Genomic DNA, 105,382 nt, shown 5'->3' with positions numbered 1-105,382 from the left:
ACAGGACCCCGCACGCTGCGGGCCACGGTCGGGGGCCAGCCCCCGAACCCCCGCTCCTCAATCGCCGGAGGGGCTGGGTGGTGCGGCTCACACGCCGGCAGGGCTGAGTGGTGCGGCTCAATCTCCCCCCAGAGCTGCCTCTGGGAGGTGCCCCCCAGAGGGGCTTGGGTTGCTCAGGTCGCCAGCGACGGGCTGGATTCCGTTCCTCGGCCCGCCCGGAGGCAGGGCACCCTCCCTCGTGAGCCGCTCGCAGAGCCCTCCCCTCTCAAGCGGGAATCGGCGCCGTCACATATCTCTTGCCGTCCTCGTTCTCCACCACGACCGCCTCGACATCCTCACGGGCAATCGCCGCCGACCCATCCAGATTCGCCCCCTTCTCCGCACTCCCCACCAACCAGCTCCCCGCCACTTCCCGCTCCCCGTCACGGGAGACCACCACCAGCCGGCACCGCTCCCCCGCCGGGATTCCGCTGACGGCGACATTCACCCGTACCCACTCGGCGGCCGGGGTCATCCGCACCGCCATCCGGGCGCCGGTGCCGGGGTCCTTCGCCGAGGCGACCACGACATTCTCGGGTGGCGCCGGAACGGGCGGAGTGGCCGTGACCGTGGGGCCGGCGGTGACACGGCCGGCGTCGTCCGTGCCCCGGCCGATGAGAAAGCCGCCCCCGAGCACCGACACCGCCGCGACCACCGCGACGGCCGCGAGCGCCGCCCGCCGGCGCCGCTCGGCCCCTCCGCGCACCTCGCGGGCCTGCCGCAGCGTGCGCTGGAGCAGCAGATCCCCGCCCTCGGGCGGGCCGTCGAGAAAGGCCTCGGGCGGCACCTCGCCGAGTGTGGCCTCCAGTTCCGTGAGCACCTCCAGCTCTTCGCGGCACGCCTTGCACGCCGCCACGTGTTCCTGGACGGTGCGGGCCTCGCCCTCGTCCAGCGCGCCCAGCACATAGGCGCCGAGCAGTTCGCTGTCATGCTGCTGAGTGCTCATGCCGCCGCCTCCTTCACCACGGCGAGCCTCGCCGTCCTGGGTTTCTCCGGATAGAGCTCTCTGAGCGCCTTCAACGCATAGTGTGAACGGGATTTGACCGTTCCGGGCGGGATTCCCAGGGTCTTCGCGGCTTCCGCGACCGTACGCCCCTGGAAGTAGATCTCCAGCAGCACTTCGCGGTGGTCGGACGAGAGCCGGTCCAGGGCCTCCATGACGACCATCGAGTCGACGACGGCCTCCGCGTGGTCCTGTTCCACCGGCCCGTTGGAGGGCGACTCGGCGACCTCGGTCGGGCGTGCCGCCTTCGCCCGGAAGCGGTCGGTGACGATATTCCGGGCGACGGTGAGCAGCCATCCGCGCACCGAGCCCTTGCCGTTGACGAGCGAATCGGGGTGCTTCCAGGCCCGGATCAGGGTCTCCTGGACGACGTCCTCGGCGGCGCTGCGGTCGCCGGTGAGCCGCTGGGCGTAGGCGAGCAGGGCTCTGCCGTGTTCTTCGTAGAGCGCCCGGATCAGTACTTCATCACTCGTTCTCTGCCGAGTGCGGGACCACAGTGCCGCCATCCACTCACTCCGTCCTCTGCTGGGCCGATGTGCTGAACACGGCCCGGGACCACGGGGGGTTCAATGAGCCGGGGACGGTGCGCGGGGGCGGCTCAGACGCCCGGACGGCAGTGGCGGCCCTCGTTGACGCACTCCGCCACCCGGGCCTGCTGCCGCTCGGTCATCACATTGATGAACATGGCGTGGTCGGTCTTGGGGTGGCGCTTCTGCTCGGGGAAGGAGTCCACGGCGAAGGGCACCGACGCGGGCAGCGCGTACGCGAGGGTGATGCTCAGCCTCGGCACGGGGAAGGTGGCGGGCGGGCAGGCGCCCCGGGCGTCCGGGAAGGCGATGTGGGCGCGGTGGCCGTCGCTGTCGCTCTGGAGCCCGTTCCAGCAGCTGGGGAAGGTGAGCGTGCGGGTGGGGCCGCTGCCGTCGGGGCAGATCGGATACCGGGCGCCGGAGCGGCCCGGGTGCCCGGAGCAGCCCCACGCGGCCCGGACCTGGGCGTCGTTGGTGGTCGCCGCCACCGGATCGCCGGTGATCATGCGCAGGAAGCGGGGCATGGCGATCACCTTGGTCAGCGGGCTGCCGCGGAACTCGACCCTCACCGATGAGGGCAGCACCACCTCCCCGGCGTTGCCGTCCTCGCCGCCGCCGTGGGCGTGGGCGTCGTCACCGGCCCGGTCGAGCCGGCGCAGCACGGGCCAGAAGTAGGTGGAGCGGTCCCCGCCCGCGCAGGTGGTCGCGGCGGCGGCGAGACTCGCGTCGGTGGAGCGGGCGTCGGTGGACACGTTCCCCACGTAGTCGTGGGTGTGGTGGGCGCCTCCGACGAGTCCCGGGGAGGTCACCACGTTGTCCGTGTTGTAGTGCCCCGACTCGTTGCGTCCGCACTCCGCGGTGAAGGAGCCGGTGGACGCCCCGGGGCCCGGCGCGGGTTCGGCGGCGGGCACCGCGATGTCCGCGAGTTCCGCGTAGTGCCCGGGGGTGCCCGCTGTGCCGTCCTCCACCGAGCGCATGGCGATGATGCCCCCGACCACCAGGCAGAGGCAGAGCGTGACCAGCAGGGGCGGCGTTCTCATGAACTGGGCGCCACGAGCGCGGAGTTGACTCACCACACAGTAAGACTCGCAGTCCCGGGCGGCATGTTCAATATCGGTCCGGTGAACCGTTCGCGGGCGGAATCCGTGCGGGAGGCGAGGCGGAGGTACCCGTACCGCCGGGTCTCACGAGGATTCCAGGAGGAGCCGTGGCCGAGATCGAGATCCCGGGGGACGAACTGGAGCGGATGGCGCGGCTCCTGGGCCGGGTCATGGAGCTGGTCGAGACCAGGGCGTCGGGGTTCGACGCCGCGGCCGTCGGCCCTCCGCTGGCGGCCTCGGGCGGCACCTTCGACGAGCGCTGGAACGACGGCCGCTTCCAGCTGAAACGCAACTGCACATCCCTCAAGGACGCCTGTGAGGCCGTGGTCAAGGGCTTCACGGACGCCGACAACGAAATGGCCTCGTCGCTCACCGACGACGGCACGAGAAAGAGCTGAGGAGCGCGAGCGAGATGACCGGTGGCCCCCACTCCTTCAGGATCGGCATCCCGGACAGCTGGACACAGTACGACCTGTCGGGCGACGACCTCGCCCGGGTCCGGGCCGGGCTGCTCCGGACCACTCCGCAGAAGGACGGCCGCGATCAGATCAACGAGGCGTTCCGGCACGCCCGGCAGATCCTGGAGGGGGCGAGGCGCCGGGGCGCCCTCTACGCGGCCGGGACGACCACCCTGTACGAGGACGGCCTGCTGATGGCCGGGATGATGGTGTTCAGTGTGTCGCCGCCCGCCGGGGAGAGCTTCTCGGCGCACTCGCTGGCCCAGCAGTTCTCCACCACCGGCAGCGGGAGTCGGAGCGGCACCTCCCGGACGTTCTCCACACCGACGCTGCCGTCCGTCGGCCCGGTGGGGCGGCTGGTGGGGGTGGAGGAGTCCGGGCTGACCGGGGAGGCCGGCTACCAGCTCCTGGTCATGCACACGGTGGTGCCGGTGCCCGGCTCCCGGCGGGCGCTGATCATCACCTGCTTCAGCCCCAATCTGCCGCTCGCCGACCAGCTCTACGACGTCTTCGACGCGATCACCGCGACCTTCGCCTTCGAGGACGAGCCGAACCCCTCCGAGCGCACGCCCTCCACGGGCTGAGCCGGGGGCCGCGGGGAAGGGCCCGGACCGTCCCCGTGGACGGTCCGGGCCCTTCCTGAGAGATCAGCCGGGTCCAGCGGGGACCAGCGGGACCCCGCCTGTCCTGCCTGCCCCGTCTGCCCTGCCTGCCCTGCCTGCCCCGCCTGCCCTGCCTGCCCCGTCTGCCCTGCCTGCCCCGCCCGCCCCACCGAGGCGGTCAGCCGGAAGCCGGCATCCGGAAGCCGTCAGCGGACGGCGGTCGCGGGCGCCGGTTCGGGCGGCGACGGCACCCGCACGGTGACGAAGTTCCCGTCCCCGAGGTGCAGATGGGCCCGCCCGGGCTCGGTGTCGGCGCCGAGCAGCCCGTGCGGCACCCGGGCGCCCACGACCTCGCCGTCACCCAGCGCGCGCGGCGCGAGCAGCGCCCCGCACCGGTTGCGGCGCACCGTCGTCTGCCACCCGGTGTGGCTGACGAGCATGGCCTCGTTGTTGGCGCCGATCACCAGCCCCCAGCCGTCGCCCGCGCTGCCCCGGGCGAGCGCTCCGAGGTCGCCGTCGATCTCCGAGTTGGCCATCATCTCGGCGTCGTCCACGAGGACCGCGCCGGCGGGCGAGTCCACCCGGCCGAGGGCGGCCCGGAAGTCGGCGACGGCGAGGTTCGGATCGGTGAAGACCTCCACCACGCCGGGCTGTCCGGCCAGGGCCCGCAGCGGTGAGGTGCGGGGCGCGACGATGACGACCTTCGTGCCCCCGGCGGTCAGCGAGCGGGCCATGGCGATCAGCACGGAGCTGCGGCCGGACCGGGGCGGCCCGGCGACCAGGAAGGAGGGCGACACCGACAGATCGGGCCCCTTGGCGCCGAGTTCGTCACCGCCGACACCGACCATGGCCCAGAGCGGGGAGGTCCCCCGGGGCCGGCGCTCCCACGCCTCGGGGAAGGTCAGCCCGTCGGGCAGTGTGTCCAGCCGGAACGGCCGGCGCCGGCCGGGGACGGCCGAGTCGCGTCCGCCGGCGCGGACGGCCAGGGCGCGCAGTTCACCGGCCTGGGCGGCGCCGCTGGGGTCGGGGCCGATCAGGGCGATCTGGGTGGCCCGGGACGTACGGGGGTCGATGGCACGGCCGGCCGGGAGGTCCTCGGGCACCTTGCGGGGGGTGAGCCCCACCATGCCGTAGTCGGCGCGGTCGTTGAGCCGCAGCACGAGCCGGTCCTCGGTGGTGGAGGCGAAGCGGCTCTGGGCGAGAATCCGGTCGCCCGCGAGGACGAGGTGCACCCCGACGCCCGCGCCCTCGCGGAGCAGCAGCGTCATCGCGTCCATCACACTGCCCCGGTCGTACGCCGCGAAGTCCCGCTCGAACGCCTCGAACCGGTCGACCAGGACCAGCAGCCGGGGCGGGCGCTCCTCCTCGGGGAGGGTACGGCGCAGTTCGGTGAGGTCGGCGACGCCCTGCCGGCCGAGGAGTCCGCGCCGCCGGGAGGCCTCCTGCCCGAGCCGGACGAGGAGCCGGGCGACGCGCTCGCTCTCGGCCCGGTCGACGACGGCGCCGGTGTGCGGCAGCCCGGCGAGGGCCTGGAGGGCGCCGTTGCCGCAGTCGAGGCCGTAGAGATGGACATCGGCACAGCTGTGGGCACCGGCCACGGCGGCGGCGATGGTGCGCAGGGCCTGGGAGCGCCCGCTGCGGGGCGCGCCGATGATCTGGAGGTGGCCCATGGTGTCGAAGTCGAGGGTCAGGGGGTGCCGGGTCTGCCCGGCGGGGTCGTCGGTCAGTCCGTACGCCACCGGGGCGAGCCCGGCCTGGTGCGGCGGGGACCCGTCCGGGTGCCCGGCGGGCGGCAGGCCGGCGAGGGTGAGGGTGTCGGGGAGCGGTGGGAGCCAGGGGGTGCGGGGCGGCGGCACGGCGAGCTGTTCGGCGGCCTCGCGCACCGCGCTGACGAGGACGGAGAGGTCGGTCACGGGCTGTACGGCGGTCTCGGCGCGCTCGGGGCGGGGCGGTGGGTCGCCGAGGAACTCCCAGTGGATCTCGGTGAGCCGGGGCGCGGGGCGCTCGGCGGCCCCGGCGCGGGCCTGTGCTCTGCGCCCGCCGATCCTGCCGGTCTGGAAGGGCAGCAGGGCGGCGTGGCCGAGCCGGGCGTGGGCGCGGCCGGGGGTGCGCGGGGAGAGCAGGCCGGAGTCGGGGGCGTCGATGATGTCGCGGCTCTCGCCGGTGTCGGTGGTGCGCAGGGCGATCCTGAGGTTGGTGTTGGCGCGGATGTCGGCGGTGACCGCGCCGGACGGCCGCTGGGTGGCGAGGATCAGATGGATGCCGAGGGAGCGCCCTCGCTGGGCGATGTTGACCATCCCGGAGACGAAGTCGGGGAGTTCGCGGACCATGGAGGCGAACTCGTCGACGACGAGGACCAGCCGGGGCAGGGGGGCGAGCCCGGGTGCGCGGGTGCGCTTGTCGGTGTAGTCGTCGATGTCCTTGGCCGAGGCGTCGGCGAGGACGCGTTCGCGGCGGCGGAGTTCGGCGCCGAGCGAGGTGAGGGCGCGTTCGACGAGATGGGTGTCGAGATCGGTGACGAGACCGACGGTGTGGGGAAGCTCCTCGCACTCGGCGAAGGCGCTGCCGCCCTTGTAGTCGATGAGGACGAAGTTCAGCTCGTCGGGCCGGTTGGCGACGGCGAGCGACGCCACGAGCGACTGGAGGAGTTCGGACTTGCCGGAGCCGGTGGTGCCGGCGATGAGGGCGTGGGGTCCGTCGGCGGCGAGGTCCAGGGCGAAGGGGCCGTCGACCCCGGCGCCGATGACGGCGCGGGTGGTGCGGCCGGAGGCGGCCCAGCCGGAGGCGACGGCCTCCGGGGTCGGGGGTTCCAGGCCGAGGATGTCGAGGAGCCCGGCGGCGGTGGGGAGCAGATTCTCCTCGGCCTCGTCGCCGACGTCGCGCAGGGACGCGAGGGCCCGGGCCACCCCGGTGCACCAGGTGTGGCCGGGGGCGTCCATGAGGACGCCGTCGACGGGGTCGGTGCCGCTCCGCTCGACCCGCAGCCCCTCGGGGGACGCGACGGCGACGGCCTGGCACTCCTCGGGGAGCAGCCGGGCCTCGTCGTCGACGCAGAGGGCGTAGACGCCGACGGCGGGCCCTTCGCGCAGGATCTGGATCACGCCGGGCAGCGAGCGGATGCGGCGGGCGCCGTCCAGGACGAGCAGCACATCGGGTTCTCCCGCGGCGCCGCCGCGCGGCGCCCGGTCCCCGGCCTCCTGGCGGGCGGCGATCAGGGCGGTCAGCTCGGCGATCCGGCGCCCGGCGGACTCGGCGGTGGTGCCGGCCAGGGCGACGGTGTCCTCGCCGGCGGGCGCGGTGTGCGGCAGCCAGTGCAGCCAGGACCAGCGGTCCGGTCCCCCGGTCCAGGACAGCACGCACACCCGCAGGTCGGAGGGGCTGTGCAGGGTGGCGGCCTGGGCGATGAGCCAGCGCACCAGCGGATCGGCGTCCGCTCCCCCGGCGACGCCGAGGACACCTGCCTCGCGCAGGGGGACGGCGACGGGGACGGCGTGGGTGGTGCGGGTGATCCGGCGGCGGTGCTCGGCCTCGCCGGGGTCCTCCAGTTCGAGGTGGGCGGGCCGGTCGGCGAGGCCGAGCCGCAGCAGCAGGAAGTCCCGGTCGCGCCAGCGCCGTTCCCAGAGCCGCTGCCGGGGGCCGGTGGCGATCAGGGTGGTGAGCGCGGGGTCGGGGCAGGCGGCGCGGCGGGCCCGCTGTTCGGCGACGACCGCCTCGGCGACATCCTCGTCCAGCCGCTCCTTCTGCCGTTCGTACTCGGCGAGCCGCTCGGCGTGGTCGTCCTTGCCCCGGCGCTTGTTGGAGAGCTGTCCGGCGAGCGCGATCACCGGGGAGAGCAGTCCGAAGACCAGGAAGCGGAGGTTGCCGAAGAAGAGGACGGCGACCAGCGCCATCAGCAGCGGCGCGAAGATCATGACGAGCTGGATCGGGCTGCGGGCGGGTTCGGCCGGGGCCACGGGCAGCCGGAACCGGTCGCGCACCGGCGGCGGGAGCAGCCGGGGCGGCCGGTTGTAGTCGAGTCCGGTGCCGTCGCCGGAGGGCTGGAGCGCGGCGTCGGGGGCGGTGGGGGCGGCGAGTTCCAGCAGGGCGGGGCCGAGGTCGAGCACCCCGCCGGGGGGCCAAGCGGTCCACTCGGGCACCGGGACGGTGTCGAGGCGGGCCTTCTCGTACGCCGAGGAGCGCACGGTCACGGTGCCGTCGACGCGGACCTCGACACGGGCGGCGCTCGCGGGGAGCCCGGCGGCAAGGAGGCGGACACGGCAGTCGTCGGCGGCGCCGATCTCGTACTCCCCCGGGGGCAGCCGGAAGACGGCTCCGGCGCCGGCGCCGCCGATGGCGCGCAGCTCCGCGACGCCCTCGGGCTCGCGGCCGGGGACGGCGAGCGGCTCTTCGAGACAGAGGAGGCTGCCGGGCCGCAGCTCCAGGTCGCCCAGCGCGCGGTCGGCGGGGAGCTGGTCGGGCCCGTGGAAGAGGGCGGGCGCGCGGGTGGGCGGGGTGCCGCGCATCCGGCGGTGGAGCTCCTCGGCGAGTTCTCCGGCCGGGGCCCCGGGGTCGGCTTCGATGATGATGTCCGCGGTCCGCCCCTGCTGCGGGTCGACTGCGGTGACGGTCAGACGCATGGTCGGTGCTCCTTGTGGCACGCGCGGGTCGGCGGGACGCCGGGCGGGCCGGACCGTGGCGGTCCGGCCCGGCCGCCGGGGCGGGGTACGGGTCCTTGACGGGTCAGCCGGTGAGGCTGGCGCCGAGGTCGGTGTCGAGCTGGGCGAAGCCCTTTCCGACACCGTCGAGGAACTTGGAGATGCCCGCGAGCCCTTCGATGACCTGGAGGTAGTTGTCGTTGTAGGTCTGGACGAAGGGCTGGAAGTCCCGTTTCGACGCGGGAGTCCGGTAGCCGTCCTCGGTGAGGTTGTCCAGTTCCTGCTTGATGGTCTGGAGCTGGACGATGGCCGTGTCGTACATGTTGAGGGTGGAGGCGGCGACCTGGGCGGTCCGCTCGTCGTTGACGATGAATTCGGCCATGGAGAGTCTCCTGTCGGTCCTGTGTGGATTCCCCGGATTCCGTTGCCGCGTTGACGCGCCGGTCCGATACCGTCAACACGGGCGGGGTTCCCCGATGGTTCAGCCGCCGGTGGTGAGTGCCCGGTCGCTCGCCGGATTGACGCTCTCGATATCCGCGTCGTTGTTGAGATTGGCGATGGTCTTGGTGGGAATTCCCGCGAGGCCGGTCTCCAGGCCCTCGGTTTTGAAGGCGTACTGGTCATTGAGTTTCTGGGTCGCCAGCCCGTTGCCGATGCCATTGGCCGCTCTGATGGCGGCGTTCTCCAGGGAGTTCTGGACGTCCGCGCCCTGGCTGATCTGGTAGGCGCTCTGGAATCCGGCGGTGAAGAGGTTCTTGAGGAGGCCGGACGCGGCGCCGTAGGCGTAGTCCCGCCAGTCGCTCAGCGCGGTCGGGCCGCCGGCGAAGCCGTCGTAGCGGTCGGAGGGCGAGTGCTGTTCGTGGAAGGAGCCGGCCTGGTCCAGCTCGGTCACCTTGCCGCCGCCGTCCTTGACCCGCACGGCGCCGCTGTCACCGAGGGTGATGCCGTAGGTGGCCGGGCCGCCGTCGCCGCCGGTCCCGGTGACCGTGCCCTGCGCCCCGATGCTCGTGAGGTCGAGGGCGGTGGTCCCGCCGGCGCCGGTGTGCTGGAAGGCCGCGCTGCCGTCGGCGTTCTGGGTGATGGTGATCCCGTTCGCGGGGTCGGCGGTGGTGGCGGTGCCGTGGGTGAAGGTGGTGACGGGGCCCTGGGCGCCGGGCGCGGTGACGGTGGGCGGTGCGCCGCCGACGACGGTGGTGCCGTCGCTGAGGGTGGCGTGGGGCGGCTGCCGCGGTCCCTCCTGTCCGGCGGGCAGCGGGGGCGGGGTGACGACGCCGGGGCCGGTGAGGGCGCCGTCTTGGGAGATGGTGACGGTGTCGTTGGGGTCGGTGGAGCCGGGGACGGTGACCGTGTGGCCGCCCTTGCCGTCGGAGACCACGTCGGAGCTGCCGTTGTGCACGGTGGAGCCGCCGCCCTTGAGGGGGACCTCGACGCTGGCGCCGTTGCCGTCACTGGCGCCGGCGGTGAAGACGGGCGGTCCCGGGGTGGTGGGGTTCACCGGGTGGGCGGGTCCGTCGAGCACCCCGGACTTCTGGCCCGCGGTGCCCGCGTTCTCCGGGGAGCCGTCGGTGGACTTGGTGAGCGTCACCGAGCCGGTGTCCACGGTGGTCGTACCGCCGAAGAAGCCGTGGTGGGCGATCGATCCGGCGCCGCCGAAGGCCGGGACGGCGATCCCGCTGCCGCCGTCGCCGGTGATCTGGCTGATCGCGGTCTGGCCCGGTCCGTCGCCGATCGGCCTGCCCGCGGTGTCGATGGGCGCGCCCGTGCCGTCGACATGGGTGCCGGACGGTCCCAGGGAGGTGATGCCGCCGGGGGTGAAGGTGCCGGTGGCGGGCCCGTGGACGACGGTGACCTCGCCGGGCGGGGCGTCCGGGGCGGTGTTGTGGGTGACCGTGGTGCCGGGGTCGGCCACCGGGTGCGAGCCCTGGGTGGTGATGACCGGTCCGTCCGGCCCGTTGGAGAGGGTGTTGCCGCCGCCGGTCATCGCCGGTGAGAGGAGGACGGGCCAGCCCTGGGCGGGCGGGGTGACCACCTGGGCCCCGGTGCTGGACGCCTCGATCGCCGCCCCGCTGGGCGAGTTCTGGACGGTGGTCTGTCCTGCCGGGTCGATGGTGTGCCCGACGCCGCTCGCGTCGTGGACCGTCTCCACGGTGGTGCCGGTGTCGCCCTGGGTGAACGTCGTGGTGAAGCCGGCCTGGGTGAAGGTGGTGGTGCCGCCGTCCTGGGTGACGGTGCCGGCGGGTCCGGTGACCGTGACCGGGCCCGGGACGGTCCGGGTGCCGCCGTCGAGCAGGGGCACGGTGACGGGCGGGGCGGCGGTCGCCTCGCCGCCGGGGCCCTGGGCGCCGATGGTGCCGTCAGGCGCGGAGGTGAGGGTGCCGGCGGTGCCGCCGTCGCCGGGCGGGCCGGAGACGGACACCCCGCCGCCGGGGTCCACGGTGACGGTGAGGCCCTGGGCCGTGATGCCGTCCTGGGTGAGCTGCGCCTGGCCGCCGCCCGGCCCGTTGTCGGTGATGTCGGCGGACGGGGCGTCGCCGCTGGTGCCGGGGGTGATGGTGAGGTCCCCGTCGGTGAGGGTCTTGGCGCTGTCGACCGCGAAGCCGCCGTCGTTGTCCCGCGCGGTGGTGCCCGCCGGGGAGTGGGTGACGGTGGTGTGGCCGCCCGCCGGGGCCGTGGTGGTGATGCCGCCGTCGCCGTCCGCCGCCGCGACCGCCGCGGGGGTGCCGCCGACGGAGGTCTGGGCGCCGTTGCCGGTGAAGGCGGACGCGGTGCCGTCCGAGGTGACGGCCTGGGTGGGGCTCCCCTGGCCGCCGGGGGTGACGGTGACGGCGGGCCCGGTTCCACTGGTGACGGTCGTCGGCACGGCGGGTCCGGTGGTGACCGTGGTCCCGCCCTGGGTGAGGGTGGTGGTGCCCGCCGGGTTGGTGGTGACGGTGGCCCCGCTGTGGGTGAGGGTGGTGGTGATGCCGCCGCCGGAGCCGGTGGTCACCTGGTGGGCGGCGGTGCCGACGGTGGTGGTGCCGCCGGTCACCGTCACGGTGGTGCCGCCGGTGCCCTGGGCCGTGATGACGGGTGTCCCGGTGCCGTCCACGCCCACGGAGACATCGCCCAGGGTCACGGGCGCGGAGGGAAGCGGCTGGGCGGAGTGCGGTACGGGGGCGCCGTCCGGTCCCTTGGTGGTGATCACTCCCCCGGAGCCGACGGTGAACTCCTGACCGCCGGCCGTGACCTTGGCCGAGCCGCCGGGGCCCGGGCTCACCGTGGTCGTACCGGAGGTGAGGGTGCCGTCCGGGGTTCCCACGACGCCGCCCGCGGTGAAGGCGCCGTCCACTCCGACGGTGACCGGGGTGCCCGCCGCCGTGCCGGGCAGGGTGACGCCGTTCGGGGTGAACGTGACGGCGCCTCCCGGGTCGGTGACCGTGCCGATGCCCCCGGGACCGGCGGTGAGGGGGCCGGCCGTGACGGTGCCGTCGTGCGCGACACCGACCGGGGGGCCGCCGCCGGGCGTGATGTCCAGCGCCGCGTTCGCGCCGTCGAACCGCACGGTCGTCGGTTGCGCGGTGCCGGTGCTCACCGTGAATCCGCCATCGTCCAGGGTGGTCACGGGCCCGTCCGGGATGGTGATCCTGGCACCGCCGTCCGGGGCCAGCTCGGTGGTGACCGCGCCGTCCTTGACGGTCACCGGGGAGATGGCGTCGCCCGCCGGGGGCAGGGTGACCACCTGGCCGCCGGCGCCCTCGCCGGTGTTGCCGACCGTGACCGCTCCCCCGGCGCCGAGGGCGACCGCGTCGCCGTTGAGGGTGACCCCGGCCGGGAAGGTGCCGGTGGTGGCGCTGAGGGTGTTCCCGTTGCCGAGGTCGGCGTTCAGGTCCCCGTTGCCGGGGTTGTGGACGAGGACGGGCAGGTCGGTGGCGGCCGGATCGGCGGTGCCGAAGAAGGAGGTGGCACCGGCCTGGTGGGTGGCGGAGATTCCGTCGCCCTGGACGGTGGTGAAGGTGTCGCCGGTGACGACGGAGGGGCCGCCGGGGATGGTGATGGCGTTGTCGGTGAGGGTGAACCCCGGGGGGTTGGGTACGGGGTCGGGGGCGCCGGCACCCGCGCCGTCGTTGGCGCCGCCGTTGGCGCCGTCGTTCGGGAGCGGGACCGGAAGCGGGTCCGGAAGGATGAGGTCGGGATCGTCCGCGAGGTCCTGGACCTGTACGGGGTCCTGACCCTGTACGGGGCCCTGGACCTGCGCCGGGTCCTGGACCTGCGCCGGGTTCGGGTCGCCGGCGCCCGGGGCGTCCCCGTCGTTCGCGGGTACGGGGTCCGGCGGGGGCGGCGGGGGCGGCGGGGGCGCGGAGATCGTGGTGCCGTCGGGCCCCCGGCTGATCTCGCCGAACGGACCCGACGTGGTGAACCCGCCGGGCGTCAGCCCGGTGGTCAGCGGGGGCAGTTTCCCGCCCAGCGGGGTCTCGACGGTCGTGGTGGTGCCATCGGAGACGATCTTGTCTCCGGACGGGCTCGCGATGGTGTTCTGCCCGCCCGTGGTCACCGAGGTGAAACCGTCCGGGGTGGTGGTCTTGGCGGAGATCACCGGTGGCGGGACCACCACGGGCGGGGCGGCGCCGCCATCGGCCCCGTCGGCCTCGGGCTGCTTGGGGGGCTTCTGCGCGCCCGGGTCGATGGTGGTCTCCGTCTTGGTGCCGTCCGGAGTGGTGATCTTCGTCTTGGCCTCACCCGTGGCGGAACTGGAGCCGGTGGAGCTCTTGATGCCGTGGAAGCCGCTCTTCTGCGGCATCTCCCGGCCGTTGACGAACAGCACATTGCCGAAGCTGAACGTGCCGTTGACGATGCCGAGGCTCTCCTTGGAGAACGCCTTGCCGATATTGCTCTTGAACTTGTTCTCGACCACGAAGGCGTTCTTGATGCCGGCGGCGAATTTGGTGCCGCCGAAGGCACCCAGAGCGCCCCCGGTGGCGGCGCCGATCGCCGCGCCGATCGCGGCGGCCCGGGGGTCGAACGGCTTGCGCTCGACGGCGGCCGTGATGACGGACGCCGTGAATCCCAGGGTGAATTCGGTACCCGCCTCGACCAGGACCTTGCCGCCCAGCGCCAGGCCCGGGGAGATCTTGACCCCGGCGATGCCCTTGGTGAGCGGGGTGAAGATCTTCCGGAAGGCGGTCGTCCCGTCGAGCACCTTGGTGAGGGCGCCGGAGATGGTCCCCGTGCCCTTGCCGAACGTGGCCAGCACGGGCGCCACTTTCGCCAGCTTGGCCGCCGATGCGCCGATCTTGCCCAGACCGCCGAGCAGCACCCCTCCGGGGACCAGCGTCAGCGCGCCGATGAGCAGTTCGCCGACGTCGAACTTCCCCTGGGACGCCATCCGGATGACGGAGACCGCGAAGAGGGCCGCGCCCAGCAGCAGTCCGACGACGGGCAGGAAGACGGCGATGATCCCGACGATGATGCCCGCGACCAGCTCGATCAGGGGGTTGTCGGCGAAGAAGTCACCGATCTGCTGGAAGACGCCGCGTGCCTCGATGGCCTGGTCGGCGGCCTCGTCCAGAACGACCGACGCCGTGCGGGAGCCGTCCTCGCGGAGCCGTTCCGCGTCCCGCCCCAGGGCCTCGGCGGCGGAGAGCCGGGACTTGGCCTCGTCGACCTGCCGCTGCTCGTCGGCCCGCCCGGCGGTCTGCTCGGGGGTGGCGTCGGGGGCGAGTCGCGGCAGCTCGGTCCGCGCGGTCGCCTCGGCCTCCCGGCCCTGGTCGATCGCCCGGTCGAGCATGTCCTGCGCGGTGGTGAGGGTGTCGGCGTAGCCGTTGTAGGCGTCCGCCGCCCGCTGGAAGGAGTTACGGGTGCGTTCCAGCATCCCCGGGACCTCCTTGATCCGGTCCCGGAGGGCGTCCATCGCCCTGCCCTTGCCCGCGCGGATACGGCTGTCGTCCCGGAGCAGGTCGAAGGCCTCACCGGCCCGGTCGCCCAGTTCGCGGTAGGTCGTGGAGAGGACCCGTATCGCCTCCGGGTCACCGGGGGTGGGGTCGGCGGCGAACCCCAGCACCTCCCAGCCCGTGGGGTGTCGTCGCGCCATTTCCCGCCTCCCGGCCGATCGGTCAGCCCGGCCGTCGGCCGAGTCGTCGCAGCAGGCACGTCACCGGAGCCGGATCGGTTCACGCCGGGCGGGGGTTCACGGCCATTTCCGGGTCGCTTTGAACCGGTCGGGCGGGGCCGGACGTGTGGTGCCCTGACACGCCGGTGCCGCGCGTGCGGCCCGGGAGGAGGAGGACGAGAAGCATGCGAGACGACCCCACGAGGAGGGTTCCGGCCCGGGCCGCGCGGCGCGGGCGGACGGCCCGGTGCGCCGCGTCGGCCGGGCTGGTGCTGCTGGCCGTGCTGGCGCCGGCGGGGCCGGCGCACGCCCGGTCCGCCGACGGGTTCGCCGGTGGGCCGGGGGGCGTGGCACGCACCGCCGATCCGGTGAAGTTCTATGTGGTGAAGGGCCCCGGGGAGAACGGCGGCAAGGAGGACGCGCTCTTCGACATCGCGTCGCGGACCCTCGGCGACGGCAACCGGTTCCAGGAGATCCTGGTGCTCAACACCGGGCGGGCGCTGCCCAGCGGGGATCTGTTCGTCAGCGCCGAGCAGATCGGGGCGGCGGCCGGGTTCGCGCTGCTGCTGCCGAACGACGCCCAGGGGGCGGAGGTGCGGTCCGGGACGCTGCCCGGACAGGCCGGGGGCCCCGCGAGTCCTCCTGCCGCGACGGCGACGGCGGCGCCCGCGGTCGCGCCCGTGCCGGCGGCGAGGTCGTCGAACCCGTTCGCGACCGTCGGCGACCGGGTGCCGCTGCCGGCGCTCTTCGGGGGGATCGCGGGGGTGGCCGTCCTGACCGTGGCGATCATCGCCCGCCGCCCGCTGGCGCGGGGGCTGCGGGCGGCGTGGGCCGGGGTGGCCCGCGCGGGGCGGGTGCTGCGGCCCCGGCTCCCGCGCGGGATCGCCCTGGCGCTGCTGCGGCGGCGGCGCGGGGCGCTCGCCCAGCGGCTGGCGGCCGACACCAGAACCCCGGTGATGGTCCGTCAGGCCGTGCGGGAGCTGGCCGGGACGCGTGTCTACACCGTGCAGGCCGAGTCGGCCAAGCTTCTGGCGTCCGTCTCCGGCGGGGCGGACGGGGTGCCCGAGGGGTGGACGGCGGTGGGCCCGGCGCGCTGGGAGCGCCGTGGCCTCCCGGCGGAGATCGAGGCCGGCGGCTCGGGGGACACGGCGCTGACCCTGCCTCATCTGGCCCGCGTCGGGATCGGCGAGCGCGGGGCGCAGGTCATGGTGGACCTGGGCCGGATCAGCGGGGCGCTGAGCGTACGGGGAGACCTGCGGGTCGCCCAGGACACGGTGGCGGCCCTGGTGCACGGGCTGCTGGAGCTGCCGCGCCAGTCGACGGTGGTGGTGGCGATCGACCCGGGGGCGGAGGTGCTGCCCGGGCTGCACGGGGTGGTGCGGGTCCCGTCGGTGACGGAGGTACGGGGCCGGGCCCCGGCCGAGGTCTTCGAGGCGGCCGGGGAACTGGGCCTCGGCCTGATCCGCGGCGCGGGCCGGACCGCGCCCGTGACGGGCTTCCTGGTGGCCCTCCACCGCCCCACGGGCGAGGAGGCCCGCGCCCTGTCGAAGCTCGCGACTCCGGAGGGAGGGGGATGGACGGTGCTCACGGTGGGGGATGTGCCGGGCGCGCACTGGCGCTGGTACGCCCAGCCGGAGGGGGTGGTGGACCTGGGGGTCCTCGACCTCCGCGTCACGGTCCCGACCCAGGTCCCGGCCTAGGTCGTCTCTTTCGGATCGTGCCGGGCTCGCGAGCCCCGGCACCGCGCCTCGCGGCGTTGCCGCCGGTCGCCGGCGCTCCGCGTGGGCTCCCTCCTCCGCCTCGCGATCCACGGCACCGGACCCCGCTCACCGATCCGGCCCGATCCGAAAGAAACTCCCCAGGGCCTCTCGTGTGGGTCTCGCTGGGACTCGCGTGCCCCGGCACCGCGCCTCGCGGCGTTGCCGTCCATCGCCCAGGGCCCCAGCACACCCGGCCCCGCCGGCGATGGGGGCACACCGCGCGGCCCTCCGACAACCCGAGGCACGAAATCCAGCCCCTCCGGCGTTTGAGGAGCGGGGGTTCGGGGGCCGGCCCCCGGCCGCGGCCCGCGCCGGGCGGAGGGGGCGGAAGCGCGGTCCCGCGACCGTGCGCCCGACCTGACCGGCCGAACGGGTGATTCGCCGGCCCCGCGCGCGGGCCCCGCCCGCCGCCGGGGGAGGTGGACAGGGGGCCCGGCCCCGCTCCCACTCCCCACCGGCCAAGGTGACCCCATGACCAGGATCGCGATCATCATCGGCAGCATCCGCCCCGGCCGCAAGGGCGAGGCCGTCGCCCGCTGGGTCCTCGACCAGGCCCGGACCCGGACCGACGCCGAGTACGTCCTCGTCGACCTCAAGGAGATCGCCCTCCCCTTCCTCGACGAGATCGCCCCGCCCTCCCTCGGCCAGTACGCCAACGCCCACACCAAGTCCTGGGCCGCGACCGTCGACGGCTTCGACGGCTTCGTCTTCGTCACCCCCGAGTACAACCACTCCACCTCCGCCGCCCTGAAGAACGCGATCGACTTCATCTACCAGGAGTGGAACAACAAGGCCGCCGGCTTCGTCGGCTACGGCAGCGTCGGCGGGGCCCGCGCCATCGAGCATCTGCGCGCGATCATGGCGGAGGTCCAGGTGGCGACGGTGCGGGCGCAGGTGATGCTGTCGCTCTTCACCGACTTCGAGGACTTCAGCACCTTCACCCCCGCCCCGCTCCACACCGACGCGGTGAGCACCATGCTCGACCAGGTGGTGGCCTGGAGCGACGCCCTCAAGCCCCTGCGCGCCCCGGCCCCCTCCCGGTGAGGAGCGTCCGGCCCCGGCACCGCTTCCGGTATCACTCCCGGACGGGCCCGGCCCGCCGGAAGGTGCGCAGGGTGCGGTGGAGGTGCCAGCCGGTCGCGTGGAGGAGCAGGGCGGCGGCGAGGGCGGCGCCCGCGCCCTTGGCCGCGTCGGACAGTACGCCCTCGGCGACCGAGGTCCAGGGGGCGTGCTCCGTCCGGGTGGGGTGGGTGATCTCGGTGACCTCGCCGTCGGCCTCGCGGACGAGGGGCCGACCGGTGTCCTCCACGGTCACCCGGCGGTAGGAGTCGATACCGCCGGTGTGGGCCGCCGCGCCGAGCAGCGCGGCCAGTACGAGGACCACCGCCGCGCCCCACCGGACGGCCGGGGCCCGCGAGGTGACGGCCTCGGAGCGCGGCGGGCGCGGCCGGGCGCGGCGGCGCCAGAGGTGGACGCCGAGCGCCACGAGACCGGCCGCCGTGCTCAGGTGCTGGAGCAGCCGGGCGGTGGACAGCCCGCCCGGTCCGGGCTCGCGCAGAACGGCCAGTCGGGCGACCGCGTACCCGTCGACATGGGTGAAGGAGTCCCAGAGCAGATGGGTGGCGATGCCGATGAGCGCCGACACCACCAGCCACGCCGCGTGGCGGAGCCGTTCCGCGAAGCCGCGCGGTGGCGCCGGGGCCGGGACGGCGGGGCGGGGCGGCAGGAGTGCGGTGACCGGCCCGCGCAGCAGCCGGTGCGCGGCGACGAGGAGCAGGGTGACCGGGAGGGTGACGGTCAGGGCGCCGATGAGGGAGTGCGAGGTCGTGGCGTTGAGGAAGGGCTCGTACCAGGAGCCGGCGGTCACCGTGATGCGCAGCGTCTGGAGGAAGTAGGGGGCATCGGGCGCCATCGTTCCCATGACCAGGGCCACGGGTACGAGAGGCCGGCGCAGCAGCGGCAGGACCGCGGCCGTGTGGGACAGGGTGAACGGCACTTCGGGGCGCCCTCTCGCTCGGGTCGAGCCGGTGGGGGCGCGGGCCGGCACCTTCGCCCGGCGACACACCGGCCACATGCAACGCCGAGAAGAGTATTCAGTTGAAGTGACTATGTCCAGAGTCCCCGAACCCCCGGCCCGACGGCTCAGCGCGGCCCGCGCACCCTCCCGGCGACCGCGCTGAGCAGCGCGGCGGCGGGCAGCACCAGGAGCAGGGCCGCGAAGGGGCTCGGGGAGTACCAGTTGAGGAGACAGGCGTCGGCGAGGAGGGGTGGGGAGGCCAGCGCCATGGCGCCCGACTCCCGCAGCCCGGACGAGCGTGCCCGCAGGGCGAGGGCGATCCCCGTGGCGGCCAGAACCAGCAGCGGCCAGCCGCCGTAGTCGGTGCTCACCCAGCCGACCGCCCCCGCCTCCACGGCGATCGCGGGGAGCCAGGCGGTGGCCGCCATCGCGCCCGCCACCGCCGACGCGCCCGGCCCGGGGCGCAGGTCCGGTGGGCAGGCGAGCACCACCGCGATGGTGAGAAGCGCGGCCACCGGAACGACGATCCGGTACTGATACTCGTTCGGGTGGGTCGCCACCACCGCCAGGACGGCCGTGCCCGCCAGCCCGCAGACCGCGGCGGCCGACCCGGCCGCCCACCGGCCCGTCAGCGCGACAATCGCGCCGGCACAGACCAGCAGGAGAGAGAGCAGGCCGAGGAGTTCGGGCCCGTCCATGGTCCGCAGCGCCACCCTCCACGGCGTCGGCGACGCGGTGATCCCGGCGTACCAGCGTACGAACCGGATGCCCGCGCTCACCGCGGCGGCGGCCAGGGCGAACGGGGCGGCCGACGCGACGAGACGGCCCAGCGGATCGGCCGATCCCAGGCCGAACCGGACCCGCAGGGCGTGCGCGGCGAGGTCCGCGCCCTCCCGGAGGCGGTCCCGGCGTGACACGCCGGCGGTCATCTCCCGGTAGGTGCCGGCGATCTCCGGTCCGTACGCGGCCCGGTAGCCGGCCGGGTAGAGAAGGAGGAGCCGGTCGATCACGCGGTCACCGGCGCACCGTCGATCCCCAGGCGCCGCCGCGCCTCGCGGACGGCGACCGCCAGCCGGTCCGTCTCGACCGCGAGACGCTCCCGGCCCTCGGGGGCGAGAGCGAAGACGCGCCGCGCCCGGCCGTCCACCACCTCTTCCTGCACAACGGTGATGAGCCCCTCCGCGACGAGCCGGTCCAGCGCTCCGTAGAGCGCCCCGGTGCGGGGGGTGACCCGGCCGTCCGTGATCCCCTTGATCTCCTGCGCGACCGCGTACCCGTGCCGGGGTGCGTCCGCGAGGGCTGTCAGCACCAGCAGTGCGAGTTCCTGCATCGCCCGATCGCTCATCCGGCCAGAATATTCGCTGGGGCGGTCCCACAGGTGCCGTCCGGGGACGGCCCTCCCCGGACCGGCCGCCCCACGGCCGCGGCCCCCGCGCTTGCCCCCCCCGGCCCGCCTCGGGGGTCACCCCCGGACAGGCCGCCCGCCGGCGACCGGAGGCACACCGCTCTCAGCCCGGCCGGCGACCCGGGGCACACCACCTCCAGCCCTTCCGGGCGGGCCCAGGCACACCACCTTGCGCAGAACAACTTGCAGCGGGGCGTCATTGAGACGTTCATTCAGGAGTCGCCCATTCTCGACCGCCTGCCGCTGATCAGCTTTGAAGGATCAGCCTTTGCCTACAATGAGGAATCCGCACTCCCCGGGGTATCGTTCCGGTCAGTGAATGAGGCGTACCCGGAGAGCACGGGTACGGTGAACCAGCGCATCGAGACGCTTGCGATTCTGGGCGGAGATGCCGACGTTGACCGCTTCATGGTCAAGACACGCGGAAACCTCAATGATCAGCGCGCTATTCAGACAGTGATGAAGATCAAGGCCGCTTCTATTCATTTCTCGGACCAGTTCTTCAACGGCGACACCGCAGTGAACCCGAAGGGGTTCGACGGGCTGCGGAAGCGGCTCATCGGGCGACAGGTCATCGACGCGGAGGGAGTCGGACCCATCGCGAATGGCACGAGTTCTTTGACGCGCTGGACAGGCTGGCCGCTTCCGTGCACGGGAATTGATGGCTCGAACGGTGTGCTCTACATGAACGGCGAGCTTATCGCGCGGATTCGATCCGGGTTCCGCCGACTGGGCGGCAGTGAACTCCTCATGAGCGAGATCCTGGGCAAGCGTACGACCCTTTGGAACGGTATTCCACTGCTGGACGCCGGCCAGAAGTTGGACGGTACGGATGTCCTGCCACTCACCGCAGGGACCGGCGGAAAGAAAACAGGGGAACATCTACGCGGTGCGCTTCGGCAAGTCCGAAGCCGACTCGGCAATCTGCGGACTGACCAACGGCGGAATACAGGCGACTGATCTCGGAGAGGCGCACGACAAGCCGGTTTATCGGACCCGTGTCGAGTTCTACTACGGTATCGCAATGTTCGGCGGAAAGGGTGCCGCGCGCCTCATGAACGTACTGAACGGCCGACAAAGGATCACAGAGCCCCCACACCCGTCACCCCCACAGGGCGACGAGCGTGGGGGCTTCGCTGTGTCCGGGCAGAGAATGTGACACGCGGCTAGAACCCGCCGCTCACCAGGACTTTTACGGTTGCGTCCTCTCAGAGTTGATCGAGCGTGCCGTCGCTTGTGCAGACGGCGTACCTTGGTGGTAGTGCATCAACCAAGCTGCTAGGAAGGGAACATGTCGCTCGAACTTGGAAAGAACGTCAGGAAGTACAGGCGCATGGCGGGGCTTACGCAAGAAGCGTTGGCCTTTGCGGCAGGGCTCGCGCCGTCGACGGTTGCCAAACTCGAACAGGGCGGGAGTGTCCGGATCGAAACGCTGCACATGCTGGCTCGCGCACTGCATATCAGGACTTCGCAACTCATGGCATCCGATACTCCAAAGCCTGTTCACGACGAGGACCCGAATCGAGTAGGTCTGGCGGACCTGCGGAACGCGTTGACCCCGCCTATCGGAATCACGAATTCGAGTAGTGATCGAATTGGGGAGTCACCGAACATTTCGGCCTTGCTCGGTGTTGCACGCACGGGTTCAGCAGCATACGACGCCGATAAATTCAGCTCTGTCGCAACTGCCTTGCCACAGATCATCCGGGACGCCGATTCTGCGGTCTCTTATTTTGATCACGGAAATGAGCATGAAGCCGCGTTGCAGATGCGTGCGGAAGCGTATTTGCTCGGAGGGCGTTACCTCACTCAAGTTCGACAGTATGACCTTGCTTATCATGCGCTCGCCGGGGCAATTCGAGACGCGCAGATGGTGCGAGACACGAATACCGCCGCCTACGCAGTTGTGATCATGTCCTGGCTATTGCTTCGCCAAGGGCGTTTCGATGATGCGGAGAGGGTTGCCGTCGAAACGGCGGACCACATTGAGCCACGAATTTCAAAAGCTGCTCCGGAGCATCTGGCCGTTTGGGGGTGGCTTTCGCTTCAAACCGCCGCAGCGGCAGTGAGGAACAATAGAGAGGATCATGCGGAAGAGGCTCGCCGGATTGCAGCATCGGCGGCTTCCGCACTCGGCTCCAAGTCAGCGAATGCACGGCACCGGTATGGGCGATTTGATGTCAAGGTGGTGGCAATGAAGAGGCTGGAGGATGAGCTGATCAAAGAAGACGGGGATCTGTATCGAATTATCGAGGACTCTTCGGGACGTGCCCCTCTTTCTGATAGCTCCATGAAGCTGCTAGGAGTTCCGGAGACGGACAAGGAGTGGAACCGGCATCGTCTGACAGTAGCGACAGCGCACGCCAAGGTTGGAAACTATGAAGACGCCATGGAGCGGCTGAATTCAATCGAGTATGTAAATTCTGAATGGCTTCAGCATCAGCGGGGTGCAACTGATGTAATGGAGTCTATTGCGCATAAACGCAAGAGGACGCTTACGACCGAAATGCGCCGCATGATGAAACTTCTTGGGGTCGCTGCCTGAAAGTAATTCGCTACGTAGTAGTTCTGAGTACTGCCCGTTGCGGATGGGGCGCGGGGGAGCAGCTTCGCCCCGGCAGGGATCAAACTGCTGCGGCGCACTCGTGAGGTGAACGCTCCATATCCATACGGTCACGGGGAAGGTGTCGACGGGTTCGGGGTCTCAGTGGCTCTACAGGCCCCAGCGCCACGGCACGTCGCAGTTCGACTCACCGTGGGAAGGGAAGGGCGATGACGTTAGTCGCTGAACCTCCGGTCAAGCCGTTCGCCGGGATCAACACGCTTGAGCTGGAGATCACGGGCAAGTGCCAACTCACCTGCTCGCACTGCCTGTCCGTGTCGAGTCCGCAAGCGACGCACGGCAGCATGACCCCCGCTGACTGGCGGGAGGTGATCACGGATGCCGCAGCACTCGGCATTCCCCGCGTGCAGCTCATCGGGGGCGAACCGACCGTTCACCCGCAGTGGCGCGGGTTCACCGATCACGCTCTCTCGCACGGGCTCGGCGTGCAGGTCTATTCGAACCTCTTCCATGTCGCGTGGTCCTGGTGGGAGATGTTCGAGCGGGACGGGGTGACTCTGGCGACCAGCTACTACAGCGATCACGCCGCCGAACACGACGGGGTCACCGGCAAGCCGGGTAGCTACCACCGGACCCGCGCCAACATCGAGGAAGCGATCCGGCGTGAGATCCCGCTGTACGTCGGCATCGTGGACGTACTCGATGGGCAGCGCGTCGCCGAAGCGCGTGCCGAGCTGGAGTCCATGGGAGTACGGCAGATCAACACGGACCGGGTGCGTGCGGTGGGTCGCGCCATGCTGCCCGGAACGAAGCCGACGCTCAACGAGATGTGCGGCCGGTGCACCCGTGGACGTGCTGCCGTACTTCCTGATGGGAGTCTCACGGGGTGCGTGCTCTCCCGTGACTTCCCGGCGGGCAATGTGCGGACGACGCGGCTGCGCGATCTGCTCAGCGGCAAGGAGTGGGCCCAGCTGTCCGCGAGCATCCCGCCGCCGCGTGCCGCGTGCACCCCGGACGACTCGAACGACTGCGACCCTGCCAACACCGAAGCCTGTGACCCCGCTTACGACTAGGAAGGCTCGCGGCATGGAGTGGCAGCACCACGCAGAACACCTTGCCCAACTGGTGACCGACCCGGACTCGCGATGGCTCGCCTCAGTCGCCTCCGTGCCCCGGCACGAACTGGTGCCCCGCTGGTGGGAACGGAACGACCAGGGCGGCTGGTCGCTGCGGATCGGCGCGGACAATCCGGATGCGTGGATCAAGGCAGCCTACTCCGACCGGTCCCTGATCACCCGGGTTGGCGATTCACACGCCGATCACGCCAAGCCGGACGATCGGCCGGAGGGAAGCCCCACGTCGTCGGCCACCCTGCCGAGTCTCATCGTGTCGATGCTCCGACACGGCAGACTCGGTCCCGGACTGGACCTGCTCGACCTCGGCACCGGAGCCGGCGGGCTCACCGCGTACGCGGCCTGTCGGATCGGTGCCCAGCACGTGACCAGTCTGGATGTGGACCCGTACCTGACCAGTGCGGCAGCCGACCGGCTCGCGCCCATGGGGCTCCGGCCACGGTTCTTCGCCATGGACGCCACAGAGAAGATTCCGGGAACGTACGACCGCATCATCGCCACGGTGGGAATGCCGCCCGGTCCGGGACTCCGGCCCGTCCTCGGCGCACTGCGCAACGGTGGGCGGCTGGTCACCACGGTCGCCCGGACCACCATGATTCTCACCGGGTGGAAGCAGGCAAACGGCGATGTGATCGGAAGGATCGAGCGGGACTGGGCCGGGTTCATGCTCACCCGATCGGGAAGCGACTACCCGCCGCCCCTTGCCGAACTGTTCGCCCAAGCCCGCGAGGCGGACGGAGAGGAGGTCACCACGGGCCGGTACCCGGTGGTGAACGTGGCCGACGCATGGGAAGTCCGGTCCATGCTGGAAGTCCGTGCCCCGGGCGTCGAACTCGGCTACTGGACCCACGGCCGTACGCGCACGGCCTACCTGATCCATCCGGACGGGTCATGGGCACGGGCGTCCGGCGAATGGACCGCCCCGCCCACCGTTCACCAGGGCGGCCCGCAGCGGCTGTGGGACACGGTCGAGAGCATCCGTACGCGAATGCTCTCCGAGGGCGGATTGCCTCTGTACGGGGCGGACGCACGCGTGACACCGGACGGTGTCATCCACTTGTCCCGTGGCCGGTGGAAAGCCGCCCTCGGCGCACCCTAGGGGCCGGAAGGCCCGCCCTCTCACAGGTCTCCGGTCGGCGGGCGGGCTACCCGTCGCCCTGGTCGGACCCGGCGGAGCGGACAAAGGTCCCCATGTTCGGGACGGTCGTGATCATGCCGGACTCGCGTAGCGCCTTCGTCGCCTTGCGCACGGTGTCCCGGTTCATGCCGAACTCCCCGGACAACCGGACCTCCGAGAGCTGGAAACGCTCCGGATACTCCCCTCGCTCGATGCGACGGGTGATCTCGTCTGCGATCTGCTGCCACTTCGGGCGCATCGGGTCGAACTCCACACCTTGACGCTACCGAGGGAGGAACCATGACGCACATTCATCCCGCGCCACCCCCGGGTTGGCTCGGGGCAGCCCCGGTGCGAGGTCCGCCCGCGAACAACGGACCCGCCCGCGACGCACAGGCCCGGACACCCGAGCAAACCCAGCCCCGCCGGCGATTGAGGCGACACGGGACTCAGGGCAAGGATCACCCGCACCGCCGGCCCCCCGGGCAACCCCACCCCACCCCCAAGAAAACCTCCCCCGCAAACCCTGAACCCTTCCCGCACCCCCCTCGTGTTCAGGGCAGTTGCACACCAGCGCGAGCCACCCCTCGCCGCAACACCACATCCCCGCCCCGGCGGCCGGCGGCCTCCTCCCCCGCCGCCGGGGCGGCACCAGCCAGTACCAATCCACGGGGACAACAGGAGTTGCCATGCGTAACGTGCGGACCGCCGGTCTCATCGCATCCGCCACAGCGGTCATCATGCTGACGGCCGCCTGCGGAGGCGCCAAGGAGGACAAGGGCCAGGCCGCGAACGCCGCCGCCCCCGCCACCCCCGCGGCCGCCCCCGCCCAGGCGGACGGGGCGAAGCCGGTCGTGGCGGGCAGGCTCAGCATCTGGAAGACCTCGGCCATCGGGCCCGTCGTCACGGACAGCGCCGGCTTCACGCTCTACCGCTTCGACAACGACACCGCCCAGCCGCCCAAGTCCACCTGCGAGGGCGACTGCGCGAAAGCCTGGCCCCCGGTCCTCGCCAAGGACGCCCAAGCGGCGGCCGGCATGGACCCCTCCCTGGTCGGCAAGGTCGCCAGGGCCGACGGCAGTGAACAGCTCACACTCGCGGGCTGGCCCCTGTACCGCTTCGCGAAGGACACCGCGCCGAGGCAGACAGGCGGCCAGGGCGTCGGCGGCACCTGGTTCGCCGCCGCCCCGGACGGGAAGAAGGCGGCCCCCGCCGCCCCCGCCCCCGAGGCCGCCGCGTCCGAGGCCGGGGGCGGCGGCGGCGGCGACACCGCCGCGTCCCTCCCGCCGCTCTCCACCCGGGACGACGCCGGGCTCGGCAGGATCGTCCGGGACGCCAAGGGCCGCACCCTCTACCGCTTCATCAAGGACACCGACTGGCCGATGAAGTCCAACTGCGTCGGCGCCTGCCTGGACACCTGGAAGCCCGCGAAGATGCTGGACAAGGCGGCCGTCAAGGCCGTGGAGGGCATCGACCCGAAGCTGGTGATCAACTACAAGCGCCCCGACAACGGCACCGATCAGCTCACCCTGGACTGCTGGCCGCTGTACTGGTTCACCGGTGACCAGAAGCCCGGTGACACCAACGGCCAGGGTGTCGGCGGCACCTGGTTCGCGGTGAAGGCGGACGGCACTCTCGCCAAGTAACCCCGGCGGAGCACTCGGGCGGCCCCTGTACCCACGGGGGCCGCCCTCGCGTTTGCCCGCGGCGCCGGCGCGCGGCCCCGGCCCCGGCCTCCCCTGTTTCGTTTTTCGCCAACTCGCACCGATCAGGCTGAACAGAACCGTCTGTACCGGTTTACCCTTGACAGTTTTATAGGTCTACACCAAGCTTCGTGTGTGCTCTTCGAGTCAACTCCAGCTCCATCGACGGCACTTCACCGTAATTCAGGGCGGCGGAGTGGGAGCGGCGGAGAAGGCCCAGGTCGCACGCCACCGGGGGATCGGTTCTGATGACTGCTTGAAAGAAACAGACTGGGGAATCTGCTGTGATCTTTCATGTACTCGGCCCGCTCCATGTCGCCGTGAAGGGGACTTCGGTCCCCGTTGGGGGACGGCGCTCACAGATAATTCTGGCCATTCTCGCTCTGGAGGCCAATTGGGCGGTCCCGCTCGATCGGCTGGTGGACGCGGTGTGGGGTTCCTCGCCCCCCGCGAGCGCGAGAACGCAGATACGCATCTGCGTGTCGGCGCTGAGACGGGCCTTCACCGAGGCCGGGGCACCCGGCCTGATAGAGACCCATCCGTCCGGGTACCGGCTGCGGCTGGCCCCGGGCGAACTCGATTCGGATGTCTTCGACACGGAAGTGGCGCGGGCACGGACGCTGGCGGCCGAAGGGCTGGCGGCGGAGGCGGTGACGGAGCTGGGGCGGGCGCTCGGGCTCTGGGCGGGGCCTGCCCTGGCGGGGCTCGACTGCCCGGCGGTGGAGTCGGGGGCGCGGCGGCTGGAGGAGGGACGGCTGCGGGCGATCGAGGAGCGGGTCCGGCTCGAACTGGGCCTCGGGCGCCATGAGGACCTGGTGGGCGAGCTGGCCGAGCTGGTCCGCGAGCACCCCTTCCGCGAGCATCTGCACGCACAGCTGATGCTCGCGCTCTACCGCTCGGGCCGCACGGCCGAGGCACTGGCCGTCTACCGCAAGGTGCGCTCGGATCTCGCCGAGGAGCTGGGCGTGGACCCGGGGACCGAATTACGCGCCCTGGAACAGACCATCCTGCGGGGCGCGGGCTCCCCCGACCGCCCCGACGGCCGCCACCCGACCCCCCGGCGCCCCCTGACCGGCTCCACCCGCACCTCCCGGTATCCGTCCTCCCGGTCTCCGGAGAGCCGGTCGGCCGGCCGGGTGCGGTAATCACCCCGGCGGTACGGGGGCGAGCGGATTTCCGCCCGCCCCCGTACCGCCTTTCGCACGGCGGCTCACCCGCGCATATCCCGGTCACCCCAACTCGCCTTTTCACAGGCCGATTTGCCCCCGCTCCCTGCGCGCTCCCCGTGCGCTCCGTGCGCTCCCGGGCGAACCTCACCCTCTGGGGGCACCCGTCCCCCTCGACTGCGGCATACCCACCGTTCCGTCCCCTTGGAGGAGGATAAAAAGGTCCGATACACCCCCTATCACCCACCCGCCACGGAACAGCAAATACGGAATTATCCATTCCGATCTTCACGCGCTTATCACCTTGTGATGATCGAACTCGTGGGCTAACTTCGCCTCCGTTGACATGATCAAGACCAGCGGATTCGGGGAGGCCGGCAGTGCGGTCGAAAACATGGGGCGGACGGAGAGAACGCCGGGGGAAGGCTCTCGTCAAACCGAGTTCCCTTCTTGTCGCGTCTCTCATAGCGGTGTCCTCCAGTGTGGTGCTGGCGACCCCGGCACAGGCGTACAAGCATTTGTGCGGCAAGTTCTACGGTGTTGGTGAAGGTGGAGCCATCTCCTATCGCTACTACAGCATCACCTCCACCTATCAGAAGGCTTTCGGTGACGCCCAGGGCAGATGGGACTCCACGTCACCGAACTCTCCCGGCCACTTCAGCAAGCAGCAGAACAACGGCGACCCCATGGTCGAGGTGCGGGACGGCTCCTACACCTGGGACGCGTGGGCCACGGCCTCCAACCAGGGATGCCTCTTCGGCAACTGGGCGTACAACGAGACGTATGTGAAGTTCAACTCCCGCACCATGGCGGGTCTCACCGCCCGCGAGAAGAAGATTGTGGCCACGCACGAAATCGGTCACACCTACGGTCTTGATCACGTCTCAACCGCTTGCACCGGCGCGGGCCCTGCGGTAATGAGGCAGGGCGAAGGCAAGTTCAGGTGTGGCAGCGACGGCCCGTGGTCGGACGACATCAAGGGCGTCAGAGCGAAGTACACACCCGGTTAAAAATGTCGCACGCATCAGAATCAGAGGGATGGTACTAGTGAAGAAGACTGCGGCTCTGGCAGCCCTCATGGTTGCGACATCGCTGAGCCTGACTTCCTGCTCCGGGGGGAGCACCGGGGAATCGCCGCACAATATCGAAGCCGATTACGCGACCTATGACACCATCGCGAGTCTCACACAAGCCGCGGAGGGCGCCTTCCAGGTGAAGGTGGGGCAGGTCGTCGGCAGGGAGTGCGACGACGGCGGCGACGCCAAGGGGCACGGCGGGGAACCCACCGATTCACCGGAGGAAGGCCCCGAGGACGACCCGAGCCCCACCGCGGGCACCGGCACTCCGGGAACTCCGCCGGCGGGGATCGAGGGTGGCGACTCCCCGTATGCCAATTGTCTGCCCATGGTCTTCCACAAGGCGACCATCGAAAGCGTCATTCTCCAGCCGAACCCGGTCGCCCGCGGCACCAAACCAGTCCCTCTCGGTGAATTGATCATCGGAAACGTGGACACGGAAGCGGTGCAGATGGAAGGCGCGTCCCCGATCGTCCCCGGCAGCTACATGGTCGTCTACGCGGACAAGCTGACCAATACCGAGCACCCGGGCATCAATGTGGTGAGCGGCGATCTGTGGATGCCGGTCGGCGGGGACCAGGGGCTCCTCGACGTGGCCGCCGGAGGTGCGGTGAAGGCGAGGGCGGCCTCGATCAAGTCCTTGACGGACTCCAGCCCGGCGCAACGGAGCGGCCGGTTCACCACCAGCATCGACGCGCTCAAGAAGGTCGCCGAGGCCAAGTCCTGAGGTGGCCGGCGGGGGCGGCGGGAAGAACGGACCCCCGCCCCCGTACGGCCCTCCCCTCCTGCCCGCTCAGGCCGAGTGGCGCCACCAGAACGACCCCGGGTGGTAGTGCTTCGTCACCCCCAGACGGCGCCACAGCGGTTCGAGGAGGCGGCGCAGTTCCGGGTCGGTGTGGATGAAGGCGTTGGGGAGTTCGACGTCGAAGCGCTGCGGGGCCGCCGTCAGGAGGGCCGCCAGGAGGTACTGCTCCGAGTAGTGGCGCCAGCGCCAGGACTCCGGGTAGTCGGCGGGGAGCATGATGTCGTGGACATGGACCAGGACCCCCGGCTTCAGGCGCGGGAGCAGCTCGAAGAAGAAGACCATCACATCGGAGCCCATGTGCAGCCGGTGCGAGCCGTCCAGGAAGAGGATGTCCCCGGCCTCCAGCTCCTCGAAGACGGCGAGGTCGGCGTTCTGGAGCGGGACCCGGTCGACGCGGTCGCAGAGGTGGTCGATGCCGGCGCGGGGCTCGGGGTCGATGGAGATGATCCTTGTGGCGAGGCCCAGGTCGTCGATGGCCCTGCGGGCGAACTTGGTGGAGTTCCCCGAGCCGATCTCCAGATAGCGGGCCGGGCGCTCGGACGCCAGGAAGCCGTAGAGGGAGAGCGCGTCCAGCGGCGGCAGCCAGGTGTTGGCCCAGTAGGCGGTGGCGCCCTTCTCCACGCCGTGGAGCGGGATGCGGGCGAGCCGGTCGCCCAGTTCGAGGAAGCCGCGCAGCCGGTCGGCGTACCGCTCGCGGTTCTTCTCCAGCAGATCGCGCACATCGCCGAGTTCGGCGCGCGGCTCGGGTGTCACCACATGGTCCATGAACACCGGCTTCGCCAGCCCGAAGGCCCACATCACCATCCCGAACGCGGTCGGCCTGCTCTCCAGCCGGTCCAGCGCCCGGCGCAGCACCGGCACCCGCTCCAGCAGGGTCGGGGACGGCTCGTGCGAGGAGGGGGAGGTGAGGGCGGAGGAGGTGACATGGGCATAGGACTGCTTGGGCTGCTTGGGCTGCTTGGACTGCTTGGGCTGCTTGGGCTGCTTGGGCTGCTTGGGCTGCTTGGGCACGACGGTCTTCCTTTCCACAAGCGCGGTCAGAGGGAGAGCCGGAGATCCTGCATACGGTGCTCGGAAATGCCGTCCGTGCCCCGGAAGTCATAGCGGTGGACACGGACCGGACCGGTGGTGAACGTCCAGTCCAGACGCCACAGCGGATACGCGCGGCGCAGCGCCGCGCTCCCCGCGAAGTCCGCCCGCGCCGGGAACTTCCAGCTCAGCGGCGCGAAGTCGGTATTGGCCCGCAGCGCGTCGGAGGCCCGGGCGCGGACACCGTCCAACTCCCGCATGGCGGCGGTGGCGTTGAAGTCACCGCTGACCAGCACGGGATACGGATTGCGGTCCATGTCCCGCTCCAGGCCACGGAACTCCTCCTGCCGCCAGGCGAACTTTCGCTGGAGGTACGCGTCGACGTCGGTACCGGAGAACGGATCGAGGTCGAGCGCGAGCTGCACGGTGATGTGGACGTTGTAGACGCTCAAGATCCGTTCCCCGATCCGCAGATCGGTACGCATGACCTTGTCCCGGAGAAAGACCCGTTCGAAGGAGGCTCCCGGGTCGGCGGCCAGTGCCTTCCCCGGGCCGACCGGCGGCCGGGCGACGATCGGGAAGCGGGAGACGGTGAGCAGCTCGCCGCGCCGGGCGATGTGGTGGCCGGGGAACTCCTCGCGCAGCCGCTCGTCGTCGTCCAGCCGGACATATCCCTTCTCGCCGAACCCGGGCTTCCACCGCACGTGCTCTTGGAGCAGATACACATCCGCGCGCTGCCGGTGCAGCAGGGCGTAGAGCCGGTCCACCCCGGCCGACTGGCCCCAGTACTGGGTGTTCAGCGAGACCACATGGAGCGCGCCGGGCGGGACCGGCCGCTGGTCGCGCCAGAGGGCCGGCCAGTTGAGGCCCGATCCGGTGGTGAGGGCGAGCAGCAGCGCGGCGGCGGCGGTCCCCGCCACCCAGGGCCGCCGTCCGCCGCAGGCCGCCGCGCCGGCGATCAGCAGCACCGCCGGCACGGCGACCAGCAGGAGCGGCGGGGTGCCGTCCAGCGGGATGGCCCAGTGCCATCGGCCGCTGAGCAGCCACCGGGCCGTGGCGTACAGCAGCCAGAGCGCGGAGACGACGGCGAGCACCCTCCCGTACCAGAGCCGGAGCGCACGGGCGATCCGCCGGGGCCGTGAGGTCATGGGGCGCCCGCCGGGACCCGGTCGTACAGGTGCCGGAACCGCCCGCTGGCGGCGTACTGCGCGAGCCCCGCCGCCAGGCCCGCCACCACCACCGTGTTCACCAGCAGATGGGCCAGGGTGAACCAGAGCAGGAAGGGGGTGCCGCGCTCCCGGTGGACGAAGCGGTACTGGCCGAGGTCCGCCAGGACGAACCCGGCGAGCGCGAAAACGCAGACCAGCGCCGCCGGCGGCCACCACAGGGCGGGCGGCAGGGCGGCCACGCTCAGCGCGGCGAGCACCGAGGCGACGGCCCGGCCGCCGGTCTCCATCCCCTGCATGGCCCGGCCCCGGCCCAGATAGAACGGAACCCGGAGCCGGCTGCGGACGAAGGCCTTCCGCAGCAGTGGGCGCATCCTGCTCTCGTCGGAGAGCCGGCCCCGGACACGGGAGGTCAGCAGCATCGGACGGCGGGCGGCGAGCCGCTCGGCATGGTCGATCTCCTCGGTCTGCCGCAGCTCCGGATTGAACCGGCCCGCCTCCTCGAAGGCGGTGCGGCGAACCGCGCCCAGGGCGTAGAAACCGCCGCTGACCAGCCCTTCGGCGCTCTTGCGCCAGTAGTGGTACTGAAGGATGCGGTACTGGCCGACGAGGGTCTCGGCGAAGAGCGGCTCCTTGTCGGGAATGCCGAACACCGCGCCGTACGAGGGGTTCTCGGCGAAGACGGCCACCGCCTCGGCGACCGCGTCGGGGTGGAGGGCGAGATCGGCGTCCAGGAAAAAGACGATCTCGCCGTGCGAGTGGTGCACGCCGAGGTTGCGGGCGGCTCCCGGGCCGCCGTTGCGCTCGGCGCGGATCAGGGTGACGGGGTGGGCGGCGGCCAGTTCGGCGGAGCCGTCGGTGCTGGCGTCGTCCACCACGACCACTTCGAGCGGGGTGTGGGACTGGGCGGCGAGGGAGCGCAGACAGAGGTCGATGCTCCGGCGGTCGTTGTGGAGGGGGACGACCACCGAGACAAGAGGTGAAGGCGGGGGCGGGGGCGGGGTCATGTTCCGTTCCGTCCTCGGGGGGTTCGGAGGGTCAGAAGGTGTGGCAGAGGAGCAGCAGGGCCGCCCAGAGCGCGGAGTTGGTGAGCATCACCCGGTCCAGGAGCAGGGTCCGTACCGGGTCGCCGCCCTCGCTGTGCACGATCACGATCTGGAGATAGCGGAAGAGGGCGAAGAGCGCGCAGGGCGCGGTGAGCAGCGCGCCCGCCGGGAACCCCGACTCGGCGCGGAGGTAGAGCAGATAGCCGACCATGGTCAGCGCCGAGCAGAGGACGAGGACGAGGTCCAGGAACTGGGCCGAGTACCCGGCGAGCGCGGGGCGGTGGCCGGTGCCGGAGACGCCCAGCTCATGGCGGCGCTTGCCGAGGATCAGCAGCAGACAGAGGGTGAGGACGGTGAGGACCAGCCAGTTCGCGACCGGGCGGCCGGTGGCGGCGTACCCGCCGAGGAGCCGCAGGACGAAGCCGGTGGCGACGGTGAAGACATCGAGCAGCGGGAGGTGTTTGAGCTTCCAGCTGTACGCGGCGTTCACGGCGAGGTAGACCAGCATCGGCCAGGCCCTCGCCGGTCCGAGGGCGGTCAGACACGCGCCGAGGAGCGCGGCGAGCACCCCGCCCAGGGCGACGGCGGAGCGGATGCCCATCCGGCCGGAGGGGAGGGGGCGCAGTCGTTTGAGGGGGTGGAGGCGGTCGCGTTCGACATCGGCGATGTCGTTGACGACATAGACGAGCGAGGAGGCCAGGACGAAGGCCGCCATCGCCAGCGCCACCCGGCCCGCCGTGTGCCAGGCGCCCGCCGCGCCGATGAGGGGCAGGGGCACGACGAGAAGGTTCTTGGGCCACTGGCCGGGGCGGAGAAGAGCGAGGGGGGCGGGGAGCCGGCCGCGCGGGCGGGGGGTGGGGGTGCCGGGGGCGGGCCCGGTCGCGGGCCCGGGTCCTGGTCCTGGTCCTGGTCCTGGTCCTGGTCCTGGTCCTGGTCCTGGTCTGGTTGCAGTCGCGGCCCCTGTCGTGGTCGCGGGTCCTGTCGCGGCACCGGTCTCACCGGGCGGCCCGGGTGGGGGCGCGTCGCCCGGGGCCGGGGGGTCGGCGGAGAGGCGGCCGGCGGAAGAGGGAGAGGAAGGAGAAGGGGAAGGGGAAGGGGAAGGGGAAGGGGCGGGGAAAGAGGGAGGAGGAGTGGGAGTGGGTCTCGGAGCGGGTTCCGTCTCGCCGCCCAGGAGTGTCATCGCCCGGCCCCCTCAGAAGAAGATCTTCGCGGCGGACAGCAGGCCCTGGCTCCATGGGTCCCGGCTGGTCCGGCCGGTGGGGGTGGTGGCGGGGCGGTCGTGGCGGGCCCCGCGCCACCACGCGTAGGTGCGCAGGATGGCGTCCTCGTTGGAGAGCTTCGGGGTGAAGCCGAGGCGGTCGGCGGCCTTGTCGATGGAGACGTACGAGTCGTCCATCAGCTTGTGCAGCAGCCTCCCGTACACCGGGGAGAGCCTGGCCCGCTGGAGCCCCGCGAGGACGGTGAGCGCGGGCCGGGCGGGCAGCCCGATGACGCGCTTGCCGTGTCCGGCCGCGTCCAGGACCGCCTGGAAGTCCTCGCGCAGGGTGCGGAACTCGGCCGCCGCCAGGTTGTAGGTGTCATTGGCGACCGCGTCGGGCGCGGTGAGCACGGTCACCACGGCGTCGACCAGGTCATCGATGCCGAACATCTGTATCCGTACATCGCCCTTCCCCAGGACGGGGAAGTTCCGGCCCTCCTCCGCCCACTCGAACAGCATGGCGAAGAGCCCCATCCGGCCCGGGCCCACGAAGGTCTTGGGGCGGAGGATCGGCAGACACATCCCCTCCGCGCGGTACCGCTCGGCGATCTCCTCGGCGTCGGCCTTGGCGCGGCTGTAGGTGTCCACGGGCTCGCGCGGGTGGTCCTCCGGGGTCGGGACCCGCTTCGGCAGCCCGTAGACGGCGGTGGAGGAGACATGGACGACGCGCGGGGTGCGGGCGGCGTGCGCGGCGGCGAGGACGTTCGCGGTGCCGCCGGTGATGATCGAGCGGATCTCGTCGTCGGGGTAGCTGGGAAGCGCCGCCGCCGCGTGCACCAGGGCGGTGGCGCCGTCCAGGGCGCGGTCCATGAGGGCCCGGTCGCGGATGTCCCCGGTGAACTCCACCCCGGGCGCGGGGCGCAGATCCACGCCCCGGACATGGTGGCCGTCGGCGGTGAGCCGTTCGGCGAGCCGGGAGCCGAGCATGCCGGCGGCGCCGGTGATCGTGATCACCACTGGGAGCCCACCTTCTGCCGCACGAAACGGGTCACCAGCCGGGTCAGACCCTGGCCCAGCACCTCGCCGAGCGCGTCCACGGCGCGCTCCACATCGGCGGGGTCGGTGACGAGCGAGGGGCCGAGGATCAGCGGGGAGCGGCCGTTGAGGGTGTAGTAGGTGTAGATGTCGTGGTCCTGGTAGAGGGCGTTGACCACCGCGCAGGTGACGAGCTTGGTCTTGAAGAGGGGGTCGCGGGCGAGTCCGCCGGGGGCCAGCTTCGCCACCAGGTCGAGGATTCTCGGGCCGCCGTCGATGAAGACCCCCCAGAGCGCGCCGGCCCCCGCGACGGAGCCGATGGCACCGGGGTGCTCCTTGGCGAGGCGGGCGAGACCCGGTTCCAGTACGGCGCCGAGGGCGCGGGCGCGGGCCGGGTAGTCGTCCTCGATGGCGATGTTGACCGCCTCCAGGGCGGTCGCGCACTCCTCGCCGAAGCCGTAGTAGGTGGTGGAGGTGGACTGGAGCAGGGCGTCGCCGAGATGGTCGTACGCCCGGCGGAGCACCGGCTCGCGGGCGACGAAGGCGGAGATGGAGGACTTGCCGCCGCCGAAGGACTTGGAGGTGGTGAGGACATCCGGGACCAGGCCCTCGTACCGCATGAAGTGGAAGAGGGTGCCGGTCTTGCCCCAGCCGCTGTAGATCTCGTCGAAGATCAGCACGATGTCGTGGCGGGTGCACAGCTCGCGCAGGCCGCGCAGGAACTCCTCCGAGCACTGCTCGACGGTGGAGGCGCTGAAGGGCTCGATCAGGATCGCGTACACATCGCCGGGGGCCGCCGCCACCGCGGCGCGTACCGAGGCGAGGTCGTTGTACCGGAAGGTGCCGATGCCGGGGATGGTGGGGAAGGCGAACTGGCTCTGGCCGGTGAGCCCGCCGGAGCCGAGGAGCTTCCCGTGGAAGGCGCGGTCCGCGCGGAGGACGGTGCCGCGCCGGCCCCGGTGGTACTTGTACGCCAGTTTCACCGCCCCTTCGACGGCCTCGGCGCCCGAGTTCGGGAGGAAGGACATCGACAGATCGCCCGGGAGGACCTCGGCGAGGTTGTGGCTGAGGGCGGCGAGATAGGGCGAGAAATAGGTTTTGTGCACCTCCATCCGCAGGTCGCGGGCGAAGCGCCGGCGGGCGGCGAGGATACGGGGGTGGTTGTGGCCGTGGTTGAGCACGCCGACCCCGCCGGTGAGGTCGAGGACGCGGCGGCCGTCGGTGAGGGTGAGATGGGCTCCCTCGGCGGAGGCGACCAGCTCGCGGCCGAAGCCGAAGGAGGTCATCAGGGAGACCTGGCTCTTGTTGACATGGCGGCGGTAGAGGGAGTGGACCTCGTCGATGTCGAGGCGTTCGGCTTCGTCAAGGGTGTACACGGGTGGCCTCTCCGGTTCTCTCGGTCGGGTCGGGGGACGGGGGTGGGGGCGCGGGCGCGGGTGCGGGCTCCGGGGGGCGGCGCAGCCGGGACCAGAGGACGACCACGGCCGCGCTGCCCAGCTCCGTCACCACACAGACCACCCGGCTGGCGATGGCGGCGGCCGCGGCGGCGCCCGGGGAGAGCACGGCTGACAGGGCGGCGGTGATGGTCAGCTCCCGTACGCCCCAGCCGTCCGGGACGATCAGGGCCAGGCTGCTGACGACCGCCGCCAGGGCGAACGCGCCGACCGCCGACCGCAGCCCCGCCCACGGCGGGGCGTCCAGGGCCAGCACCAGGAACCACAGATGCAGCCCCGAGATCAGCCAGGAGGCGAGGGCCAGCAGGATCGCCCGCCGGACCGCGCGGTCGGGCGGCGCCTCGACCGTCTGCCGGAACAGCCGCAGCAGGGCGGTGACCGGGCGGGTGGCGAGGGCGGGGCGGACCACGCAGGCCAGGAAGCAGAGCGCGGGCAGGGCAGGCCAGGCCCAGTGCCCCGGGAGCGCGCCGGGGGCGGCGAGCAGACCGATGCCCGCGCCGGTCAGCACGGTCAGGGCCAGGGTCAGCACATAGGCGGAGGCCATCCGGGCGCCGGGGACACCGGCCGCCCGGCCCTGGGTGACATGGGTGACCAGCCCCCAGATCCGGCCCGGGAGGTACTTGCCGAGCTGGCCCAGGAAGAAGATGCGGGCGGCGGTCAGACCCCGGACGCGGTGCTCGCCGGGGACCAGGGCCTGCCAGGAGTGCACCGCGAGCAGCAGCCCGAGCAGATAGGCGGCGAGGGAGGCCGCGAGCAGCGGTACGGCCTCCGCCCGGCCGAAGGCCCGTGCGGCGGCGGCCCCCTCGCCCCGGAGCAGCAGCACCAGTCCGACGAGCGCGGCGGCCACGATCACCGGGGTGAGGACGCGGCGCAGCAGCCGGTACGGGGCGGAGTTCACCGGGAGGTCGTCAGCGCGCGGGCCGCGCCGGTCGCCGCGCCGGTCAGCAGGGCCGCGTGGACCACGAGGTGGATCGCGGCGACGTAGACGGCGAAGGCGGGGCCGCGGTGGCGGGCGGCGAACCGGAGCAGGCCCGCGTTGGCGGCGCAGAAGCCGAGGGCGGCGAGGGCGGGGGCCCAGGGGCGTACCGGGAGCAGGGGGAGGGCCGCCAGACAGAGCGCGGCGGCGGCGACCGACGCGGGGGTGTTGGCGGTGAGGTTCCGCCGGCCGCCCCGGCGGGCCGAGAGCAGCGCGGGGACCAGCAGGAGGGCCCGGCGGTGGGTCTCGGCGAGGAGGGGGAGCAGCCGGTGCTCCTCGTCGTGGTAGGCCACGATCCGGTCGGTGAGAACGATCCGGTAGTGCGGCGCGAGGCGGTCGCTGAAGTCGAGGTCCTCGGAGTCGCGCAGGCTCTCGTCCAGGCCGCCGACACGGTGGAAGACCTCGCGGGGCACGGCCGCCTGGGCCAGGAACGCGGTCTGCACCTCGCCCACGCCGCGCGCCCGCCACCAGTGGGCGTGCAGCACCTTGTAGCGCTCGACGGGGCCGTCGTCGTAGAGCGGGTCGGGGGCGATCACGCCGTGGACGCAGCCGCAGCCGGGGTCGGCGCGGAGGATGTCGAGCGCGGCCGAGACCGAGCCGGGGGTGAGGGCCTCGTCGGAGTCGAGAAAGAAGACGATCTCACCGGTGGCGGCGGCGACCCCGGCGTTCCGGGCCGCCGACACCCCTCGGTTGGGGGTGCGGCGGAGGAGGGTGCAGGGGTAGCGCTCCGCGATGTCGGCCGTGCTGTCGGTGCTTCCGTCGTCCACCACGATGACCTCGTGGAGGGGGGTGGTCTGGGAGTAGACGGAGTCGAGGCAGGCGGGGAGGGTGCGGGCGGAGTTGTGGGCGGGGATGACCACGGAGACGGAGGGCGTCATGGGGGACAGTTGAGTGGGTGTGGGTATCGTGGGGATATCGCGTGATTATCGAGCGGCTATCGCCCCGATATCCCCCGCCACCGGGGCCACCCGGTACTTGCGGCCCCCCGGACCCCCGGACCCCCGGGCCCACCCGGCACTTGAGGGCCCCGGGCCCCGCCCTCGCGCCGGGAACCCCCGGCCCGTCCGGCGGTTGAGGACGGAACCCGCACCCCGGGGCGCCCGAGCGGTGCGTCTCCGGCCGGTCCGGCACTTGAGCACGGAACCCGGGCCGGAGGACAGACACCGGGCGGGAGGAAGGGCCCTGTGCCGGAGGACGAACCCCGGGCCGGAGGACAGACACCGGGCGGGAGGACGAACCCCGGGCCGGAGGACGAACCCCTGCGCCACAGCGGACCCGCACCCCGCGAACCCCGGCCCCCCGGCCCCCTAGGACCGCGGGAGCCGGGAGTCAGGTGCCCGCTGACGTCAGGCGGTCGTGGTGCGCGGGCGACAGATGGAGGGGCAGGGAGGCCATGACCTCCTCCAGCTGAGCCACCCCGCTCACCCCCACAATCGGCAGCACCGCCGGCTCACTCCCCAGCAACCACGCCAGCACCACCTGATTCACCGTCACCCCCAGCTCCTCCGCGACCCCCCGCAGCGCCACCCTCCGCGGCTCCGTCCCCGGGTGGTCGTAGGCCGCCGGGAGCCCCACCTCGTCGCGGGTGTACGCGCCGGAGAGCAGCGCGCTGTAGACCCAGAGCCGCAGATCCCCCTCGGCCCGCGCGTAGTCGAGCAGTTCGGGCGTGACATGCCGGTGCCCGGACGACGGCAGCGGGATGTCGAAGCGCGGCTGGAGATAGGAGTAGCGGTACTGGAGATGGGTGCAGCGCGGCCGGTCCCCGGCGAGCGCGCGGGCCCGCTCCACCCGCCACACCGCGTGGTTGCTGATCCCCAGCTCACCCGCCTTCCCCTCCTCCACCAGCGAGGACAGCGCGCCGACCGTCTCCTCCAGGGGAACCCCCCGGTCCTCCAGATGGGCCCAGTACACATCGATGCGATCGGTTCCCAGCCGCCGCAGGCTCCCCTCGGCGGCGGTTCTGAGGGCCTTCTCCGAGAGCCCCTCGGTCCCGCCGGGCCCGCTGCCGGACAGCGCGGGGCGCCCGCCGCCCTTGGTGCTGAGCACCACGGAGTCGCGGTTGCCGCGCCGTGCGAGCCACTCCCCCAGGGTGCGCTCGCTCTCGTCCCCCGTCCCGCCCGGGACCCAGTAGGCGTAGTTGTTCGCGGTGTCGAGCACCGTGCCGCCCAGTTCCACGAAACGGTCGAGGATGGCGAAGGAGGTGCGCTCGTCGACGGTGGTGCCGAAGGCGAGCGTGCCGAGGGCTATGGTGCGCCGTGGTGTCGTCATGTGATCACTGTCGCACGTGGAGTGAACTCTCACGCAAGCCCCGGACAGGAACCGCGAAGGGTGGTCAAAGCCACCGCACAGTCCGGCCAACACGCCGTGAACCACGTTGAGTTGGCGACCTGCCGCCTGCATACTTCCTGCACCGGGGGCACAGTGCGCACACACACTGACGACCAGCCCCCGGGCGGGTGGGCACGCGATGCCCGCCCCTTCGCTCATCTCCAGGGGGAGACTTGCGCATCCATATCAAGAGGGCCGGCGTGGCCGGCGTGGCCGCGGCGGCGGCTGTGGCGCTGACGGCGGGCATGACCGGCCCGGCGACAGCGGCCGGCGAACGCGCCGGGAGCCCCGCCGGGGCCTCGGCCGACCGGGCCGGCAGCGGCGAACGGGGGGCGGGCCGGGTCAAGCACCGGGTCACCCTCATCACCGGGGACACGGTGCTGCTCGACGCCAAGGGCCGGGTCGCTTCGATCCAGCGCGCCAAGGGCCGCGAGAACATACCCATCGAGACCGTGACGGCCGGCGGACGCACCCATGTCGTCCCGGCCGACGCGAACCGGCTGATAGCCGAGGGCAGGCTCGACCGCCGGCTGTTCGATGTGACCGGGCTGAGCACCGCCGAGAGCCGCGCGGCGTACCGCGACGGCCTGAAGGTCATCGTCCGCTACCGCGGCGGGGCCGCCAAGGCGGCGCGGGCCGAGGTCCGCGCCACCGACGACACCCGGGTGCGGCGCACCCTGGCGTCGCTGAACGCCGACGCGCTCACCGCGCCCGGCGAGGGCGGCACCGGTCTGTGGGAGGCGCTGACCCGTTCGTCGAACGGCGCGCGGACCACCGCTTCGGGCATCAGCGGCGTCTGGCTGGACGCGGTCCGCCGGGCCAGTCTCGACAAGAGCGTGGGGCAGATCGGCGCCCCCGCGGCCTGGGCCGCCGGCAGTGACGGCACCGGGGTGAGGATCGCCGTGCTCGACACCGGCGTCCACGCCGACCACGGGGACCTCAAGGGTCAGGTGCTCGGCGCCAAGAACTTCACCGGTTCCCCCGACACCAGGGACCGCGTCGGCCACGGCACCCATGTCGCGGCCACGGCGGCGGGCACCGGAGCGGGTCACACGGGCAAGAAGTACCGGGGCGTCGCCCCCGGGGCCAAGATCCTCAGCGGCAAGGTGCTGGACGACGACGGCTGGGGCGACGAGTCCGGGATCATCGCGGGCATCGACTGGGCGGTCGCGCAGGGCGCCGACATCGTCAATCTGAGCCTCGGCGGCTACGACACCCCCGAACTGGACCCGCTGGAAGCCCATGTCAACCAGGTGTCCGACACGACCGGCGTGCTCTTCGCCGTCGCCGCGGGCAACGACGGTCCGGACGCGGGCACGGTCAGCTCCCCCGGCAGCGCGGAGGCCGCGCTGACCGTGGGCGCCGTCGACGACAAGGACGTCCTGGCCGAGTTCTCCAGTGTGGGCCCGAGGACCGGCGACGGAGCGATCAAGCCGGATGTCACCGGACCGGGCGTCGGCATCACCGCGGCCTCCTCTCCCAAGAGCCTGATCGCTCAGGAGTACGGCGAGAACCCGAAGGGGTACGTCAGCGTCTCCGGTACGTCGATGGCCACCCCGCACGTGGCCGGCGCGGCGGCCCTGCTCAAGCAGCGGAACCCGGGCTGGAGGGCCAAGGAGCTGAAGGGGGTGCTGACCGCCTCCGCCAAGGGCGGGAAGTACTCGGCTTTCCAGCAGGGTTCGGGCCGGGTCGCGGTCGACCGTGCGATCACGCAGACGGTGTTCGCCGAGCCGGTGTCGGTGGGCCTCGGGGTGCAGCAGTGGCCGCACCACGACGACACCCCCGTCACCGAGCGGCTCACCTACCGCAACCTCGGCACCGCGGATGTCACCCTCGCGCTGACGGCCACGACGCTCGGCCCGGACGGCAAGGCGGCCCCGGCCGGCTTCTTCACCCTGGACGCGTCCTCGGTGACCGTACCGGCGGGCGGCACGGCCTCCGTCGGCGTCACGGCGGACACCCGGCTCGGCGGAAAGGTCGACGGCCACTACTCCGCGGCCGTGACCGCGACGGGCGGCGGCCAGACCGTCCGTACCGCCGCCGCCGTGGAGCGCGAGTCCGAGGCGTACGACGTGACGGTGAAGCACCTCGGCCGGGACGGCGCGCCGACGGGGGACGCCTCCACCGTGCTCTACGGGATCTACAACAAGGACGGCTGGAGCAGGACCGATTTCAGCGATCCGAGCGGCAGCAAGACCCTGCGGGTCCGCAAGGGCGCGTACACCCTCCGGTCGATCAACCAGGACAACCCCGCGAGCCCCAAGGGCGGGATCGATCTGACCGTCCAGCCCAAGCTGACCGTGGACAGGAAGCTGACGGTCACCGTGGACGCCCGCAAGGCCAAGCCGGTCGACATCACCGTGCCGGACGCCAAGGCGAAGCCGTCGCACGCCTCGGTCGACTACACGGTCGACCTGAAGGAGACCGGTCTGACCGGCGGCTACAGCGCGGGTGCGTTCCAGCAGCTGAGGACAGCGCACCTCGGCCCCCAGGTCACCGATGGCTCGTTCAGCCAGGCCTTCTCCGGACAGTGGCTGAAGGGCGCCGGAGCCGAGTACAGCATCCTCACCGGCGGCGCCGTCAAGAAGTTCCCCACCGGTCACACCAAGCACTACAAGGCCGGTGAGCTGGCCACGGTGAAGGCGGGGCTCGGCGCGGCGGGCAGCACGGGCAAGAAGGGTGAGCTGCTCACCTGGGGCGAGCTGCCGGTCAACGGCGGCAGCCTCTCGTTCTCGACCGTACCCACCGTGCCCACCACCCGCACGCTGTATCTGTCCACCGGCTCCAAGGCCAAGTGGGAGCTGGACTACGGCCAGATCAGGGGTCTGGACAGCGAGGGCGAGCCGATCTACGACGCCTCCTATGTGCAGCCGCTGAGGAGCTTCGCACCCGGGAAGTCCTACGCCACGGCCTTCAACACCGGGGTCCACGGCCCCCTGGTCGACAGCGACAACGGCGTCTTCCGCGAGGACAACGTCATCTACGGCATGCTGCCGGTGTTCGCCGACGGCCAGGGCCACCCGGGGTGGTCGGAGATCTCCTCCGCGAGGACCACCCTGCACAAGGGGAAGACCAAGGTCGGCGAGAACAAGGACCCGCTGACCGGCGATGGGCCGTTCGCGGTCGGCGCGGCCGACGCCCAGTACACCCTGGCGACCTCGGTGAAGCGCGACACCAAGCTGGCCAGGGTGGCCGGACGGATCGACGCCAGCTGGACCTTCCGGTCGAAGAAGGTGACGGGCAAGCTGGTCCAGCTGCCGATCTCCACGGTCCGCTTCGGGGCGAAGGTGGCGCTGGACGGCACGGCTCCGGCGGGCAAGTACCAGACGGTGCCGCTGACCGTGCAGGGCCCGGCGGCCGGCAAGGGGCTCAAGTCCCTGACGGTCCACACCTCGTACGACTCCGGCAAGACCTGGAAGAAGGTCACGGTCACCAAGGGCACGATCAGTGTGAAGAACCCGGCCAAGGGCAAGGGGATCTCGCTGCGGGCCGCGGTCACCGACACGAAGGGCAACAAGGGTTCGGTGTCGGTCCACAACGCCTACTTCGGCAAGTAGGCTCCGGCGCACTCGGCTCTCGACGGCGGCCCACCGGGATTCCGGTGGGCCGCCGTTCGCCGTGCCGGGGCGCGGGAGGGGTCAGGCGGCGGCCCGGACGCGGGGCCGGCTCAGCAGCCCGGGACGGTTTCCCGCGACGTACCGGCGCAGCGCGCGGGCGATGTGGTCCGCGTCGGTGCCCATCCCGTGCAGGGCGTTGGAGAGCAGGGTGTGCTGGCCCTCGACGCCGATGTAGGCGAGCCCGGGGTGGCTGGTGGAGAGCCCGTGCCGCTGGCGGGGGCTTCCGTCGCGGCGCAGGGCGCCGAGGGGCCGCAGACAGTCGAGCGCGGGGCGGTATCCCGTACCGAGGACGACGGTGTCCACCTGCTCCCGGGTGCCGTCGGACCAGCGCAGCTCGGAGCCGTCGGCGCCGGTGAACAGCGGCCGGCGGTCCAGCAGGCCCCGGTCGAAGGCGGCCCGGTGGGAGCCGTCGTGGTCGGGTACGACGTTGTGGCCCACGGTGGACGGCAGCCAGGGGCCGACGGGGAGCCGGCCCACCGCCTCCATCATCCGCCAGACCGGTTCGCGCTCCGCCTTGAACATCCAGCTGCTGAAGTTGACGGGACGGCGGCTGGCGAGCGAGGTCCGCGCGTGCCCGGCGAGTTCACAGGCGATCTGCACGGCCGAGGTGCCGGAGCCGACCACGACCACCCGCCGGCCGGCGAAGGGGGCGGGGGCGCGGTACTCGGCGGAGTGCAGCACCTGCCCGGTGAAGGCGTCGAGGCCCGGCAGTTCGGGCCGGTGGGGATTCCCGAAGTTCCCGGTCGCGGCGACCACGACGGCGGAGTGGAGCCGGGTGCCGTCGGCGGTCTCGACCACATAGCCGTCGCGGTCCGCGACCACCGAGGTGACGCGCTGCCCGGTGCGGATCTCGGCGTCGAGACGGGAGGCGTACCGCCGTAAGTAGGCGACGACCTCGTCCCGTACGGGGAAGTGCCGCGGCGGCCCCGGGAAGGGCATGCCGGGGAGGGAGGAGAACCGCAGCGGGGTGAAGGCGGTCAGGCTGTCGTAGTAGTGGGGCCAGGAGCCGACCGGTTCCGCGCCGGCCTCCAGGACGACGGGTCTGAATCCCTGGTTGCGGAGTGCGTGGGCCGCGGCGAGGCCGCCCTGGCCGCCTCCGATGACGATGGCCGTGTCCATGGGTCGGTCACTTCTCCTCAGGTGTGCGGCGGGGTGCGGGGTACGGGCCGGGCGGTACGGGCCGGGCGGTGCCGGCCGGGTGTGCGGGAAGGCCTCCGGCGACGGCGTCGATGGCGTGGTCGATCAGCCCGACGAGCGGGCGGCTGCCGCCGATCCGCTGCCAGTGGGTGAAGCAGGAGCGGATGGCGCCCTCGGCGACGCAGTACACGAGGGAGGGGTAGTGGTCGTCCGGCGCGAGACCGAGGCGGCGGGCGAGGGCGTCGATGTTGCGCCGCTCCTCGTCGGCCTCCAGCGCGACCAGCCGGGAGACCAGCGCGACATGGTCGGTGAGGACCGTCAGCCGGGTCACCCACTCCTCCCGGTCCGCGTCGACGGACTCGAAGTCGCGGCGCCAGGCCCAGGCGCAGATGTGCAGCGGGCCGAGGGACGGCGGGGCGGTGGCGATGCGTTCGAGCGCCTCGGCGGAGCGCTCCGCGTGGTCCGGGTAGGGCAGCAGCAGGGCGTCCTCCTTCGAGCCGAAGTAGTTGAAGAAGGTCCGGGGGGAGACGCCCGCGGCGGCGCTGATGTCCTCCACGGTCACCCGGTCGAGCCCGCGCTCGGCGACGAGGCGCAGGGCCGTGGTCGCCAGCAGACGATGGGTCTCCCGCCGCTTGCGCTCACGCAGCCCCCCGCCGGGGCGGGGGGTGCGGGCGGGGACGGGGGGAGATACCGGGGCTGCCGGGGCGGCCTGCGTCGGCTCGGTCGATGTCACACGATCAACGGTAGTTGGGTTTATGCAGTCACTGCAAGATTGCAGAGGACGCAATTTTTGGGGCCGGTGGACAGGCGGGGGATGGTGCGGGGGCGGGGCGCGGGCTCGGGCGTGGGCGGGAGTCGGGCCCGGTGTGGGCCGCGCGCGGGAGAGGGCCCGGGTGAGAGTCGGGCCCGGGGTGGGCGGCGCGGGTGAGGGCCCGGGCACGGGTCGGGCACCCGCGTCGGCCAATGCCGGCCGGCCAGCGGGAACAGGCCACCCGTGCCGGGCCCGGGTCGGGCGCAGGCGCGGGCGCGGGCCGTGCGAGGGTGCGGGCGCGGTGCGGGCGCGGGTCGGAGCGCCCACGCCGGCCGATGCCGGTCAACCCGCGAGGCCGGGGGCACGGGCACGGGTCGCGGGCGCGGGCCGTGCGAGGGTGCGGGCGCGGTGCGGGCGCGGGTCGGGGCGCCCACGCCGGCCGATGCCGGTCGACCGGCGAGGACGGGGGCGCGGGCACGGGCGCGGGCACGGGCCGGGGGGCACGGGTCGCGGGCGCAGGTCGCGGGCACGGGTCGCGGGTCGCGGGTCGCGGGCTGGGGGAGCCGTGGGCCGATGCCGGCCGGCCGGCGGGGACAGGCCACCCCCGCCCGGTCCGGTGCGGGTCGTCAGGAGGCTCGCTTGCCGGAGGACTTCCCGGCGGCGGTCTTCCTGGCGGCCGGCTTCTTCGCCGCCGCTTTCCTGGTGGCGGTCCCCGCCGACGCGGACTTGCCCGTCGTGGCCTTCTTGGCCGGGGATTTCCTCGCCGGGGACTTCTTCGCGGGGGTCTTCTTCGCGGCGGCCTTCCCCGCCGGCGCCTTCCCCCCAGCGGCGGACTTCCTCCGGCCCTTGATCGGTGTCACGTCCGCAACCCCGCCCTCCTCCCCCTCCCGCGCCTCCCTGGCCGCCCGCACACTGCCTTCCAGCGCGGCCATCAGATCGATGACCTGCCCACCGCCGCGCTCCGCGCGCTCCGTCTCCGGCAGCGCCTCCCCGCCCTCCGCCTTCGCCGCGATCATCGCCTCCACGGCCTCGCGGTAATCGTCGTGCAGCGACTCCATGTCAACCTCGCCGAGCGTGTCCATCAGCGCGTCCGCCAGGTCGAGTTCGGCGTCCCGGACCGTCACATCGGACTCCGGGGCCACCCCCTCGGGGCTGCGGATCTCATCCGGCCAGAGCAGACCGTGCATGGCGATGACATCGTCCACCACCCGCAGCATCCCGAGCCGCTCCCGCCCGCGCAGGGCGAACTTGGCGAGGGCCACCTTCCGGCTCCGCTTCAGCGCCTCGCGCAGGAGGGTGTAGGGCTTGGCCGCCGGGACCCCGTTGGCGGAGAGGTAGTACGCCGCGTCCATCTGGAGCGGGTCGATGGAGGAGGCCGGCACGAAGGCGACGATCTCGATCGTCTTCGCCGTCGGGATCGGCAGCGCCGCCAGATCCTCGTCGGTGATCGGGATGATCGAGCCGTCGGCCTCCTCGTACCCCTTGCCGATCTCCGCCGCCGGGATCTCCTTCTCCTCCAGCTCGCAGACCTTGCGGTAGCGGATGCGGCCGCCGTCGGACGTATGGATCTGACGGAAGGAGACCGAGTGGTTCTCGGTGGCGTTCACCAGCTTGATCGGGATGCTGACCAGACCGAAGGAGATCGCGCCGTTCCATATGGATCGCACCATGGGGCAGATCCCTCTCATACCGGGCGGGACGGATGTCGTACGGGTCCTCCCTGCACAGTCTCTCGGCAGTGCGGCCTCTCTGCCACCGGTCCCGGCGAGGGGCGCGACACGGGAGGGGCGGGCGCGGGGCGGGATTCGGCCGGGCGTTATCCACCGGTTTCATGGGATTCTCGGGGTATGACGCCGATCACAGAGGTGGCGGGGCGGCGGCTGGCGCTCAGCAACCTCGGCAAGGTCATCCACCCCGCGACCGGGACCACCAAGGGCGAGCTGCTGCACTACTACGCCCTCACCGCACCGGCGCTGCTCCCCCATCTGAGGGACCGGCCCGTCTCCTTCCTGCGGTATCCGGACGGGCCGGAGGGCCAGCTCTTCTTCACCAAGAACCCGCCCCCCGGTACGCCGTCGTGGGTACGGGTGGCTCCGGTGCCCCGCTCCGACGACCCGGGTGCCCGGCAGGTCGTCGTGGACGATCTGCCGTCGCTGATGTGGGCGGCGAATCTGGTGGTGGAGTTCCACACTCCGCAGTGGCGGGCGCGGGAGCCCGGCATCGCCGACCGGATGGTCTTCGACCTCGACCCCGGGGCCCCGGCGGGGATTCCCGAGTGCTGTGACGTGGCGCTGTGGCTGCGGGAGCGGCTGGCGGCGGACGGGCTCGGGGCCTGGGTGAAGACCTCGGGCTCCAAGGGTCTGCATGTGCTGGTGCCGATCGCGCCCGCGCCGTCCGGGGAGGTCTCGGCGTACGCCAAGGGGCTGGCCGTGGAGGGGGAGGCGGCGCTGCCGGGGCTGGTGCTGCACCGGATGGCGCGGGCCCTGCGGCCCGGGAAGGTCTTCGTCGACCACAGCCAGAACGCCGCCGCGAAGACCACGGCGACGCCCTACACGCTGCGGGCGCGCGCGGAGCCCTCGGTGTCGGCACCGGTGACCTGGGAGGAGGTGGAGAGCCGGCGGGAGCTGGCGTATCTGCCGGGGGACATCGCGCCCCGGCTCGACCGGTACGGGGATCTGCTGGCCCCGCTCACCGATCCGGCGCTCGCCCGGCCGCTGCCGTGAGCGGGGACGGGGCAGGGGGCGGCGGGGGGCGCGGGGTGCCCGGGCCGCACCTGCGGCCACCGCTGCGGGTGGCGCGCGCGGAGTCCGTCGGTACGCTGCCGCGCGGGGCGAACCTCGCGTACGAGCCCAAGTTCGACGGCCACCGGATGCTGGTGTTCCGCACCGGCGGGAAGGTGGTCCTCCAGGCGCGCTCGGGGCGGATCGTGACGGCGGCCTTCCCCGATCTCGCGGAGGCGGCCCGGCTGCTTCCCGACGGGAGCGTGCTGGACGGCGAGGTGGTGGTGTGGGTCGGCGGGCGCACCGACTTCGCCGCCGTGCAGCGGCGGGCCACCGCGACCCCGGGGCGCGCACCGGAACTCGCGCGCCGGCTGCCCGCTTCGTACGCGGCCTTCGATCTGCTCGCGGAGGGCGGGGAGGATCTGCGGGGGCTGGTGTACGAGACGCGGCGCCGCCGCCTGGTCGCCCTGCTGGCGCCGCTCGGCCCGCCGCTCCAGGCGGTGCCGATGACCCGGGACGCGGAGGAGGCGGCCGACTGGTACGCGTCCCTGCCGGGGATCGGGGTGGAGGGGCTGGTGATCAAGCGGGTGGACCAGACGTACGGGACCCGTCGGGGCGGGGCGCGGGCGTGGCGCAAGCTCCGGCACACCGCTGTGCGGGACGCGGCGGTCGTCGGCTTCACCGGGGTGCCGGGGCGGCCGGCGGCGCTGGTGGTGACCGTGCCCGACGACGACACCCCGGTGGTGACCGGGGCTCTGACGCCGGGGCTGCGAGCGCAGGCGGCGGAGGTGCTGGTGGAGGAGAGGGAGAGGGAGGGGGAGGGAGAGGGGGAGGGGCGGGCGATGGCGATCGGTATCGGTGAGGTTGCCTACCGGCGGGTGGGGCCGGGGGTGATGGCGGAGGTGGAACAGCGCACCACCCGCCACGGCACCACGGTGGTCCTCCGCCTGCGCCTCCCCCAGGACCAGGCCCCTTGACGCCCGGGCCCGCCCGTAATCTCCCCCGGAGCTGCCCCGGCGGGGCTGGGAATGCTCAGCCCCGCCGGAAACCCGAGCAACCCCGGCCCCGCCGGCGATTGAGGCGCGGGGGCTCGGGGGCAGGCCCCCGACCGCGGCCCGCACCGTGCGGGCACCCGTGGCACGGGGGCCGTCCTCCAACTCCCCCAGAGCCGCCTCCCGGAGGCACCCCCGGACCGGCTGGGACTGCCCAGCCCCGCCGGAGGCGCCAACCACCCCAGCCCCGCCGGCGATTGAGGCGCGGAGGTTCGGGGCCGGAGTCCGAGACGGGTCCGGGCGGGGGGAAGAGGTGTGGGGGCTTGGGGCAATATCCCCTCGATGTCAGAGCCGTGGTGCAGACTCTCCCCAAGCGCTCTGTTCCAGCGCATAGTTCAGGGCGCGGAGTTGGCAGCGCACGGCTCTTGGGAGGGGGCGGCGTGTTCGGGGGGATCGATGAGGTCGACTGGGCCGCACTGGAGCACGCGTACGGTCCGGCCGATGACGTGCCGGAACTGCTGCGCGGATTGGCGTCCGCCGACCCGGCGGAGCGCGAGGCCGCGCTCGACGGAATGTACGGGGCGGTCCATCACCAGGGAGATGTGTACGACGCGACACTCGCGTGCATCCCGTTCCTGCTGGAGCTGGTGGCCGACCCGGCCGTCCAGGACCGCGGGGGCATCGTCGAGCTGCTGACCAGCATCGGCGGCATCGACCTGGACGGCGATGACGAACTGGACCCGGAGGACGAGGAGTTCGAGTACGCGGCGAACTACGCGATGGCCGCCTCCGCGGTCACCGCGGGCGCCGATGTCTTTCTCGCGCTGATCGACGCGGACGACCGGGGCGTTCGGCTCACCGCCCCGCTGGCGCTCGCCGCGCTGCACGGCGAGCCGGAGCTGGTGCTCGGGCTGCTGCGGGAGCGGCTGAGGATCGAGCGGGACCCGGAGGTGCGCTTCGCCTGTGTGGAGGCGGCCGGCCGGATAGCGCTGCGCCACGACACCCTGGCGTCGGAGGTGGTGGAGTGGCTGATCGAGCTGGCCCGGATGCCGTACGAACCGGCGGCGCGCGGCGCCCGTGGCGCGCCGGCGCAGCGTCGGGCCGGGGCGGCCGGGGCCGCCGGGCGGGAGGCGCCGCCCGCCGGGGCTCCCGAGTGCCGCACCCACTGGTCGTACGACGCGGGACTGCGGCTCTCCGCCCTGGCCCAGCTCGCCCGGTGCGCCCCGCAGGCGCTGCCCGCCGATGTGGTGCCCGGGGTGATGGGGCTGCTGCGGGAGCTGCGGGCGGGCCCCTCGACCCAGGCACCCGGACCGGACGCGGGTCCGGACAGGGGTGCGGGCCGGGCGGCCGGCCCGGCGGACCCGGAGAGCGCGGGCCGCCACGCCCCCTGGACCGGCGATCTGCTGCGCACGCTCCACTCGGGGCTCGGGGACCGCGTCGAGGACCGCACCGCGCTCCTCGCCGACCAGCTCTGCAGCCCCGACTGGGGACAGCGGATCGACGCCGTCCGGATGAGCAGCGGTCTGCTCCGCACCTGGCGCGGGGAGTACGGCGAGCTGATCGGCCTGATCGGGGAGCAGCTCGCCGACAAGGAACCCCGGCTGGCGGACGCCGCGGCCGTGGCGCTCGGGGAGCTGTTCGACCTCGCCACCCCCGCCGCCGACGCCCTGGCGGAGTTCGTCTCCGCCGACCCGGGGTGCTGGGTGCAGGAGTGGGCGAGCGGGCCGCTGATGCTCGGCAGCCCGGTCGCGGCGCTGGCGCGCGCGGGCGATGCCCGGGTGGTGCCGGTGCTGGCCCGGATGCTGGAGCTGCCCGAGGCCCCGCAGGACCTCGGCTATGTGCTGGACCATCTGGGCCAGGCCGCGGCCCCGCTCGCCCCCGCGCTGCGCGGCAGGCTGGCGGAGACCGAGCTGGACGACCGGCTCTACGACTCGGCGGGCCCGCTGCTCTACGGCCTCACCGCGCTCCGGGCGGTCGACGCGCTCCCGGAGGTCCTGCGGATACTGCGGGGCGCGCCGGAGTACCGCAGGGAGTGGGTGGTGGAGCTGGTGCTGCGGACGCTCACCGCGTTCGGCCCGGCCGCCCGGGAGGCGGTGCCGGATCTGCGGGCGCTGCTGGCGCGGGCCGCCCGCTCGGGGGTGCTGTCGGGGGCGTTCGCGGCGAAGACCGCCGCCGCCTTATGGGCGGTGGAGGGGGACGCGGGGGCGGTGCTGCCGATGCTGCGCACGGCGCTCGCGTCGGCCGACTCCGGCGCCCGCCGCTCGGCGGCGGGCGTGCTGGGGACGATGGGTCCGGCCGCCCGCCCCGCCGTCCCGGGCCTCCGTCTGCTGCTCCGCTCCTCCGACCCCTGGACACGGGTGGACGCGGCGCTGGCCCTGTGGCGGGTGACCGGCGACCCGGAGCCCGGCTGGCCGGTGCTCCGGGCGGCCTGGGCCGAGCTGCCGTTCACCCGGGTTCCGACGGCCGAGCGGCTGGCCGAGCGGGCGGGCGGGGAGCCCGTGGCGGGCCGCGCCGATGGGGCGGACCGGCTGCTGCGGGCGGAGCTGTCCCGTATCCGCCGGCACAACGCCATAGACGGCGGATACGGCAGCCATGACATCGTGAGGGACGAGAGACTGCTGGCCCTGTGCCGGCGGGCGCTGACCCGGGAGGGACCCAACACATGATCATCTTCGGTACCAAGGGGTACCTCCACCAGCTCGCGATCCTGACCTTCGTCTGCGGCTTCTGCGGCAACCCCGCGGCGCACACGCTGCGGAAGCGGGTCACCAAGTTCACCCTGTTCTTCGTGCCCCTCATCCCGCTCTCCACCAAGTTCCAGACGCAGTGCACCTTCTGCGGCGCCGAGCGGAAGGTGAGCCGGGAGGAGGCGGACGCGCTGCTGGCGCAGAGCACCGCCGGACCGGGCATATCCGGCCCCCAGGGTCCGCAGGGCCCCGGGGGCGGGCAGCCGTACGGCGGGCCGCGGCAGCAGGGCCGCAACCCCTACCAGCACTGAGCGACCGCGCGCTCCCGGTGCCCGGCGGCGGCGCCGGGGAGCAGGGCCGCCGGTCCCCGGGCGCGCGCGTCGGGGCAGCCGGCTGCGCATAGGGTGGACGGGTCCGGCCGTCCGCCCTGCGAGGAGAACCTTGCGCTCGCCCTCACCCCGACCGCTGTGCGCCGCCCTGCTCGCGGCGGGCTGTGTCGCCGTGCTGGCCGGCTGCGGGGACGCGGGCATGGTGAAGAGCGCGGGCCCGACCGCCACGGCCACCGGGCCCGTACGGCTGTGGCCGGGTCTGCCGCCGGTCACCGCCCCGCCGTACGACTACGGCGAGGCGGACACCGCGCGGGTCCCGGGCATCGAGGTGCCGTCGCGGGGCGTGCGCGCGCTCGATCCGGTCGAGGTGCTGCGGGCCGAGAAGGGCGCCGCCCCCGACGCGCACACCGGAATCGACGGGCTCTACCAGGAGACCGTGGACAAGCTCGCGGAGTGCGGCGACAAGGCGAAGAGCTGCCCGGTGCTGCGGCCGTACCACCGCGATCTGACGGGGGACGGCCGCGAGGAGCTGATCATCGGGGTCACCATGCCCGAGCAGCAGACGGCGGTGCGCTGCTACACGCCGGACAGGAAGGGCCGGCTGACGCGGATCATGGCGACATCCGACCAGCTGGTGAGTGTGGAGGTCGCGGGCCGGGACATCATTCTGCGTTCGGTCTCGGCGGGCATCCCGGGGTACGAGTACCGCACGGTCTGGTCCTGGGACGGCCGCCATCAGGCGATGCTCCAGACCAGTGACGAGATCGTCCGGGTGAAGCCGGGGGCCCGGGAGCGGGTGCCGGGTGCGGCGGAGTCCGGTCCGGCGGCGGATCAGCCGTGAGCCGCCGTCCGCGCTTCCGGCTCCGGCACACCGCGCCGGGGCCGTACCGGCCGGGCCGCCCTCGGCGGCCCCGGCTGCCGCTGCCGCGCTGGACGGCGACCCTCACCTGGAAGGCCGCCGTCTTCATCACGGTCATGTGCTGCGCGCTCGCCGCGCTGCTGGGCGCGCTGGTGCACGCGGCGGTGACCGCGCAGACCGTGGAGCAGGCGCGGGAGAAGGCGCTCGGCAAGCTGACGGAGGTCACCGAGGCGTACGAGACCGGTGAGCCGCTGCCGCCGTACGCGGGGCTGAACCCGCCGGGGCTGCCCGATTCGCTGCGCGCGCTGGCGCTCGACGGGGAGCGCGGCACGATGGTCAACACCTTCCGGAGCCGCCCCACCATGTGGGCGGCGGGCCCGGCGGACGGCCGGGCGCTGGCGGTGCGGATCGACTACACGCTCAGCGCGCGCACGATCACCGGCCTCGACCAGGCGATCCTGGGCTCGGCGGGGCTGGCGATCGGGGCGACGCTGCTGGTGGGCGCGTTCGCCGTGACCCGGGTGACCCGCCGGCTGCATCTGACGGCGCAGGTGGCCCGGCGGATCAGCGCGGGCGATCTGGACGCCCGGGTGAACGACCCCCGCACCGAGGACCCCACCCGCCCGCAGGACGAGGTGGCGACGGTCTCCGTCGCGCTGGACACCATGGCGTCCTCGCTCCAGCGCAAGCTTCTGAACGAGCAGCGGTTCACCGCCGATGTGGCGCATGAGCTGCGGACCCCGCTGACCGGTCTGACGGCGGCGGCCGAGCTGCTGCCGGAGGGCCGCCCGACCGAGCTGGTGCGGGACCGGGTGCGGACCATGCGCTCGCTGACGGAGGATCTGCTGGAGATCTCCCGGCTGGACGCGGGGTGCGAGACGGTGGATCTGGATGTGCACGAGCTGGGTCTGCTCGCGCGGCGGGTGGTGCTGGCCTCCGGCACCGACACCGAGGTGCGGGTGGTGCGGGACGCGCTGGTGGAGACCGACCGGCGGCGGCTGGAGCGGGTGCTCGGCAATCTGGTCGCCAACGCCCATGGGCACGGCGAGGGGCCGGTGGTGGTCACCGTCGACGGCCCGGTGGTGACGGTCTCGGACGAGGGCCCGGGGTATCCCGGATATCTGCTGGAGCACGGCCCGGCGCGGTTCCGCACCGAGGGCGGCGGCGGCAAGGGACACGGTCTGGGGCTGACGATCGCGGTCGGGCAGGCGGCGGTGATCGGCGCGGAGCTGCGGTTCCGCAACGCGGCGACCGGGGGCGCGGTGGCCCGCGTGGAGCTGCCGCCGTCCCTCCCGGAACGGACGCCCTCCCGGCGCGGATGACGGCCCCCGGCGGCGGGAGGGCCCGGCGGGTGCGCCCGGCACCCGACGGTCCCCGCCACCCGAGCGGCCCGGCACCCGAGCGGCCCGGCACCGGTCACGCCCGGCACCCGACGGCCCCCGCCACCCGAGCGGCACTCCGACACAGGTAACACAAGGTTCATAAGGGACATAAGCATTCGGGCTTGCTACGTTGCGTGGCATGACCGCTACGACGAGGGCCGCGGACGCTCCCCCGCCCGCCCCCCGCTTCCCCCGGCGGCGCGGCGTCGAACTCTCCCTCCTCTGCGCCGCCGTCCTCATCTCCGTCCTCGGCTATGTGTCCGTGGGCCTCGCCCGGCACCACGCCGTCCCCCACGACGTACCGCGCTACGGAGCGGGCCTGGGCGCCCTCGCGCTCCTGGCCCATCTCGCCGTACGGCTGCGCGCCCCCTGCGCCGATCCGCTGCTGCTGCCCATCGCGGTGCTGCTCAACGGCCTCGGTCTGGTGCTGATCTACCGGCTCGACCAGGAGACCCCGGGCGCGAGCGCCGCACCCGCGCAGCTGGTGTGGTCCACGCTCGGGGTCGCGCTCTTCACCGCCGTCGTGGTACTGCTCCGCGACCACCGGGTGCTCCAGCGGTACGCCTATGTCTCGGTCGCCGCCGCGCTGGCGCTGATGACCGTGCCGATCTTCTTCCCCGCCGTGAACGGCGCCCGGATCTGGATCAGGGCCGGCGGACTCTCCTTCCAGCCGGGCGAGTTCGCCAAGATCCTGCTCGCCGTCTTCTTCGCCGCCTATCTCGCCGCCAACCACCACACCCTCGCCGTCACCGGCCGCCGTATCGGGTGGCTCCAGCTGCCGACCGGCCGGGTGCTGGGGCCCGTCGTCACCATCTGGCTGATCAGCGTCGGGGTGCTGGTGCTGGAGCGGGACCTCGGGACCTCGCTGCTCTTCTTCGGCCTCTTCGTGGTGATGCTCTATGTCGCCACCGGCCGGACCGGCTGGATCGCGGTCGGGCTGACCCTGGCGGCGGCCGGGGCGTTCGCCGTCGGAACGCTGGAGCCGCATGTGCACGGCCGGGTCGAGGACTGGCTCAGCCCCTTCGCCACCATCGAGGCGGGCCAGGGCCCCAGCCAGGTCGCGCAGTCGCTGTTCGCCTTCGGCGCCGGCGGGATGCTCGGCACCGGCCTCGGCCTCGGCCACTCCGCGCTCATCGGCTTCGCCGCCAAGTCGGACTTCATCCTCGCCACCGCCGGGGAGGAGCTGGGCCTGGTGGGCCTGACCGGGATTCTGCTGCTGTACGCGCTGCTGGTGGCCCGGGGCTTCAAGTGCGGGCTCTGTCTGCGCGACCCCTTCGGCCGGCTGCTCGCCGTGGGGCTCGCGTCGATCGTCGCGCTCCAGGTCTTCGTCATCACCGGCGGGGTCACCGGGCTGATCCCGCTGACCGGGATGGCGATGCCCTTCCTCGCGCAGGGCGGCTCGTCGGTCGTCACCAACTGGATCATCGTGGCGCTGCTGATCCGGGTCAGCGACTCGGCCCGCGGACCGCGCCCGGAGCCCGCCGGGTCCCTGGTGCTCGCGGCGGGTGAGGCCCGGTGATCCGCTGTATCCGCCGGGCCGCCGCGCTCTGTCTCGTCCTCCTGGCCGCGCTGCTCGCCAACGCCGCCCGGCTCCAGATCGTCGAGGCCGGCGCACTGGACGGCAACCCGGCCAACCGGCGCGCCGTCATCGCCCGTTACGGCGAGCCGCGCGGCGACATCCTCGTCGAGGGGCGGCCGGTGACCGGGTCCCGGGACTCCGGACAGCAGCTGCGCTTCGAGCGCACCTACACCGACGGCGCGCTGTACGCGCCGGTGACCGGGTTCTCCTCGCAGACGTACGGCACGACGCTGGTGGAGCACGCCGAGGACGCGATGCTGGCGGGCACGCACCCGCTGCTGACCCCGTTCCCGTTCTGGAACGATCTGAGCCGGGGCCGCCCGGCCGGCGGGGATGTCACCACCACCATCCGGGCGGAGACCCAGCGCGCCGCCTACACCGGGCTCGCGGGGAGACGGGGAGCGGTGGCCGCGGTCGAGCCGTCGACCGGCCGGGTGCTCGCGCTGGTCAGCAGCCCCTCGTACGACCCCGGGGTGCTCTCCGGCACCGGGCGGGACGTGAAGACGGCCTGGGCGAGGCTCAACGCGCTGACCACCCAGCCGATGCTGAACCGGGCGATCCGCCAGACCTATCCGCCCGGCTCCACCTTCAAGATCGTGACAGCGGCGGCGGCACTGGACGCCGGGGTGGTCACCGATGTGGAGGCGCCGACCCGCACCCCCGACCCCTATCTGCTGCCCGGCACCCGCACCACGCTCCCCAACGCGGCGGACGGCTGTGGGGACGCCTCCCTGGCGTACGCGATCCAGTGGTCGTGCAACACGGTGATGGCCCGGCTGGGGGTGCGGATCGGGCTGCCCGGGATGGTGGAGGCGGTGCGGCGCTTCGGCTTCAACGACCGGCTGCTGACGATTCCGTCCGCCGTCGCCCCCTCCAACTTCGACACCCGGATGTCGGTGGATCAGCTGGCTCTCTCCTCCATCGGCCAGTTCAACACCACGGCGACCCCGCTCCAGATGGCGATGGTGGCGGGGGCGGTGGCCAACGGCGGGGAGCTGAAGCACCCGTATCTGGTGGACCGGGTGACCAGCGGCGGCGGTGTCCGCACGGTGGCGCAGGCGCGGCAGCGCTCGTACCAGCAGGCCATGAGCCCCACCACGGCGCAGCGGTTGCAGCGGCTGATGGTGGGGGTGGTGGAGGGCGGGACGGGGTCGGGGGCGGCGATCGAGGGCGCGACCGTGGGCGGCAAGACCGGCACCGCCCAGCACGGTCTGGGCAACTCCGGCATCCCCTATGCCTGGTTCATCTCCTGGGCCCAGGCCCGGGACGCCGTCCAGCCCGCCGTCGCGGTCGCGGTGGTGGTGGAGGACGCCGAGGCGGTACGGGGGCAGATCAGCGGCGGGGGGAGCGCGGCGCCGATCGCGCGGGCGGTGATGGAGGCGGCCCTGCGCGACTGACCGGCGCGGGCGCTCGGCGCGGGTGACCGGCGCGACTGACCGGCGCGGGTGACCGGCCGCGGGTGACCGGCGCGGCGCCGAAGGGGGCGCGGGACACCGGCCCACGGCTCCGGGGCGGCTCGGGCACCACCCGCCCGGGAGGCCGGATGCGACCGGGGCACACCCTCCCACGGGGCGCGGGACCGCCCCGCCGCACAGGACCGCCCGCCGGGCGCGGCCCAGGACCGGGCCGCCCGGCACCCGTGCCGCCGGGGCGTCGGGGCGTCGGGCGCGGGCCCCGGCTCAGTCCGGGAGAGCCTCGCGGCGCTCCAGCCAGACCCCGGGGGCCCTGTCCACCCCGGTGGCCGCCGCCACGATCCCCCCGGTGATGGCGCAGGTGGTGTCCACATCGCCGAAGCCCTCGGCGGTGGCCCAGAGCGCGGCCTCCAGATCGTCCCGGTGGCGGGTCGCGGTCCAGACGGCGAACGGGACGGTGTCGTCGGCGCGGATGCGCATCCCGTTGCCGAGAATGCCCGCCGCCTCCCCGGGGGCGGTGGTGAGGGGGAGACCGGCGGCGCGGCGCAGACCGTCCTGGACGGTGCCGGCGGGGGTGCGGTCGGCCACCGGGCCGAGGGACAGCTCGCCCCGGGCCGACAGCGCGGCGGCCACCGCGACCGCCACCGCGCCCGCGACGCCCTCCGGGTGGGCGTGGGTCACCCGCGCGGAGCGGGCGGCCTGGTCGGCGGCCCGGTCGGGATCGGTGGCGAAGTACGCGCCGAGCGGGGCGACCCGCATGGCCGCGCCGTTGCCGAAGCTGCCGCCGTCGAAGAGGCCGGGGGCCCACTCGCGCCAGCCCTCCGGCCGCTCCAGGAGCCGGGGCAGCAGCATGTGCATGCCGTGGCCGTAGCCGCGCCCCCGGTCGGTCTCGTAGCGGTGGGCGAAGGCCGCCGCCAGCCGGTCCTGGTCGATCTCGCCCGACTCGCCGGACTCCTCCAGCACCTGGTGGACCGAGAGCGCCATCGCGGTGTCGTCGGTCCAGTGCCAGTGGGCCTCCTCGGGAGTGCGCCGGGCGCCGATCTCGGCGCGGGCCCGCTCCCGCTCCCGGAAGAGCGGGAACCAGCGCTCCCCGAACGCGTCGCCGAGCGCGAGCCCTTCGAGGCTGCGGCGGCTGCGGCGGACTGCTTCACGGTGGGCCCGGCTCACGGTGGTGGTCATGCCGCCATGGTCCCGGACCGGGAAGCCCGCCGTATATCCATTGTCGTCCGGGAACAGGGCGTTTTCCGTCCTCCTGGCGGACGATCTCCGGCCGTCCCGGCCGCCCCTACGGTGGAGGCATGACTCTCCTCCACGTCCATGACCACGGGGGCGACGGCACCCCTCTCCTGCTGCTCCACGGCGCGGGGCGCTCGCTCGCCGACTGGGACGCCGTCGCCGGGCGGCTCACCGCGGGACACCGGGTGCTCGCCGCCGATCTGCCCGGGCACGGCCGCTCCCCCGCGCGCTCCCCCTGGACCCTCGACGGCGCCCTGCGGGACATCGAGGAGACCCTCGGCGAGCACGGGATGCCCGGCGCCGCCGTCGTCGGCCACTCCCTGGGCGGGGGGATCGCCGCCCTGTACGCGGCGGCGCACCCCGGCCTCACCCCCGCCGCGGTGAACCTGGACGGCTTCGGCTGGGGCGCGCCCGGCCGGTACCCGGCGGCGGACCGGGTGCGGGAGATGGGCAGGGCCGCGGCCGGAGCGGTCGTACCGCCGGAGTACGTACAGCAGCAGGTGGAGTACGCCGGGCGGTTCGGCGTCCCCGCGGGGCGGGCGCGGGCGGCGACGCTGGGCGCGCTGCGCCCGCTGGACGACGGCCGGTGGCAGACGCTGCCCGAGCGGGCGGCGGCGCTGGAGATGCTGGACGCCCTGGACGCCCTGGACGTCTTCGCGCTGCTGCGGCGGGTGCCGTGCCCGCTGCTGGTGGTCCGGGCCCGGCGGGAGCTGCCCGGCACCCCCGGCATGGAGTGGCTCGACGAGCTGCTCCGGGAGTACGGGAAGGGACTTGACCGGGATCTGGCCGCGCTCACCGCCGACCGGGGCCCGGAGCGGGTGCGGGTCGCGGACATCGACGCGACGCACGCGATGCTGCTGGAGGAACCGGCGGAGGTGGCGGAGCTGGTGGCGGGGTTCCTGGGCTGAGCGGACCGGGGCTCGCGGGAAGCCCTCCTCGGCGCGGGGGTGTTGACGCGCTTACTGACAAGGAGTCTTATAAGAGGGTGCCCCGGGGACCCGGACCGGACCGGCCCCTTCCCCGGACCGCCCCCGGCCCCGGCGGCACCCCCTGTCCCCGACGCGCCACCCCTGTGGACCTCGCGAGGTGCCCGACACCATGACGACCACCGCACCCGGACACGACGACACCGCCGGCCGTCTCCATGACGCGCTCGGCCCGCTCCGCGACCGCGAACAGGTCGCCCGCCGGCTGCTGGACGCCTCGGCCCGGCACTCGTTCGACCCCGACCGCGAACTCGACTGGGACGCGCCGTTCACCGACGGCAAGTGGTTCTGGCCGCCGGAGCTGGTCTCCCTGTACGGCACCCCGCTGTGGCGGCGGATGCCCGAGGAGCAGCGGATGGACCTGGCGCGGCACGAGGCCGCGTCCCTCGCGTCCCTCGGCATCTGGTTCGAGATCATCCTGATGCAGCTGCTGGCCCGGCACATCTACGACAAGCCCGTGACCAGCGGTCATGTACGGTACGCCCTCACGGAGATCGCCGATGAGTGCCGCCACTCGATGATGTTCGCCCGCATGATCGAGAAGGGCGGCACCCCCGCGTACCCCGTCCCCCGCGTCCACCACAACGCCGCCCGTGTCCTGAAGACCGTCTCCACCACCCCGGGCTCCTTCGCGGCCACCCTCCTCGGCGAGGAGATCCTCGACTGGATGCAGCGGCTCACCTTCCCCGACGAGCGGGTGCAGCCGCTGGTGCGCGGCGTCACCCGCATCCATGTGGTGGAGGAGGCCCGGCATGTGCGGTACGCCAGGGAGGAGCTGCGCCGCCAGATGGTGACCGCGCCCCGCTGGGAGCAGGCGCTCACCCGGGTGAGCTGCGGCCAGGCAGCGCGGGTCTTCTCCGTCTGCTTCGTCAGCCCACGGGTGTACGAGGACGTGGGCCTGGACCGGCGCGAGGCGGTGGCGCAGGTGCGGGCCAGCGGCCACCGGCGCGAGGTGATGCGGTCCGGCGCCCGGCGGCTCACCGACTTCCTGGACGACATCGGTGTGCTGAGGGGGCCGGGCCGGCGGCTCTGGCGGAGCTCCGGGCTGCTGGCGTGAGCCGCGTCCGGACCGGATCGCGGCCGGGGCGCGCCGGTTACGCTGGGGCATGACGACTACCGCACCCGCGGCCCGTGCGTACCGCCGGCTGAGCGTCGAGGAACGGCGCGGCCAGCTTCTCGGCGCGGCACTGCGCCTCTTCGCCCACCAGGCGCCGGAAGATGTCTCACTCGACGACGTGGCGGAGGCGGCCGGGGTGTCGCGCCCTCTCGTCTACCGCTACTTCCCCGGCGGCAAACAGCAGTTGTACGAGACGGCGCTGCGCTCGGCGGCGGACGAGCTCCGGCGGTGCTTCGGCGAGCCCCAGGCCGGCCCGCCCACGGAACGGCTCGGCCGGGTGCTCGACCGCTATCTCGCCTTCGTCGACGGCCACGACGCCGGGTTCAGCGCCCTGCTGCGGGGCGGGAGCGTGGCGGAGACCTCCCGCACCACCGCGATCGTGGACGAGGTGCGGCGGGCCGCCGCCGAACAGATCCTGGTCCATCTCGGCGCCGAGCGCCCCGGAGCCCGGCTGCGCATGCTGGTCCGCACCTGGATCGCCGCGGTGGAGGCGGCCTCCCTGATCTGGCTGGACGAGCGGAAGCAGCCGCCGGCTCCCGAGCTGCGCGACTGGCTGATCGACCATCTGGTGGCGCTGCTCGCGGCCTCGGCGGCGACGGACCCCCAGACGGCGGAGGCGATCGGCGGCCTGCTGGAGCTGGAGCGCCCGGACGGCCCGGTGGGGAGGCTGGCGCGGGGGGTGCTGCGGATGACGGAGAGCGCGGCGCGACGGCGGTAGGTCCGGCACCCGGACGGGCCGTGGCCGGTCAGGTTCCGGTGACGCCGTCGATCCGTTCCCGCAGCAGATCGGCGTGGCCGTTGTGACGCGCGTACTCCTCGATCATATGGATCAGAATCCAGCGCAGCGAGACCTCCCGCCCGCCGAAGAGCTGCCGGGTGAGCGGCTCGTCGGGCAGCAGCCCGCACACGTCCAGCGACACGGCGGCGGCGCTCTCCTTCCGGCTGCGCGCGACCTCCGCCCGCCAGCCGGCCAGCGCGTCACCGGCGCTCCGCGCCGGGTCGAGCAGATGGCCGCCGCCCGCGCGCACCGGCGGAACGTCCCGCTGGGCGAGGACGATCTGGAACCAGTTCCGCTCGACCTCCTCCATGTGCTGCACCAGCCCGAGCAGGGTCATCTCCGACGGCTCGACGGCCACCGTCCGCATCTGCTCGTCGCCGAGTCCGGCGCATTTGAGCGCCAGGGTCTCGCGGTGGAAGTCCAGCCAGGTCTCCAGCATGTGGCGTTCGTCCGCGCACAGCGGCGGTACGGGTCGTCCGTCGGGCATCTCAGGCATGGGAACCACCCTCCCACAGCGGCTCATCGGCCCACCGGGGGCCCGGTGACATCGCCCACGGGCGGGCGGGGGGACACGGGCGGGGGGTGCGCCCGCCCCCCTCCGCACCACCCCCGTCAGGCCCGGCACACCCGGCACACCCGGTACGCGGCAGCGGCACCACGGACCCGCCGCCCCACGGCCACCGACCGCTGGGCCCGACAGCATGCCCGGTGACATCGCCCACGGACGGGGGACGGACACCCCACGGGCCGCCCTCTCCACACCACCCCCGGCACGCGGCAGCGGCCCCCACGGGCCCGACCCTCCCGGGAAGCACCCGCCGGGCCGCGTGCCCGGTGGGGGCGGGGCGGTGGGGCTGGGACAGACTGGCGGGTGTGAGAAGCGAGAACACACCCTTCGCCGGCGGCCCGCTGGACGGGCGCGTACTGCCCGTGCTCGTGGGGCCGACCGGGCACCCGCCGAAGTGGTACGAGATCCCGGTGCCGAACGACGACGGCAGCCCGCCGACCCCGCACGCCTACCGGCGCGAACCGTACGGCCAGACCAAGCGGCTCGGCCTCCAGCGGGGGTGGAGATATGTCTACGTCCCCGAGGGGCGCGAGCCCCGTGAACTGAAGTGGCCCTGGTCGAAGCCGGGCGGACGAGCCGACACGCCGTAGCGGGCGGGAGTCCGCCCCGCCGGGTGAGGTGGTTGCGCCGAACCGACCACCCGCGCGGTGGCTCCGGTCGCGCGCGAGCACCATCGGTGGGGGACGGACAGGCCGTCCCGCGACCGGAGGTGATGGCATGTCAGGCCGACTGCTGCGCACGGCGTGCACCGCGGCACTGGTGACGGCCGCGGCGATCACCGCCGCCGGGAGCCAGGGCCCGGTGACCGCCCCGGCCACCGCCCCCGTGGCCCGCACCGCGCCCGTGCCCGTACCCACGCCCGTACCCGCCGCGCCGGGAGCGGGGAGCGGCGCGCCGACGGAAGCGACGGCCGAGACGGGCGAGGCGCAGGCGGAGGCCACGGCGGAGGCCGGGGGAGCCAGCCCGGCCGCGCAGGGGCTGGCCGGGACCATCGGGCGGCTCACCGCGCTCTACCGGCAGGCCGAGGACGCCGGTCTGCGCTACACCGGCGCCGCGCGGGCGCTCACCGCCCAGCGGGCCGAGACCGCCCGGCTCGGGCGCGAGCTGACCCGGGTCAGGGACGCGCTCGCCGGGAGCAGGGTGGAGGCCGGGCGGCTGGCGCGGGAGCAGTACCAGGGACGGTCCGAGCTGTCGTCGATGCTGCGCATCCTCCTCTCCCGCCACCCCGAGCAGGCCCTCAACGAGACCCATCTGATGGAGCGCGCCGCCGCGCACCGGCTCGCCACCACCGCACGGCTGGAGAAGGGGACCGCCCGGGCCACCGCGCTCGCCCGGGCCTCCCGCGAGGCCCTGGACCGGGAGCGCGCCCTCGCCGCGCGGCAGCAGCGCGCACGGGACACGGCGACCGACCGGCTGCGCGCCGTGGAGCGCACCCTCGCCTCCCTGACCGCGCCGGAACTCGCCCGGCTGACCTCCCCCGCCGCCCAGCGGCAGCTGACGGCGGGTCCGCTCGCCGGCGGCGCATACCTGCCGACCGCGCGCGGAGCGCGGGCCGTGCGGTACGCCGTCGAACAGATCGGGAAGCCGTATGTGTGGGGGGCCGAGGGCCCGGAGGCGTTCGACTGCTCGGGGCTGACCTCGCAGGCGTGGGCGGCGGCCGGGAGGCCCGTCCCGCGCACCAGCCAGGAGCAGTGGGAGCGTCTCCCGAGGGTGCCGCTGCGCTCTCTGCGCCCCGGTGACCTGGTGGTCTACTTCCCCGGGGCGACCCATGTGGCGATCTATCTGGGCGACGGCCGGGTGGTGCAGGCGCCCCGCCCCGGTGCCACCGTCAAGGTCTCCCCCATCGCTGCCAACCCCGTGCTCGGCGCGGTCCGCCCCGATCCGGACGGCGTCCCGCTGAGCGCGGCGGCCCATGTCCCGCCGAGGCTGCCCGAGGGCGCCACGGCGGGACCGGACACCGGCTACTCGGCGGCGGACGCCCCGGCGGAGGCCGCAGCCTCGGCGAGATAGGCCCCGGCGCGCTCGGGCTCGTAGAAGAAGTTCTCGAAGTCCGAGGGATCGTTGAACCCATTGGCGAACCGGTCCGCCACGGGCTGGAGCTGCCCGGCCGCGCCGATCACCTGGAGCACGTGCTCCGGCGGCGGCGCCAGCATCGCGTTGGTCCACTTGGTGACATGGCGGGCGGTCTGCCAGTAGCGGTCGAACGCGGACTGCATCCACGCGCCGTCGAAGGGACGGTCGCCGTGGTCGACGATCGACGCGAGATAGGAGGCGGCGCACTTGGACGCGGAGTTCGAGCCCTGACCGGTGATCGGGTCGTTGGCGACGACGACATCGGCGACGCCGAGGACCAGTCCACCGCCGGGGAGCCGGCCGATCGGCTTCCGCACGGTCGGGGCGTACCGCCCGGCGAGCGTGCCGCCCGCGTCGGTCAGTTCGACCTTGGTGGCACGGGCGTACTCCCACGGGAGGAAACGTTCCAGCAGCTCCAGGGTGAGCCGGAGGTGCTCCTCCGGGTCCTTGATCCCCTGGAAGGCGTCGAGCGGCCCGCCGGGGACGCCCTCCCAGAAGAGGATGTCCGCGCGCCCGGAGACCGTGTAGGTCGGCATGACGAACAGCTCGCCGACACCGGGCACGAGATTGCAGCGGACCGCGTCGAACCCGGGGTGCTCCGGGCGCGGGCCGAGCCCGTGCACATAGGCGACGGCCAGCGCGCGCTGCGGGGTGTCGTACGGGGAGCGGGCGGCGTCCCGGCCGAACATGGAGACCAGTTCGCCCTTGCCCGCCGAGACCATCACCAGGTCGTAGGTGCGGGAGAAGTAGTCGAGGTCGCCGACGGCCGCGCCGTGGATGACGAGCTGTCCGCCGCGCTGGGCGAAGGTCTCCATCCAGCCGGCCATCTTCACGCGCTGGTCGACGGACTGGGCGTAGCCGTCGAGCATGCCGACCCAGTCGACGACGCGCTGCGCCTCGGGACCGGCGACGGAGACGCCGACCCCCTGGATCTTCGGGGCCTGGGTCTCCCAGAAGTTGATGCCGAGGTCGCGCTCGTGCTGGAGCGCGGTGTGGAACATGCACTGGGTGGACATCACACGGCCGGAGCGGATCTCCTCCGCCGTGCGGTTGGACATGAGGGTGACCTCGTAGCCCTTCGACTGGAGGCCGAGGGCGAGCTGGAGACCGGACTGGCCGGCTCCGACAATGAGTATCTTCCGCATCCGGGGGAGTCTCTTTCGTCTGGACGAAGCGGTACGGGACCGTGGGGGTTACTCGGGGGTGGCTTCGAGCGCATGGGCCACCAGTTCGAGCAGTGACCCGACCACGGTGGTCTTCTTGCGCGCGTCCATGATCACAATCGGTACATGTACCGGTATGGTCAAGGCCTCCCGTACGTCCTCGGTCTCGAAGAGCTGCGATCCGTCGAAGTGATTGACGGCCACGATGTACGGCAGCCCGCTGCTCTCGAAGTAGTCGAGCGCGGGGAAACAGTCGGAGAGCCGCCGGGTGTCGGCGAGCACCACGGCGCCGATCGCGCCGCGCGCCAGGTCGTCCCACATGAACCAGAAGCGCTGCTGGCCCGGCGTGCCGAACACGTACAGCACCAGATCGGCGTCGAGCGTGATCCGGCCGAAGTCCATGGCCACGGTGGTGGTCAGCTTCTCCGGCGTGGAGGAGAGGTCGTCGGTCTCCTCGCTCGCCTGGGTCATCAGCGCCTCGGTCTGGAGCGGGGTGATCTCCGAGACCGCGCCGACGAAGGTGGTCTTGCCCACGCCGAAGCCGCCCGCGACCACGACCTTGGCGGTGGTGGGGGCCCGGGTGTGGTCGAGCTGCCAGTCCTGGAGGCCCTCCTCGGCAGGGCTGAACCACTCCGGTGAGCCGGACCGGGACCCGGTGCCGGAGCCCGGGCCCGGGCCGGGGTCCGGATCGAGGACGGGGGCGGGGTCCGCCCCGCGTACGCCGGAGCCAAGCGTGTCAGAGGCGGCGGAGTCCACTCAGCACCCTTTCAAGCAGTGCGCGTTCGGGCCGTCCCGGGCCGTGCCCGGTGCCGTACACACGGATCTTTCCCTGGTCGGCGAGGTCGCTGAGAAGCACCCTGACGACGCCCAGTGGCATCTTGAGGATCGCCGAGATCTCGGCGACCGTACGCATTCTTCGGCACAGCTCGACGATGGCCTGCAACTCGGGCATGACCCGGGTCGACAGATCGCCCTTCGGCAGCTCCCGGCGCTCTTCCGGGGCTTCGAGCGCGGCCACGAACGTCTCGACCAGCAGCACATGGCCGAAGCGGGTGCGGCCGCCGGTCAGGGAGTAGGGGCGTACGCGGGCGGGCCGGCGGTTCTCGCCCCGCACCGGGAGCCCGGAGGGGGTGGAGGACGGCGGGGTCGGGGACGGCGGGGGAGGCGAGGACGTCACCGGGGGCCCTCCAGGGACTGGCGCAGCTCACTGCGGAGTTCGGGGGTGAGGACATGGCCGGCGCGGCCCACGAAGAGGCCCATGTGGTAGGCGACGACGGACATGTCGCAGTCCGCGTCCGCGGAGACTCCGAGGAGCGAGCCGTCGCTGATCGACATGATGAACACGCAGGCGCCCTCCATGGCGACCATGGTCTGTTTGACGCCCCCGCCCTCCATCAGCCGGGCGGCGCCGATGGTGAGGCTGCCGATGCCCGAGACGATGGTGGCGAGATCGGCGCTGGAGCCCTTGGGGCCGTCCTGGGCCGTGGTCACCGCCGCCGGGGCGGGGGTGTTCTGCGCCGGGTCCGAGGACAGCAGCAGCAGTCCGTCGGACGAGACGACGGCGACCGAGCGCAGACCAGGCACCTCCTCCACCAGATTGCTCAGCAACCAGTGCAGATTGCGGGCCTCACTGCTCAGGCCGAACGTGCCGGTCGCAGTCAACTGCGTGCCTCCTCGACTGTGTCCCCCGCTTCTTCGGGTGCCGTGCGCGTGATCTCCGCCTCGGCTTCCTGGCGGCCCTTGTCGGCGGCTCGCTGGAATCCCCCCAGCCTGCGGCGGAGGGCGTCGGCGTCGACGCTGCCGGTGCGCTCACCGGGTGCCGCGGCGGGCTTGACGACCTTGGGCGTGCGCTTGGGCAGGCCCTTGTCGGTGACGCGGTCCCAGACGGGCGCGGCGCCCGCCGCCGGCTCGGGAGCCACGGCCCGAGCGGGTTCCCCGGCCCGCTCGGACTCGGTCGCGGATGGATGGGCCGCGGCCGTGGGGTGTGCGGACGATGCGCCGTGCGCATCGACGTCGTGGGGGGTGGGTGCCTCGGGGAGGCGCATGGTGAAGGTGGGTTCGTCGACTCCGTCGGGGGTGCGCCCATGGGAGTCGGCTTCACCGGTGGCCTCGGCGGCCCCCGCCGCACCGGCAGTCTGAGGCACCCCGGCCTCACCGGTCGCCCGGTCGAACCCAGCCGCCCCGGAAGCCCGGGGCAACCCCGCCTCACCGGAGGCCCGGGTCTCCCCGGCCTCACCGGTCGCCCGGTCGAACCCAGCCTCGCCGGCGTTTGAGGCGCGGGGGTTCGGGGGCAGGCCCCCGACCGGAGCCCGCACCACGCCGGCACCCGTGGCCCGGGGACCGTCCTCGAACGCCGGACCGGCCGAATCCACCGGCGGCCCGTCCGTCTCGGGGGCGGCGGACGTCTCCGACGCCCTCACCGCCGCCTCCGCCGCCGCCACCACCGGGTCGGTGGACGGAAGGGAGTGGCGGGGCGCCGGAGGAAGCGCGTTGGAGTTGGCCTCCGCCACCGACCCGGGGAGCCCGACCGGAGTGGAGCCGGTGTCCGACATCGACGCCGGACCATCCCCGGGAAGCTCCTTGGGCAGCAGGCCCTGCGGCAGCACCACCACGGCGGTGACCCCACCCTGCGCCTGCTCGCGCAACTGCACCCGGACACCGTGCCGCTCGGCCAGCAGCCCGGCCACCCGCAGCCCGAGGCCCTCCGCGTCACCGCCGGAGGGAGCCATCTCGTACGACTGAGGGTCCTCCAGACGGGCGTTCAGCTCGGCGAGGCGCCCGGCGGTCATCCCGATGCCGCCGTCCTGCACGGAGAGCATCACCTCACCGCTCTCCAGGAGCCAGCCCGACAGTTCGACCTGGGCGTCCGGCGGCGAGAAGGAGGTGGCGTTCTCCAGCAGCTCGGCTATCAGATGGCTGAGGTCGTCTGCGGCGAACCCGGCGACCTGGGAGTGCGGCGGCAGGGACTGGATGACCACCCGCTCGTACCGCTCGATCTCGCTGACGGCGGCCCGCAGCACATCCACCAGCGGCACCGCCCCGACATGCCCGTGGCCGTGCTCATGGCCCGCGAGAACCAGCAGGTTCTCGCTGTGGCGGCGCATGACGGTGGCCATGTGGTCGAGCTTGAAGAGGGTGGCCAGGCGCTCCGGGTCCTGCTCGCGCTCCTCCAGCTTCTCGATGACACCGAGCTGACGCTCGACCAGTCCGAGGGTGCGCAGCGAGAGATTGACGAAGGTGTGGTCCACGGTGTGCCGCAGCCGGCGCAGCTCCGCGGTCAGCTCGCCGGTGTTCTCGCGCAGCTCGGCACGGGCGGCGGAGAGCTTCGCGGCGAGCACGTCGCGGGAGGCGTTGGCCTCGGCGCGGTCGCTCTCGATGGCCCCGGCGCGGGCGGACAGCTCGCGCACCCGGCCGTGGAGGGTGTTGAGGGAGCGGACGACCTGGGCGAACTCGTCGTTGCGCCCGGTGAAGCCGACGGGCTCCTCGGTCTCGGGGGCGGCCGCGAGACGGGCGGCGCCGATCCGGAGCACGGCGAGCGGACGGGTGAGGGTGCGGGCGACGGCGGCGGAGACGCCGATGGAGAGCAGCACCAGACCGCCGAGGACCGCGACCTGGATCTCCAGGGCGGTGACATCGTCGTCCCGGAGGGTCTCCAGACCGGTGATCCGCTCAGAGGCCAGGGAGGACTCGACGCCGCGCATCTGGTCGATCCGGGCGGTGAGCGCGGCCTCCAGCCGCTCCTGCCCCGCCTCGCGGTCGCTGTCGGAGAGCCGGGGCTGGTCGGTGAGGCGGGAGAGGTAGGTCTCGGCGGACTTCACCTCGGCACCGGTGACGGTGGCGGCGAGCGAGTCGCGGGCGTCCTTGCCCGCGGCCTGGTCGAAGTCGGCGAGGGCGGCCAGCTCGCGCACCCGGGCCTGCTGGGCGGCGGCGCTGAGCCCGTCGCGGGCCTCGGTGGCGGCCTTGCCCTCGTCGCTCTCCGTCTCGACCGGCAGTCCGGTGATCGGGTCGATCTCGGTGACGGGCTCCGGGGCCGGCACGGCGAGGGCGGCCAGCAGCAGCCCCCGGGTGGCCGACGCCTGCTCGACGGCGAGGCCCAGCTCGGCGGAGGCGCGGGCGGCCCGGGCGGCTCCGGAGGCGCGCGGCGGGGACGCGTCGGCCAGCTCGTCGGCGAGGGCCTGGAGGGAGCCGATGACGGCGGTGTACGCCCGGTGGGCCTCCATCGCCGAGCCCTTGCCGGTCATGGCGGTGCGCCGGACCGAGGGGACGGTGGCCAGCTCGCGGCGGAGGTCGGCGCGGTCGTCCGGGATGGTGCCCCGGATCTCGTCTATCTGCCGGTCGACGCGGGCGCTGCGGGCGTCGGTGACCTGGCGCCGCTCCTTCCGGGGGCCCTGCTGCTCGTCCCGTCCGGCGGCGATGTACGCGGTGACCTCGTCGCGCTCGTCGGAGAGCGAGTGGGCGAGGGTGACGGCCTGCCGGTTGAGCTGGGCGAGGGTGACCAGTCGCTGGGACTCGCGGAGCTCTCCGGAGCCGGCGAGGACACCGGGGGCGCCGGCGCCGATCACCACCAGGCTGACGACGGCGACTCCTGTGACCAGCCGGCCGCGCACCCGCTTGGCCCGGCCGGAGGCGACAGGGACCGGCGAGGGGCCCTGTGCCGGATACGTCTCAGGGACCAGGGGGGCCTGAGGCCGCTTCTTCTGCACCGGTGCTCGCAATCCTGCTTGACTCGTCCACCCTCTGAAACACGGAGCAGAGATGACGACCGGTCACACACATGATCCCACCCCTGGCACGACATAAGACCATTCCAGTGCTTTTGGGAGGGGGGCGCACAGTCGGCCGCTCCGCCACCTGAACGAGTGAACATCACTGGGGAGTTGGCAAACAACTCCTCTCGGTGGCGATCAAGGGCCTCCGGCGGGCACTGACTGGATCTTCCGGCCGGGCTTTGGCAGGATGCGCGCCCGCAGCACGGCCCGATGACCCGTCAGACCTTTCGAACAGCCTCTGACCTGCTCGTACGGACAGCTTGTGCAGGTGTGCAGGCGCCGTGAACACATCGTGCAGACTGGGGCCCATGCGTATGGATCTGGCCACTTCGCCGAGTTCACCCGAACGCCCCAACGAGGACTGGGCATCCGTGGCCCTGCCAGCGTCCGGCCAGGGTGGATCGCTCGTGGTGCTGGACGGGGTGACTCCCCCGACGGGCGACTGCGGCTGCGTGCACCCGGTCCCCTGGTTTACCGCCCGGCTCGGCGGCGCGCTGCTCGAACTGTCCGCTTCTCGGCCGGATACGCCCCTGGCCGGGATTCTCTCCGCGGCAATCCGGCGCACCGCCGACGCCCACCGGAAGAGCTGTGACCTTTCTCACGTTCGAACTCCGCAAGCAACGGTCGTCCTCGTCCGCTGGGGCGACCCGTCGGGCGATGTGGAGTATCTGGTGCTCTCGGACTCGACCCTGCTGATCGAGGCGCCGGACGGCTCGGTGCGCGCGGTCCTGGACGACCGGCTGGACCGGCTCCCCCGCGAGGCGCTGCGCACCCACGCGTCGGCGGACGCGCTGCGGAACGCGGAGGGCGGGTTCTTCACGGCCGCGGCCGACCCCGGGGTGGCCGCCCGCGCCGTGACCGGGCGCACCGCGCGCGCCGGCGTGCGCTCGGTGGCCGCGCTGACGGACGGCGCCTCGCGCTGGGTGGACATGTTCGGGCGGGGCGACTGGGCGCAGGCGCTCGGGGTGCTGCGCGAGGAGGGCGCGCAGGGGCTGATCGACCGGGTGCGGGAGGCGGAGTCGGCGCCGGAGCGGGAGGGGGCGGTCCGCGGCAAGCGCCACGACGACGCGACGGCCGTCTTCGCGGAGCTGTGAGGCCGCGCCGGAGGGCCGCGGGCCCCGGCGGTCAGTCCTCGGACCGGCTGTTCAGCTGATGGAGCAGCCGGGCCAGCTCCGCGATCTCCCCCCGGTCCCAGCCGGCGAGCTTGGCGACATAGCGCTCGCGGCGCGCGTCCCTCACTCGGCGGAACCGCTCCAGACCTTCTTCGGTGAGCCGTACGAGTGAGGCCCGGCCGTCCGCCGGGTCGGGTTCCCGGACCACGAGACCCAGCTCCTCCAGCGCCCGCAGCTGCCGGCTCATCGTCGCCTTGCCGACGCCGAAGTACCCGGCGAGGTCGGTGGCGCGCAGCGACCCGGACTCCTCCAGGCGTACGAGCAGTCCGTAGGCGGCGGCCTCCAGATCGGGGTGGAGCTGACGGGCCATCTCGCCCGACGAGGCCCTGGCGCGGCGGTGGAAGACGGCCAACTCCCGTTCCAGGGCGAGGAATACGTGGTCCACACCACTCTCGCCCTGGGGGCCGGCTTCCCTTCCCATACCGCTTCTGTGCACGTCAGCACCCCTCGTACGCTTTCCGAATCCTGAAAGTTTCCGCCACCGGCGTCCATTGCCGCAGCTCGTCCAGTATTTCGCAGGCGTAGACCATCGGCGGCACCCCGCACCCCTTCCACGGGGCTTTCTCCGCGCGTAGCTTCGCATATGGCATGTCCACACCATATTGCTCCATCGCGGGCATGTCGTCGGATCGTCACATCCCCCCACCCAAGGTCCGCGGAGGCACGCTATGACCGTGCACAGATCCGGAACGACCGTCCCCCTCAGCTCGTCGGGAAGACCCCGCCGCTCGCTCCTGGCAGCGGCCGGCGCCCTTCTCGCGGTCCTCTCCCTCCTCCTCACCCTCCCCGGCTCCGCCGGCGCGACCGACACTCCCCCACGGGGCTCCGCCTATCTGGGCATGGGTGTCATCGAGCACGACGGCCAGGGAGGTCTGCCGCGCGGGAACCGCGCCGCCCAGACGGAAGGCGTCGACGTCTCCAGCCACCAGGGCAACGTCAACTGGTCGGCGCTGTGGAGCAGCGGCGTGAAGTGGTCCTATGTGAAGGCCACGGAGGGCACCTACTACAAGAACCCGTACTTCACCCAGCAGTACAACGGCTCGTACGACATCGGCATGGTCCGGGGCGCGTACCACTTCGCCACCCCCGACACGGCGACCGGTGCCGCCCAGGCCGACTACTTCGTCAGCAACGGCGGCGGCTGGAGCCGGGACGGCAGGACCCTGCCGGGCGCCCTCGACATCGAGTGGAACCCGTACGGGGACGCCTGCTACGGCAAGTCGCAGTCGGCGATGGTGAGCTGGATCAGGGACTTCCTCAACCGGTACAAGGCACGCACCGGCCGGGACGCCGTGATCTACACGTCCACCAGCTGGTGGACCCAGTGCACCGGCAACTACGCCGGCTTCGGGGCGAGCAGTCCGCTGTGGATCGCCCGCTACAACACCACCCCCGGGACGCTTCCGGCCGGGTGGGGGTTCCAGACGATGTGGCAGTACACCTCGTCCGGGCCGATCGTGGGCGACCACAACAAGTTCAACGGGGCCTACGACCGGGTCGTGGCCCTCGCGAACGGCTGAGCGGCCGTCCGGCGCCGGCCGGCACCGCCCCGTGCCCGGTCCCTGCCCCTGTCCCGGGTCAGGACCAGTGCGCGGGGCGGTCCAGCGTCCCCGGGAGCCGGGTCGAGGAGTCGCCCCGGGCCGCGTTGACCTGCGGCTGGGTGAGGAAGAAGGCCTCCGACAGATCGGCGCCGGAGAGGTCGGCGGCCCGCAGATCGGCGCCGATGAGGTCGGCCCGGCGCAGATCGGCCCCCGAGAGGTCGGCGGCGATGAGATACGCGCCCCGCAGGCTCACCCCGCGCAGATCGGCGCCCCTGAGGCGGGCCCCCATGAGGTCGGCTCCCCTGCGGTCCTTCCTCCGCCGCCCGGGGACACCGGCGCGCACCAGCTCGCTGGCGCGCAGGAGCAGCACATTGACCCGCTCCCGGTGCGCGCCCACATCGAGCCCGGCCAGCTCGCCGGGGCCGAGCAGGGTGAGCGCCCCGGTCTCGTCGAGCAGCTCCCGCAGGGCGGGGTGGAGGGCGCGGGCGGGCGGGAGGGTGAGCGCCTCGGTCAGGTACCAGAGGAGTTCCTGGAGCTGCCGGACGACGGGGAAGACCGCGAGGACCGCGTCGGTGGCGGCCGGGGAATCCCGCCAGTCGCGGCCCGCGAAGGTCACCTGGGTGACCTTCTGGCCGGCGCCGAAGCAGTCGTAGACCGTGCAGCCGGGGAAGCCGCTCCGGCGCAGACGGGTGTGGATGCCGCAGCGGGAGTCGGCGGTGAGGTTGGGGCAGGGGGTGCCGGCCTTCTTGTCGAGGGCGAAGTCGGCGGAGGCGGAGAAGGGGAGGGCGACGCAGCAGAGCCCGGAGCAGTTGGCGCAGTCCGCCCGCAGCTCCTGCGCCCGGCTGCCCCGAGCACTGGTGTCCATCCCCCCATTCTCCCCTCCGCCCCTCACGCCCATCCGCCACACGAGGACACCCCCCGGGTCACGGGTGCCCGCACGCCGCGGGCCACGGTCGGGGGCCGGCCCCCGAACCCCCGAACCCCCGCGCCTCACACGCCGGCGAGGCTGAGTGTCGCAGCGCAAACACCCGGCGCAGCGGGAGAGCGACGACTCGGACACCGAGGAGGCCAGGCTTACACCTCGCCCCACCCGAAGCCGGGGAAACCAAGCCGGGGCACCTCCCGGAGGCACCTCTGGGGGAGTTCGAGGGCGACCCGCACCCGCGACACCCGGGGCCGCGCATGTCAGCCCGTCCGGCGCTTGAGGACAGCCCCCGCACCCCGGGACACCCACACCGGACACACCCAGCCCGTCCGGCGCTTGAGAACAGACCCCGCACCCCGGGAAACCCGCACCGGACACACCCAGCCCGTCCGGCGCTTGAGGACGGACCCCGCACCCCGGGAGGCCCGCACGGCGCGGGCCCCCGGGGCCGTCGGGGTCAGGCCGCCGCCGGGATCGGGAGGGCCGCCGGGGTCAGGGCGATGGAGAGGACCTGGCGGACATCGGTCACCGGATGAACCTCCAGCCCATCGAGGATCTCCGCGGGAACATCATCCAGATCCGCCTCGTTCCGCTTCGGAATCACCACCGTGGTGATCCCCGCCCGGTGCGCCGCCAGCAACTTCTGCTTCAGCCCGCCGATCGGCAGCACCCTCCCCGTCAGCGACACCTCCCCCGTCATCGCCACATCCGTCCGCACCGGCCGCCCCGACAGCAGCGACGCCAGCGCCGTCGTCATCGTGATCCCCGCGCTCGGCCCGTCCTTCGGCACCGCGCCCGCCGGGAAGTGGATGTGCACACCCCGGTCCTTGAGATCCGCCACCGGAAGCTCCGCTTCCGCACCGTGCGACCGCAGGAAGCTCAGCGCGATCCGCGCCGACTCCTTCATCACATCGCCGAGCTGCCCCGTGAGGGTCAGCCCCGACGCGCCCGTCTCCGGATCGGCCAGCGACGCCTCCACGAAGAGCACATCGCCGCCCGCCCCGGTGACCGCCAGCCCCGTGGCCACCCCGGGCACCGCGGTCCGGCGCTCGGCCGGGTCCTGCGCGGACTCGGGCACATGGTGCGGCCGGCCGATCAGCGGGCGCAGCTCCTCCGCTCCGATCGTGAACGGCAGCTCCCGGTCGCCCAGCTCGTGCTGGGCCGCCACCTTGCGCAGCAGCCTGGCGATGGAGCGCTCCAGATTGCGGACGCCCGCCTCACGGGTGTACTCCCCCGCGAGCCGCCGCAGCGCCGCGTCCTCCAGAACGACCTCCCCGCTCTCCAGCCCCGCCCGCTCCAGCTGGCGCGGGAGCAGGTGGTCCCGGGCGATGACGACCTTCTCGTCCTCGGTGTAGCCGTCCAGCCGCACCAGCTCCATCCGGTCGAGCAGCGCCTCCGGAATGGCCTCCAGCACATTCGCCGTCGCCAGGAAGACCACATCGCTCAGATCGAGCTCGACCTCCAGGTAGTGGTCGCGGAAGGTGTGGTTCTGCGCCGGGTCCAGCACTTCGAGGAGGGCCGCCGCCGGGTCGCCCCGGAAGTCCGAGCCGACCTTGTCGATCTCGTCCAGCAGCACCACCGGGTTCATCGACCCGGCCTCCTTGACCGCCCGGACGATCCGGCCCGGCAGCGCTCCGACGTAGGTGCGCCGGTGGCCGCGGATCTCCGCCTCGTCCCGGACACCGCCGAGCGCGACCCGGACGAACTTCCGCCCCATCGCGTGCGCGACGCTCTCGCCGAGGCTGGTCTTGCCCACCCCGGGCGGGCCCACGAGCGCGAGCACCGCGCCGCCGCGCCGCCCGCCGACCACGCCGAGCCCCCGGTCGGTGCGGCGCTTGCGCACCGCGAGGTACTCGGTGATGCGCTCCTTCACATCCTCCAGGCCCGCGTGCTCGGCGTCGAGGACGGTCTTCGCGCCCTGGATGTCGTACGCGTCCTCGGTGCGCTCGTTCCACGGCAGTTCGAGAACGGTGTCGAGCCAGGTGCGAATCCAGGAGCCCTCGGGGCTCTGGTCACTGGAGCGCTCCAGCTTCTCGACCTCCTTGAGCGCGGCCTCGCGCACACGCGGGGGCAGATCGGCGGCCTCGACCCGGGCCCGGTAGTCGTCGGACTCCTCGCCCTCCGCCTCGCCGTTCAGCTCGCGCAGCTCCTTGCGGACCGCGTCGAGCTGGCGCCGCAGCAGGAACTCGCGCTGCTGCTTGTCGACGCCCTCCTGGACGTCCTTGGCGATGGACTCGGCGACATCCTGCTCCGCGAGGTGCTCGCGGATCTGCTCGGTGGCGAGCCTGAGCCGGGCGACCGGGTCGGCGGTCTCCAGGAGCGCGATCTTCTGGGCGGTGCTCAGGAACGGCGAGTAACCCGCGTTGTCCGCGAGCTGGGACACATCGTCGATCTGCTGCACCCGGTCCACGACCTGCCAGGCGCCGCGGCGCTTGAGCCAGTCGGTGGCCAGGGCCTTGTACTCGGTGACCAGCTCGGTGAGCTGCCCGGGCAGCGGGGCGGGGACGGATTCGTCGATCCTGGTGCCCTCGACCCAGAGCGCCGCTCCGGGTCCGGTGGTGCCCGCGCCGATGCGCACCCGGCCGACGCCCCTGATGAGCGCGCCGGGGTCGCCGTCGGAGAGCCGTCCGACCTGCTCGACGCTGCCGAGCACGCCGATCGCCGCGTAGTTCCCGTCCACTCGCGGAACAAGCAGCACCTGCGGCTTGCTGCCACCGGTGGGGTGGAGCGCCTGCGCGGCCTCCACCGCGGCCCGCACCTCGGTGTCGGTCAGGTCGAGCGGCACCACCATTCCGGGCAGCACGACCTCGTCGTCGAGGGGCAGCACGGGCAGGGTGAGCGGTGTGACGGTCTGGGACTCAGCAGCCATGATCTCCCCTTAGGCAGTGAAGTTGAGCTATGTGGACTCAATGCACGGGGCCGCCCGGATGTTCCCGTCCCCGTGTTCGCTGTGAGCGATCACCCCGGAGCGGGCCGGCCGAGAACCGGACGCACCTCCGCGCGCGATAGAGGGGTGTGAGATGGACCCGCCCCGCGAGGGGAGACACCGAGGCCGACGGCGCGCGGGACGACGCGGCGCTGCTCCGCGCCGTCACCCGGGGTGACGCCGACGCGCTCGCCGCGCTCTACGACCGCCACGCGGGCTGGCTGCACGCCCGGCTCGCCCGCCGCTGCCCCGACCCGGAGACCGTGCGCGAGGTGCTCCAGGACACCTTCGTCACCGTCTGGCGCTCCGCCGCCTCCCACCGGGGCGGCGAGGCGGGCGGCTGGCTCTGGGTGATCGCCGCCCGCCGGCTGGTCGACGCCCAGCGGGCACACGCGAGGGCCGGCCGCCCGCGCCCCGGACCCGCGTGGTCACCGAGCGTGCCGTCGGCGGAGGACCGGGTGCTCGCCGGTCTGGAGTACGGGGATGTGGGCGCCGCGCTCGACCGGATCTCCCCGGAGCTGCGCGAGGTCCTGCGCGCCACCGTCATCGACGGGCTGACCACCCGCGAGGCCGCCCGGGTGCTGGGGATACCCGAGGGCACCGTCAAGACCCGCGCCCTGCGGGCCCGGCGCGAACTGCGCGCCGCACTGGACCTGCTCGCCCCGGAGACCGGCCCGCTGGGAGGCACGGCATGAGCGGTACGAACGGCATGAGCGGTACGAACGACACGGGCGGCACGAAGGGAACGAGCGGCACGAAGGGCACGGGCGGCATGGGCGGCTGGCATGTGAGCGAGCGCCTCGCCGGGGAGTACGCGCGGGGCACGGTGACCGAGCCCGACGCCTGGTCGCTGGAGACGCACGTCGAGAAGTGCGGGCCGTGCGCCGCCCGGGTCTCCGGCGCGGTGCGCGCGGGCGCCGCCGGTCCCGTGCTCGGCCTGGTCCGGGAGGCCGTCCTGGCCGAGACGGCCCCGCGCCCCCGGCCCGTACCGGCACCGCGCCCCGCCGGGGTGGGCCGGGCCGCGCGGGTGATGTGGGCGGCGGGGCCCGCGCTGCGCGGCTCCTGGCTGCTGGCGCTGGCGCTGGTGATCGCGGGCGCGCTCCTCCTGGCGTACGGAGCAGGCTTCGACGGCACGGGACCGCTGCTGCTGGCGCTCTCGCCCGCGCTCCCGCCCGCCGGGGTGGCGCTGTCGTACGGCAGACACGCCGACCCCCTGTACGAGATCACCGCCGCCACCCCCTCCGGGGGGCTGCGGCTGCTGCTGACCCGCACGGCGGCGGTGCTGGTGGTGAGCGTCCCGCTGCTGACCGCTGCCGGGGCGCTGCTGCCCCGCTCCCCGGGCGGCTCCGGGGCACCGGGCCCGGGGGCCTGGCTGCTGCCGGGGCTCGCGCTGACCCTGGCCGCGCTGGCCCTGGGCTCCTGGATCGGCTGCCGGGTCGCGGCCTCCGTGCTGGCCGGCGGCTGGAGCGCGCTGATCCTGTCCACCGCGCAGGGCGCCATGCCGGGAGAGCTGGGGGCCGAGCTGGCCCGCCATGTCTCCGGCCCGGCCACCCAGGGCGGCTTCGCGGCGGCGGCCGTGGTGTGCGGGGCGCTGCTCGCCGTACGCCGTTCATCCTTCGACCACCTGGAGCGAGTGTGAGTACGCCGGTGAGAGTGGACGGGCTGACCGTCCGGCACCGCAGAACGGTCGCGCTCGACGCGGTCGCGCTGGAATTCGGCCGGGGGGTGCACGGGCTCCTCGGCCCGAACGGCGCCGGCAAGACCTCGCTGATCCGTGTCCTGGCGACGGTCGCGGCACCCGCGGCCGGCCGGGTCGAGCTGCTGGGCCGCGATGTGTCGGCGCACCGGGAGCGCGCGGAGGTGCGGCGGCGGCTGGGGTATCTGCCGCAGGAGTTCGGCTTCTACCCCGGTTTCACCGTCCGGGAGTTCGTGTCGTACATCGCCTGGCTGAAGGAGATGGCGCCGGACACGGTGCCCGGCGCGGTGGAGACGGCGGTGGAGCGGGTCGGACTCGCGGACCGTATCGACGCGAAGGTACGGACCCTGTCGGGCGGCATGGTCCGCCGGGTGGGGATCGCCCAGGCGATCGTGAACGAACCGGAGCTGCTGCTGCTGGACGAGCCCACGGCCGGGCTCGACCCGGAGCAGCGGGTGGAGTTCCGGGCGCTGCTCCGGGAGGTGGGGACCTCGGCCACCGTGATCGTCTCCACCCATCTGGTGGAGGACGTGGCGGCGGCGTGCGGCCGGGTGACCCTGATCGAGTCGGGGCGGGTGGCCTACCGGGGCAGCACCGAGGAGCTGACGGAGCTGGGCGGGGCGCCGTCCGGGGACGCGGTCAGCGGGATCGAGCGGGGATACACGGCGGCGCTCCGCGCCCACCGGGGCGCCGGCGCGGAGGCGGGGCGATGAGGCACACCGACCCCTGGGACCCGGGGCTGTCCCGCGCCGCCGTCGGGGCGGGGGTTCCGCGATGAGCGGGGTCTCCGGCGGCGGGGGCGGCCGGGCACGGCGGGCGCATCCGCTCCGCAGTGAGCTGCTGCGGGGGTCCGCGCCCTGGGCCGGGGCCGCCGCGCTGCTCGCGGTGGCGATCCCGCTGTGGACCAAGTCGCAGGAGTGGCAGGGCAGCTGGACCGCCACCCTGGAGCTGCTGCGGGCCGTGGCCAGCGTGTTCGTGGGCCCGCTGGCTCTGGCGGCGGGGTGCTGGCAGGGGCAGCGGGAGCTGCGGCGGCGCACCGGCGATCTGCTCGCGGCCTCCGCCCGGGGGCCGCTCGCGCGGACGCTGATGGCGGCGCTGCCCACGGCGCTCTGGCCGGCCGGGGTCTTCCTCCTCGGCGCCGCCGCCGCGCTGCTGGCCTGTCTGCCGTACACCTCGGCGGGCCGGCCCGACCCGCTCGCGCCGCTCGCGGACGCCGTCTTCATCGCGGCGATGGGCCTGATCGGGTACGCCATCGGCGCCCGGGTGCGCCGGCGGCTCACCGCTCCGCTGCTGGGCGTCATCACGCCCTTCGCCTTCGGACAGCTGACCCTCGGGACGCACGGCGCCCGGCATCTGATCCCGTACGGCGCCGAGGGACTCATGGACGAGGCGGTCTCGGTCTGGTGGCAGCCGCCGGCGGCGATGGTGTGGGCGGGCGGGCTGGCGGGGGCCGCGGTCCTCGCCCACGCGGCCCGCCGCCGGTACACGGCGCTGGTGCCGCTGGCGGCGGCCGTCGTCGCGGGGGTGCTGATCGCCCGGACCGGGGACGGCATGTGGCGCCCGGACCCGCTCTCCCAGCGGCAGGTGTGCGACACATCGGTCCGGCCGGCGATCTGTGTGAACGCGCTCCACCCCGGCATGCTGCCGGAGGTGCGGGACGCCCTGTCCCGGATCACCACCCGGCTGGAGGGGGTGGAGAACCTGCCGGTCCGCTTCTCCGACCTGCGCCGGGACCCGGGGCCCGGGGAGGCGAGGCTGCCCATGATCAGCCCGCTGGGCTGGGTCGTCGTCCGGGGGAAGCTGACCGACCCGGAGATCTACGCACGGGAGGCCGCCCAGGAGCTGACCGGTATGAGCGCGAGCGGCATGGGGGAGCCCTGCGCCGACCGGTACGAGGACGAGCGGGTGCGGGCGGTCGACTCGGCCGTCGTGGAGTGGCTGGTGCCGAGGCCCGCCGCCTACGGCTCCGCGCTGGAGTGGGTGGAGGCCGGTGGGGACAAGGCGGAGATCGCCCGGGCCAGGGCGGAGCTGAAGAGGTTCGAGGAGGCGCTGGGCGCGCTGGAGGGCATGGGCGGGGAGGAGCGCGGGGCCTGGCTCTCGCGGTACTTCGCGACGGTCGCGGTGTGCGACCCGAGCCGGGTGCCCGCGCTGTGAGCGCGTGGGCGGGGCCGATGCTGTACGTCCGTTCGCGCGGGCTGCCCGGGGTGGTGGGGGTGCTCGCCGCGACCGCCGCCTTCGTGGCCTGGTGGGGGTCCGGGGGCCCGGAGCCCGTCCTCCCGCTGGTGGCGCTCGCGCCGCTGGTCGCGGCGGCGGCGATCGGGACGAGCTTCCACACCCCCGGCGGTGAGCTGGACCGGACGGCGGTCGCGCCGTGGTGGCCGCGCCGCCTCTCCCATCTGGTCGCCCTCACCGCCCTCGCCTCCCTCGCGCTGGCCCTGGTGGCCCCGGAGACCATCCGCCCCGGCCCGGACCCGGGGACCCCGGTGGTGCTCGGCGCGGAGGCGATGGCCCGGAACACGGTGGGGGCGGCGGGGCTGGCGGCCCTGGGGGTGAGGGTGGTGGGGGCTCGGCTGAGCTGGGTGGTGCCGCTGGGGTATCTGGGGGTGGTGTTTCTGGGGGTGGGGGATGTGGGGGCGGTGTGGGGTTGGGCGGCCCGTGCGGAGGGGGATCTCACCGCCGCCCTGACAGCCGCCGCCCTCTTCACCACAGGAGCCTCCCTCTCGACCCTCCACCCCCGCCCCTCCGGCGGTTGAGCAGCACCACCCCAGCCCCTCCGGCGATTGAGGAGCGGGGGTTCGGGGGCCGGCCCCCGACCCGGGCCCGCAGCGTGCGGGAACCTGTGGACCGGGGTCCGTCCTCGAACTCCCCCAGAGCCGCCTCCGGGAGGTACCCCCGGACGGGCTGGAGACGCGCGGGTTCTCGGGGACGGGGCCCGGCAGGCGGGCACTCGTGCCCCGCTGCGGGTGAAGGTGGCTGAAATCGGTTGCCCCGGGCGGGTGGGGACACCAGCATGAGCCCCACCGCCCCCCGGACCGGAGGTCCCATGCCCCACAGCGCCCCCGTCGTCCTCGACCGCCGCCAAGGCCCCCACGGCGAAGTCGTCCTCCGCCGCCACGGCGACCACCACGAGATCATCGCCAACGGCTGCTTCCTGATGGACACCTCCGACGGCCGCTCCGAGCGCCTTCTCATCGACGCCGCCCACCACGCCCTCCGCACCCGCTCCCCGGCCCACCGCCCCTCACTCCTCATCGGCGGTCTCGGGGTCGGCTTCTCCCTCGCCCACGCCGCCAATAACCCCCATTGGCGACATATCGCCGTCGTGGAGCGAGAACAGGCCATCATCGACTGGCATGTCTCCGGCCCCCTGGGCCGGTTCTCCGGCCCCGCCCTCGCCGACCCGAGAAGCGTGATCCTCCGCACTGATCTGCTGACCCACCTCCGCTCCCCCGGCGCCCGCTATGACGCCCTCTGTCTGGATATCGACAACGGCCCCGACTGGACCGTCACCGACGACAACGAGAACCTCTACTCCCCGGCCGGACTCGCCCTGTGCGCGGAGAAGTTGGAACCGGGCGGAGTGCTCGCCGTGTGGTCCGCGAAACCCTCCCCCGCTTTCGAAGATACCTTGCGGAATGCCGGTTTCACCGGGGTAAGAACCGAAGAGATCCGGGTTGCCCGAGGCGCCCCGGACGTGGTCCACCTCGCCGTCCGGCCTGCGTAGCCCGGACCGTCCAACTGCCTTTACGCTGCTGAGCTACAACACACAGACCACAGATCTACCAAGCGCACACGGTTCGTGAGAGCGCTTACAGGGGCGGGCGATGGAACAGACACACTCCACCCAGAACGGCGCGGCGGCCACGCCCGGCGCCCAGCGCCGGGTGCTGGTCGTCGAGGACGACACCACCATCGTCGACGCCATCGCCGCACGGCTGCGGGCCGAGGGCTTTCTGGTGCAGACCGCCGCCGACGGGCCCGCCGCGGTCGACGCGGCCGAGGCATGGCAGCCCGATCTGATGGTGCTCGATGTGATGCTCCCCGGCTTCGACGGGCTGGAGGTCTGCCGCCGGGTGCAGGCCCAGCGGCCGGTCCCGGTGCTGATGCTCACCGCGCGGGACGACGAGACCGACATGCTGGTCGGGCTCGGGGTCGGCGCCGACGACTACATGACCAAGCCGTTCTCGATGCGGGAGCTGGCCGCGCGGGTGCATGTGCTGCTGCGCCGGGTGGAGCGGGCCGCGCTCGCCGCCGTCACCCCCCGCAGCGGCATCCTGCGCCTGGGCGAGCTGGAGATCGACCACGCCCAGCGCCGGGTCAGGGTCCGGGGCGAGGACGTGCATCTGACCCCGACCGAGTTCGATCTGCTGGTCTGCCTGGCCAACACCCCGCGCGCGGTCCTCTCCCGGGAGCAGCTGCTCGCGGAGGTCTGGGACTGGGCGGACGCCTCCGGCACCCGGACCGTGGACAGCCACATCAAGGCCCTGCGCCGCAAGATCGGCGCCGAGCGCATCCGTACCGTCCACGGCGTCGGCTACGCGCTGGAGACGCCGGCGCCATGAGGCGGTGCCAGGAGCAGCAGCCCCGCAGGTCGGTCTCCATCTCGATCAAGACCAAGCTCGGCACCCTGGTCGTCGTCTCGGTCTTCATCACCACCGGCCTGCTGCTCGTCGCCCTGCGCACCTCCACCGAGCTGCGTTTCATCACGGTCTTCTCGGTGATCGCCACCCTGTTGATCACCCAGTTCGTGGCGCACGGCCTGACGGCGCCGCTGGACGAGATGAACCGGGTGGCCAAGGGGATATCGCACGGGGACTTCACCCGGCGGGTGCGGGGCGCGGACCGCCGGGACGAGCTGGGGGACCTGGCGTCCACCATCAATCTGATGGCGGACGACCTGGAGGCGGTCGACCGGCACCGCAAGGAGCTGGTCGCCAATGTCTCGCACGAGCTGCGCACCCCGATCGCCGCGCTCCGGGCCGTCCTGGAGAACGTGGTGGACGGGGTGTCCGCCGCCGACCCGGAGACCATGCGGACCGCGCTGAGGCAGACGGAGAGACTGGGCCGGCTCGTGGAGACCCTGCTCGACCTCTCCCGGCTGGACAACGGGGTCGTACCGCTGCGGGCCCGCCGCTTCGAGGTGTGGCCGTATCTCTCCGGGGTGCTGAAGGAGGCGAACCTGGCGGCGGCCCAGCGGGGGCTGGCCTCCGGGTCGGGCCATCACACCCGTACGGATGTCCATCTGCACCTGGACGTCTCACCGCCCGAGCTGACCGCCCACGCGGACGCCGAGCGGCTGCACCAGGTGGTGGCGAATCTCATCGACAACGCGGTGAAGCACTCCCCGCCGCACGGCCGGGTGACCGTGCGGGCCCGGCGCGGCCCGCTTCCGGAATCGCTGCGGCTGGAAGTGGAGGACGAGGGTCCGGGCATTCCGGAGCCGGAGCGCCACCAGGTCTTCGAGCGGTTCAACCGGGGCGCCGTCAGCTCGCCGCACGGCAAGGGCAGCGACGGCGGCACGGGGCTCGGCCTGGCCATCGCCCGCTGGGCCGTGGATCTCCACGGCGGACAGATAGGGGTGGCCGAATCGGCGCGGGGCTGTCGCATCCAGGTCACCCTGCCGGGGATTCCGGGACAGCGGGGTTGACGTAGGGTTCGAACCGGAAGCAACCCTTCTGTGTCCACCGGGCGAGGCCGGGCCCCCAGCAGGGGCCTCGGGGCCGGACCGCAGATCGCCGCGCGGGTCTCTCTTACCAGCGGCGAGGGCAAACCGTGCTTATTTCCCGCCATACCCAGCCCCGAAACCCGTCTTTCGGTGTGACTTGCGCGACTGTGGCCCGCCCGGCCTGCACCTCTCGGCCGGGGAGGCGTAGCCTTGATTCCCGCTGTCCATCACCTTGTGAAGCGGAAGAGGGCGGTTGCCGCCGTGTCGTCTCAGTCCCCCAGTAACTCCAGTACTCCGACCGACCAAAGCGCGCAGGGCATCGATCCTGCCGCTGCCTTCGGCCCCAATGAGTGGCTCGTCGACGAGATCTACCAGCAGTACCTCCAGGATCCGAATTCGGTCGACCGAGCCTGGTGGGACTTCTTCGCCGACTACAAGCCCGGTGCCAAGAACACCGCCGCCACCGGGGCGGAACCCGCCGAGGGCACCCCCGCGGCGGCTCCCGTGACGCCGCAGGCCACAGCGCCCGCGACGCCCGCCCCCCGGGCGGCCGGCAATGGCGCGGGCCCCGCCGCGCCTCCTGCCGCGGCTGCCCCGGCCGCTCCGGCCAAGGCCGCGCCCGCGCCGCAGGCCGCCGCTCCGGCGAAGCCCGCCGCGAAGGCGGCCCCCGCCCCGGCTGCCGCGCCCGCCGCGCCCGCGCCCAAGCCCGCCGCGAAGGCGGCCCCCGCCGCCGCCCCGGCCAAGGCGAGCGGCGAGGGCCCCGAGCTGGTGACCCTGCGCGGCCCCTCCGCCGCCGTGGCGAAGAACATGAACGCCTCGCTGGAGGTGCCCACGGCGACGTCCGTGCGCGCGGTCCCGGTGAAGCTGCTCTTCGACAACCGCATCGTCATCAACAACCACCTGAAGCGCGCCCGGGGCGGGAAGGTCTCCTTCACCCACCTCATCGGCTACGCCATGGTGCAGGCCCTCAAGGCCATGCCGGCGATGAACTACTCCTTCGCGGAGAAGGACGGCAAGCCGACCCTGGTCAAGCCGGAGCACGTCAACTTCGGCCTCGCCATCGACCTGGTGAAGCCCAACGGCGACCGCCAGCTCGTCGTCGCGGCGATCAAGAAGGCCGAGACGCTCAACTTCTTCGAGTTCTGGCAGGCGTACGAGGACATCGTCCGCCGCGCCCGCGGCAACAGGCTGACGATGGACGACTTCACCGGCGTCACCGTCTCGCTGACCAACCCCGGCGGCCTCGGCACGGTCCACTCCGTGCCCCGGCTGATGCCCGGCCAGTCGGTGATCATGGGCGTCGGCTCCATGGACTACCCCGCCGAGTTCCAGGGCACCTCCCAGGACACCCTGAACAAGCTGGGCATCGCCAAGGTCATGACGCTGACCTCGACCTACGACCACCGGGTCATCCAGGGCGCCGCCTCCGGCGAGTTCCTGCGGGTCGTGGCGAACTTCCTCCTCGGCGAGGAGGGCTTCTACGACGACATCTTCGAGGCGCTGCGGATTCCCTACGAGCCGGTCCGCTGGCTCAAGGACATCGACGCCTCGCACGACGACGACGTCACCAAGGCCGCCCGGGTCTTCGAGCTGATCCACTCCTACCGGGTGCGCGGCCATGTCATGGCCGACACGGACCCGCTGGAGTACCGCCAGCGCAAGCACCCCGACCTGGACATCACCGAGCACGGGCTCACCCTGTGGGATCTGGAGCGCGAGTTCGCCGTCGGCGGTTTCGCCGGCAAGTCGCTGATGAAGCTCCGCGATGTGCTCGGTGTGCTGCGCGACTCGTACTGCCGGACCACCGGTATCGAGTTCATGCACATCCAGGACCCCAAGCAGCGCAAGTGGATTCAGGACCGGGTGGAGCGCCCGCACTCGAAGCCCGAGCGCGAGGAGCAGCTGCGGATTCTGCGCAGGCTCAACGCCGCCGAGGCGTTCGAGACCTTCCTCCAGACGAAGTACGTCGGCCAGAAGCGGTTCTCGCTGGAGGGCGGCGAGTCCGTCATCCCGCTGCTCGACGCGGTCATCGACTCCGCCGCCGAGTCGCGCCTGGACGAGGTCGTCATCGGCATGGCCCACCGCGGCCGGCTCAATGTCCTGGCGAACATCGTCGGCAAGTCGTACGCGCAGATCTTCCGCGAGTTCGAGGGCAACCTCGACCCGAAGTCGATGCACGGCTCCGGCGATGTGAAGTACCACCTGGGCGCCGAGGGCACCTTCACCGGGCTCGACGGCGAGCAGATCAAGGTCTCGCTGGTCGCCAACCCCTCCCACCTGGAGGCGGTCGACCCGGTCCTGGAGGGTGTCTCCCGCGCCAAGCAGGACGTCATCAACAAGGGCGGTACGGACTTCACCGTCCTGCCGGTCGCCCTCCACGGCGACGCGGCCTTCGCCGGCCAGGGTGTCGTCGCCGAGACGCTGAACATGTCGCAGCTCCGGGGCTACCGCACCGGCGGCACCGTGCATGTCGTGATCAACAACCAGGTCGGCTTCACCGCCGCCCCGGAGTCGTCGCGCTCCTCCATGTACGCCACCGATGTGGCCCGCATGATCGAGGCGCCGATCTTCCATGTGAACGGTGACGACCCGGAGGCCTGCGTCCGGGTGGCGCGGCTCGCCTTCGAGTTCCGCCAGACGTTCAACAAGGACGTGGTGATCGACCTCATCTGCTACCGCCGCCGCGGTCACAACGAGGGCGACAACCCGCAGTTCACCAACCCGCAGATGGTCGCGCTGATCGACAAGAAGCGCTCGGTGCGCAAGCTGTACACCGAGTCGCTGATCGGCCGCGGCGACATCACCCTGGAAGAGGCGGAGCAGGCGCTCCAGGACTTCCAGGGGCAGCTGGAGAAGGTCTTCGCGGAGGTCCGCGAGGCCACCAGCCACCCGGCCCCCGCGCTGGTCCCGGACCCGCAGGCGGAGTTCCCGGTGGCGGTGACCACCGCGATCTCCCAGGAGATCGTGAAGCGGATCGCCGAGTCCCAGGTGAACATCCCGGACCATGTCACGGTGCACCCGCGGCTGATGCCGCAGATGCAGCGGCGCGCCGCCTCCGTGGAGGACGGCACCATCGACTGGGGCATGGGCGAGACGCTGGCCATCGGCTCCCTGCTGATGGAGGGCACTCCGGTCCGGCTCTCCGGCCAGGACACCCGGCGCGGCACCTTCGGCCAGCGCCACGCGGTCCTGGTCGACCAGGAGACCAACGAGGACTACACCCCGCTGCTCTACCTCACCGAGGAGCAGGCCCGCTACAACGTGTACGACTCGCTGCTCAGCGAGTACGCGGCGATGGGCTTCGAGTACGGCTACTCGCTGGCCCGGCCGGACGCGCTGGTCATGTGGGAGGCGCAGTTCGGTGACTTCGTGAACGGCGCGCAGACCGTGGTGGACGAGTTCATCTCGTCGGCCGAGCAGAAGTGGGGGCAGACCTCCGGGGTGACCCTGCTGCTGCCGCACGGGTACGAGGGCCAGGGCCCGGACCACAGCTCGGCGCGGCCCGAGCGGTTCCTCCAGATGTGCGCGCAGAACAACATGACGGTCGCGATGCCGACGCTGCCGTCGAACTACTTCCACCTGCTGCGCTGGCAGGTCCACAACCCGCACCACAAGCCGCTGATCGTCTTCACCCCGAAGTCGATGCTCCGGCTGAAGGCGGCGGCGTCGAAGGTGGACGAGTTCCTCACCGGCGGGTTCCGTCCGGTGATCGGTGACGAGTCGGTGGACCCGGCGGCCGTGCGGAAGGTCGTCTTCACCTCCGGCAAGGTCTACTACGACCTGGACGCCGAGCGGAAGAAGCGCGGTGTCACGGACACGGCGATCATCCGGCTGGAGCGGCTGTACCCGCTGCCGGGGGCGGAGCTCCAGGCGGAGATCGCCAAGTTCCCGAACGCGGCGAAGTATCTGTGGGCGCAGGAGGAGCCGGCGAACCAGGGGGCGTGGCCGTTCATCGCGCTGAACCTGATCGACCATCTCGACCTGGCGGTCGGCGCGGATATTCCGCACGGGGAGAGGTTGCGGCGGATTTCGCGGCCGCATGGGTCGTCGCCGGCGGTGGGCTCGGCGAAGCGGCACCAGGCGGAGCAGCAGCAGCTCGTCGAAGAGGTCTTCGACGCCTGACCCGCTCCCCCTCGAAGGGCCGGCACCTGGTGGTGCCGGCCCTTCGTCCACCCCCGCCCCAACCAGGAGCCCCGAGGCACGAAATCCAGCGCCTCCGGCGATGGAGCCGCACCACCCCGGCCCTCCCGGCAACCTGAGCAACCCAAGCCCCTCCGGGGGCACCTCCCAGAGGCAGCTCTGGGGGAGATTGAGGAGCCGGGGTTCGGGGGCCGGCCCCCGACCGAGGCCCGCGGGATGCGGGGCCCTGTGGCACAGGGTCCGTCCTCGGCACATCACCCCAGAGGTCAGGACGAGGACTCCAGACGAGTGATCTCCTGGTGGATCAGGTCCGCCAGGGCCGGGTGGGCGGCGGGGTCCAGCAGGGCGAGCGTCGCACGGTGTTCCTCCAGGGCCCGCTCCGGCCCCGCCACCCCCTCCAGCCTCCCCGCCCTCACCCACTGCGCCGTCACCACCGCCTCCACCCACCCCGCGCGCCGCGCATACCCCACCCCCATCCGCAGCCGCGCGCCCGACCCGGTCCGCAGGCCCAGCAGCGCCGCCGCCAGCGCCCGGTACCACCAGGCGTACGCCGCCAGCTCCGGGTCGGCGGCTCCCCGCGCCGCCGCTCCCAGCAGCCAGTCGGCCTCCTGGAGGTCGGACGTCGTCTCCTCCGCGCGGAACCGCTCGATATGCGCCTGCCCGAGCAGCGCCCGGCGCAGGGGCAGCTCGGGATCGCCCGCCGCCGTCTCCGTGATCGCGGCGCGCAGCAGCCGTACCGCCGTGCGGACATCGGCCGGCGCGTCCTTGTCCACCCCGCGCTCGGTGAGCTGACGCCCGAGCGCGGTGAGCACCGCCGCGCGCCCCGGGTCGGACCGGGGCAGCAGCGGCAGCGCCTCCGTCCAGGCGGCGATCGCCGAGTCCCGGTGGGTCCAGCTCCCGGTGGCCGCGTACCGCTGCTCCAGCAGTCCCGCCATCCGCAGCAGGATGTGCGCCCGGGTCTCCTCGTCCCGGTCGGCGGTGCGCCGGGCCTGGTCCAGGGCCTGGAGGATGCGCAGCCGGGTGTCGTCGTCGGGGTGCTCGTGCTGGAACTCGATGGCGTCGGCGTAGTCGAGCCAGGCGCCGCACAGCTCGCCCCGGTCGACGTCGTCCCAGTCGATCCCGTCGATCCCGGCGTGCAGATCGTCCCCGGCGCGTTCCGCGTACGCCCGGGAGGCGGCCGGGTCCTTCTCGCGGGGCTCGACGGGCCCCTCGCCCCGGTGGTGGCGGGCCAGCTCCAGCAGGAGCCCGCCGCGCAGCAGCAGCGCGGACTCGTGCCGCTCCCCGGCCCGCGTCCCGGGGGGCTCGTCGCCTGCGCCCTCGTCCAGGAGGAGCTGGACGGCGCCGACGGCGGTCTCCATCGCCCGGGTGAACCAGTCCCCGGGCGCGGCCGGCCCGCGCAGCGCGTGGGGCGCGCCGAGGACGGCGAGCCGGCGCAGCACCCGGACGCGGGTGGCGGCCGCGGTCACCCGCAGCGCGCCGGACGCGCCCGAAGCGGCGGCGGTGAGTTCGGCGAGACTGGTGTCGGCCGCCGACAGCAGCACGGCGGCGACGGGCCCGGGTTCGTCGCCCGCCTGCACCCACGCCCACTCGGGCACGAGCTTCGCGCTGAGCCGCCCGGCGGCGACATCCTCCGCCATCGCCTCCAGCACCCGCGCCAGGGTGAGCTGGGCCCGGGGCGGGCCGCCGGAGATCGCGTTCTGCGCGGCGTCCAGGGCCTCGGGCAGATCCTCCGGCAGCGGGCGCACCAGCCAGCGCCGGAGCAGGGCGTCGGCGAGTTCGTCGTAGAGGGAGGCCCGCCGGGTGGTGCGCCGCTCGGCCTGGGCGGCGAAGCCGAGGAGTCCGATCGCGGTGTCCAGGTCGCGCACGGTGCCGTGTTCGCCGAAGTGCGCCAGACAGACGCGGGCGCGGGCGGCGAGACCGGCCGGGCCCTCCGGCGGCAGCGGGCCCGGCATCGCGGTGGGCCGGGGGGTGCCGAGGCGGCGCAGTACCTGCGCGGAGACCTGGGCGAAGGGCCAGAGCCTGCGGCTCCCGGGGCTGCCGGGCGCGGAGGGCCGGGGGTCGACCGAGCCGGCGAGGAAGGCGGCGGCGATGGCGGGGAAGTTCCGCGCGGTGCGGCCGTAGCGGGACTCGACGTACTCGGAGCAGTGCTTGAGCACCTGGGCGGCGCTGCCCGCGCCGAGCCGGCCGAGCAGTTCCTCCCGTACCCCGTCGAGGAAGGCGTAGGCGGGGCCGGGGTCGTCGCCCGGGTCGCCGGGGGCGGTGTCCTCGCGCCGGAGCAGTCCGCTGAGGAGCACCTCGGCGAGGACGTCGGGGCCGCTGCGGGTCAGCATGGCGCGCTGGACGAGCTGCATCACGGGCAGTGTCAGCGGTACGGCGGAGAGATGGACGGCGAGCTGGGCGGCGGCCGGTGAGGCGGTGCGGCGGAAGAGCCGGACCCGTTCGGCGGGGGTGAGCGGTGCCCCGTCGTGCCGGCGGGGCGGGGCGGCCGGGTGGCGGCGCAGGACGACGGCGCCCGCCGCGTTCAGGCTCTGGCCGGTGGCGCCGGCGATCAGCCGGGTCCAGGACTCGAAGGAGCCGGGGCGCAGGGCGAGCACCGGCACGGGCACTCCCCGGGTGATGGCCGCGCCCCGCTGCGGGGTGAACTCCAGCCGCCCGGCGGGCCCCTCGCGGCGCCGGAGCAGCCCGGGGCGCGCGGGCAGATGGGTGCGGTCCCACATCCGCTGGGGCAGCGGCTGGACGACGGCGACGGGCGCGGTCGACGCCCAGGTGTGGAGGAGCCGCTGCATCCGGCCGCTGCGCCACATCGGGCCCGCGCAGTCGCTGAGGACGAGGGTGAGCTGCCGTCCGGTGGGGTCGCCGAGCTGGGCGGGGACGGGACGGCCGGGGCGGACGCGGTGGACGGCGATCTCGCGGAAGGCCCCGGAGCGCTCGCAGACCTGGCGCAGCTCCTCCAGGGCTCCGTCCCAGACCGCGTTGGAGCTGGACTCGTCCATGACGAGGGCGAGCCGGGCCTCGCGGCGGCGGGCGCCGGTGAGGACGGGGACGACGATCCCGGTGTCGGCGGCGTGGTCGGCGGTGGCGGTCTCGTCGAGTTCGCGGCGGACGGGGCGCATGGGCGGGTGGTAGCGCTGGAGGGGGCGGAGCGAGCGCTCCAGGGCGGGGGCGTCGGGCAGGGCGGCGGGCACGGGCACGGGGACGCGGCGCAGTCCGCCGCCGGGGAGCAGCCCGCCGGGGCCGGCCGAGCGGGCGGGTGCGTAGAGCCCGATCCGGGCGCGGGGGGCGGGCAGGGCGGGGTGGGCGGGGGCGAGCGGGGGTTCGGGTCCGGTGGCGAGGGCGGGTTCGGTGTCGGCGGGCGGGCCGTCGGCCGGGTCCGGGGGCGGTGGGCCGGGCGGCGGGGCCGGGGGTGCGTACCGCGCGAGCCAGAGGGCGTCGGCCAGCTCCTCGGCGGTGGGGTCGAGTTCGGCCTCGCGCAGCCGCCGGACGAGGGCGGTCAGGGGCGCGGCCGGGGCCCGCTGAGGCGGGGGCGGGGGCGGCACCGGGTCACCGCTGCCGGGTGTCGAGGGGACGCATCAGCAGTCCGGCGATCTCCTCGCGGCGGGCCGGGTCCCTGCGCACGGTGTGCTGGGTGAGGTAGATGGCGTTGAGGAGCTGATCGGTGGGGCGGAGTTCGCCGTCGCCGTCCTCGCTGGTGAACCGGCCGATCAGATCGAGGTTCCCTTCGTCGGCGCCCGCGCCGAAGTGGGCCTGGACCATCGCGGCGAGCCGTTCGTCGCGCGGCGGGTCGAGGTGGAGGTGGATGCAGCGGCGGAGCAGCGGGGCGGGGAAGTCGCGTTCGCCGTTGCTGGTCATCACCACGAAGGGGAAGGCGTGGCAGCGCACCCGGCCGCCGCGCACCGGCACCCGGCGGCCGTCGTGGGTGAGGACGCGGACCTCGGCGTGGCCGGGCCGGTCGGCGGTGCGCTCCAGTTCGGGGAGGGCGAACTCGCCCTCCTCGACGACGTTCAGCAGATCGTTGGGGAGGTCGATGTCGCTCTTGTCGAGTTCGTCGATGAGCAGGACCCGGGGCCGCTCGGTGGGCAGCAGCGCGGTGCCCAGCGGCCCGAGTCTGATGTACCGGCCGATGTCGTCGGGCTCGCGCTGCTCGCGCTCGGCGAGCTGGGCGTCCTGGAGGCGGCCGATGGCGTCGTAGGTGTAGAGGCCGTCCTTCAGCTCGGTGCGGCTGACGACGGGCCACTGGAGGACCCGGCCGAGGCCGAGTTCGTACGCGACGGAGTGGGCGAGGGTGGACTTGCCGGAGCCGGGTTCGCCGGTGACGAGGAGGGGGCGCCGCAGGTAGAGGGCGGCGTTGATGAGTTCGAGGGCTCGGGCGTCCTGGGCGGGCGGGGCGCCGACGCGGGCGCCGAGTCTGCGGGTGGAGGAGGCGTCGATGGGGGGCGCGGGGTCGGGCAGCGGCTCCCCGGAGAAGACGCGCCAGGGCGGGGGCGGCGGGAGGGTGCGGATGCGGTCGGGGTCCGGCGCTCCGGCGCCCCGGTAGATCAGCCAGTCGTCCATCGCTCGCTCCTCAGTGACGGCCGGGTGGACCGGTGGCGGGCAACGCCGGATATGTACCCACGGCTCCGGGCTCCCAATGGCCCGGGCGGCGGTCTCTCGTCCGCCGCCCGGTGCGCGGGGGCGGCGGTCCGGCGGGATTCCCGGAGATCCGCATCCGGAATGGCCGCCTCATGGGGAGTCCACCGGTCCGCCGGTGTCGGTGGGGAGCGGGCGGCCCGGGTCGTCGTAGAGCAGGGCCACGCCCTCCGCCCAGTGGCCCCCGTTGTGCGATCCGCTGATGTCGTCCCTGACCCGGCGGAGGCGGTCGGGGAGTTCCAGGACATCGGCCGCCTGTTCGAGGAAGCGGGCGGCGCCGTCGTGGAGCCGCTCACAGAAGTCGGTGCAGCCGTGGTCGGGGTGGCCGTCGGTGTGCCAGATGACCACCCCGTGCCCGGCGTCCAGGGCGAGGCCGATGGCCCGGCGGCCGACGCCCCGGCTCGCGGGGCGGCAGAGCACCGGCACCGCCGACGCCCCGGTGTCCTCGAAGTGGCGGGCCCGGGGGACCTGCGACAACGGGGGCGTGCGCAGCGCGGTGAGCGCCCCCGCGCGCTCCATCGCCCGCCATCGGCGGACCCGTACGGGATCGGGTGCGCCGCGACGGGCGATATCGCGGAGGACCACCATCCGGCGTACACCCACATACGCCGCGTGGTGCAGCCGCGCCATCTCGGTGAGCTGCCAGCGGTGGACGGCCGTGTCGAAGTGGTCGACGGGAAGGGCGACCTCCAGCGGGGCGGGCGCGCCGGGGGCGTCGACGGAGGAGAAGACCTCGGCGAGCGGTCCGCGCAGCCGCCGGACGAGCCGGTCGGGCGGGGTGCCGTCGCCGGTCTGCTCCTCGTGGAGGGGTTCGTTGAGGTCGTGGCCGTCGTCGACGCGGATGCGCCAGTAGAAGCGGGGGGCGGCCGTGTGGATCACGGGTTCCAGCTCGACGATGACGACGGCGGAGCCGTCGGCGGGCCGGGGGTAGCGGACGACGGCCCGCCCGCCGGGACCGCCGCCCGGCACCGCGGGCGGGACCAGCCCGGGCGGCAGGGTGGCCTGGGTGACCACGGTGTGCACGATCGGCGGCACCTCCCGGAGCCGGCGGGCCACCCAGCCCGCGAGGGCGGCGGGTTCGCCGCCGCGGGTCCGCTCGTACTCCACGACGAGCTGGAGGTAGTGCAGGGCCGCGATGGCGGCGACCGGCTGCCCCGCCTCGTAGAGCAGTCCATGGCCGTCGCGCCAGGCGTGGGGGAGCAGCTGGCCGGGGGGTGCGGCGATCCCGCCGCGGGCCTTGCGGGCCAGCTCGGCGACGGGCCGGATGCCCTCGGGCGGCGGCACCGAGGCCAGCAGGGCGAGCGCCGCCCGCCGGTCCCGGGGGCTCCACTGGTCGCCGCCGGTGTGCACGCCCGCGCCGGGCAACTGGTGCTGGCGCTCGGTCCAGTGGTGCCCTCCGACGGTCGGGGTACGGCCGTGCCAGCCGTCGTGGGCGGCCATCAGCACCTGGTAGGCGGGGCCGAAGCGGCGCAGGGCGGTGCAGGCGACGGCCGTCCCGCCGTCGCGCCCGGCGCGCCGGGACTTGAGGACGCCGATGACGGCACCGGTGTGGGCGTCGAGCACCGGAGACCCGGAGCCGCCCTTGGGGAACTCGGCCTCCGGCCGGAAGCGGAGGCCGTAGTCGTCGTCGAAGCCGTTGATCCGGGCGGCGGCCTGCCAGCGGACCGCGCGCCGGTCCTCGTCGGGGCGGTAGCCCTGGACGATGCCGCGCCCGCCGGGGTGGTCGGTCCGGTCGGTCAGCCAGACGCACTCGTGCGCGGCGCCGTCCGCGGCCACCCGGACCAGGGCGAGGTCCTGTTCCACCGGGATGCGCTGCTCGGGGCGGGGGTCGCCGTCGAGCAGCCAGTGGCCGAGCCGGGCTTCGAGGGGCGCGCCGCCGTTGACCTCGCTGCCGCTGACGGAGAAGACCCGGGTCCGGTCGGACCTCAGATGGGGCGCGAGGACATGGGCGCAGGTCAGCACCCAGCCGGGGGCGACGAAGAAGCCGGTGCCCCACAGCCCCGGCTCGTCGGGGCGGGCGGAGTGGAGGCGGACGGTGGCGGCGCGGGCGAGGGCCTCGATGACGGCGTCGGATTCGCTCACGGCGGGAACTCCGGTGCCGCGGGCGTGCCGGGGCGGCGCCAGACCAGGGTGACATGGACGGACGCCTTGGTCTCGCCCGCCGCGAGAACGGCGAGGACGGCGCCGGACTTCGCGGTCAGCTCGATCCCGAAGGAGACGCTCGCCTCGTCGGGCCCGGCGGCGGAGGCCGCGTCCAGGACGGCGGCGCCCACGCCCCGGATCAGCTCGTCGAGCTGCCGCACCCGGGCGGCGGCCCGCTCGGCGACGCCGACGTCCTCGTCGTCCTCGCCGTATCCCCCGCCGGCGGGGGTGAGCCGGGCGTGCACCACGGCACCCCCGGGGAGCTCGATCCGCTGGACGTGTCCGCTCACGGATTCCCCCGCCCTCGGGTGCCCGCCTCCGCTGTCGGCGGCGGGCTACCCAGTACGTACCCGCGACCGGGCCCGCTTCGAACGGCGACGGAGGCAATGGCGCGTTCCGGTCCGCCCGGTTGCCGGGCGGGAGGGGGGCGCGCCGTAGGCTGGGGAGGTAGTCCCCCATCCGTCCCGGGAGCATGTTGTGTACTTCACCGATCGCGGCATCGAGGAGCTGGAGAAGCGGCGTGGCGAGGAGGAGGTCTCCTTCGAGTGGCTCGCCGAGCAGCTCCGCACGTTCGTGGATCTGAATCCCGACTTCGAGGTGCCGGTGGAGCGGCTGGCGACGTGGTTGGCGCGTCTGGACGACGAGGACGACGAAGAGGACTGACCCGCCCCACCCGGCGCGTCCCGCGCCACAGGGAGCCCGGGCAAAACCCAGCCCGTCCGGGGGCACCTCCCAGAGGCGGCTCCGGGGGCTTGAGGACGGCCCCCGCACCACAGGCAACCCGCACCCCGCGGGCCACGGTCGGGGGCCGGCCCCCGAACCCCCGCGCCTCAAACGCCGGCGAGGCTTGAGTTGCTCAGGTCACCGACGGGGCTGGGGTGACGCGGCTCGAACGCCGGTGAGGCTGGGCTTGACCAGCCCGTCCGGGGGCACCTCCCAGAGGCGGCTCCGGGGGGCTTGAGGACGGCCCCCGCACCACAGGCAACCCGCACCCTGCGGGCCACAGTCGGGGGCCGGCCCCCGAACCCCCGCGCCTCAAACGCCGGCGAGGCTTGAGTTGCTCAGGTCACCGACGGGGCTGGGGTGACGCGGCTCAACCGCCGACGGGGATGGAGTGGTGCGGCTCAGCTCGCCGGTGAGGCTGGGCTTGACCAGCCCGTCCGGGGGCACCTCCCAGAGGCAGCTCTGGGGGAGATTGAGGACGGACCCCGCACCACGGGCAACCCGCACAATCTCAGCCCGTCCCGCCCCACAGGCCCCCGCAGGCACCACCCTCCCCACCCTACGACCCCCCCCAAACCCCCCCACGAAAAGCACCAACCCCATTGGCAACGAGCACCACCCCCGCAGCCACCCACCCCGGACTCCTCCGAACCACCCCGTAGACCCCGATCGGCACCCCCACGGCCAGCTGCACCGCCCCCAGCGTCCTGGCGCGGTCCTCCCGGTCCCGCAGCCAGTGGTCCAGCCCCTCCTCCACGGCCTGGAACTCCGCCCGCACGGCGTCGCGCCACCCCGCCCACTCCACGGTCTCCGCGCCGAGCGCCCGGGCGGTCGCCCGGAGTCTCCCGCCCGGTTCGCCGGGGAGGAGCCCGGGCGGCAGCCGCAGCCCCGCTCTGCTGAGCACCGCCACCAGACCCAGCAGCCGGGCGCGGGCGTCGGCCTCGCCGTCGGGCCGGGTGAGAGGGTCCAGGGACTGCACGTCCAGCACGGGGTCGAGCCCGAGACGCGCGGCGAAGGTGTGCATCGCCTCCGCCTCGCCGACCGGGGTACCGTCCGTGAGCCAGACGTACCCGACGGGCCGCCGGAATCCGGAGGCGAGGGTGAACCCGGCGCGGTCCGCGTCCCACCACAGGGCCAGCACCGGCCGGTTGGTGGCGACGGCGACGGCGGACGCCCATCCGCCGAGCACCCGGTCCACCGGCTCCGCGGCCTCCCGCCAGGGCCGTCCCTCGGGGACGAGAACACTCCAGTCGTCCCCCGCCGGGGCGAGCAGCTGCTGCTCACGCAGGAGGTGGGCCGCGGGCCGTACGGAGGAGGGCTCGGCCCGGCAGAGCAGCAGCGCGCCCACGGGTGTCGCGTTCATGAGCCTCACGCTAGGGCAGTTTGCCCCTGTATGGCGCCTTTTGGTCACTCCATCGCGGCCGGCCGGGCCCTTGACACCACCCACTCGCGATATATCGTATTGCCCATGAGACGCGATATGTTGCGTCCCGTGAATCCGTCGGGTCCGGCCGGAAGGGCAGCGTGATGACAGAGTCGACGTGGGAGGTCACCGAGCCCGGGAAGCTCACCTTCGACGAACCGGTAACGGCACTGCCGGCAGTGACGGCACTCCGAGTGCGGGTCGTCAGCGGCACGGTGAACGTGGTGGGCACGGACGAGGGCCCCGCCCGCCTGGAGGTCTCCCGCCTCCAGGGCCCCCCGCTGATCGTGACGCGGAAGGACGGCGCGCTGGGCGTGACCCATGGCGAGCTGCCCTGGAAGGAGTGGACGAAGCTGCTCGACCGCGCGGAGTGGCGGCGCGAGGCGACCGTCACGCTGACGGTCCCCTCCTCGTGGGCCGTGGAGATCCACGCGGTGGGCGCCGGAGTGGTGGTCTCCGGTATCCGCGGCCGGACCTCCGTCCGCAGCGTCAGCGGTGACGCCACGCTGATGGGGCTGTCCGGCGAGGTCAGCGCCGAGACGGTGTCGGGGAACGTGGAGGCCCAGTCGGTGACCGGCGGGCTGCGCTGCCATTCGGTGTCGGGGGATCTCACCGTGATGGAGGGCGGGGTGGGCTCGCGGGTGCGGGCCGAGTCGCTCACCGGGGACATGCTGATCGATCTCGCCGCCGACGGCGCGCCGGGCGCCCCCGCGGACATCAGGCTGACCACGGTCTCCGGCGAGGTCGCCGTCCGGCTGCCGCACCCGGCGGACGCCCGGGTGGAGGCGAACACGGCCAGCGGCTCGCTGTCGAACGCCTTCGACAGCCTGAAGGTCAGCGGCACCTGGGGTTCCAAGCGGCTCACCGGGCGGCTGGGCGCGGGCACGGGCACCCTGCGGGCCACGACCGTCTCCGGCTCGATCGCCCTGCTGCGCAGGCCCCCGGCCGAGGACCCCGGCACCCCGGGACCCTCCGACGACGCCCCGGGCCCCGCCCCGGCGCCGGACGGCGACTCCCCCGACACACCCGGCACAGCCGGACCGGCCGGTCCGGCCGACCCCGCCGGCCCTTCCGGAAAGGTGCTCTGACCATGCCTCCCGTATTCGCGCACGGCCGGCTGCGGCTGTATCTGCTGAAGCTTCTGGACGAGGCCCCCCGCCATGGGTACGAGGTCATCCGGCTGCTGGAGGAGCGCTTCCACGGTCTGTACGCGCCCTCCGCCGGCACGGTCTACCCCCGGCTGGCCAAGCTGGAGGCCGAGGGCCTGGTCACCCATGCCACCGAGGGGGGCCGCAAGGTCTACTCGATCACCGAAGCGGGCCGGGCGGAGCTGGCCGGGCGCGGCGGCGAGCTGGCCGATCTGGAGCTGGAGATCCGCGAGTCGGTCTCCGAACTGGCGGCGGAGATCCGCGACGACGTGCGCGGCGCGGCGGGCAAGCTGCGCAGCGAGATGCGGGCCGCGGCGGACCGGACCCGGACCTCCCCGGGCGCGGAGAAGGCGGAGAAGGAGGAGTGGCGCAAGGTCACCCACGAGTGGCAGGAGCAGGCCCGCCGCGCCAGGGAGGACGCCCAGCAGGCGCGCCGCCAGGCCAGGGAGGCGCAGGAGAAGGCGCGGCACGAGATGCAGCGGATCGCCAAGCAGGTGCAGGACCAGGTGCAGGGGCACTTCACCCGGGGCGACTGGCCGACCGGGCTCCGCGAGGGGCTCTCCGATCTGACGGAGCGGCTCTCCGGTCTGACGAGGACACCGCCGCCGCCCGCTCGGGACGCCCCCGCCGCCCCCGCCCCCGGGGCGGGCCCGGCACCCGGAGCGGGCCCGGCACCCGGAGCGGCCGGAACAACCCCCGCGCACGGTTGGCCCGGTGAGGAGCCGCCGCCCACCGGCGACCCGGCCCGCGATCTGGACCGGCTGCTGGACCGCTTCCGCGACGACATCCGCGACGCGGCCCGTGACCACGGCGTCACCGAGGCCCGGCTCGACGAAGCGCGCCGCCGGCTGGCCACGGCGGCCGAGGACATCCTCGGGGCGCTGCTCAAGCCCGAGGACCGACCCGAGGACCGATAGCGGCCCGGCCGTGCGCGCGCACCGGCCACCGGGGCCGGCCCGCGCGCACGGCGGCGCGGGGCCCGGGCCGTCTCGCTACCGCTCCCCGCCCCCTTCCCCGTACAGCGCGCGCCGTACGGCCTCATGGGTGGCGCCGTGGTCGGCGAGCGTCTCCGCGACCACACCGGGCCGGGCGGTGAGGGCCAGCAGCAGATGTTCGCCGCCGACGCGGCGGTCGCCCCGGCCGGTGGCCATCCGCAGGGAGCACGTCAGGACGTCCTTGGCCTCGGGGGTGAAGGGGCTGTTCCACCAGCGCCTGGCGCGCTTCGGCGGCCGGAGCGCGCCGGGGCCGTGGGCCCGCTCCACCCGGGAGACGATCTCGCCGATGTCGATACCGAGGCCGGCCAGCGCCTCCGTGTCGGAGCGGGAGAGACCCGCCCGCCCCCGGGCCTCCGCGAGCGCGCGCTCCAGGGAGGAGCGCCGGTCCAGGACACCGAGGGCGGAGAAGGCGAAGGACACCCGGGTTCCCGGCTGTTCGAGCATCGCCAGCAGCAGATGCTCCTCGGTGACCTCGCCCGCACCGGTCCTTTCGGAGACCGCAACCGACCCCTTGACCGCGTCCCGGGCGTCCTGGGTGAACCGTTCGAACATCACTGCCTCCCGTACTTCTTGTGCACGGCCTGCCGGCTGACTCCCAGTTCGGCCGCGATCTCCTGCCACGACCAGCCCTGACCACGGGCACTGCGCACCTGGACCGCTTCGAGCCGTTCGAGAAGCCGGCGCAGGGCGGCGACCGCGCGCAGCCCGACCCTCGGGTCGCGGTCACCCGCCCGCGCGGCGAGATCCGTTGCCTCAGTCATGGGCGTCAACTTACATTGACACCCATGACTCGTCAACCAGAGTTGACACCCGGCGGGAGGCTCAGGGCGTCAGCACCACCTTCCCGAACAGCCCCCCGCCCGCCATCCGCTCGAACCCGTCCCGGGCCCGCTCCAGCGGCAGCACCTCGTCGATCACCGGCCGCACCCCGGTCGCCGCGCAGAACGAGAGCAGATCGGCCAGCTCGTCCCGGGAGCCCATGGTCGAGCCCACCACCTTCAGCTCCAGGAAGAAGATCCGGGTCAGCTCCGCGTGCGAGGGCCGGTCGCCGCTGGTCGCGCCGGAGATCACCAGGGTGCCGCCGGGCCGCAGCGACTTGACCGAGTGCGACCAGGTCGCCGCGCCGACGGTCTCGATCACCGCGTCCACCCGGCGGGGCAGCCGCTCCCCCGGCGCGTACACACCCTCGGCGCCGAGCCCGAGCGCCCGCTCCCGCTTGGCCTCGTCGCGGCTGGTGGCGTGCATCCGCAGTCCGGCCGCCTTCCCGAGCACGATCGCGGCGGTCGCCACTCCCCCGCCGGCGCCCTGCACCAGCACGGTGTCACCGGGGCGCACCCCGGCGTTGGTGAAGAGCATCCGGTACGCGGTGAGCCAGGCCGTGGGCAGACAGGCGGCCTCCTCGAAGGACAGCTCCGCCGGCTTGGGCAGCACATTCCAGGACGGTACGGAGACCTGCTCGGCGAAGGTGCCCTGGTAGCGCTCGGTGAGGATGGAGCGCGGCTCGTCCGGGCCGACCCCGTGCCCGGTCTGGCCGATCACGGAGTGCACCACCACCTCGTTGCCGTCCGGGTCGGTGCCCGAGGCGTCACAGCCGAGGATCATCGGCAGCCGCTCCGCGGGGAGGCCGACACCCCGCAGGGACCAGAGGTCGTGGTGGTTGAGGGAGGCGGCCCGGACGGTGACGGTGGTCCAGCCGGGGCGGTCCGGCGGGGCCGGGCGCTCGCCCAGCTCCAGGCCGTCGAGGGGGGCGTCGGGGTCGATGCGTGCGGCGTAGGCGGCGAACATGTCCCGCACCCTAGATCCGGACCGCCGGTGACGGAACGGCGCCGGGGTGTGACACACACCGCGCCCCCGGTACGGACTCCGGGCCCGGCCCCCGCACCGCGCCCCCGGCAGCGGCCCCCGGACCCGCCACGCCGTACCCCACGGGGAAGCGGCCCCCGGACCCGCCACGCCGTACCCCACGGGGAAGCGGCTCCCGGACCCGCAACCCCGCACCCGGGCAAGGCCCCGGAAGGACTCCGGCAAGGCCCCCGCGCGCCCCACGCAGCGCGGGCCCGCCCCCAAGGGCGGGCCCGCAACCTGTCCACGGCAGGACGACGCGTCAGCGCCGGGCGACACCCTCCGCACGGGCCGCCGCCGCGACGGCCGCCGTCACGGCCGGGGCCACCCGCTCGTCGAAGGGCGAGGGGATGACATAGTCCGCCGCCAGCTCGTCGCCGACCACATCGGCCAGCGCGTTCGCCGCCGCGATCTTCATCCCCTCGGTGATCCGGGAGGCCCGCACCTGGAGCGCGCCCGCGAAGATCCCCGGGAACGCCAGGACGTTGTTGATCTGGTTCGGGAAGTCGCTGCGGCCCGTGGCCACCACCGCCGCGTACTTGTGCGCGATGTCCGGGTGGACCTCGGGGGTCGGGTTGGCCATGGCGAAGACCAGCGCGCCCGGGGCCATGGAGGCGACGGCCTCCTCCGGCACGGTGCCTCCGGAGACCCCGATGAACACATCCGCGCCGGCCAGCGCGGACTCCAGCGAGCCGGAGAGACCGGCCCGGTTGGTCAGCTCCGCCACCTCGCGCTTGACCGGGGTCAGATCGTCGCGGTCACGGCTGACGATGCCCTTCCGGTCACTGAGCGCCACATCGCCGAGCCCCGCCTCCAGCAGGAACTTCGCGATCGCGACCCCGGCCGCGCCCGCGCCCGAGATCACCGCGCGCAGATCGCCGAGGCCCCGGCCGGTCAGCCGCGCGGCGTTGCGCAGGGCCGCCAGCGTCACCACGGCCGTGCCGTGCTGGTCGTCGTGGAAGACCGGGATGTCCAGCCGCTCCTGGAGCCTGCGCTCGATCTCGAAGCAGCGCGGCGCGGAGATGTCCTCCAGATTCACCCCACCGAAGGAGGGGGCGAGCCGCACCACCGTCTCGACGATCTCGTCCGTGTCGGTGGTGGCGAGCGCGATCGGCACCGCGTCCACGCCGCCGAACTGCTTGAAGAGGATGGCCTTCCCCTCCATCACCGGAAGCGATGCCTCCGGTCCGATGTCGCCCAGTCCGAGCACCGCGGTCCCGTCGGTGACGACGGCGACGACCTGCGACTTCCAGGTGTAGTCGTGGACCAGTTCCGGCTGCTCGGCGATCGCGCTGCACACCCGGGCGACACCGGGTGTGTACGCGAGGGACAGGTCGTCCTTGTTGCGCACCGGCACAGTCGCCTGGACGGCCATCTTGCCGCCCCGGTGGAGCGCGAAGGCCGGATCGAAGGGCTCCGCCGGAGCGCTCTCCGTGCCTCCGTCGGTCTCGCCGTCCTGGTCGCTGCGCGAATTGACGATCTCCGCTGCCATTGGTTGACCCCTTAGGTCTTCATCAGTTGAGGGTTGCCACTCCTGGTTGAGGAGGGGTGGGCGGGCACCGTGTCCATGCCCCGCTCCGACGGCCTGCCGCCCGCGGGGAGGTGCTGTGAACACGCGGGCACGCCGCACACGCGCCCTGAGCCCCGGATGAGGGGTGTAAGGGTCCTTCTTACCCGACGGGGCCCGCCGGAGACGAGTCGATATCCCGATACGGACATAACTCATCTCTGATTTCAGGACACGTCGGCTACGTGCCCTTTATCTGCTCCGTGAGCCTCCGCCGACCGGAGAACTTCCGGCCAGAAGGACGTACTCCCGCGAATGGTCCGGCGCTGCCTGACCGGTTCACGGTGGTCGGGGGTGTCCCGTTACCCGATTTTGACATGCACGGCCCCCTGATTGGGCTGGTCCGAATGGCAAGATGCCGAAAACACACCAGGTCGTGTCACTCGACGACGAGGACACGATCGGGATACGACCACGAAATGGCAGCTCTCTGACACGCCGGAGGACCCTCGACATGACCGCACGCATCACGCGCCCGAAGACCGCCAAGAAGACCCGGAAGACCCTCAACTCCCGGTTCGCCGCGGTCGGCGCCATCGCGGTCGCCGGCACCATGCTGCTGACCGGCTGTGGCGACCAGACGGAGTCGAAGGGAGGCGGGAGCGCCAAGGAGAGCGCCGGCGGCTCCGCCTCCGCGGGGGACGGCAACAAGCTCAACGCCATGCTGCCCCAGGCGATACGCGACAAGGGCGTCATCAAGGTGGGATCGGACATCGCCTACCCGCCGGTGGAGTTCAAGGACGACTCGGGCAAGACGGTCGGCATCGACCCGGACCTGGCCGCGGCGCTCGGCAAGGAGCTGGGGGTGACGTTCGAGTTCGAGAACGGCACCTTCGACACCCTCGTCACCGGTCTGCGCTCCAAGCGGTACGACCTGGCCATGTCGGCCATGACGGACACCAAGGACCGGCAGAACGGCGTGGACGCCGACACCGGCAAGAAGGTCGGCGAGGGCGTCGACTTCGTCGACTACCTCACCGCGGGCGTCTCGATCTACACCAAGAAGGGCGATGACCAGGGCATCAAGACCTGGGCGGACCTGTGCGGCAAGAAGCTCGTCGTGCAGCGCGGCACGGTCTCCGAGGACCTCGCCAACGCCGAGAACAAGAAGTGCGGCGACAAGGGCAAGATCAAGATCGAGAAGTTCGACAACGACCTGGAGGCCCAGACCCGGCTGCGGGCAGGCGGCGGCGACGCCGGCTCCTCCGACTTCCCGGTGGCCGCGTACGCGGTGGAGACCTCCGGCGGCGGCAAGGACTTCCAGACCGTCGGCGAGCAGGTCGAGGCGGCTCCGTACGGCATCGCGGTCGCCAAGGACAACACCCAGCTGCGGGACGCGGTCAAGGCCGCGCTGGACGTGATCATCAAGAACGGCGAGTACAAGAAGGTCCTGGAGAAGTGGGGCGTCGCCGACGGCGCGGTGACCGAGGCCAGGATCAACGGCGGTTCCTGACCCGGCTGGGGCCGGTGCCGCGGGCACCGGCCCCAGGTCAGCAACTGATTCGCCACGGAAAGGCTTCCCTGTGACTGCCGACATCAAGAAGACGGGTCCAAAGGACGCGCCACCCCCGCCGCCCGCGGCCGGCCCGGAGGCCATCAAGGCCGTCCCGGTCCGCCACTACGGCCGGTACGTCAGCGCCCTCGTCGCCATCGCGCTCTTCGCGGTGATCATCTACGCCTTCGCCCAGGGCAACATCAACTGGGGCGCGATACCGGACTACTTCTTCGACGACCGCATCGTCGAGGGGGTCTGGAAGACCATCGTCCTGACCGTGCTGTCGATGACGATCGGCATCGTCGGAGGCATCCTCCTCGCGGTGATGCGGCTGTCGAAGAACCCGGTGACCTCGTCGATCGCCTGGTTCTACATATGGTTCTTCCGCGGCACCCCGGTCCTGGTCCAGCTCTTCGTCTGGTTCAACCTGGGCCTGGTCTTCGAGTACATCAACCTCGGCTTCTACCGGGACGAGTGGGCGGACTTCATGACTCCGTTCCTCACCGCGCTGCTGGGGCTCGGCCTCAACGAGGCCGCCTACATGGCGGAGATCTGCCGGGCCGGCCTGCTCTCCGTGGACGAGGGCCAGACGGAGGCCTCGCACGCGCTGGGCATGAGCCACAGCAAGACCCTGCGCCGGATCGTGATCCCGCAGGCGATGCGGGTGATCGTGCCGCCCACGGGCAACGAGGTCATCAATATGCTCAAGACGACCTCACTGGTGGCGGCGGTGCAGTACACCGAACTCTTCCGCCAGGCACAGAACATCGGGCAGACCTCCGGAGCACCGGTCGAGATGTTCTTCCTGGCCGCCGCCTGGTACCTGGTCCTGACCTCGGTCCTGAGCGTCGGCCAGTACTACCTGGAGCGCTACTACGCCCGGGGCTCCAGCCGCACCCTGCCGGCGACCCCGTTCCAGAGAATCCGGTCGAGCGTGTTCTCCGTGCGCCGGCCGAAGGGAGTCTCCGCATGAGCGCCAACGCGATGGTCAAGGCGGAGGGCGTGCACAAGTCCTTCGGCCCGGTCGAGGTCCTCAAGGGCATCGATCTGGAGGTCGCCCCGCGCGAGGTCTTCTGTCTGATCGGCCCCTCGGGCTCCGGCAAGTCGACCTTCCTGCGCTGCATCAACCATCTGGAGAAGATCAACGCCGGACGGCTGTACGTCGACGGGGAGCTGGTCGGCTACCAGCAGAAGGGCGACCGGCTGTACGAGCTGAAGGACAGCGAGGTCGCGCTGAAGCGGCGCGACATCGGCATGGTCTTCCAGCGCTTCAACCTCTTCCCGCACATGACGGCGGTGGAGAACATCATGGAGGCGCCCGTCCAGGTCAAGGGCGAGTCCCGGGCCACGGCACGGGCCCGCGCGCTCCAGCTCCTGGACCGGGTGGGGCTCGGCGACAAGGCGGCCAACTACCCCTCGCAGCTCTCCGGCGGCCAGCAGCAGCGGGTGGCCATCGCCCGCGCCCTGGCGATGGACCCCAAGCTGATGCTCTTCGACGAGCCGACATCCGCGCTCGACCCGGAGCTGGTGGGCGATGTGCTGGATGTGATGCGCCAGCTCGCCGAGGACGGCATGACGATGGTCGTGGTCACCCATGAGATGGGCTTCGCCCGCGAGGTCGGCGACGCCCTGGTGTTCATGGACGACGGCGTGGTGGTCGAGTCGGGCCACCCCCGCGATGTGCTGACCAGCCCTCAGCACGACCGGACGAAGTCGTTCCTGTCCAAGGTGCTCTGACAGGGAGCGGGAGAGGGGCGGTACGGACCCGGTCCGTAC

The 105,382-nt window shown here is 73.1% G+C and carries 84 protein-coding genes; 43 read left to right on the top strand and 41 right to left on the bottom strand.

Annotated elements, in window-relative coordinates:
- Positions 1–265 precede the first annotated feature (265 nt).
- From ABT122_RS12390 to ABT122_RS12380, 3 genes are all read right to left on the bottom strand, one after another.
- Entirely contained in the window at positions 266–985 is a 720-nt protein-coding gene (locus ABT122_RS12390) for a zf-HC2 domain-containing protein (RefSeq protein WP_351549415.1), read from the bottom strand.
- The gene (locus ABT122_RS12385; protein WP_351549412.1) at positions 982–1,548 is read right to left on the bottom strand and encodes a sigma-70 family RNA polymerase sigma factor; all 567 of its coding nucleotides are present in this window, start codon (positions 1,546–1,548) and stop codon (positions 982–984) included. The genes ABT122_RS12390 and ABT122_RS12385 overlap by 4 nt, the downstream gene beginning before the upstream one ends.
- Positions 1,549–1,640: 92 nt before the next feature.
- A complete protein-coding gene (locus tag ABT122_RS12380) occupies positions 1,641–2,609 on the bottom strand; it encodes a DUF1996 domain-containing protein (protein WP_351549410.1) in 969 nt (322 codons plus the stop codon).
- 167 nt (positions 2,610–2,776) lie between these two features.
- Between ABT122_RS12380 and ABT122_RS12375 the strand changes: the two genes are divergently transcribed.
- Together ABT122_RS12375 and ABT122_RS12370 are read left to right on the top strand one after the other, a co-directional pair.
- Complete coding sequence (locus ABT122_RS12375) at positions 2,777–3,067, top strand: hypothetical protein (RefSeq protein ID WP_351549407.1); 291 nt, start codon at positions 2,777–2,779, stop codon at positions 3,065–3,067.
- A 14-nt stretch (positions 3,068–3,081) separates the two neighbouring features.
- Positions 3,082–3,711 (top strand): hypothetical protein, encoded by a 630-nt coding sequence (locus ABT122_RS12370; protein WP_351549404.1) that lies wholly within the window; start codon positions 3,082–3,084, stop codon positions 3,709–3,711.
- Positions 3,712–3,935: 224 nt separating this feature from the next.
- Here ABT122_RS12370 and ABT122_RS12365 read toward each other — a convergent pair whose 3' ends face one another.
- The 3 genes from ABT122_RS12365 to ABT122_RS12355 form a co-directional block, all read right to left on the bottom strand.
- Positions 3,936–8,345: an FtsK/SpoIIIE domain-containing protein gene (locus ABT122_RS12365; RefSeq protein WP_351549402.1), complete on the bottom strand. Its 4,410-nt coding sequence runs from the start codon at positions 8,343–8,345 to the stop codon at positions 3,936–3,938.
- A 103-nt stretch (positions 8,346–8,448) separates the two neighbouring features.
- Positions 8,449–8,745: a hypothetical protein gene (locus tag ABT122_RS12360; protein WP_351549399.1), complete on the bottom strand. Its 297-nt coding sequence runs from the start codon at positions 8,743–8,745 to the stop codon at positions 8,449–8,451.
- 99 nt (positions 8,746–8,844) lie between these two features.
- Positions 8,845–14,430, bottom strand: coding sequence for a hypothetical protein (locus ABT122_RS12355; RefSeq protein WP_351549396.1), 5,586 nt, complete (start codon positions 14,428–14,430; stop codon positions 8,845–8,847).
- A gap of 203 nt (positions 14,431–14,633) precedes the next feature.
- Between ABT122_RS12355 and ABT122_RS12350 the strand changes: the two genes are divergently transcribed.
- Entirely contained in the window at positions 14,634–16,148 is a 1,515-nt protein-coding gene (locus ABT122_RS12350; protein ID WP_351549393.1) for a hypothetical protein, read from the top strand.
- A gap of 531 nt (positions 16,149–16,679) precedes the next feature.
- Positions 16,680–17,252, top strand: coding sequence for an NADPH-dependent FMN reductase (locus ABT122_RS12345; protein ID WP_351549390.1), 573 nt, complete (start codon positions 16,680–16,682; stop codon positions 17,250–17,252).
- Positions 17,253–17,283: 31 nt separating this feature from the next.
- Here ABT122_RS12345 and ABT122_RS12340 read toward each other — a convergent pair whose 3' ends face one another.
- The 3 genes from ABT122_RS12340 to ABT122_RS12330 form a co-directional block, all read right to left on the bottom strand.
- On the bottom strand, positions 17,284–18,204 hold the full coding sequence (locus ABT122_RS12340) for a DUF4184 family protein (RefSeq protein ID WP_351549387.1): 921 nt from the start codon (positions 18,202–18,204) through the stop codon (positions 17,284–17,286).
- Positions 18,205–18,350: 146 nt separating this feature from the next.
- Positions 18,351–19,235, bottom strand: coding sequence for a hypothetical protein (locus tag ABT122_RS12335; RefSeq protein ID WP_351549385.1), 885 nt, complete (start codon positions 19,233–19,235; stop codon positions 18,351–18,353).
- Positions 19,232–19,570, bottom strand: coding sequence for a PadR family transcriptional regulator (locus ABT122_RS12330; protein ID WP_351549382.1), 339 nt, complete (start codon positions 19,568–19,570; stop codon positions 19,232–19,234). The genes ABT122_RS12335 and ABT122_RS12330 overlap by 4 nt, the downstream gene beginning before the upstream one ends.
- A 243-nt stretch (positions 19,571–19,813) precedes the next feature.
- On the opposite strand from ABT122_RS12330, the gene ABT122_RS12325 reads away from it, so the two are divergent.
- The 4 genes from ABT122_RS12325 (at position 19,814) to ABT122_RS12310 (ending at position 24,425) form a co-directional block, all read left to right on the top strand.
- Positions 19,814–20,590: a major capsid protein gene (locus ABT122_RS12325; protein WP_351549379.1), complete on the top strand. Its 777-nt coding sequence runs from the start codon at positions 19,814–19,816 to the stop codon at positions 20,588–20,590.
- A 331-nt stretch (positions 20,591–20,921) separates the two neighbouring features.
- Positions 20,922–22,175, top strand: coding sequence for a helix-turn-helix domain-containing protein (locus tag ABT122_RS12320; protein WP_351549376.1), 1,254 nt, complete (start codon positions 20,922–20,924; stop codon positions 22,173–22,175).
- Positions 22,176–22,402: 227 nt separating this feature from the next.
- Positions 22,403–23,266: a radical SAM/SPASM domain-containing protein gene (locus ABT122_RS12315; protein WP_351549373.1), complete on the top strand. Its 864-nt coding sequence runs from the start codon at positions 22,403–22,405 to the stop codon at positions 23,264–23,266.
- A 13-nt stretch (positions 23,267–23,279) separates the two neighbouring features.
- The gene (locus ABT122_RS12310; RefSeq protein WP_351549370.1) at positions 23,280–24,425 is read left to right on the top strand and encodes a methyltransferase domain-containing protein; all 1,146 of its coding nucleotides are present in this window, start codon (positions 23,280–23,282) and stop codon (positions 24,423–24,425) included.
- Positions 24,426–24,471: 46 nt separating this feature from the next.
- Here ABT122_RS12310 and ABT122_RS12305 read toward each other — a convergent pair whose 3' ends face one another.
- A complete protein-coding gene (locus ABT122_RS12305; RefSeq protein ID WP_351549367.1) occupies positions 24,472–24,717 on the bottom strand; it encodes a GntR family transcriptional regulator in 246 nt (81 codons plus the stop codon).
- A gap of 415 nt (positions 24,718–25,132) precedes the next feature.
- Between ABT122_RS12305 and ABT122_RS12300 the strand changes: the two genes are divergently transcribed.
- The 4 genes from ABT122_RS12300 (at position 25,133) to ABT122_RS12285 (ending at position 29,115) form a co-directional block, all read left to right on the top strand.
- Entirely contained in the window at positions 25,133–26,089 is a 957-nt protein-coding gene (locus ABT122_RS12300) for an SCO0930 family lipoprotein (RefSeq protein ID WP_351549364.1), read from the top strand.
- Positions 26,090–26,430: 341 nt separating this feature from the next.
- Positions 26,431–27,291 (top strand): AfsR/SARP family transcriptional regulator, encoded by an 861-nt coding sequence (locus ABT122_RS12295; protein WP_351549361.1) that lies wholly within the window; start codon positions 26,431–26,433, stop codon positions 27,289–27,291.
- Positions 27,292–27,794: 503 nt separating this feature from the next.
- Positions 27,795–28,322, top strand: coding sequence for a zinc metalloprotease (locus tag ABT122_RS12290; RefSeq protein ID WP_351549358.1), 528 nt, complete (start codon positions 27,795–27,797; stop codon positions 28,320–28,322).
- A gap of 67 nt (positions 28,323–28,389) precedes the next feature.
- Positions 28,390–29,115: a hypothetical protein gene (locus tag ABT122_RS12285; RefSeq protein ID WP_351549356.1), complete on the top strand. Its 726-nt coding sequence runs from the start codon at positions 28,390–28,392 to the stop codon at positions 29,113–29,115.
- 66 nt (positions 29,116–29,181) lie between these two features.
- Here the strand turns inward: ABT122_RS12285 and ABT122_RS12280 are convergent, their stop codons facing one another.
- The 9 genes from ABT122_RS12280 to ABT122_RS12240 form a co-directional block, all read right to left on the bottom strand.
- Positions 29,182–30,204 (bottom strand): class I SAM-dependent methyltransferase, encoded by a 1,023-nt coding sequence (locus ABT122_RS12280; RefSeq protein WP_351549353.1) that lies wholly within the window; start codon positions 30,202–30,204, stop codon positions 29,182–29,184.
- A gap of 26 nt (positions 30,205–30,230) precedes the next feature.
- Positions 30,231–31,370: an endonuclease/exonuclease/phosphatase family protein gene (locus tag ABT122_RS12275; RefSeq protein ID WP_351549350.1), complete on the bottom strand. Its 1,140-nt coding sequence runs from the start codon at positions 31,368–31,370 to the stop codon at positions 30,231–30,233.
- Positions 31,367–32,395: a glycosyltransferase family A protein gene (locus ABT122_RS12270; RefSeq protein WP_351549347.1), complete on the bottom strand. Its 1,029-nt coding sequence runs from the start codon at positions 32,393–32,395 to the stop codon at positions 31,367–31,369. The genes ABT122_RS12275 and ABT122_RS12270 overlap by 4 nt, the downstream gene beginning before the upstream one ends.
- A gap of 31 nt (positions 32,396–32,426) precedes the next feature.
- The gene (locus tag ABT122_RS12265; protein WP_351549344.1) at positions 32,427–33,212 is read right to left on the bottom strand and encodes a UbiA prenyltransferase family protein; all 786 of its coding nucleotides are present in this window, start codon (positions 33,210–33,212) and stop codon (positions 32,427–32,429) included.
- Positions 33,213–33,626: 414 nt separating this feature from the next.
- Positions 33,627–34,649 (bottom strand): NAD-dependent epimerase/dehydratase family protein, encoded by a 1,023-nt coding sequence (locus tag ABT122_RS12260; RefSeq protein WP_351549343.1) that lies wholly within the window; start codon positions 34,647–34,649, stop codon positions 33,627–33,629.
- Positions 34,643–36,043, bottom strand: a complete 1,401-nt coding sequence (locus ABT122_RS12255; protein WP_351549341.1) for an aspartate aminotransferase family protein — start codon at positions 36,041–36,043, stop codon at positions 34,643–34,645. Before ABT122_RS12255 ends, ABT122_RS12260 begins: the two co-directional genes overlap by 7 nt.
- Positions 36,030–37,019 carry a lysylphosphatidylglycerol synthase domain-containing protein gene (locus tag ABT122_RS12250; protein WP_351549338.1) on the bottom strand — a complete coding sequence of 330 codons (990 nt, stop codon included), beginning with the start codon at positions 37,017–37,019 and terminating at the stop codon, positions 36,030–36,032. The genes ABT122_RS12255 and ABT122_RS12250 overlap by 14 nt, the downstream gene beginning before the upstream one ends.
- Positions 37,016–37,975 carry a glycosyltransferase family 2 protein gene (locus tag ABT122_RS12245; protein ID WP_351549335.1) on the bottom strand — a complete coding sequence of 320 codons (960 nt, stop codon included), beginning with the start codon at positions 37,973–37,975 and terminating at the stop codon, positions 37,016–37,018. Before ABT122_RS12245 ends, ABT122_RS12250 begins: the two co-directional genes overlap by 4 nt.
- 451 nt (positions 37,976–38,426) lie before the next feature.
- Positions 38,427–39,365: an aldo/keto reductase gene (locus ABT122_RS12240; RefSeq protein WP_351549333.1), complete on the bottom strand. Its 939-nt coding sequence runs from the start codon at positions 39,363–39,365 to the stop codon at positions 38,427–38,429.
- Positions 39,366–39,670: 305 nt separating this feature from the next.
- On the opposite strand from ABT122_RS12240, the gene ABT122_RS12235 reads away from it, so the two are divergent.
- On the top strand, positions 39,671–42,982 hold the full coding sequence (locus tag ABT122_RS12235) for a S8 family peptidase (RefSeq protein WP_351549426.1): 3,312 nt from the start codon (positions 39,671–39,673) through the stop codon (positions 42,980–42,982).
- A gap of 81 nt (positions 42,983–43,063) precedes the next feature.
- Here the strand turns inward: ABT122_RS12235 and ABT122_RS12230 are convergent, their stop codons facing one another.
- The 3 genes from ABT122_RS12230 to ku all read right to left on the bottom strand — a co-directional run bounded on the left by ABT122_RS12230 (position 43,064) and on the right by ku (position 46,597).
- Positions 43,064–44,161 carry a flavin-containing monooxygenase gene (locus tag ABT122_RS12230; protein WP_351549330.1) on the bottom strand — a complete coding sequence of 366 codons (1,098 nt, stop codon included), beginning with the start codon at positions 44,159–44,161 and terminating at the stop codon, positions 43,064–43,066.
- A 7-nt stretch (positions 44,162–44,168) separates the two neighbouring features.
- Complete coding sequence (locus ABT122_RS12225) at positions 44,169–44,912, bottom strand: TetR/AcrR family transcriptional regulator (protein WP_351549327.1); 744 nt, start codon at positions 44,910–44,912, stop codon at positions 44,169–44,171.
- Positions 44,913–45,556: 644 nt separating this feature from the next.
- Positions 45,557–46,597 (bottom strand): non-homologous end joining protein Ku, encoded by a 1,041-nt coding sequence (ku, locus tag ABT122_RS12220; RefSeq protein WP_351549423.1) that lies wholly within the window; start codon positions 46,595–46,597, stop codon positions 45,557–45,559.
- Between the two features lie 180 nt (positions 46,598–46,777).
- Between ku and ligD the strand changes: the two genes are divergently transcribed.
- The 8 genes from ligD to ABT122_RS12180 all read left to right on the top strand — a co-directional run bounded on the left by ligD (position 46,778) and on the right by ABT122_RS12180 (position 56,875).
- The gene (ligD, locus tag ABT122_RS12215; RefSeq protein ID WP_351549324.1) at positions 46,778–47,653 is read left to right on the top strand and encodes a non-homologous end-joining DNA ligase; all 876 of its coding nucleotides are present in this window, start codon (positions 46,778–46,780) and stop codon (positions 47,651–47,653) included.
- Positions 47,654–47,688: 35 nt separating this feature from the next.
- On the top strand, positions 47,689–48,627 hold the full coding sequence (locus ABT122_RS12210) for an ATP-dependent DNA ligase (RefSeq protein WP_351549321.1): 939 nt from the start codon (positions 47,689–47,691) through the stop codon (positions 48,625–48,627).
- A gap of 455 nt (positions 48,628–49,082) precedes the next feature.
- The gene (locus ABT122_RS12205) at positions 49,083–51,308 is read left to right on the top strand and encodes a PBS lyase (RefSeq protein ID WP_351549318.1); all 2,226 of its coding nucleotides are present in this window, start codon (positions 49,083–49,085) and stop codon (positions 51,306–51,308) included.
- Positions 51,305–51,640 (top strand): zinc ribbon domain-containing protein, encoded by a 336-nt coding sequence (locus tag ABT122_RS12200; RefSeq protein ID WP_351549316.1) that lies wholly within the window; start codon positions 51,305–51,307, stop codon positions 51,638–51,640. The genes ABT122_RS12205 and ABT122_RS12200 overlap by 4 nt, the downstream gene beginning before the upstream one ends.
- A 130-nt stretch (positions 51,641–51,770) precedes the next feature.
- A complete protein-coding gene (locus ABT122_RS12195) occupies positions 51,771–52,499 on the top strand; it encodes a hypothetical protein (RefSeq protein WP_351549314.1) in 729 nt (242 codons plus the stop codon).
- A 134-nt stretch (positions 52,500–52,633) separates the two neighbouring features.
- Positions 52,634–53,839 (top strand): histidine kinase dimerization/phospho-acceptor domain-containing protein, encoded by a 1,206-nt coding sequence (locus ABT122_RS12190; RefSeq protein ID WP_351549421.1) that lies wholly within the window; start codon positions 52,634–52,636, stop codon positions 53,837–53,839.
- A 199-nt stretch (positions 53,840–54,038) separates the two neighbouring features.
- On the top strand, positions 54,039–55,418 hold the full coding sequence (locus ABT122_RS12185) for an FtsW/RodA/SpoVE family cell cycle protein (RefSeq protein ID WP_351549312.1): 1,380 nt from the start codon (positions 54,039–54,041) through the stop codon (positions 55,416–55,418).
- Positions 55,415–56,875, top strand: a complete 1,461-nt coding sequence (locus ABT122_RS12180) for a penicillin-binding transpeptidase domain-containing protein (protein ID WP_351549310.1) — start codon at positions 55,415–55,417, stop codon at positions 56,873–56,875. Before ABT122_RS12185 ends, ABT122_RS12180 begins: the two co-directional genes overlap by 4 nt.
- Before the next feature lie 282 nt (positions 56,876–57,157).
- Here the strand turns inward: ABT122_RS12180 and ABT122_RS12175 are convergent, their stop codons facing one another.
- Positions 57,158–58,069: an ADP-ribosylglycohydrolase family protein gene (locus ABT122_RS12175; protein WP_351549307.1), complete on the bottom strand. Its 912-nt coding sequence runs from the start codon at positions 58,067–58,069 to the stop codon at positions 57,158–57,160.
- 119 nt (positions 58,070–58,188) lie between these two features.
- On the opposite strand from ABT122_RS12175, the gene ABT122_RS12170 reads away from it, so the two are divergent.
- The 3 genes from ABT122_RS12170 to ABT122_RS12160 all read left to right on the top strand — a co-directional run bounded on the left by ABT122_RS12170 (position 58,189) and on the right by ABT122_RS12160 (position 60,947).
- Entirely contained in the window at positions 58,189–59,034 is an 846-nt protein-coding gene (locus ABT122_RS12170; RefSeq protein WP_351549304.1) for an alpha/beta fold hydrolase, read from the top strand.
- A gap of 190 nt (positions 59,035–59,224) precedes the next feature.
- Complete coding sequence (locus ABT122_RS12165) at positions 59,225–60,169, top strand: AurF N-oxygenase family protein (protein WP_351549301.1); 945 nt, start codon at positions 59,225–59,227, stop codon at positions 60,167–60,169.
- Between the two features lie 49 nt (positions 60,170–60,218).
- On the top strand, positions 60,219–60,947 hold the full coding sequence (locus ABT122_RS12160; RefSeq protein ID WP_351549298.1) for a TetR/AcrR family transcriptional regulator: 729 nt from the start codon (positions 60,219–60,221) through the stop codon (positions 60,945–60,947).
- Positions 60,948–60,975: 28 nt separating this feature from the next.
- On the opposite strand, the gene ABT122_RS12155 is transcribed toward ABT122_RS12160, so the two are convergent.
- Entirely contained in the window at positions 60,976–61,503 is a 528-nt protein-coding gene (locus ABT122_RS12155) for a DinB family protein (RefSeq protein ID WP_351549296.1), read from the bottom strand.
- A gap of 377 nt (positions 61,504–61,880) precedes the next feature.
- Between ABT122_RS12155 and ABT122_RS12150 the strand changes: the two genes are divergently transcribed.
- Both ABT122_RS12150 and ABT122_RS12145 read left to right on the top strand, forming a co-directional pair.
- Positions 61,881–62,165 (top strand): DUF8847 domain-containing protein, encoded by a 285-nt coding sequence (locus ABT122_RS12150; protein WP_351549293.1) that lies wholly within the window; start codon positions 61,881–61,883, stop codon positions 62,163–62,165.
- A 127-nt stretch (positions 62,166–62,292) separates the two neighbouring features.
- Positions 62,293–63,585: an NlpC/P60 family protein gene (locus ABT122_RS12145; protein WP_351549290.1), complete on the top strand. Its 1,293-nt coding sequence runs from the start codon at positions 62,293–62,295 to the stop codon at positions 63,583–63,585.
- Here the strand turns inward: ABT122_RS12145 and ABT122_RS12140 are convergent.
- The 5 genes from ABT122_RS12140 to ABT122_RS12120 are packed head-to-tail and all read right to left on the bottom strand — an operon-like array spanning position 63,537 to position 69,514.
- The gene (locus tag ABT122_RS12140) at positions 63,537–64,793 is read right to left on the bottom strand and encodes a styrene monooxygenase/indole monooxygenase family protein (RefSeq protein WP_351549287.1); all 1,257 of its coding nucleotides are present in this window, start codon (positions 64,791–64,793) and stop codon (positions 63,537–63,539) included. The two genes, ABT122_RS12145 and ABT122_RS12140, sit on opposite strands and share 49 nt — an antisense overlap.
- A gap of 48 nt (positions 64,794–64,841) precedes the next feature.
- Positions 64,842–65,567 (bottom strand): GTP-binding protein, encoded by a 726-nt coding sequence (locus tag ABT122_RS12135; RefSeq protein ID WP_351549284.1) that lies wholly within the window; start codon positions 65,565–65,567, stop codon positions 64,842–64,844.
- Positions 65,548–65,988 carry a DUF742 domain-containing protein gene (locus tag ABT122_RS12130; protein WP_351549281.1) on the bottom strand — a complete coding sequence of 147 codons (441 nt, stop codon included), beginning with the start codon at positions 65,986–65,988 and terminating at the stop codon, positions 65,548–65,550. The genes ABT122_RS12135 and ABT122_RS12130 overlap by 20 nt, the downstream gene beginning before the upstream one ends.
- Complete coding sequence (locus tag ABT122_RS12125) at positions 65,985–66,473, bottom strand: roadblock/LC7 domain-containing protein (RefSeq protein WP_351549278.1); 489 nt, start codon at positions 66,471–66,473, stop codon at positions 65,985–65,987. The genes ABT122_RS12130 and ABT122_RS12125 overlap by 4 nt, the downstream gene beginning before the upstream one ends.
- Complete coding sequence (locus tag ABT122_RS12120; protein ID WP_351549275.1) at positions 66,470–69,514, bottom strand: sensor histidine kinase; 3,045 nt, start codon at positions 69,512–69,514, stop codon at positions 66,470–66,472. The genes ABT122_RS12125 and ABT122_RS12120 overlap by 4 nt, the downstream gene beginning before the upstream one ends.
- A gap of 374 nt (positions 69,515–69,888) precedes the next feature.
- Between ABT122_RS12120 and ABT122_RS12115 the strand changes: the two genes are divergently transcribed.
- Entirely contained in the window at positions 69,889–70,674 is a 786-nt protein-coding gene (locus ABT122_RS12115) for a hypothetical protein (RefSeq protein WP_351549273.1), read from the top strand.
- A gap of 31 nt (positions 70,675–70,705) precedes the next feature.
- Here the strand turns inward: ABT122_RS12115 and ABT122_RS12110 are convergent, their stop codons facing one another.
- Positions 70,706–71,173, bottom strand: coding sequence for a MarR family winged helix-turn-helix transcriptional regulator (locus ABT122_RS12110; protein WP_351549270.1), 468 nt, complete (start codon positions 71,171–71,173; stop codon positions 70,706–70,708).
- Positions 71,174–71,420: 247 nt separating this feature from the next.
- On the opposite strand from ABT122_RS12110, the gene ABT122_RS12105 reads away from it, so the two are divergent.
- A complete protein-coding gene (locus ABT122_RS12105; RefSeq protein WP_351549267.1) occupies positions 71,421–72,272 on the top strand; it encodes a lysozyme in 852 nt (283 codons plus the stop codon).
- A gap of 58 nt (positions 72,273–72,330) precedes the next feature.
- Here ABT122_RS12105 and ABT122_RS12100 read toward each other — a convergent pair whose 3' ends face one another.
- Both ABT122_RS12100 and lon read right to left on the bottom strand, forming a co-directional pair.
- A complete protein-coding gene (locus tag ABT122_RS12100) occupies positions 72,331–73,158 on the bottom strand; it encodes a pentapeptide repeat-containing protein (protein WP_351549264.1) in 828 nt (275 codons plus the stop codon).
- A gap of 517 nt (positions 73,159–73,675) precedes the next feature.
- A complete protein-coding gene (gene lon, locus ABT122_RS12095) occupies positions 73,676–76,087 on the bottom strand; it encodes an endopeptidase La (protein ID WP_351549261.1) in 2,412 nt (803 codons plus the stop codon).
- A gap of 146 nt (positions 76,088–76,233) precedes the next feature.
- On the opposite strand from lon, the gene ABT122_RS12090 reads away from it, so the two are divergent.
- The 9 genes from ABT122_RS12090 (at position 76,234) to ABT122_RS12050 (ending at position 87,627) form a co-directional block, all read left to right on the top strand.
- Entirely contained in the window at positions 76,234–76,839 is a 606-nt protein-coding gene (locus tag ABT122_RS12090; protein ID WP_351549259.1) for an RNA polymerase sigma factor, read from the top strand.
- 77 nt (positions 76,840–76,916) lie between these two features.
- Entirely contained in the window at positions 76,917–77,783 is an 867-nt protein-coding gene (locus ABT122_RS12085; protein ID WP_351549418.1) for a zf-HC2 domain-containing protein, read from the top strand.
- Complete coding sequence (locus ABT122_RS12080; RefSeq protein WP_351549256.1) at positions 77,780–78,553, top strand: ABC transporter ATP-binding protein; 774 nt, start codon at positions 77,780–77,782, stop codon at positions 78,551–78,553. Before ABT122_RS12085 ends, ABT122_RS12080 begins: the two co-directional genes overlap by 4 nt.
- Positions 78,554–78,614: 61 nt before the next feature.
- Complete coding sequence (locus ABT122_RS12075; protein WP_351549253.1) at positions 78,615–79,994, top strand: hypothetical protein; 1,380 nt, start codon at positions 78,615–78,617, stop codon at positions 79,992–79,994.
- A complete protein-coding gene (locus tag ABT122_RS12070) occupies positions 79,991–80,593 on the top strand; it encodes a hypothetical protein (protein ID WP_351549250.1) in 603 nt (200 codons plus the stop codon). The genes ABT122_RS12075 and ABT122_RS12070 overlap by 4 nt, the downstream gene beginning before the upstream one ends.
- Positions 80,594–80,883: 290 nt before the next feature.
- Positions 80,884–81,564 (top strand): spermidine synthase family protein, encoded by a 681-nt coding sequence (locus ABT122_RS12065; RefSeq protein WP_351549247.1) that lies wholly within the window; start codon positions 80,884–80,886, stop codon positions 81,562–81,564.
- A gap of 100 nt (positions 81,565–81,664) precedes the next feature.
- Positions 81,665–82,402 (top strand): response regulator transcription factor, encoded by a 738-nt coding sequence (locus ABT122_RS12060; RefSeq protein ID WP_351549244.1) that lies wholly within the window; start codon positions 81,665–81,667, stop codon positions 82,400–82,402.
- Positions 82,399–83,487, top strand: a complete 1,089-nt coding sequence (locus tag ABT122_RS12055; RefSeq protein ID WP_351549241.1) for a HAMP domain-containing sensor histidine kinase — start codon at positions 82,399–82,401, stop codon at positions 83,485–83,487. Before ABT122_RS12060 ends, ABT122_RS12055 begins: the two co-directional genes overlap by 4 nt.
- Before the next feature lie 279 nt (positions 83,488–83,766).
- Positions 83,767–87,627 carry a multifunctional oxoglutarate decarboxylase/oxoglutarate dehydrogenase thiamine pyrophosphate-binding subunit/dihydrolipoyllysine-residue succinyltransferase subunit gene (locus tag ABT122_RS12050; RefSeq protein WP_351549238.1) on the top strand — a complete coding sequence of 1,287 codons (3,861 nt, stop codon included), beginning with the start codon at positions 83,767–83,769 and terminating at the stop codon, positions 87,625–87,627.
- 284 nt (positions 87,628–87,911) lie between these two features.
- Here ABT122_RS12050 and ABT122_RS12045 read toward each other — a convergent pair whose 3' ends face one another.
- The 4 genes from ABT122_RS12045 to ABT122_RS12030 all read right to left on the bottom strand — a co-directional run bounded on the left by ABT122_RS12045 (position 87,912) and on the right by ABT122_RS12030 (position 94,703).
- Complete coding sequence (locus tag ABT122_RS12045) at positions 87,912–91,181, bottom strand: SAV_2336 N-terminal domain-related protein (RefSeq protein WP_351549236.1); 3,270 nt, start codon at positions 91,179–91,181, stop codon at positions 87,912–87,914.
- A gap of 4 nt (positions 91,182–91,185) precedes the next feature.
- Complete coding sequence (locus ABT122_RS12040) at positions 91,186–92,196, bottom strand: AAA family ATPase (RefSeq protein WP_351549234.1); 1,011 nt, start codon at positions 92,194–92,196, stop codon at positions 91,186–91,188.
- Between the two features lie 168 nt (positions 92,197–92,364).
- Positions 92,365–94,353 carry a VMAP-C domain-containing protein gene (locus ABT122_RS12035; RefSeq protein ID WP_351549231.1) on the bottom strand — a complete coding sequence of 663 codons (1,989 nt, stop codon included), beginning with the start codon at positions 94,351–94,353 and terminating at the stop codon, positions 92,365–92,367.
- The gene (locus ABT122_RS12030; protein ID WP_351549228.1) at positions 94,350–94,703 is read right to left on the bottom strand and encodes a CU044_2847 family protein; all 354 of its coding nucleotides are present in this window, start codon (positions 94,701–94,703) and stop codon (positions 94,350–94,352) included. Before ABT122_RS12030 ends, ABT122_RS12035 begins: the two co-directional genes overlap by 4 nt.
- Before the next feature lie 187 nt (positions 94,704–94,890).
- On the opposite strand from ABT122_RS12030, the gene ABT122_RS12025 reads away from it, so the two are divergent.
- A complete protein-coding gene (locus tag ABT122_RS12025; RefSeq protein WP_351549225.1) occupies positions 94,891–95,076 on the top strand; it encodes a DUF6104 family protein in 186 nt (61 codons plus the stop codon).
- Between the two features lie 619 nt (positions 95,077–95,695).
- Here ABT122_RS12025 and ABT122_RS12020 read toward each other — a convergent pair.
- Positions 95,696–96,499, bottom strand: coding sequence for a hypothetical protein (locus ABT122_RS12020; protein WP_351549223.1), 804 nt, complete (start codon positions 96,497–96,499; stop codon positions 95,696–95,698).
- A gap of 164 nt (positions 96,500–96,663) precedes the next feature.
- On the opposite strand from ABT122_RS12020, the gene ABT122_RS12015 reads away from it, so the two are divergent.
- Positions 96,664–97,647: a DUF4097 family beta strand repeat-containing protein gene (locus ABT122_RS12015; RefSeq protein ID WP_351549220.1), complete on the top strand. Its 984-nt coding sequence runs from the start codon at positions 96,664–96,666 to the stop codon at positions 97,645–97,647.
- A gap of 2 nt (positions 97,648–97,649) precedes the next feature.
- Positions 97,650–98,624, top strand: a complete 975-nt coding sequence (locus ABT122_RS12010) for a PadR family transcriptional regulator (RefSeq protein WP_351549218.1) — start codon at positions 97,650–97,652, stop codon at positions 98,622–98,624.
- Between the two features lie 75 nt (positions 98,625–98,699).
- Here ABT122_RS12010 and ABT122_RS12005 read toward each other — a convergent pair whose 3' ends face one another.
- The 4 genes from ABT122_RS12005 to ABT122_RS11990 all read right to left on the bottom strand — a co-directional run bounded on the left by ABT122_RS12005 (position 98,700) and on the right by ABT122_RS11990 (position 102,036).
- Positions 98,700–99,254, bottom strand: coding sequence for a Clp protease N-terminal domain-containing protein (locus tag ABT122_RS12005; protein ID WP_351549215.1), 555 nt, complete (start codon positions 99,252–99,254; stop codon positions 98,700–98,702).
- The gene (locus tag ABT122_RS12000; RefSeq protein ID WP_351549212.1) at positions 99,254–99,463 is read right to left on the bottom strand and encodes a helix-turn-helix domain-containing protein; all 210 of its coding nucleotides are present in this window, start codon (positions 99,461–99,463) and stop codon (positions 99,254–99,256) included. The genes ABT122_RS12005 and ABT122_RS12000 overlap by 1 nt, the downstream gene beginning before the upstream one ends.
- 61 nt (positions 99,464–99,524) lie before the next feature.
- Positions 99,525–100,487, bottom strand: coding sequence for a zinc-binding dehydrogenase (locus tag ABT122_RS11995; RefSeq protein ID WP_351549210.1), 963 nt, complete (start codon positions 100,485–100,487; stop codon positions 99,525–99,527).
- A gap of 319 nt (positions 100,488–100,806) precedes the next feature.
- Positions 100,807–102,036 (bottom strand): NAD(P)-dependent malic enzyme, encoded by a 1,230-nt coding sequence (locus ABT122_RS11990; protein WP_351549208.1) that lies wholly within the window; start codon positions 102,034–102,036, stop codon positions 100,807–100,809.
- Positions 102,037–102,565: 529 nt separating this feature from the next.
- Here ABT122_RS11990 and ABT122_RS11985 point away from each other — a divergent pair.
- The 3 genes from ABT122_RS11985 (at position 102,566) to ABT122_RS11975 (ending at position 105,343) form a co-directional block, all read left to right on the top strand.
- On the top strand, positions 102,566–103,564 hold the full coding sequence (locus ABT122_RS11985) for an ABC transporter substrate-binding protein (RefSeq protein WP_351549207.1): 999 nt from the start codon (positions 102,566–102,568) through the stop codon (positions 103,562–103,564).
- A 70-nt stretch (positions 103,565–103,634) separates the two neighbouring features.
- Entirely contained in the window at positions 103,635–104,579 is a 945-nt protein-coding gene (locus ABT122_RS11980; protein WP_351549204.1) for an amino acid ABC transporter permease, read from the top strand.
- On the top strand, positions 104,576–105,343 hold the full coding sequence (locus ABT122_RS11975) for an amino acid ABC transporter ATP-binding protein (protein ID WP_351549201.1): 768 nt from the start codon (positions 104,576–104,578) through the stop codon (positions 105,341–105,343). Before ABT122_RS11980 ends, ABT122_RS11975 begins: the two co-directional genes overlap by 4 nt.
- Positions 105,344–105,382 lie beyond the last annotated feature (39 nt).

The organism is Streptomyces sp. NPDC001985 (assembly GCF_040296845.1).
In the GTDB taxonomy this organism is placed as follows: Bacteria; Actinomycetota; Actinomycetes; order Streptomycetales; family Streptomycetaceae; genus Streptomyces.
Note: the sequence above shows the minus strand (reverse complement) of the source record. Positions and strands in the feature narration are given on the sequence as shown.

What these genes read in the sequence shown, in the direction of transcription:
- ABT122_RS12390 (WP_351549415.1), bottom strand. Translation starts at nt 985, where the DNA reads ATGAGCACTCAGCAGCATGACAGCGAACTGCTCGGCGCCTATGTGCTG.
- ABT122_RS12385 (WP_351549412.1), bottom strand. Translation starts at nt 1,548, where the DNA reads ATGGCGGCACTGTGGTCCCGCACTCGGCAGAGAACGAGTGATGAAGTA.
- ABT122_RS12380 (WP_351549410.1), bottom strand. Translation starts at nt 2,609, where the DNA reads ATGAGAACGCCGCCCCTGCTGGTCACGCTCTGCCTCTGCCTGGTGGTC.
- ABT122_RS12370 (WP_351549404.1), top strand. Translation starts at nt 3,082, where the DNA reads ATGACCGGTGGCCCCCACTCCTTCAGGATCGGCATCCCGGACAGCTGG.
- ABT122_RS12365 (WP_351549402.1), bottom strand. Translation starts at nt 8,345, where the DNA reads ATGCGTCTGACCGTCACCGCAGTCGACCCGCAGCAGGGGCGGACCGCG.
- ABT122_RS12360 (WP_351549399.1), bottom strand. Translation starts at nt 8,745, where the DNA reads ATGGCCGAATTCATCGTCAACGACGAGCGGACCGCCCAGGTCGCCGCC.
- ABT122_RS12355 (WP_351549396.1), bottom strand. Translation starts at nt 14,430, where the DNA reads ATGGCGCGACGACACCCCACGGGCTGGGAGGTGCTGGGGTTCGCCGCC.
- ABT122_RS12350 (WP_351549393.1), top strand. Translation starts at nt 14,634, where the DNA reads ATGCGAGACGACCCCACGAGGAGGGTTCCGGCCCGGGCCGCGCGGCGC.
- ABT122_RS12345 (WP_351549390.1), top strand. Translation starts at nt 16,680, where the DNA reads ATGACCAGGATCGCGATCATCATCGGCAGCATCCGCCCCGGCCGCAAG.
- ABT122_RS12330 (WP_351549382.1), bottom strand. Translation starts at nt 19,570, where the DNA reads ATGAGCGATCGGGCGATGCAGGAACTCGCACTGCTGGTGCTGACAGCC.
- ABT122_RS12320 (WP_351549376.1), top strand. Translation starts at nt 20,922, where the DNA reads ATGTCGCTCGAACTTGGAAAGAACGTCAGGAAGTACAGGCGCATGGCG.
- ABT122_RS12315 (WP_351549373.1), top strand. Translation starts at nt 22,403, where the DNA reads ATGACGTTAGTCGCTGAACCTCCGGTCAAGCCGTTCGCCGGGATCAAC.
- ABT122_RS12310 (WP_351549370.1), top strand. Translation starts at nt 23,280, where the DNA reads ATGGAGTGGCAGCACCACGCAGAACACCTTGCCCAACTGGTGACCGAC.
- ABT122_RS12300 (WP_351549364.1), top strand. Translation starts at nt 25,133, where the DNA reads ATGCGTAACGTGCGGACCGCCGGTCTCATCGCATCCGCCACAGCGGTC.
- ABT122_RS12285 (WP_351549356.1), top strand. Translation starts at nt 28,390, where the DNA reads ATGGTTGCGACATCGCTGAGCCTGACTTCCTGCTCCGGGGGGAGCACC.
- ABT122_RS12275 (WP_351549350.1), bottom strand. Translation starts at nt 31,370, where the DNA reads ATGACCTCACGGCCCCGGCGGATCGCCCGTGCGCTCCGGCTCTGGTAC.
- ABT122_RS12270 (WP_351549347.1), bottom strand. Translation starts at nt 32,395, where the DNA reads ATGACCCCGCCCCCGCCCCCGCCTTCACCTCTTGTCTCGGTGGTCGTC.
- ABT122_RS12245 (WP_351549335.1), bottom strand. Translation starts at nt 37,975, where the DNA reads ATGACGCCCTCCGTCTCCGTGGTCATCCCCGCCCACAACTCCGCCCGC.
- ABT122_RS12240 (WP_351549333.1), bottom strand. Translation starts at nt 39,365, where the DNA reads ATGACGACACCACGGCGCACCATAGCCCTCGGCACGCTCGCCTTCGGC.
- ABT122_RS12235 (WP_351549426.1), top strand. Translation starts at nt 39,671, where the DNA reads ATGACCGGCCCGGCGACAGCGGCCGGCGAACGCGCCGGGAGCCCCGCC.
- ABT122_RS12230 (WP_351549330.1), bottom strand. Translation starts at nt 44,161, where the DNA reads ATGGACACGGCCATCGTCATCGGAGGCGGCCAGGGCGGCCTCGCCGCG.
- ligD (WP_351549324.1), top strand. Translation starts at nt 46,778, where the DNA reads ATGACGCCGATCACAGAGGTGGCGGGGCGGCGGCTGGCGCTCAGCAAC.
- ABT122_RS12200 (WP_351549316.1), top strand. Translation starts at nt 51,305, where the DNA reads ATGATCATCTTCGGTACCAAGGGGTACCTCCACCAGCTCGCGATCCTG.
- ABT122_RS12190 (WP_351549421.1), top strand. Translation starts at nt 52,634, where the DNA reads ATGTGCTGCGCGCTCGCCGCGCTGCTGGGCGCGCTGGTGCACGCGGCG.
- ABT122_RS12185 (WP_351549312.1), top strand. Translation starts at nt 54,039, where the DNA reads ATGACCGCTACGACGAGGGCCGCGGACGCTCCCCCGCCCGCCCCCCGC.
- ABT122_RS12175 (WP_351549307.1), bottom strand. Translation starts at nt 58,069, where the DNA reads ATGACCACCACCGTGAGCCGGGCCCACCGTGAAGCAGTCCGCCGCAGC.
- ABT122_RS12170 (WP_351549304.1), top strand. Translation starts at nt 58,189, where the DNA reads ATGACTCTCCTCCACGTCCATGACCACGGGGGCGACGGCACCCCTCTC.
- ABT122_RS12165 (WP_351549301.1), top strand. Translation starts at nt 59,225, where the DNA reads ATGACGACCACCGCACCCGGACACGACGACACCGCCGGCCGTCTCCAT.
- ABT122_RS12160 (WP_351549298.1), top strand. Translation starts at nt 60,219, where the DNA reads ATGACGACTACCGCACCCGCGGCCCGTGCGTACCGCCGGCTGAGCGTC.
- ABT122_RS12155 (WP_351549296.1), bottom strand. Translation starts at nt 61,503, where the DNA reads ATGCCTGAGATGCCCGACGGACGACCCGTACCGCCGCTGTGCGCGGAC.
- ABT122_RS12145 (WP_351549290.1), top strand. Translation starts at nt 62,293, where the DNA reads ATGTCAGGCCGACTGCTGCGCACGGCGTGCACCGCGGCACTGGTGACG.
- ABT122_RS12140 (WP_351549287.1), bottom strand. Translation starts at nt 64,793, where the DNA reads ATGCGGAAGATACTCATTGTCGGAGCCGGCCAGTCCGGTCTCCAGCTC.
- ABT122_RS12115 (WP_351549273.1), top strand. Translation starts at nt 69,889, where the DNA reads ATGCGTATGGATCTGGCCACTTCGCCGAGTTCACCCGAACGCCCCAAC.
- ABT122_RS12110 (WP_351549270.1), bottom strand. Translation starts at nt 71,173, where the DNA reads ATGGGAAGGGAAGCCGGCCCCCAGGGCGAGAGTGGTGTGGACCACGTA.
- ABT122_RS12105 (WP_351549267.1), top strand. Translation starts at nt 71,421, where the DNA reads ATGACCGTGCACAGATCCGGAACGACCGTCCCCCTCAGCTCGTCGGGA.
- ABT122_RS12100 (WP_351549264.1), bottom strand. Translation starts at nt 73,158, where the DNA reads ATGGACACCAGTGCTCGGGGCAGCCGGGCGCAGGAGCTGCGGGCGGAC.
- lon (WP_351549261.1), bottom strand. Translation starts at nt 76,087, where the DNA reads ATGGCTGCTGAGTCCCAGACCGTCACACCGCTCACCCTGCCCGTGCTG.
- ABT122_RS12085 (WP_351549418.1), top strand. Translation starts at nt 76,917, where the DNA reads ATGGGCGGCTGGCATGTGAGCGAGCGCCTCGCCGGGGAGTACGCGCGG.
- ABT122_RS12075 (WP_351549253.1), top strand. Translation starts at nt 78,615, where the DNA reads ATGAGCGGGGTCTCCGGCGGCGGGGGCGGCCGGGCACGGCGGGCGCAT.
- ABT122_RS12065 (WP_351549247.1), top strand. Translation starts at nt 80,884, where the DNA reads ATGCCCCACAGCGCCCCCGTCGTCCTCGACCGCCGCCAAGGCCCCCAC.
- ABT122_RS12060 (WP_351549244.1), top strand. Translation starts at nt 81,665, where the DNA reads ATGGAACAGACACACTCCACCCAGAACGGCGCGGCGGCCACGCCCGGC.
- ABT122_RS12055 (WP_351549241.1), top strand. Translation starts at nt 82,399, where the DNA reads ATGAGGCGGTGCCAGGAGCAGCAGCCCCGCAGGTCGGTCTCCATCTCG.
- ABT122_RS12040 (WP_351549234.1), bottom strand. Translation starts at nt 92,196, where the DNA reads ATGGACGACTGGCTGATCTACCGGGGCGCCGGAGCGCCGGACCCCGAC.
- ABT122_RS12020 (WP_351549223.1), bottom strand. Translation starts at nt 96,499, where the DNA reads ATGAACGCGACACCCGTGGGCGCGCTGCTGCTCTGCCGGGCCGAGCCC.
- ABT122_RS12015 (WP_351549220.1), top strand. Translation starts at nt 96,664, where the DNA reads ATGACAGAGTCGACGTGGGAGGTCACCGAGCCCGGGAAGCTCACCTTC.
- ABT122_RS12010 (WP_351549218.1), top strand. Translation starts at nt 97,650, where the DNA reads ATGCCTCCCGTATTCGCGCACGGCCGGCTGCGGCTGTATCTGCTGAAG.
- ABT122_RS12005 (WP_351549215.1), bottom strand. Translation starts at nt 99,254, where the DNA reads ATGTTCGAACGGTTCACCCAGGACGCCCGGGACGCGGTCAAGGGGTCG.
- ABT122_RS12000 (WP_351549212.1), bottom strand. Translation starts at nt 99,463, where the DNA reads ATGACTGAGGCAACGGATCTCGCCGCGCGGGCGGGTGACCGCGACCCG.
- ABT122_RS11995 (WP_351549210.1), bottom strand. Translation starts at nt 100,487, where the DNA reads ATGTTCGCCGCCTACGCCGCACGCATCGACCCCGACGCCCCCCTCGAC.
- ABT122_RS11990 (WP_351549208.1), bottom strand. Translation starts at nt 102,036, where the DNA reads ATGGCAGCGGAGATCGTCAATTCGCGCAGCGACCAGGACGGCGAGACC.
- ABT122_RS11985 (WP_351549207.1), top strand. Translation starts at nt 102,566, where the DNA reads ATGACCGCACGCATCACGCGCCCGAAGACCGCCAAGAAGACCCGGAAG.
- ABT122_RS11975 (WP_351549201.1), top strand. Translation starts at nt 104,576, where the DNA reads ATGAGCGCCAACGCGATGGTCAAGGCGGAGGGCGTGCACAAGTCCTTC.